Annotated in this window: 101 protein-coding genes, 2 tRNA genes and 1 pseudogene (2 of these 104 only partly in view); 38 read left to right on the forward strand and 66 right to left on the reverse strand. The window is 71.0% G+C overall.

The window, feature by feature from the left end; all coding sequences use genetic code 11:
* The 5 genes from folP to IEY56_RS22290 form a co-directional block, all read left to right on the forward strand.
* A protein-coding gene (gene folP / locus IEY56_RS22270) for a dihydropteroate synthase (protein WP_189039070.1) crosses the window boundary here: on the forward strand, nt 1-311 show its final stretch. Its footprint begins 628 nt before the window's first position; only the last 311 of its 939 coding nucleotides appear in the window; its start codon lies beyond the left edge, outside the window; it ends in the stop codon at nt 309-311.
* Nucleotides 308-784, forward strand: coding sequence for a nuclear transport factor 2 family protein (locus tag IEY56_RS22275; protein ID WP_189039071.1), 477 nt, complete (start codon nt 308-310; stop codon nt 782-784). Before folP ends, IEY56_RS22275 begins: the two co-directional genes overlap by 4 nt.
* Before the next feature lie 273 nt (nt 785-1,057).
* Entirely contained in the window at nt 1,058-1,417 is a 360-nt protein-coding gene (gene folB, locus IEY56_RS22280) for a dihydroneopterin aldolase (RefSeq protein ID WP_189039072.1), read from the forward strand.
* Nucleotides 1,414-2,010 carry a 2-amino-4-hydroxy-6-hydroxymethyldihydropteridine diphosphokinase gene (folK, locus tag IEY56_RS22285; protein ID WP_189039073.1) on the forward strand — a complete coding sequence of 199 codons (597 nt, stop codon included), beginning with the start codon at nt 1,414-1,416 and terminating at the stop codon, nt 2,008-2,010. Before folB ends, folK begins: the two co-directional genes overlap by 4 nt.
* A 14-nt stretch (nt 2,011-2,024) precedes the next feature.
* A complete protein-coding gene (locus IEY56_RS22290) occupies nt 2,025-2,513 on the forward strand; it encodes a DUF3180 domain-containing protein (RefSeq protein WP_189039074.1) in 489 nt (162 codons plus the stop codon).
* Between the two features lie 113 nt (nt 2,514-2,626).
* Here IEY56_RS22290 and folE read toward each other — a convergent pair whose 3' ends face one another.
* From folE to dacB, 6 genes are all read right to left on the reverse strand, one after another.
* Nucleotides 2,627-3,235 carry a GTP cyclohydrolase I FolE gene (gene folE / locus IEY56_RS22295; RefSeq protein WP_189039075.1) on the reverse strand — a complete coding sequence of 203 codons (609 nt, stop codon included), beginning with the start codon at nt 3,233-3,235 and terminating at the stop codon, nt 2,627-2,629.
* Nucleotides 3,236-3,350: 115 nt separating this feature from the next.
* Complete coding sequence (gene ftsH, locus IEY56_RS22300; protein ID WP_189039076.1) at nt 3,351-5,372, reverse strand: ATP-dependent zinc metalloprotease FtsH; 2,022 nt, start codon at nt 5,370-5,372, stop codon at nt 3,351-3,353.
* Between the two features lie 190 nt (nt 5,373-5,562).
* Nucleotides 5,563-6,102, reverse strand: a complete 540-nt coding sequence (hpt, locus tag IEY56_RS22305) for a hypoxanthine phosphoribosyltransferase (RefSeq protein WP_045865917.1) — start codon at nt 6,100-6,102, stop codon at nt 5,563-5,565.
* Between the two features lie 83 nt (nt 6,103-6,185).
* Nucleotides 6,186-7,271 (reverse strand): tRNA lysidine(34) synthetase TilS, encoded by a 1,086-nt coding sequence (gene tilS / locus IEY56_RS22310; protein ID WP_189039077.1) that lies wholly within the window; start codon nt 7,269-7,271, stop codon nt 6,186-6,188.
* 219 nt (nt 7,272-7,490) lie between these two features.
* Nucleotides 7,491-8,624, reverse strand: a complete 1,134-nt coding sequence (locus IEY56_RS22315) for an Rv3626c family coenzyme F420 biosynthesis-associated protein (RefSeq protein WP_189039078.1) — start codon at nt 8,622-8,624, stop codon at nt 7,491-7,493.
* Between the two features lie 90 nt (nt 8,625-8,714).
* The gene (dacB, locus tag IEY56_RS22320; RefSeq protein ID WP_189039079.1) at nt 8,715-10,295 is read right to left on the reverse strand and encodes a D-alanyl-D-alanine carboxypeptidase/D-alanyl-D-alanine endopeptidase; all 1,581 of its coding nucleotides are present in this window, start codon (nt 10,293-10,295) and stop codon (nt 8,715-8,717) included.
* An 85-nt stretch (nt 10,296-10,380) separates the two neighbouring features.
* Between dacB and IEY56_RS22325 the strand changes: the two genes are divergently transcribed.
* A complete protein-coding gene (locus IEY56_RS22325; RefSeq protein ID WP_028432807.1) occupies nt 10,381-10,872 on the forward strand; it encodes an inorganic diphosphatase in 492 nt (163 codons plus the stop codon).
* A gap of 154 nt (nt 10,873-11,026) precedes the next feature.
* On the opposite strand, the gene IEY56_RS22330 is transcribed toward IEY56_RS22325, so the two are convergent.
* From IEY56_RS22330 to IEY56_RS22350, 5 genes are all read right to left on the reverse strand, one after another.
* The gene (locus IEY56_RS22330) at nt 11,027-12,673 is read right to left on the reverse strand and encodes a threonine/serine exporter family protein (protein WP_373292162.1); all 1,647 of its coding nucleotides are present in this window, start codon (nt 12,671-12,673) and stop codon (nt 11,027-11,029) included.
* Between the two features lie 263 nt (nt 12,674-12,936).
* A complete protein-coding gene (locus tag IEY56_RS22335) occupies nt 12,937-13,557 on the reverse strand; it encodes a helix-turn-helix transcriptional regulator (RefSeq protein WP_189039080.1) in 621 nt (206 codons plus the stop codon).
* A gap of 155 nt (nt 13,558-13,712) precedes the next feature.
* Nucleotides 13,713-14,297, reverse strand: a complete 585-nt coding sequence (locus IEY56_RS22340) for a DinB family protein (protein ID WP_189039157.1) — start codon at nt 14,295-14,297, stop codon at nt 13,713-13,715.
* A 133-nt stretch (nt 14,298-14,430) separates the two neighbouring features.
* The gene (locus IEY56_RS22345; RefSeq protein WP_189039081.1) at nt 14,431-15,888 is read right to left on the reverse strand and encodes an aldehyde dehydrogenase family protein; all 1,458 of its coding nucleotides are present in this window, start codon (nt 15,886-15,888) and stop codon (nt 14,431-14,433) included.
* A 100-nt stretch (nt 15,889-15,988) separates the two neighbouring features.
* On the reverse strand, nt 15,989-16,828 hold the full coding sequence (locus IEY56_RS22350; RefSeq protein ID WP_229712112.1) for a Sco1979 family transcriptional regulator: 840 nt from the start codon (nt 16,826-16,828) through the stop codon (nt 15,989-15,991).
* 350 nt (nt 16,829-17,178) lie between these two features.
* On the opposite strand from IEY56_RS22350, the gene IEY56_RS22355 reads away from it, so the two are divergent.
* Entirely contained in the window at nt 17,179-17,685 is a 507-nt protein-coding gene (locus IEY56_RS22355; protein WP_189039083.1) for an ATP-binding protein, read from the forward strand.
* A 276-nt stretch (nt 17,686-17,961) separates the two neighbouring features.
* Here IEY56_RS22355 and IEY56_RS22360 read toward each other — a convergent pair whose 3' ends face one another.
* Nucleotides 17,962-18,201, reverse strand: a complete 240-nt coding sequence (locus IEY56_RS22360; protein WP_045865925.1) for a DUF397 domain-containing protein — start codon at nt 18,199-18,201, stop codon at nt 17,962-17,964.
* Nucleotides 18,202-18,558: 357 nt separating this feature from the next.
* On the opposite strand from IEY56_RS22360, the gene IEY56_RS22365 reads away from it, so the two are divergent.
* The 4 genes from IEY56_RS22365 (at nt 18,559) to IEY56_RS22380 (ending at nt 23,919) form a co-directional block, all read left to right on the forward strand.
* Nucleotides 18,559-20,454 (forward strand): ABC transporter ATP-binding protein, encoded by a 1,896-nt coding sequence (locus IEY56_RS22365; RefSeq protein ID WP_189039084.1) that lies wholly within the window; start codon nt 18,559-18,561, stop codon nt 20,452-20,454.
* A gap of 152 nt (nt 20,455-20,606) precedes the next feature.
* On the forward strand, nt 20,607-21,632 hold the full coding sequence (locus IEY56_RS22370; RefSeq protein ID WP_189039085.1) for a rod shape-determining protein: 1,026 nt from the start codon (nt 20,607-20,609) through the stop codon (nt 21,630-21,632).
* A gap of 180 nt (nt 21,633-21,812) precedes the next feature.
* On the forward strand, nt 21,813-22,019 hold the full coding sequence (locus IEY56_RS22375) for a DUF2277 domain-containing protein (protein WP_189039086.1): 207 nt from the start codon (nt 21,813-21,815) through the stop codon (nt 22,017-22,019).
* Nucleotides 22,020-22,179: 160 nt separating this feature from the next.
* Nucleotides 22,180-23,919 (forward strand): BCCT family transporter, encoded by a 1,740-nt coding sequence (locus IEY56_RS22380; RefSeq protein WP_373292157.1) that lies wholly within the window; start codon nt 22,180-22,182, stop codon nt 23,917-23,919.
* Between the two features lie 102 nt (nt 23,920-24,021).
* Here the strand turns inward: IEY56_RS22380 and IEY56_RS22385 are convergent, their stop codons facing one another.
* On the reverse strand, nt 24,022-24,972 hold the full coding sequence (locus tag IEY56_RS22385) for a DUF389 domain-containing protein (RefSeq protein ID WP_189039088.1): 951 nt from the start codon (nt 24,970-24,972) through the stop codon (nt 24,022-24,024).
* Between the two features lie 233 nt (nt 24,973-25,205).
* Between IEY56_RS22385 and IEY56_RS22390 the strand changes: the two genes are divergently transcribed.
* From IEY56_RS22390 to IEY56_RS22400, 3 genes are read left to right on the forward strand one after another with little or no spacing between them, the layout of a single operon-like run.
* Nucleotides 25,206-26,192 carry a Bug family tripartite tricarboxylate transporter substrate binding protein gene (locus IEY56_RS22390; protein WP_189039089.1) on the forward strand — a complete coding sequence of 329 codons (987 nt, stop codon included), beginning with the start codon at nt 25,206-25,208 and terminating at the stop codon, nt 26,190-26,192.
* Nucleotides 26,189-26,788 carry a tripartite tricarboxylate transporter TctB family protein gene (locus IEY56_RS22395; protein WP_189039090.1) on the forward strand — a complete coding sequence of 200 codons (600 nt, stop codon included), beginning with the start codon at nt 26,189-26,191 and terminating at the stop codon, nt 26,786-26,788. The genes IEY56_RS22390 and IEY56_RS22395 overlap by 4 nt, the downstream gene beginning before the upstream one ends.
* Before the next feature lie 3 nt (nt 26,789-26,791).
* Complete coding sequence (locus tag IEY56_RS22400; RefSeq protein ID WP_229712113.1) at nt 26,792-28,369, forward strand: tripartite tricarboxylate transporter permease; 1,578 nt, start codon at nt 26,792-26,794, stop codon at nt 28,367-28,369.
* Nucleotides 28,370-28,467: 98 nt separating this feature from the next.
* On the opposite strand, the gene IEY56_RS22405 is transcribed toward IEY56_RS22400, so the two are convergent.
* The 3 genes from IEY56_RS22405 to IEY56_RS22415 all read right to left on the reverse strand — a co-directional run bounded on the left by IEY56_RS22405 (nt 28,468) and on the right by IEY56_RS22415 (nt 31,492).
* Complete coding sequence (locus tag IEY56_RS22405; RefSeq protein WP_189039091.1) at nt 28,468-29,217, reverse strand: DedA family protein; 750 nt, start codon at nt 29,215-29,217, stop codon at nt 28,468-28,470.
* Nucleotides 29,218-29,378: 161 nt separating this feature from the next.
* Nucleotides 29,379-30,326 (reverse strand): hypothetical protein, encoded by a 948-nt coding sequence (locus IEY56_RS22410; protein WP_189039092.1) that lies wholly within the window; start codon nt 30,324-30,326, stop codon nt 29,379-29,381.
* 629 nt (nt 30,327-30,955) lie between these two features.
* Nucleotides 30,956-31,492, reverse strand: coding sequence for a hemerythrin domain-containing protein (locus IEY56_RS22415; protein ID WP_189039093.1), 537 nt, complete (start codon nt 31,490-31,492; stop codon nt 30,956-30,958).
* 242 nt (nt 31,493-31,734) lie between these two features.
* Here IEY56_RS22415 and IEY56_RS22420 point away from each other — a divergent pair, with 242 nt between their 5' ends.
* Nucleotides 31,735-32,556: an alpha/beta fold hydrolase gene (locus IEY56_RS22420; protein ID WP_189039094.1), complete on the forward strand. Its 822-nt coding sequence runs from the start codon at nt 31,735-31,737 to the stop codon at nt 32,554-32,556.
* A 15-nt stretch (nt 32,557-32,571) separates the two neighbouring features.
* On the opposite strand, the gene IEY56_RS22425 is transcribed toward IEY56_RS22420, so the two are convergent.
* Together IEY56_RS22425 and bla are read right to left on the reverse strand one after the other, a co-directional pair.
* The gene (locus IEY56_RS22425) at nt 32,572-33,399 is read right to left on the reverse strand and encodes a peptidoglycan recognition protein family protein (protein WP_189039095.1); all 828 of its coding nucleotides are present in this window, start codon (nt 33,397-33,399) and stop codon (nt 32,572-32,574) included.
* A 107-nt stretch (nt 33,400-33,506) separates the two neighbouring features.
* Nucleotides 33,507-34,484, reverse strand: coding sequence for a class A beta-lactamase (bla, locus tag IEY56_RS22430; RefSeq protein WP_189039096.1), 978 nt, complete (start codon nt 34,482-34,484; stop codon nt 33,507-33,509).
* 82 nt (nt 34,485-34,566) lie between these two features.
* Between bla and IEY56_RS22435 the strand changes: the two genes are divergently transcribed.
* The 6 genes from IEY56_RS22435 (at nt 34,567) to IEY56_RS22460 (ending at nt 40,671) form a co-directional block, all read left to right on the forward strand.
* A complete protein-coding gene (locus tag IEY56_RS22435; RefSeq protein ID WP_229712115.1) occupies nt 34,567-35,496 on the forward strand; it encodes a LysR family transcriptional regulator in 930 nt (309 codons plus the stop codon).
* The gene (locus IEY56_RS22440; protein WP_189039098.1) at nt 35,493-36,395 is read left to right on the forward strand and encodes a serine hydrolase; all 903 of its coding nucleotides are present in this window, start codon (nt 35,493-35,495) and stop codon (nt 36,393-36,395) included. Before IEY56_RS22435 ends, IEY56_RS22440 begins: the two co-directional genes overlap by 4 nt.
* 130 nt (nt 36,396-36,525) lie before the next feature.
* Nucleotides 36,526-36,957: a hypothetical protein gene (locus IEY56_RS22445; protein WP_189039099.1), complete on the forward strand. Its 432-nt coding sequence runs from the start codon at nt 36,526-36,528 to the stop codon at nt 36,955-36,957.
* A 172-nt stretch (nt 36,958-37,129) separates the two neighbouring features.
* The gene (locus IEY56_RS22450) at nt 37,130-37,762 is read left to right on the forward strand and encodes a hypothetical protein (RefSeq protein ID WP_189039100.1); all 633 of its coding nucleotides are present in this window, start codon (nt 37,130-37,132) and stop codon (nt 37,760-37,762) included.
* A 193-nt stretch (nt 37,763-37,955) separates the two neighbouring features.
* Entirely contained in the window at nt 37,956-39,140 is a 1,185-nt protein-coding gene (locus IEY56_RS22455) for a DUF4349 domain-containing protein (RefSeq protein WP_229712116.1), read from the forward strand.
* Between the two features lie 271 nt (nt 39,141-39,411).
* The gene (locus IEY56_RS22460) at nt 39,412-40,671 is read left to right on the forward strand and encodes a CehA/McbA family metallohydrolase (RefSeq protein WP_189039101.1); all 1,260 of its coding nucleotides are present in this window, start codon (nt 39,412-39,414) and stop codon (nt 40,669-40,671) included.
* A gap of 156 nt (nt 40,672-40,827) precedes the next feature.
* On the opposite strand, the gene IEY56_RS22465 is transcribed toward IEY56_RS22460, so the two are convergent.
* The gene (locus IEY56_RS22465; RefSeq protein WP_189039102.1) at nt 40,828-43,371 is read right to left on the reverse strand and encodes a SpoIIE family protein phosphatase; all 2,544 of its coding nucleotides are present in this window, start codon (nt 43,369-43,371) and stop codon (nt 40,828-40,830) included.
* A gap of 167 nt (nt 43,372-43,538) precedes the next feature.
* On the opposite strand from IEY56_RS22465, the gene IEY56_RS22470 reads away from it, so the two are divergent.
* Together IEY56_RS22470 and IEY56_RS22475 are read left to right on the forward strand one after the other, a co-directional pair.
* Nucleotides 43,539-44,423, forward strand: a complete 885-nt coding sequence (locus tag IEY56_RS22470; protein WP_189039159.1) for an aminoglycoside phosphotransferase family protein — start codon at nt 43,539-43,541, stop codon at nt 44,421-44,423.
* A 179-nt stretch (nt 44,424-44,602) separates the two neighbouring features.
* Nucleotides 44,603-46,438, forward strand: a complete 1,836-nt coding sequence (locus IEY56_RS22475) for a pentapeptide repeat-containing protein (RefSeq protein WP_229712117.1) — start codon at nt 44,603-44,605, stop codon at nt 46,436-46,438.
* Between the two features lie 82 nt (nt 46,439-46,520).
* Here the strand turns inward: IEY56_RS22475 and IEY56_RS22480 are convergent.
* The 11 genes from IEY56_RS22480 to bldG all read right to left on the reverse strand — a co-directional run bounded on the left by IEY56_RS22480 (nt 46,521) and on the right by bldG (nt 63,053).
* Nucleotides 46,521-46,597: transfer RNA gene (locus IEY56_RS22480), tRNA-Thr, on the reverse strand.
* Nucleotides 46,598-46,744: 147 nt separating this feature from the next.
* Complete coding sequence (locus tag IEY56_RS22485; RefSeq protein ID WP_189039104.1) at nt 46,745-48,346, reverse strand: alpha/beta hydrolase; 1,602 nt, start codon at nt 48,344-48,346, stop codon at nt 46,745-46,747.
* A gap of 228 nt (nt 48,347-48,574) precedes the next feature.
* Nucleotides 48,575-49,786 (reverse strand): DNA polymerase III subunit delta', encoded by a 1,212-nt coding sequence (locus tag IEY56_RS22490; protein WP_189039105.1) that lies wholly within the window; start codon nt 49,784-49,786, stop codon nt 48,575-48,577.
* A gap of 347 nt (nt 49,787-50,133) precedes the next feature.
* Complete coding sequence (gene tmk / locus IEY56_RS22495) at nt 50,134-53,166, reverse strand: dTMP kinase (protein WP_189039106.1); 3,033 nt, start codon at nt 53,164-53,166, stop codon at nt 50,134-50,136.
* 85 nt (nt 53,167-53,251) lie between these two features.
* Complete coding sequence (gene topA, locus IEY56_RS22500) at nt 53,252-56,113, reverse strand: type I DNA topoisomerase (RefSeq protein WP_189039160.1); 2,862 nt, start codon at nt 56,111-56,113, stop codon at nt 53,252-53,254.
* Between the two features lie 162 nt (nt 56,114-56,275).
* Nucleotides 56,276-56,485, reverse strand: coding sequence for a hypothetical protein (locus IEY56_RS22505; RefSeq protein WP_229712118.1), 210 nt, complete (start codon nt 56,483-56,485; stop codon nt 56,276-56,278).
* 103 nt (nt 56,486-56,588) lie between these two features.
* Entirely contained in the window at nt 56,589-58,157 is a 1,569-nt protein-coding gene (locus IEY56_RS22510) for a DUF7059 domain-containing protein (RefSeq protein WP_373292163.1), read from the reverse strand.
* 58 nt (nt 58,158-58,215) lie between these two features.
* The gene (locus IEY56_RS22515; RefSeq protein WP_045865945.1) at nt 58,216-58,776 is read right to left on the reverse strand and encodes a small secreted protein; all 561 of its coding nucleotides are present in this window, start codon (nt 58,774-58,776) and stop codon (nt 58,216-58,218) included.
* Between the two features lie 210 nt (nt 58,777-58,986).
* Nucleotides 58,987-61,407, reverse strand: coding sequence for a sodium-translocating pyrophosphatase (locus IEY56_RS22520; protein ID WP_189039108.1), 2,421 nt, complete (start codon nt 61,405-61,407; stop codon nt 58,987-58,989).
* A 758-nt stretch (nt 61,408-62,165) separates the two neighbouring features.
* Complete coding sequence (locus tag IEY56_RS22525; RefSeq protein WP_189039109.1) at nt 62,166-62,609, reverse strand: ATP-binding protein; 444 nt, start codon at nt 62,607-62,609, stop codon at nt 62,166-62,168.
* A gap of 102 nt (nt 62,610-62,711) precedes the next feature.
* Nucleotides 62,712-63,053 carry an anti-sigma factor antagonist BldG gene (gene bldG / locus IEY56_RS22530; RefSeq protein WP_019547857.1) on the reverse strand — a complete coding sequence of 114 codons (342 nt, stop codon included), beginning with the start codon at nt 63,051-63,053 and terminating at the stop codon, nt 62,712-62,714.
* A gap of 220 nt (nt 63,054-63,273) precedes the next feature.
* Between bldG and sftH the strand changes: the two genes are divergently transcribed.
* On the forward strand, nt 63,274-65,784 hold the full coding sequence (gene sftH, locus IEY56_RS22535) for a DEAD/DEAH box helicase (RefSeq protein ID WP_229712119.1): 2,511 nt from the start codon (nt 63,274-63,276) through the stop codon (nt 65,782-65,784).
* Nucleotides 65,785-65,964: 180 nt separating this feature from the next.
* On the opposite strand, the pseudogene IEY56_RS22540 reads toward sftH, so the two are convergent.
* The 7 genes and pseudogenes from IEY56_RS22540 to ssd all read right to left on the reverse strand — a co-directional run.
* Nucleotides 65,965-66,228 (reverse strand): annotated as a pseudogene (locus tag IEY56_RS22540) (Rv3654c family TadE-like protein); the annotation flags it as partial.
* A complete protein-coding gene (locus tag IEY56_RS22545; protein WP_189039110.1) occupies nt 66,215-66,580 on the reverse strand; it encodes a TadE family type IV pilus minor pilin in 366 nt (121 codons plus the stop codon). The gene IEY56_RS22545 and the pseudogene IEY56_RS22540, both read right to left, overlap by 14 nt.
* Entirely contained in the window at nt 66,567-66,821 is a 255-nt protein-coding gene (locus tag IEY56_RS28970) for a DUF4244 domain-containing protein (RefSeq protein WP_189039111.1), read from the reverse strand. Before IEY56_RS28970 ends, IEY56_RS22545 begins: the two co-directional genes overlap by 14 nt.
* Before the next feature lie 77 nt (nt 66,822-66,898).
* Nucleotides 66,899-67,777: a type II secretion system F family protein gene (locus IEY56_RS22555; protein ID WP_189039112.1), complete on the reverse strand. Its 879-nt coding sequence runs from the start codon at nt 67,775-67,777 to the stop codon at nt 66,899-66,901.
* The gene (locus IEY56_RS22560) at nt 67,774-68,664 is read right to left on the reverse strand and encodes a type II secretion system F family protein (protein WP_189039163.1); all 891 of its coding nucleotides are present in this window, start codon (nt 68,662-68,664) and stop codon (nt 67,774-67,776) included. Before IEY56_RS22560 ends, IEY56_RS22555 begins: the two co-directional genes overlap by 4 nt.
* A 44-nt stretch (nt 68,665-68,708) precedes the next feature.
* On the reverse strand, nt 68,709-70,028 hold the full coding sequence (locus IEY56_RS22565) for a TadA family conjugal transfer-associated ATPase (protein ID WP_373292158.1): 1,320 nt from the start codon (nt 70,026-70,028) through the stop codon (nt 68,709-68,711).
* Between the two features lie 92 nt (nt 70,029-70,120).
* A complete protein-coding gene (gene ssd / locus IEY56_RS22570; RefSeq protein WP_189039114.1) occupies nt 70,121-71,275 on the reverse strand; it encodes a septum site-determining protein Ssd in 1,155 nt (384 codons plus the stop codon).
* Nucleotides 71,276-71,727: 452 nt separating this feature from the next.
* Between ssd and IEY56_RS22575 the strand changes: the two genes are divergently transcribed.
* Nucleotides 71,728-72,567, forward strand: coding sequence for an HAD family hydrolase (locus IEY56_RS22575; protein ID WP_189039115.1), 840 nt, complete (start codon nt 71,728-71,730; stop codon nt 72,565-72,567).
* A gap of 309 nt (nt 72,568-72,876) precedes the next feature.
* On the opposite strand, the gene IEY56_RS22580 is transcribed toward IEY56_RS22575, so the two are convergent.
* Nucleotides 72,877-73,701, reverse strand: a complete 825-nt coding sequence (locus tag IEY56_RS22580; RefSeq protein ID WP_189039116.1) for a Fic family protein — start codon at nt 73,699-73,701, stop codon at nt 72,877-72,879.
* 108 nt (nt 73,702-73,809) lie between these two features.
* Here IEY56_RS22580 and IEY56_RS22585 point away from each other — a divergent pair, with 108 nt between their 5' ends.
* Entirely contained in the window at nt 73,810-74,808 is a 999-nt protein-coding gene (locus IEY56_RS22585; RefSeq protein ID WP_189039117.1) for an ATP-binding protein, read from the forward strand.
* 133 nt (nt 74,809-74,941) lie between these two features.
* Here IEY56_RS22585 and IEY56_RS22590 read toward each other — a convergent pair whose 3' ends face one another.
* On the reverse strand, nt 74,942-76,171 hold the full coding sequence (locus IEY56_RS22590) for a polysaccharide deacetylase family protein (protein ID WP_229712120.1): 1,230 nt from the start codon (nt 76,169-76,171) through the stop codon (nt 74,942-74,944).
* Nucleotides 76,172-76,646: 475 nt separating this feature from the next.
* Here IEY56_RS22590 and acs point away from each other — a divergent pair, with 475 nt between their 5' ends.
* The 3 genes from acs to IEY56_RS22605 all read left to right on the forward strand — a co-directional run bounded on the left by acs (nt 76,647) and on the right by IEY56_RS22605 (nt 80,674).
* Entirely contained in the window at nt 76,647-78,611 is a 1,965-nt protein-coding gene (acs, locus tag IEY56_RS22595) for an acetate--CoA ligase (RefSeq protein WP_189039118.1), read from the forward strand.
* A 403-nt stretch (nt 78,612-79,014) separates the two neighbouring features.
* Nucleotides 79,015-79,506, forward strand: a complete 492-nt coding sequence (locus IEY56_RS22600) for a phage holin family protein (RefSeq protein WP_045865954.1) — start codon at nt 79,015-79,017, stop codon at nt 79,504-79,506.
* A 229-nt stretch (nt 79,507-79,735) separates the two neighbouring features.
* A complete protein-coding gene (locus IEY56_RS22605; protein ID WP_189039119.1) occupies nt 79,736-80,674 on the forward strand; it encodes an alpha/beta fold hydrolase in 939 nt (312 codons plus the stop codon).
* Nucleotides 80,675-81,254: 580 nt separating this feature from the next.
* Here IEY56_RS22605 and IEY56_RS22610 read toward each other — a convergent pair.
* The 3 genes from IEY56_RS22610 to nth all read right to left on the reverse strand — a co-directional run bounded on the left by IEY56_RS22610 (nt 81,255) and on the right by nth (nt 84,334).
* Nucleotides 81,255-82,454, reverse strand: a complete 1,200-nt coding sequence (locus IEY56_RS22610; RefSeq protein ID WP_189039165.1) for a MarP family serine protease — start codon at nt 82,452-82,454, stop codon at nt 81,255-81,257.
* 126 nt (nt 82,455-82,580) lie between these two features.
* The gene (locus tag IEY56_RS22615) at nt 82,581-83,243 is read right to left on the reverse strand and encodes an NUDIX hydrolase (protein WP_229712133.1); all 663 of its coding nucleotides are present in this window, start codon (nt 83,241-83,243) and stop codon (nt 82,581-82,583) included.
* A 65-nt stretch (nt 83,244-83,308) separates the two neighbouring features.
* Nucleotides 83,309-84,334, reverse strand: coding sequence for an endonuclease III (gene nth, locus IEY56_RS22620; RefSeq protein WP_189039121.1), 1,026 nt, complete (start codon nt 84,332-84,334; stop codon nt 83,309-83,311).
* A gap of 265 nt (nt 84,335-84,599) precedes the next feature.
* On the opposite strand from nth, the gene IEY56_RS22625 reads away from it, so the two are divergent.
* Complete coding sequence (locus IEY56_RS22625) at nt 84,600-85,274, forward strand: Crp/Fnr family transcriptional regulator (RefSeq protein WP_028438501.1); 675 nt, start codon at nt 84,600-84,602, stop codon at nt 85,272-85,274.
* A gap of 130 nt (nt 85,275-85,404) precedes the next feature.
* On the opposite strand, the gene IEY56_RS22630 is transcribed toward IEY56_RS22625, so the two are convergent.
* The 4 genes from IEY56_RS22630 to sp36 form a co-directional block, all read right to left on the reverse strand.
* Nucleotides 85,405-86,247 carry an MBL fold metallo-hydrolase gene (locus IEY56_RS22630; protein ID WP_189039122.1) on the reverse strand — a complete coding sequence of 281 codons (843 nt, stop codon included), beginning with the start codon at nt 86,245-86,247 and terminating at the stop codon, nt 85,405-85,407.
* Nucleotides 86,244-87,248, reverse strand: coding sequence for an NUDIX hydrolase (locus IEY56_RS22635; protein ID WP_229712121.1), 1,005 nt, complete (start codon nt 87,246-87,248; stop codon nt 86,244-86,246). Before IEY56_RS22635 ends, IEY56_RS22630 begins: the two co-directional genes overlap by 4 nt.
* Before the next feature lie 285 nt (nt 87,249-87,533).
* Entirely contained in the window at nt 87,534-88,007 is a 474-nt protein-coding gene (locus IEY56_RS22640; RefSeq protein WP_189039123.1) for a RidA family protein, read from the reverse strand.
* Nucleotides 88,004-88,159, reverse strand: coding sequence for a Sp36 family protein (gene sp36, locus IEY56_RS22645; RefSeq protein WP_074467952.1), 156 nt, complete (start codon nt 88,157-88,159; stop codon nt 88,004-88,006). Before sp36 ends, IEY56_RS22640 begins: the two co-directional genes overlap by 4 nt.
* Nucleotides 88,160-88,203: 44 nt before the next feature.
* On the opposite strand from sp36, the gene bagA reads away from it, so the two are divergent.
* Nucleotides 88,204-89,190, forward strand: a complete 987-nt coding sequence (bagA, locus tag IEY56_RS22650) for an ATPase BagA (RefSeq protein ID WP_189039124.1) — start codon at nt 88,204-88,206, stop codon at nt 89,188-89,190.
* Nucleotides 89,187-90,521: an ATPase BagB gene (gene bagB, locus IEY56_RS22655; protein WP_189039125.1), complete on the forward strand. Its 1,335-nt coding sequence runs from the start codon at nt 89,187-89,189 to the stop codon at nt 90,519-90,521. The genes bagA and bagB overlap by 4 nt, the downstream gene beginning before the upstream one ends.
* A 539-nt stretch (nt 90,522-91,060) precedes the next feature.
* Here the strand turns inward: bagB and IEY56_RS22660 are convergent.
* The gene (locus IEY56_RS22660; RefSeq protein WP_045865961.1) at nt 91,061-91,423 is read right to left on the reverse strand and encodes a WhiB family transcriptional regulator; all 363 of its coding nucleotides are present in this window, start codon (nt 91,421-91,423) and stop codon (nt 91,061-91,063) included.
* A gap of 413 nt (nt 91,424-91,836) precedes the next feature.
* Here IEY56_RS22660 and IEY56_RS22665 point away from each other — a divergent pair, with 413 nt between their 5' ends.
* Complete coding sequence (locus IEY56_RS22665) at nt 91,837-94,137, forward strand: transglycosylase domain-containing protein (protein WP_189039126.1); 2,301 nt, start codon at nt 91,837-91,839, stop codon at nt 94,135-94,137.
* 356 nt (nt 94,138-94,493) lie between these two features.
* Here IEY56_RS22665 and IEY56_RS22670 read toward each other — a convergent pair whose 3' ends face one another.
* On the reverse strand, nt 94,494-94,961 hold the full coding sequence (locus IEY56_RS22670; RefSeq protein ID WP_045865963.1) for a GatB/YqeY domain-containing protein: 468 nt from the start codon (nt 94,959-94,961) through the stop codon (nt 94,494-94,496).
* A 156-nt stretch (nt 94,962-95,117) separates the two neighbouring features.
* Here IEY56_RS22670 and IEY56_RS22675 point away from each other — a divergent pair, with 156 nt between their 5' ends.
* The gene (locus IEY56_RS22675) at nt 95,118-96,047 is read left to right on the forward strand and encodes a metallophosphoesterase (RefSeq protein ID WP_189039127.1); all 930 of its coding nucleotides are present in this window, start codon (nt 95,118-95,120) and stop codon (nt 96,045-96,047) included.
* 277 nt (nt 96,048-96,324) lie between these two features.
* Nucleotides 96,325-96,398 (forward strand) — tRNA-Pro (locus tag IEY56_RS22680).
* 117 nt (nt 96,399-96,515) lie between these two features.
* Here the strand turns inward: IEY56_RS22680 and IEY56_RS22685 are convergent.
* The 18 genes from IEY56_RS22685 to IEY56_RS22765 all read right to left on the reverse strand — a co-directional run bounded on the left by IEY56_RS22685 (nt 96,516) and on the right by IEY56_RS22765 (nt 110,507).
* On the reverse strand, nt 96,516-98,027 hold the full coding sequence (locus tag IEY56_RS22685) for a tyrosine-type recombinase/integrase (protein ID WP_189039128.1): 1,512 nt from the start codon (nt 98,025-98,027) through the stop codon (nt 96,516-96,518).
* Nucleotides 98,028-98,099: 72 nt separating this feature from the next.
* Nucleotides 98,100-98,468, reverse strand: a complete 369-nt coding sequence (locus IEY56_RS28665; protein WP_229712122.1) for a helix-turn-helix domain-containing protein — start codon at nt 98,466-98,468, stop codon at nt 98,100-98,102.
* A gap of 96 nt (nt 98,469-98,564) precedes the next feature.
* Entirely contained in the window at nt 98,565-99,824 is a 1,260-nt protein-coding gene (locus tag IEY56_RS22690; protein ID WP_189039129.1) for a DUF3631 domain-containing protein, read from the reverse strand.
* Complete coding sequence (locus tag IEY56_RS22695; protein ID WP_189039169.1) at nt 99,821-100,036, reverse strand: hypothetical protein; 216 nt, start codon at nt 100,034-100,036, stop codon at nt 99,821-99,823. Before IEY56_RS22695 ends, IEY56_RS22690 begins: the two co-directional genes overlap by 4 nt.
* A gap of 166 nt (nt 100,037-100,202) precedes the next feature.
* Entirely contained in the window at nt 100,203-101,102 is a 900-nt protein-coding gene (locus IEY56_RS22700; protein WP_189039130.1) for a bifunctional DNA primase/polymerase, read from the reverse strand.
* An 89-nt stretch (nt 101,103-101,191) separates the two neighbouring features.
* Nucleotides 101,192-101,644 carry a single-stranded DNA-binding protein gene (ssb, locus tag IEY56_RS22705; RefSeq protein ID WP_189039131.1) on the reverse strand — a complete coding sequence of 151 codons (453 nt, stop codon included), beginning with the start codon at nt 101,642-101,644 and terminating at the stop codon, nt 101,192-101,194.
* 50 nt (nt 101,645-101,694) lie between these two features.
* Complete coding sequence (locus tag IEY56_RS22710; protein ID WP_189039132.1) at nt 101,695-101,952, reverse strand: hypothetical protein; 258 nt, start codon at nt 101,950-101,952, stop codon at nt 101,695-101,697.
* A gap of 10 nt (nt 101,953-101,962) precedes the next feature.
* The gene (locus tag IEY56_RS22715) at nt 101,963-102,433 is read right to left on the reverse strand and encodes a hypothetical protein (RefSeq protein WP_373292160.1); all 471 of its coding nucleotides are present in this window, start codon (nt 102,431-102,433) and stop codon (nt 101,963-101,965) included.
* A gap of 202 nt (nt 102,434-102,635) precedes the next feature.
* Complete coding sequence (locus tag IEY56_RS22720) at nt 102,636-104,801, reverse strand: hypothetical protein (RefSeq protein ID WP_229712123.1); 2,166 nt, start codon at nt 104,799-104,801, stop codon at nt 102,636-102,638.
* Nucleotide 104,802: 1 nt separating this feature from the next.
* Entirely contained in the window at nt 104,803-106,284 is a 1,482-nt protein-coding gene (locus IEY56_RS22725; protein WP_189039133.1) for a hypothetical protein, read from the reverse strand.
* Between the two features lie 84 nt (nt 106,285-106,368).
* Nucleotides 106,369-106,620 carry a hypothetical protein gene (locus IEY56_RS22730; protein WP_189039134.1) on the reverse strand — a complete coding sequence of 84 codons (252 nt, stop codon included), beginning with the start codon at nt 106,618-106,620 and terminating at the stop codon, nt 106,369-106,371.
* 14 nt (nt 106,621-106,634) lie between these two features.
* Nucleotides 106,635-107,012, reverse strand: a complete 378-nt coding sequence (locus IEY56_RS22735) for an RRQRL motif-containing zinc-binding protein (RefSeq protein WP_189039135.1) — start codon at nt 107,010-107,012, stop codon at nt 106,635-106,637.
* Entirely contained in the window at nt 107,012-108,673 is a 1,662-nt protein-coding gene (locus IEY56_RS22740) for a DUF2637 domain-containing protein (protein ID WP_189039136.1), read from the reverse strand. Before IEY56_RS22740 ends, IEY56_RS22735 begins: the two co-directional genes overlap by 1 nt.
* A gap of 20 nt (nt 108,674-108,693) precedes the next feature.
* A complete protein-coding gene (locus IEY56_RS22745) occupies nt 108,694-109,167 on the reverse strand; it encodes a hypothetical protein (protein WP_189039137.1) in 474 nt (157 codons plus the stop codon).
* A 58-nt stretch (nt 109,168-109,225) separates the two neighbouring features.
* Nucleotides 109,226-109,447 carry a hypothetical protein gene (locus IEY56_RS22750; RefSeq protein WP_189039138.1) on the reverse strand — a complete coding sequence of 74 codons (222 nt, stop codon included), beginning with the start codon at nt 109,445-109,447 and terminating at the stop codon, nt 109,226-109,228.
* Nucleotides 109,447-109,707 carry a DUF6284 family protein gene (locus tag IEY56_RS22755; RefSeq protein ID WP_189039139.1) on the reverse strand — a complete coding sequence of 87 codons (261 nt, stop codon included), beginning with the start codon at nt 109,705-109,707 and terminating at the stop codon, nt 109,447-109,449. Before IEY56_RS22755 ends, IEY56_RS22750 begins: the two co-directional genes overlap by 1 nt.
* A 97-nt stretch (nt 109,708-109,804) precedes the next feature.
* Nucleotides 109,805-110,089 carry a hypothetical protein gene (locus tag IEY56_RS22760; RefSeq protein ID WP_229712124.1) on the reverse strand — a complete coding sequence of 95 codons (285 nt, stop codon included), beginning with the start codon at nt 110,087-110,089 and terminating at the stop codon, nt 109,805-109,807.
* Nucleotides 110,090-110,354: 265 nt separating this feature from the next.
* Entirely contained in the window at nt 110,355-110,507 is a 153-nt protein-coding gene (locus tag IEY56_RS22765) for a hypothetical protein (RefSeq protein ID WP_189039140.1), read from the reverse strand.
* A gap of 696 nt (nt 110,508-111,203) precedes the next feature.
* Between IEY56_RS22765 and IEY56_RS22770 the strand changes: the two genes are divergently transcribed.
* The 3 genes from IEY56_RS22770 to IEY56_RS22780 all read left to right on the forward strand — a co-directional run.
* The gene (locus IEY56_RS22770; RefSeq protein ID WP_189039141.1) at nt 111,204-111,632 is read left to right on the forward strand and encodes a GntR family transcriptional regulator; all 429 of its coding nucleotides are present in this window, start codon (nt 111,204-111,206) and stop codon (nt 111,630-111,632) included.
* Between the two features lie 232 nt (nt 111,633-111,864).
* Nucleotides 111,865-112,881 (forward strand): P-loop nucleotide/nucleoside kinase family protein, encoded by a 1,017-nt coding sequence (locus IEY56_RS22775; RefSeq protein WP_189039142.1) that lies wholly within the window; start codon nt 111,865-111,867, stop codon nt 112,879-112,881.
* Nucleotides 112,878-113,320: the 5' portion of a DEAD/DEAH box helicase family protein gene (locus IEY56_RS22780; RefSeq protein WP_189039143.1), read on the forward strand. 145 nt of this gene lie beyond the right edge of the window; only the first 443 of its 588 coding nucleotides appear in the window; the start codon lies at nt 112,878-112,880; the stop codon falls past the right edge of the window. Before IEY56_RS22775 ends, IEY56_RS22780 begins: the two co-directional genes overlap by 4 nt.

The following is a 113,320-nucleotide window of genomic DNA, read 5'->3' on the forward strand; positions in this document are numbered from 1 at the left end:
GCGCCGAGTTGGGGCACCCCCTGCTGGTGGCCGCCTCGCGCAAACGGTTCCTGGGACACGTGCTGGCGGGCCCGGACGACACGGCTGTCCCACCCGCTCGCGAACGCGACGCGGCGACAGCCGCGGTCTCGGCCCTCGCCGCCCGCGAGGGCGCCTGGGCGGTACGGGTCCACGAGGTACGGGCCAGCGCCGACGCGGTCCGCGTCGCCCGCGCCGTCGAGGAAGCCGCGGACGGCGGCACCGCAGCGCCGGGGCGAGCCGGCCCCGGTCAGGCGGCCGGCACCGGCGCACGCGCGGGGCGGGCCCGGTGAGCCACGGGGCGAGCACCGACATCGAGGCGGTCGAGGCCGCCAACACCGCCCTGTACGACGCGGTGGAGCACGCCGACCTCGACGCCCTGACCAACCTGTGGATGGACGACGGAGTCAGCGTCGTCCACCCGGGCTGGCCCACCCTCACCGGCCGTGAAGAGGTGCTGCGCTCCTACGCGCTCATCATGGCCAACACCGACTACGTGCAGTTCTTCCTCACCGATGTGGACGTGTCGGTCCACGGCGACACCGCGCTCGTCAGCTGCACGGAGAACATCCTCAGCGGCGGTCCCGCCGAGGAGGACGGCTCCGCGGGCCCGCTGGTCGGCGGCCTCGTGGTGGCCACCAACGTCTTCCGCCGCACGGACGACGGACGGTGGAAGGTCTGGTCGCATCACGGCTCCCCCGTCCTCGTCGAGCGCGAGGACGAGGACGACGAGGACGGGCTCGACGACGGGGACGTCCACCTCTGACCCGCTGCCGGGGACGGAGCCGGGTCCGGGTCCCGGGCGCTTCCGGCCGTCCGCACTGCGTTCGCGTCACCCCGGATGTGGGCAGTGCCACTCATTCGCGTCACCAGGGCGGAATCAGCGCGTGACACGCGACGCTGTCGGGTAGGCACCCGCCCCGGGTCGGCGCAGTCGTGGCTCGCGGGTACATTCGAGGCGGAAATCAGCAGGATGTTCGAGCCGTGACGGCGCCAGACGCGTCAGGGCACGGCCAGGACGCAGACGGGAGGGATTCGCGTGGACCGGGTCTCGCTGCGCGGCCTTCGGGTCCGCGGGCATCACGGAGTCCTCGAAAGGGAACGGGAGGAGGGTCAGATCTTCGTCGTGGACGTCGAGCTGAGCCTGGACACCCGGCCGGCCGCCGAAGCCGACGACCTGACCAGAACCGTGCATTACGGCGTACTCGCCGAGGAGATCGTCTCCGTCGTCGAGGGAGACCCCGTCGACCTGATCGAGACGCTCGCCCAGCGGATCGCCGACGTCTGCCTCGCACACGAACCGGTGCAGGAAGCCGAGGTGATCGTGCACAAGCCGGACGCACCGATCACCGTGCCCTTCGACGACGTGACCATCACTATCAAGCGGAGCCGCGCATGACGCCGAACAGTGACCCGACCGTACAGCCGGTGCCGGCCTCCGTCGTGCACCAGGTCGACGCGGCAGACACCACTCTCCAGAACCCGCAGCAGGCGGTCATCGCGCTCGGCAGCAACGTCGGCAACCGCCTGGAGCGCCTGCAGAGCGCCGTCGACGCGCTCGCCGACACCCCGGGGCTCGCCGTCAAGGCGGTCTCCCCCGTCTACGAGACGGAGCCGTGGGGCGTGGAACCCGGCAGCCAGTCGTCGTACTTCAACGCCGTGGTCCTCGTACGCACGACCCTCCCGCCCGGCTCGCTGCTGGAACGCGGTCACGCCATCGAAGAGGCGCTGGAGCGCGTACGCGACGAGCGCTGGGGACCGCGGACGATCGACGTCGACATCGTCGCCTACCAGGGCGTCGTCTCGGACGACCCCAGGCTGACCCTGCCCCACCCCCGCGTGCACGAGCGTGCCTTCGTCCTCGTGCCGTGGCACGACGTCGACCCGGGTGCCGAGGTACCGGGCCGCGGCGCTGTCGCCGAACTCCTGGCCGGGCTGGGGAACGAGGGCGTCGCACCGCGCACGGACCTGGAACTCAGCCTGCCCGAGTAGTCGTTGGGAACCCCGTGAAGGAACTGCGTATCCCTGTCCTGGCGGGCGTCTTCGTCGTCGCCGGGGTACTGGCCTGGGCGGCGTCGCGCCTGTGGAACTCGCTGGGCACCCTGCCCGGCGTCCCCTCCGCCTCGCCGATCGTTCTCGCCGTCATCGCGACGGTGCTGCTGGCCACCGCCCTGTCGCTGCGCTCCAGGCTCAAGGCCCAGCGGGAGAGGGTGCCGGGCGCCAAGGGCGTCGACCCGATGATGGCCGCGAGGGCCGTGCTCTTCGGCCACGCCAGCGCGCTCGTCGCGGCACTGGTCGCCGGCATCTACGGCGGGGTGGGGGTCTTCCTCCTGATGGACAGCTCGGAGGCCCCCGCGCGCCAGGACCAGACGGTGTACGCCGGTCTGGCCGTTCTGGCGGGCGTCGCCGTCGTCGCTGCCGCGGTCTTCCTGGAGCGGGTCTGCCGCCTCCCCGACGACGATGACGACAACCCCCCGGCCGCCACAGCCGCCTGACGCCGGCGCCTGAGCGGAACCCGCAGGCCCACGACGGGGCCGGTGCCTCTTCCCGGCAGCCGGAGTTCCGGCAGCCGGAGCGCGGCGCCCCCCGTCCGGCCCGCGGCCGGGGGTCAGCGCAGGATCAGGCTCATCGCCTCGGAGCGGGTCGCCGCGTCCCGCAGCTGCCCGCGTACGGCCGAAGTGACGGTCTTCGCACCGGGCTTGCGTATGCCGCGCATCGACATGCACATGTGCTCGCACTCCAGCACGACGATCACGCCGCGCGGTTCGAGTATCCGCATCAGCGACTCCGCTATCTGCGTGGTCAGCCGCTCCTGCACCTGCGGACGGCGCGCGTAGACGTCCACGAGCCGGGCCAGCTTCGACAGCCCCGTTATCTTGCCGTCGACGGACGGGATGTAGCCGACGTGGGCGACACCGTGGAACGGCACGAGATGGTGTTCGCACGTGCTGAACACCTCGATGTCCTTCACCAGGACCATCTCGTCGTGCCCCAGGTCGAACGTCGTCGTCAGCACGTCCTCCGGACGCTGGTGAAGACCGGCGAAGAGCTCCCTGTAGGCGCGCGCCACCCGGGCGGGCGTCTCCCTCAGCCCCTCACGCTCCGGGTCCTCCCCGACCGCCAGCAGGAGCTCGCGCACGGCGTCCTGTGCCCTCTTCTCGTCGAAGACACCTGCCGCGCTCTGGTCCTCTTCACCGAGCATCACCGGGTCGGTCATCTGTCGCCTCGCTCCTGGTACTGGTACAGCAATGAGCCGCGCCCCTCAGGTCGGACAACCCGGGGGGCGCGGCTGACATTCCACGGCCCGATGTGGGCCGTCACACACAGACCGGTCAGTTCTCCGTGGGGTCCACCGGCTCGACGATGGCGTCCGAGTCACGAGGCCCGATCTCCTTGCCGCCCTTCTCGAGGCTCGGCGTCGCACCGTTCGCGAGCGCCGGCGACGAGACCGGAGGCCGCGTGGACGGCGTCCGCCTCGACGAACCGGTCCACGCGGGACGGCTCGGGCGCTTCACCACGGGGGCGAAGACCTCGGCGATCTCCTCCTTGCCGAGCGTCTCCTTCTCCAGCAGCGCGAGCACGAGGTTGTCGAGGACGTCGCGGTTCTCCACCAGGATTTCCCAGGCTTCGTTGTGCGCCGTCTCGATCAGGCTCTTGACCTCCTCGTCCACCAGCCCGGCGACCTCCTCGGAGTAGTCACGCTGGTGGCCCATCTCCTTGCCCAGGAAGGGCTCGGACTGGTCGGAGCCGAACTTGATCGCGCCGAGCCGCTCGGTCATGCCGTACTGCGTGACCATGGCGCGGGCCGTCGCGGTCGCCTTCTCGATGTCGTTCGCCGCACCCGTCGTCGGGTCGTGGAAGACGAGCTCCTCGGCCGCACGCCCGCCCAGCATGTAGGCGAGCTGATCGAGCATCTCGTTCCGCGTCGTCGAGTACTTGTCCTCGTCCGGCAGCACCATCGTGTAACCGAGGGCACGGCCTCTGGAGAGGATCGTGATCTTGTGGACCGGATCGGAGTTGGGCGAGGCCGCCGCCACCAGGGCGTGTCCGCCCTCGTGGTACGCGGTGATCTTCTTCTCCTTGTCGCTCATGATCCGGGTCCGCTTCTGCGGCCCGGCCACGACGCGGTCGATCGCCTCGTCCAGGAACTTGTTGTCGATCAGCTTGCTGTCGCTGCGCGCGGTGAGCAGCGCGGCCTCGTTCAGCACGTTGCTGAGGTCGGCGCCCGTGAATCCGGGCGTACGGCGGGCGACGGCACCCAGGTCCACGTCGGGAGCCATGGGCTTGCCCTTCTGGTGGACCTTGAGGATCTCGTGCCTGCCCTGCATGTCCGGACGGTCGACCGCGATCTGCCTGTCGAACCGGCCCGGGCGCAGCAGCGCCGGGTCGAGGATGTCCGGCCGGTTGGTGGCCGCGATGAGGATGACGCCGCCCTTGACGTCGAACCCGTCCATCTCGACGAGCAGCTGGTTCAACGTCTGCTCGCGCTCGTCGTGACCGCCGCCCATGCCGGCGCCGCGGTGGCGGCCGACGGCGTCGATCTCGTCGACGAACACGATCGCCGGGGCGTTGGCCTTGGCCTGCTCGAAGAGGTCACGCACCCGGGAGGCGCCCACACCGACGAACATCTCGACGAAGTCGGAACCGGAGATCGAGTAGAACGGGACCCCCGCCTCACCCGCGACCGCGCGGGCGAGCAGCGTCTTGCCGGTGCCGGGCGGGCCGTAGAGCAGCACGCCCTTCGGGATCTTGGCTCCCACCGCCTGGAACTTGGCGGGCTCCTGCAGGAACTCCTTGATCTCCTGGAGCTCCTCGCACGCCTCGTCCGCCCCCGCGACGTCGGTGAACGTCGTCTTGGGGGTGTCCTTGGTGATCAGCTTGGCCTTCGACTTGCCGAAGTTCATCACCCGGGAGCCGCCGCCCTGCATCTGATTCATCAGGAACAGGAAGACGACGATGATGAGCACGAACGGCAGGAACGAGAGCAGCATCCCGACGAACGGGTTCTGCTGCTGCGGCGCCACCGTGTAGCCCTTGGGGATTTCCCTCTGCTCGTACTTGCTCTGGAGTTTCTTGGCGAGGTCGACACCTTGGTTGTCGATGTAGCTCGCCTTGATCTTGTCGCTGTCCTCGACCTTGGCGCCGTCCTTGAGCTCGAGCTTCACGATCTGCTCATCGCCGGTCGTGAGCTCGGCGGACTTCACCTTGTCCTGGTCGATCGCCTGGACTACCTGTCCCGTGTCCACCGTCTTGAAGCCGCCGGACGAACCGACGACCTGCATCAACACGACCACGGCGAGGACGGCCAGCACGATCCACATGACCGGCCCGCGGAAGTATCGCTTCACGTCCATCCATACGGAGCGCGTGCGCCCCGTCCCTCCTGCCACAGTGAGTTGAAAACGCTGACCTTCGGACGGTACCTCAGCATTGTCTCAGGGTGCCGCCGAGGACGGCCAAACAAGAACCGTCCTGGCTCCTCCAACGGAGCGCGGCCCGGCATGGTTCCCGTCGGGTCCGCAGGTCGCGCCCTTCCTTGCGTGCTCAGCCGCCGTAGACGTGCGGCGCGAGAGTGCCGACGAACGGAAGGTTCCGGTACTTCTCCGCGTAGTCGAGGCCGTAGCCCACGACGAACTCGTTGGGGATGTCGAAGCCGGCCCACTTCACGTCGATGTCCACCTTCGCCGCGTCGGGCTTCCGCAGCAGCGTACAGACGTTCAGAGAGGCGGGCTCGCGCGAGCCGAGGTTGGACAGCAGCCACGAGAGCGTCAGCCCGGAGTCGATGATGTCCTCGACGATCAGGACGTGCTTGCCCTTGATGTCGGTGTCGAGGTCTTTCAGGATGCGCACCACGCCGGAGGACTGCGTGCCGGCTCCGTACGAGGAGACCGCCATCCAGTCCATGGTGGCCGGGGTCGATACGGCGCGGGCCAGGTCCGCCATGACCATCACGGCGCCCTTGAGGACCCCGACGAGGAGGAGTTCCCTGCCCGCGTACTCCGCGTCGATCTCAGCGGCCAGCTCGGTGAGCTTCGCGTCGATCTGTTCCTTGGTGATGAGGACCGACTTCAGGTCGGTGCCCATGTCTTTCTCGTCCACCCGTGCCGCTCTCGGTCGAGGTCTCGGCCCACCCTGCCGCCGGCCGGCGGCCGCCCCCGGAGGGACGGTCAGCCGGTCGGTGCCGGCGGGGTCGGTGAGCCATGCCGAAGGACCAGTCTGCCACCCTGCCTTCCGGCTTCGACACGCCCTGGCAGATTGATGGGGCGCTGGCCCCGCCAGGCCGTGATCAACCGGTCGACTTCCTCGAGGTGGCGGGCGAAGAGCGAACCGGCCGGCGCACCGGCCGCGATGGCTGCGCGGCGCAGTACGCGGCGGCGGACGGCGGAGGGCAGCGCGTAGAGCCGGGCCGTGTCCAGCTCCACGCCGTCCCAGCCGTCGGTGCCGGGCACGTCCGTGCGTACGGTGCGCTCGGCCTGCAGAGCCCAGCTGTCCAGGGCGTCCGCATCGTCGCGGGAGAGGCGGGCGGTACGGGCGAGCGCCTCGACCACGCCCTTGCCGAGAGCCTTCTCCAGCATGGGCAGCGCTTCGTGGCGCACGCGGGAACGGGTGTAGGCGGGGTCGTCGTTGTGGGGGTCGTCCCAGACCGGGAGCGACTGCGCGAGGCAGGCCCTGCGGGTGGTCTGGCGGTCGATGGTGAGGAAGGGGCGGCGGTACCGGTCGTTGGGGCCCGTGACCTCGGCCATGCCGGAGAGCGAGCGCGTCCCGGAACCGCGGGCGAGCCCGAGGAGAACGGTCTCGGCCTGGTCGTCCCGGGTGTGCCCGAGCAGCACGGCTGCGGCACCGCAACGGTCGGCGGCCTCGTCGAGGGCGGCGTAACGCGCGTCGCGTGCGGCGGCTTCGGGACCGGTGTTCGTACGTCCGATGGTGACGGCGATGGATTCGACGGGCTCGAGTCGGAGAGCGGTGAGTCGTTCGGTGACCTCCCGCGCGCGGTCCGCCGAGCCGGCCTGCAGGCCGTGGTCGACGGTGACGCCGCCGGCGCGGAGGCCGAGGCGCGGGGCTTCGAAGGCGAGGGCGGAGGCGAGGGCCATCGAGTCGGCGCCGCCGGAGCAGGCGACGAGCACGAGCGGAGGCCCGGGGGGATTCGTTGTGTCGCCGGCCTTTTCGCGGAGAGCAGCTTGTTCGCTGAGTACGTCGTGAAGTGCGCGGCGAACCGCCAGGCGTATTGCAGCAACCGCGGGATGGGGACCCATGTCCGATTCACTTCCTCGAAGAGGTCTTGTCACGCTGAGTGTGTCGATGGTGACAGAGATGGAGGGGTTCCCAGAGCATCGCACGCGGTCCCGTCGTTTCCGGTCCCTCGGACGAGTGATTGGCGAAGCTTCCGGACGTCGCCGGGCCGCTCCCCGAGTAAGCGGCCGTTCCCTCGAACGGGGCCGTCCGCCCCCGGCGGCCCCGCGGCATCCCCGGTCTCAGGAGCGCATGCGCGCGATCCAGTCGGCGGGCCTGCCGATCTCCGCCTTCGTCGGAAGGGTGTTGGGCGAGGTCCACACCCGGTTGAAGCCGTCCATGCCCAGGTCCTCGACGACGGCTCGTACGAAGCGCTCCCCCTCGCGGTACTGCCGCAGCTTCGCGTCGAGGCCGAGGAGCTTGCGCAGGGCCTGGTCCAGGCGGCCCGCACCGCTGGCACGGCGCTTCTGGAACTTCTCCCGGATCTCGGCGACGCTCGGCACGACCTCGGGGCCGACGCCGTCCATGACGTAGTCCGCATGCCCCTCCAGCAGGGACATCACCGCGGTGAGACGACCGAGGATCTCGCGCTGCGCGGGCGTCTGCACCAGTTCGACGATGCTGCCGCGGTCCGTGCCGGAGCCGTTCTCCTCGTCCGTCTCCGGCGTACGGCCCCCGGCCAGCGACTGCACGGCCTCGCGCACGCGCTCCAGCAGCGCGGGCAGGTCCATGTCGGCCTCGCCGAGGAACGCCTGGATCTCGCCCTGGATGTGGTCGCGGAGCCAGGGCACCGCGGCGAACTGGGTGCGGTGCGTCTCCTCGTGGAGGCACACCCAGAGCCGGAAGTCGTGCGGGTCGACCTCCAGTTCGCGCTCCACGTGCACGATGTTGGGCGCGACGAGCAGCAGCCGGCCGCCCCCGTCGGGCCCGCCGGGCAGGTCACGCGTGACGGGGGCGAACGTCTCGTACTGGCCGAGCACCCTGGACGCGAGGAACGACAGCAGCATGCCGACCTCGACGCCCGTCACCTTGCCGCCGACCGCGCCGAGCACCGCGCCGCCGGGGCCGCTGCTCCGCCGCTCCTGCATCTTGGCCAGCAGCGGCGACAGGAGCTCCCTGAAGCCGGCGACGTTGGCGCGGACCCAGCCGGGCCGGTCGACGACGAGCACGGGGGTGTCCGACTCCCCGGCGCCCTCCGGCTGCATGCGGGTGAAGCCCCGGACGTGCTCCTCCGAAGCCTTCGCGTGGCGACGCAGCTCGCTCACCACGGCCCGTGCGTCCTCGCGGGTCACTTCGGGTCCCGGCCTCACGAGCCGCGTCGCCGTCGTGACCGCGAGATTCCAGTCGACCATCTCCACACCACCGAGGCTCGTCATGACTTCACGGTACGTTGCGCCGCCGTCGCGCGGGAGGCTGCGCCGGAGCGGCGGCTCCACCGCAGGGGACGCTCAGACCCGGGGCACGGTTCAGCCCGCGGAGGGCGATTCCCGGCAGCCGCAGTTGGCGAGGGCCGACGCGAGCTCGTCCAGGGTCTTCTGGGCGGCCTTGCCGTCCTTGGTCCCGGAGGCCATGAAGGCGAAGAGCAGCTGCCTGCCGTCGGCGTCGACGACGCTGCCGGCCAGCGCGTTCACGCCGGTCAGGGTTCCCGTCTTCGCCCGTACCAGTCCCGCGCCCGCCTTGCCCGAGTCGCCGGAGTACCTGTCGCCGAGCGTGCCGGTGAAGCGCGCCACCGGCAGGCCCGTGAGGACGGGGCGCAGATCGGCGTGACGGGAGTCCGCCGCGCGGGCGAGCAGGCCGGTGAGGAGGGCCGGCGACACCTTGCCGGAGCGTGAGAGTCCGCTGCCGTCGGCGAAGCGGGCTCCGTCGAGGGGGAGGCCGAGCCTGTCCAGACGGGCGCGCACGGCCTTCCCCGCGCTCTTGAAGCCGGCGGACCTGCCCGAGGCGAGCGCCGTCTGGCGGGCGAGCGCCTCGGCGATGTCGTTGTCGCTGTAGGTGAGCATGCGCTCGACCAGCGCCGACAGGGGCGCGGAGCGGTGCACCGCCAGCTCCTCCGCGTCGCGGGGGGCCTTCTCCTCCTTCGGGTCGCCGTCGACGTCGGCGCCCTGCTCCTCCAGCTCGTCGGCGAAGGCCTCCGCCGCGTCGGCCGCGGGATCGGACGAGCGGGGGGCGGGGCCGTGCAGGGGACGGTCGGACGTTCCCTCGAGACGGCCTTCGTCCACCATGAGCGGCGTCACGGGGGCGAGGTTGTCGTTCGTGCCGATGGAGTGCTCGACCGGTCCGCTGTAGCGGGAGGTGTCGTACTTCAGCGAGACCTTGCCGGCGTCCTTTCCGCCCAGTTCGCGGGCCGTCGCGCGGGCCAGCTCCTTCAGGGCTGCGGCGCTGAGCGTCGGGTCGCCGCCGCCGACCAGCACCACCTCGTCCGGGTCGTCGCCGCGCACCGACCGCGTCTCGATGCGGTGGTCGGCGCCGCGTGCCGAGAGGGCCGCGGCCGCGGTGGCCAGCTTGACGGTCGAGGCGGGCGTGAGCGTGGTGCGCGGCTTGACGGAGTAGAGGCGCTTGCCGGTGGCGGCGTCGACGACGGACAGGGCGTGGCGCTTGCCCAGGCCGCCGTCCTCAACCAGCGGTTCGAGCGCGTCGGCGAGGGCTTCGGAGCTGGGGGGCGGCGCTCCGCCGCCCGAGCCGGCCCCGGCGCCTCCGGCCGCTTCCGGGTTCAGGGCCGCGAGCACCTTCGGGGCGTGGGCCGAGCCCCCGCCGCCTGGGCCTTCACCGGTGTGGTTCCCGCCACTTCGGCCTTCCCGGGCGGCGGCCCGGGAGCGCTCCGCCGTACGCTGACCCGAGTCCCACGGTCCGGTCACGGCCACCGCCGTGACCGCGACCGCGAGTCCGAGTGCGGCGGACCCCGCCGCCACTCGCGCGGTCTGCCGCTTCTGCGGCGTCGCGGTCCGCCAGTGCTGCCGGGTCCGCCGTCCGTACCGCCGGGCACGGGCCCGGGTCTCCCGGTACGCCCGGATCGCGGTGTCACGCACCTTCGCGGCGGTGTCACGCACCTCGATCAGCCCCTTTCGCGACGGTGTACGTGCGTGGGGGACACTTAATCACCAGATACATGTGCTGATCATTGAGGAGCCTCCCTTGGAGTTCGACGTCGTCATCGAGATCCCGAAGGGTTCGCGGAACAAGTACGAGGTGGATCACGAGACCGGGCGCATCCGGCTGGACCGCCACCTCTTCACCTCGACCGTGTACCCCGCCGACTACGGCTTCGTCGACCACACCCTCGGCGAGGACGGGGACCCCCTCGACGCGCTCGTGCTGCTGGACGAGCCGACCTTTCCCGGATGCATCATCAAGTCCCGCGCCATCGGCATGTTCCGGATGACGGACGAGGCCGGCGGTGACGACAAGCTGCTGTGCGTCCCGGCGTCCGATCCCCGTATGGAGCACCTGCGGGACATCCACCACGTGAGCGAGTTCGACAGGCTGGAGATCCAGCACTTCTTCGAGGTCTACAAGGACCTGGAGCCCGGCAAGTCCGTCGAGGGCGCGAACTGGGTCGGGCGCGCGGAAGCGGAAGCCGAGGTCGAAGCGTCGATCAAGCGCCTTGAGGCTCACGGCGACCACTGAAGCATCGATACGTTCGCCCGGCGACAGGGCGGAAGCGAAAGGGTGCGTCCCGCAGGGCGGGGCGCACCTTCGTCGTTTCCACGGGGCTCGACGGGTGCGAAGCGGAACCTTGAGGACGGTGCTCTGGGCCCGGCGCGGGGCCGTAACGCGAGGCTCAGAAACCGCGCGTCCGCTTGGCCGCGCGGCGGCCCGGCAGGGGCGTCTCCACGCCGGGGCTCTTGATGAACAGCCGGGCCAGTTCGCCCCCCAGGTTCACCCCGATCGCGATGGCCAGCGCGAGCGCCGCGGCGCGGGAGAGGTTCAGGAACCCCTCGTCCATGTGGCCCTGCGCGATGTTGAGCAGCCCGAAGTACGTCGCGCTTCCGGGCAGCAGCGGGCCGATGGCCGCCGTGATGTACGGCAGCGACGAGGCGAACTGGTAGCGGGACATCAACTGCCCGAAGAGACCGACCAGTCCGGCCGCCACGACCGTCGCCGGGACGGCGTTCACGTCGGCCATGCGCTGCGCCCCGTAGATCAGCCAGGCGACGCCGCCGTTGAGGGTGGCGAGCAGCACGGTGTGACGTTCCTGCTGGAGGAGCACGCAGAACGACAGCGCCAGCAGCATCGCCGACAGGAGCTGCGTCACGGGCAGGACTCTTCCGTGCGCGCTCTCCGGGGTGAGCTGCGCGCCCAGCTCGGAGCCGACGTAGAGGACGACGAGCACCCCGCACACGATGCCCACGATGAGGTAGACGACCTCCAGCAGGCGTGCCGCCGCGGTGATGTAGAAGCCGGTCAGGCCGTCGTGCACGGCGGCGACGAGGGCACGTCCGGGAATCAGCGCGAAGAGTCCGCCGGTGATGACGGCGGCGGCCTTCAGCTTGGTCTCGTTCTGGTCGTCTATGAGCGCGACCGCGACGCCCATCGCGGCGGGCGGCATCGCCGCGGCCGTGAACTGGTAGAACTCCGGCAGCCCGCGCCCCGCGCACAGCCATGCGAGCCGGTCGCCGAGCATCGCGCCGAGCGCCGCGAGCACGAAGACGAGCCCGTCGCCGCCGACCAGCAGGGAGGCGGCGCCCGAGAGGGAACCGCTCGCGACCGTCAGCGCCCCCTTGGAGAAGGGGTGCCTGTTGCGGCGCATGGCAGCGAGGCGCCGGTAGGCCTCCTCGAGGGTGACCTCGCCCTTGGTGATGTCGTCGACGAGCCGGAAGACGGCCGCCAGCCGGGTGTAGTCGGTGCCGCGGCGGCGGACGGTACGGCCGACCGTCACCGGGTCGTCGACCAGCGACGGCTGATGGGTGATCGAGATGAGGGTGAAGGTGACGGTGGGCTCACAGCGGTCGAGCCCGTAGGCATGTGCAACCCCGAACATCGCGGCCTCGACGTCCTCGGCGCCCTCGCCCCCCGCGAGCAGCAGCTCGCCGATGCGGAGTGTGAGGTCGAGCACGCGCGGGACGGCGGGGCCCGACTCGGCGTCCTCGGGGCGTCTGGCCCGCTCCGGGGCGGGGCGTTCGGCCAGCGGCATCCGGATCATGGTGCGCATCCGGTCCTGCCACGGGGTGCCGGGCTTGATCAGGGAGACCTTGGGGATGCCCTCCGGCGGGGTGAAGGCGCTGCCCAGCTCGGTGGGCGGAGAGGTCAACAGCCCTTCCGGTACGGCGAATTCAGAGGTGGTGTGCTCCTCTTCCGGAACCGGCGGAAGGGGCACTCCCATCGGCGGCGTGAACGCGCTGTGCGCGTCCTCGGCCAGGACCCTGGTCTCCTCCGTGCTCTCCCCGTCCTCCGCCGACCGGCCGTTCCGCTTCGGCTCCCCGACCACTTCGCTCCTGCTCCTCACGCGCTTTCCGGTATGTCACCCGATGGTCCGAAGCATAGGGTCGCTTCCCGATCGAGGCCCCGGTCAGGGTGCCCGGCCCGGAGCACCGGCACACACACCGGGGGCCCGCAGTGGCGGCGCCTCCTCACGGCCGTCGGTTCACCGGGGTGGCGGTCGCGGACGGACGAGGCGCCGCAAGCCGTGCCGGACGTGAACTGCCACCTGTACGGCGGGGGTTGGTGCGCCGGACGGCCCGGCCGGCGCGGCTACTTCTCCGCGTAGGGGTTCGGGGCGCCCGGCGGGAGGACGTTGCGGGCGCGCTCGCCCTCGCCCGCCATGACGTACGCCCCGTTCTCCAGGCGCTCCACGAGGCCGCGCGCCCACCGGGCACCGCTGTCGGCGTTGTGCACCCAGAGCTTCATGATCTCGCCGATGTGCCCCCACTCCTCCGGGGTGCTCTCGTCGGGCGACCAGTGCTGGGCGACCTCCCGGCGCCATTCCTCCAGCGCCCTGATCCGCTGCCGGAGGAGGTCGATCGCTTCCTCGCGCGGCAGGTCGACGAGGAATCCGACCCCGGAGGTGAGCATGTCCTGCTTCTCGTCGACGGCGGTCAGCGCGTGCCGCAGGAGCCTCATGAACTCCGCCTCGCCGTCGTCCGTCAGCTCGTACTCCGTGCGCGGCGGCCCCCCTGCCGTGCTCGGCGCCGTCTCATGCGCCAGCAGCATGTTCTGCTTGGCGAGCTGCTTGAGCGCGTGGTAGATCGATCCCGGCTTCGCGTTGGACCACTCGTGGGCGCCCCAGAACTCCAGGTCGTTGCGGACCATGTAGCCGTGGGCCCGCCCGTGTTGACGCACCGCGCCCAGCACCAGCAGCCGGATCGCCGACATCGCCCCTCGCCTCCGCCGTCCGCTCGTCGCCCGCAGCAGTCTGCGCCGCCGCAAGCCTAGACGGGCGGGTGTGGAGGCCGTACGGCGGTCGGGCCGGGGCGCCGTCGGGACGCCCCGGCCCCCGGGAAACGCGGCGGCCGGTCACCGACCGGCGGTCACTTGAGGTGCTCCTGTTCGAACGCCGCCCAGTCCGGTTCCGGCATCGCGCCCGTCTCGAAGACGAGGTCGAAGGCCCCCTTGCCGTCGACGGTCTCCCGGATGACGTCCGCGTGGCCCGCGTGGCGTGCCGTCTCCTCGATGAGGTGCAGCAGCGCCCACCGCCAGGAGCGCTTCCCGCCCTCGTCCCACGGGACCTTGGGGGAGTCGAAGGTCTCGTCGAGTGACTTCCGGGCCCGTACGGCTTCCTCCGTCTCCTTCGCCACCTGGGCGTACAGGGCGAGCAGCGCCTCGACGGTCTCGCCCTCGCCGGGCTTGAAGCTGTCCTCCCACTCCCCCATCGCCGCTGCGTGGTCGTACTCCTCACCGTCCGCCTGGAGCGTGCGCAGCCAGCCGCGCTCGCCGACGGCGACGTGCTTGAGGATCCCGGCCAGCGACAGCTCGCTGGCCGAAGGGGTGCTGCGGGCCTGCTCCTCGGTCAGGCCGTGCAGGGCACGGCGGACGCCGCCCCGCTGGGCGTCCAGGTACGCCAGGAGTGCTCCGCGCTCGTCGCCGGGTGTCTCGGGCTTCACCACTACGGGCATGGTCATCGCCTTCCGCCAGGAGCCGCCGGTCCGGCGTCTCTCGATGACCTCACGCTATGAAGCCCTGCGGACAGGGAGTGTCCTCAAAGCGGGCGACGGGGCCGGAGAGCGCGAAGGCCGACGGCCATGGGGCTCAGAAGGGGAAACCGGTGCGGCTGTGCTGGATGGAGATCCACTTGGTGGTGGTGAACGCGTCGACCGCCTGCTCGCCGTTGAGCCTGCCGAGCCCCGAGTTCTTCTCGCCGCCGAACGGCACTATCGGCTCGTCGGCCACGGTGGTGTCGTTGATGTGCACCATGCCCGTGTCGATCCGGTGCGCGAGGCGCAGGCCGCGCTCGACGTCTCCCGTGTGCACGGCGCCGCCGAGGCCGTACGGGGTGTCGTTCGCGATCCGGACGGCCTCGTCCTCGCCGTCGACCGCGATCACCAGGGCGACGGGGCCGAGGATCTCCTCGCGCAGGGCCGGCGAGCTGTCCGGCAGGTCCGTGAGGATCGTCGGCGCGATGACGTTGCCGTTCCTGGCGCCGCGGAGGAGAGCCGTCGCGCCTTCCGAGAGGCTGCGCTCGATGAGGTTCGCCACCTTCTCCGCCTGCACGGCGTTGATGAGCGGGCCGATGTGCGTCTTCGGGTCGGACGGGTCCCCGACGGTGAGGGTGCGCGCCTTCGCCACGAACTTCTCGGCGAAGGCGTCGAGGATGCTGCGGTCGACGATGATGCGGTTCGCCGCCATGCACGACTGGCCCTGGTGCACGAAGCGGCTGAAGACGGCGGCGTCGACCGCGTAGTCGAGGTCCGCGTCGTCCAGGACGATGAGGGCGCTGTTGCCGCCCAGCTCCAGGACGGTCCGCTTGAAGTGCGAGGCCGCGACAGTCGCGACCTGCCGGCCGACGGGCTCCGAGCCGGTGAAGGCGATGACCTTCGGCACCGGGTGCGAGATGAAGGCGTCGCCGATCTCGGCGGTGTCGGTGATCACGACGTTCAGCAGGCCCGGAGGCAGCCCTGCCTCCTCCAGCACCTTGGCGACGAGCGAACCGCCGCAGACGGGAGAGTGCTGGTGCGGCTTGAGGACGACGCCGTTACCGAGCGCGAGCGCGGGCGTAATCGTCTTCATCGCCAGGAGGAACGGGAAGTGGAACGGGGAGACGACGCCGACGACGCCCACCGGGACGCGGTAGACGCGGTTCTCCTTGCCGTCTATCGGCGAGGGGAGGATGCGGCCCTCCGCGCGCAGCGCGAGGTGGACCGACTCCCGGAGGAACTCCTTGGTCTGGTGGATCTCGATCGCCGTCTTGACCTGCGTGCCGCCGACTTCGGCGATCAGCGCCTCGGTGATCTCCTGCTCGTTGTCCTCGATGATGCGGATCGCACGCTCGAAGACCTGACGCCGTGCGTACGGGCTGGTCTCGGCCCACGCGCGCTGATGACGTTCCGCTGCCCGGTAAGCCGTGTCGATCTCCTCGGCCGTGGCCACCGTGATCGACGTGAGCTTGTCGTCGTTGAAGGGGTCGAAGTCGATGATGTCCCAGGAGCCGCTTCCGGGGCGCCATTCGCCGTCTATGTACTGAAGCGCCAGGTCCGTGAAGTAGGACATGTCATTCCTTCGTCGGGCAGAAACAAGCCGAGCAATGCCACTGCTCCGGGCCGCGGCACAGCACAACCTCGTACTGATAGCCAGTCATCGTACTTGCAACTCAGCCGATTTGGCGGATTCGATTCAGATGATCCCGCGTCCGTGCAGGTGAGAGGCTGTCCTTCACGAGTCTGGCCAACACCTGGTCATAGTGGGCGACTTCATCTTTCTTGTCCAGGTAGAGCGCACTGGTCAACTGCTCGAGATAAACGACGTCGTTGAGATCCGACTCCGGAAAGCGCAGCAGTGTGAACGCGCCGCTCTCGGCGGGATGACCGCCGAGTTCGAACGGGACGACCTGCACGGTCACGTTGGGCGCTTCGGAGACCTCGGCGAGATGCCTGAGCTGGGCGTCCATGATGGCGTGACTGCCGAATGGGCGGCGCAGCGCCGCCTCGTCCAGAATGCACAGGAATTGCGGGGCGTTCTCTCCGATGAGGAGTTTCTGACGCTCGATCCGGAGGGCGACGCGGCGCTCGATCTCCTCCCGGGCGATGTGCTCCCGGTGACCCGCCGTGACGACCGCGTGCGCGTACTCCTCCGTCTGCAACAGGCCGTGGACGAACTGCACTTCGTAGGTGTTGATGTGCGAGGCAGAACCTTCGAGGCCGACGTACGTCTGGAACCAACCCGGCAGCACGTCGCTGTAGTTGTGCCACCACCCGGCTATGCTCGAATCCCTCGCCAGCCCGAGCAGCGGCTCGCGCTCGGCCTCGTCGAGCACCCCGTAGAGCGTGAGCAGGTCGGCCACGTCACGGGCTTTGAAGCTCACTCGACCCAGTTCCATTCGGCTGATCTTCGATTCGGAGGCACGGATCGAGTAGCCGGCGGCTTCACGCGTCACGCCGCGGGACTCGCGGAGACGGCGCAACTGGGAACCGAGCAGGATACGTCGCACCATCGACCCGCTCGAGCCACTTGCCCCGATTGCGCCGCCACTCGCACCCATTGCCGGTTGTGTCTCCATTTCGAGAAACCCTTCACCCCTGCCCTGAGGGAAGTGTGCCATCAATGCGCTTCGTTGCGTGCCCGGGTGATTACACACGATCGAAAGTCTCGCGTGCACGTGCATCTGCCCTTGCATCTGCTCTGGGCATTGGCAACCATGGGGATCGCACAAGTGCGCTGCTTGTCAGCACAGTTGTGACACACGGGGTATGGCGAACGAGGAACAGCGAGACCCATCGGGACAGCAAGCCGACCGGATCCACACAGGATCATCACTGCCGCGATAGCCAGGAGTGGCTCGTCATGGGGACCGAAGGATCGACAGTGCTGGAGCCCGTGTGGCGCGGGCTTCCGCAGCTCGGCCACTCGAGCGTCTCCGGGTCTGCCACCTGCGCGCTGCCGCCGCGTTTCGACGCAGTGAAGAGCGCACGGGACTTCACCCGCGAGACCCTGCAACGCTGGCGACTCGAGGGCGAGTTCGACACCGTCGCCCTCGTCGTCTCGGAGCTGGTGACCAACGCACTGCGCCACGGCCTCACTCCACGGGGCACCACACCGGAGCTGACCTCTCCGGTGAGGCTCGATCTCATGCGCTGGGCGGCACGGCTGGTGTGCGCCGTACGCGACCCGAGCGGGGCGCCGCCCGAGACGACCGCCAACAACTGCACCGAGTTCGTCGACTTCACCGCCGAGTCGGGGCGCGGACTGTGCCTCGTGGAATCCTTCAGCGACGGCTGGGGCTGGCATCCGCTGACGGGCATGATGCGCGGCAAGGTCGTCTGGGCGCTCTTCCGGATAGCGCCGGCGTAGACACGAGAACGGGCAAGCGCGGACAGCCGCGGGCCCTCCAGTGCACCGGCGGCGCGGAGCACGCCCGCGCCGCGGGCCTCGAATCCGCGCCCCCTCGGACTCGTTGACGGTCCGTGGCATCCGGCTGCCCGCACCTGCGACCCCGGCTCAGTCGGCTCCGACCCCGAAGACTTCCGGCCCCGATTCCTTCCGGCTCCGGATCGCTCCGGCTCCGGCTCAACCCCCGGCCGCCCCGGCGGCGTCATACATGACGGCCCTGTTGCCGTCCTCGCGGTGTCAGCCCTGTACGAGGTGGTCGAACTCGCCGTCCTTGACCCCGAGAAGCATCGCCTCGACCTCGGCGGGCGTGTAGACGAGCGCCGGGCCGTCCGGGAAGCGGGAGTTGCGTACTGCTATCTCGCCGCCCGGAAGCTTGGCGAACTCCACACAGGTTCCCTGCGAGTTGCTGTGCCGGCTCTTCTGCCACACAGCCCCGTCCAGGTCCCTGGCGGCCATGCCGTTGTACGGGTGAGGCACTTGGTACTCCCGGGCTGGTGCGGTGGGGGGTGATCGCACAGTGCGCGGTACGGACACCGTCGTCCTTCAACTGCCCTGGATCATAGCCTCGTTCATGTGCCTATGCATGTGCCGATGCACGTGCACGACCCCCTGTCGCCGCGCCATCACAGCCGGTCAAAGCGGGTTGCGGACTGCTGTCCGGCCCTCACCCGGAGTCCCGGGATTCCGTCTCCCCTCACCCGCCCCAGGGGCGCGGGCCCGCCCTCCGCACGTAAGGAACGGCGCCGGAGGCAGTCTCCTTGACTTGAATCGAGCTTCAACTTCTACGGTCGTCCGGTACACCGTCGTCGCGGTACCGGCACTTCAGGAGAGCCCATGAGCATGGAGTCGACAGCGTGGCACGCCCTCTACTCCTCGCGCTTCGCACAGCAGGAGAGACGCCCCGTCTCCCGCGCGGTCCTGCTCCGCATCGCCCGCTTCGCCGGGGGCCACCGGCGCGCGCTGCTCGCCTTCCTCGTCTTCAGCAGCGTCCTGGCACTGCTGACGGTGGCCACCCCGCTGCTCGCCGGCCAGGTCGTCAACGCGATCGAGGACGGCGCCCCGGCGCGCACCGTCGGCGTGCTCGCGGGCGTGATCGCGGCCATCGCCGTGGCGGAGGCCGCCGTAGGGCTCCTCACCCGGCGGCTCTCGGCGGTGATCGGCGAGGGCCTCATCTTCGACCTGCGCACCTCCGTCTACGACCACGTGCAGCGGCTCCCCGTGGCGTTCTTCACCCGCACCCGTACCGGCGCCCTCGTCAGCCGTCTCAACAACGACGTCATCGGCGCGCAGCGCGCGTTCAGCAACACGCTCTCCCAAGTGGTCAGCCAGCTCGTGACGCTGCTGGCGACGCTGGCGGTGATGATGCGCCTGTCATGGCAGATCACGCTGCTCGCGCTCGTGCTGCTGCCGCTGTTCGTGGTGCCGGCCCGGCGGATGGGCGCACGGCTGGCCCGGCTGGAGCGCGAACGGGCCGACCACAACGCCGCCATGGGCAACCAGATGACGGAGCGCTTCTCCGCGCCCGGCGCCACGCTCGTCAAGCTGTTCGGACGTCCGCGGGAGGAGTCGGCCGAGTTCGCCCGGCGGGCCGGCCGTGTGCGGGACATCGGCGTACGCACCGCCATGGTGCAGCACGTCTTCATCACGTCGCTGACCCTCGTCTCGTCCCTCGCCCTGGCTCTCGTCTACGGCCTCGGCGGCTGCTACGCCCTGCGCGGCAGCCTCGACGCGGGCGCCGTCGTCTCCCTCGCCCTGCTGCTCACGCGCCTGTACGCGCCGCTGACCTCCCTCGCCGGAGCCCGTGTGGAGGTGATGAGCGCGCTGGTCAGCTTCCAGCGGGTCTTCGAGGTCCTGGACCTGAAGCCGCTCATCGAGGAGAAGCCGGACGCGGTCTCCGTGGCGGACGGCCCGGTCTCCGTCGAGTTCGACGGCGTCCACTTCTCCTATCCGGCGGCCGAGAAGGTGTCGCTGGCCTCGCTGGAGGACGTCGCCACGCTGGACGCCCGCGGCGGCGAGGAGGTCCTGCACGACATCTCCTTCCGGGCCGAACCCGGCCGCATGGTCGCGCTCGTGGGTTCCTCCGGCGCGGGCAAGTCGACCATCGCGTCCCTGGCCCCGCGGCTCTACGACACCGACAGCGGGACCGTGCGCGTGGGCGGCACCGACGTGCGCGACCTGAACGCCGCCTCGCTGCGCCGCACCCTGGGCGTCGTCACGCAGGACGGCCACCTCTTCCACGAGACCATCCGGGCCAACCTGCTGCTGCCGCGCCCCGACGCCACCGAGGAGGAGGTGTGGGAGGCACTGCGCCGTGCCCGTCTGCGGGATCTGGTCGCCTCGCTGCCGGACGGCCTGGACACGGTCGTCGGCGAACGCGGCTACCGCCTGTCCGGCGGCGAACGCCAGCGGCTGACCATCGCACGGCTGCTGCTGGCCAGGCCGCGGATCGTGATCCTGGACGAGGCCACCGCCCATCTGGACTCCACCTCGGAGGCAGCGGTGCAGGAGGCACTGGGCGAAGCGCTCGCCGGCCGCACATCGATCGTGATCGCGCACCGCCTGTCGACCGTACGGGCCGCTGATCTCATCCTCGTGCTGGAGAGCGGCCGCATCGTGGAACGCGGGACCCACGAGGAGCTGCTGGCCCTCGGCGGACGCTACGAGCAGCTGTACCGGACGCAGTTCAGCCAGTCCCCGTCCGTACCGGCGCCCGCGGCCCCCTCTTCCTGAGCACCGCAGGGGGCTCCACCGGACCCGGCCGGGCACGTCACCCGGCCGGGCCAGCCCAGCGGGCGGTGCGGGAGGGCCGAGTGCAGGCTGAGGAAGGGTCGACGCGCGCGCGGTCCGGCCTCTCCCACGCACCGGCAAGGATGGGATTCACCGTGACCAACCCCCTTGATCAACTGCGCCGCTGCTCGGTGGCCGTCGACCTCGGCTCCGCCCGCACCCGTGTCCACATCAAGCAGACCGGACTGGTCGTGGACGAGCCGTCCGTCGTCGCCGTCAACACCTTCTCGGGCGCCCTGATCGCCGTGGGCGCCGCGGCCGAACGCATGGACGGACGGACGCCCGGCCACATCCGCGTCGTACGGCCCGTCTGCAACGGCACCGTCATCGACATCGAGATGGCCCAGCGGATGCTGCGCGCCCTCGTCGGCACGACGGTCCGCCGGGCGTGGCGCCGCCGGGGCGCGATGCAGCGCGCGGCGGTGACCATCCCGCACGACGCGGACCCGCTCGCGCGCAGCGCCGCGGTCGAGACGATGACAGGGGTAGGCGCCAAGCAGATCGAGCTGGTGGACACGCCCACGGCGGCCGGAGTGGGCTGCGGGCTGCCCGTCGAGCAGCCCGAGGCCACGATGATCCTGGTCTGCGGCGCCACGACCACGCAGATCGCCGTTCTGTCGCTGGGGGCGATCGTCTCCGCCACGACCGTCCCGCTCGGCGGTGACACCATCCACCACGCGGTCATCCAGCACCTGCGCAACCACCACGAGCTGATCCTGCCGAGCCAGGCCGTGCGCCCGCTGCACCTGGCCCTCACCGGCGGGGGCGATCCGACGGCGGCGACCGAGGTGTGGGGCCGGGACGTGGCCACCGGCATGGCACGGACGGTGTGTATCAACCCCGACGACGTGCGGGCGGCCATACAGGCTCCGCTGACCGGGCTCTCCGACGCCATCCGCTCCGTCCTGCACAACTGCCCGCCCGACCTCGTCGCGGACCTCGCGGACCGCGGCATGGTGCTGGCGGGCGGCAGCGCCCTGCTGCCGGGGCTCGACGAGCGGCTGCGCACCGGTACGGGGATGCCCGTGCAGATCGCGGACCAGCCCTCCCTCAGTGCGATCAGCGGGCTGGCGGCCATGGTGGAGGGGCAGATCCAGCCGCTGGGCGCCGATGTGCACTGAACCGCCCGGCGGCGTCCTCCACCGGAGCGCGGCGTACCGGGACGCACCGCGCCGGGCCCTGCCGCGCCGGTGCCGCCGGGGACGTCCCGGCGGCCGGGCCCCGACGGCGGGGTGAGCGCCGGGTTCGACGGACCCGCCCGGACCTCCCGGGCGTGCCCGTCCGGGCGTAGCGTCGGAGGCATGTGCAGAAGCATCAAGACCTTGCGCCCCCCGTACACGGAGACCGTGACCCCGGAGGACACCCGCGCGGCAGCACTGCAGTACGTCCGCAAGGTGTCAGGGTTCCGGCAGCCGGCCGCGCACAACACGGAGGCTTTCGAGTTGGCCGTGGACCGCGTGGCCGCCGCGACCGAGGAGCTGCTGGCGTCCCTCGTGGTACGTCGCTGACGACAAACACTTGCCCTAACGGCATGCTGATCAGATAGTCGGGTAGCTGCTCCAGATTCGAGCAAAATCCGAGAACTGAAAGGTCCACAGCGTGCCGGATAAACGGGTGGAACGGAACGCGACAGAGGAGCCGCCGACCGGCCCCCCTGTCCGTCTGAAGGTGCCATCGGTGCCCCAGACCGACAGAGTGGTGTTCGGCGTCACAGCTCTGCTGACGCTCGCTTTCATCGTGTGGGGGGCCGTCGCCACAGACTCGCTCGAGAGTGTCTCGACGACGATGCTCAACAGCACGATGCACAACGGTGGTTGGGCATTCGTGCTCGCCGCATCGGGATTCGTGGTCTTCTCGCTCTGGCTGGCCTTCAGCCGCTACGGGAAGATCACCCTTGGCAAGGAGGGTGAGCAGCCGGAGTTCCGGACGATCTCATGGGTCGCGATGATGTTCAGCGCGGGCATGGGCATCGGCCTGATGTTCTACGGCGTGAACGAGCCGCTCACGCACTTCGCGACGCCGCCGCCCGGGACGGGGGGCGCGGGAGCGCCGGCGCCCGAGCGCCTGGAAACCGCGATGGCCACGACGCTCTTCCACTGGACTCTGTACCCGTGGGCCATCTACGCGGTCGTCGGCCTGGCCATCGCCTACAGCTGCTTCCGCCGCGGCCGGCGGCAGACGATCAGTGCCGTCTTCACCCCGCTCATCGGAGAGAAGAACGCCAACGGCGCGTTCGGACGCGTGATCGACATCCTGGCGATCTTCGCGACGCTCTTCGGGTCGGCGGCCTCCCTGGGCCTGGGCGCGCTGCAGATCGGCAGCGGTGTCAAGGAGGTCGACTGGTCCTCCAGCGTCGGCACCCCGGTCCTGGTGACGATCATCGCCGTCCTCACCTTGGCGTTCGTGGCGTCCGCCGTCTCGGGCATCGAGAAGGGCATCCAGTGGCTGTCCAACATCAACATGGTGCTGGCGGGCCTGCTGGCCTTCTTCGTCCTCATCGTCGGCCCGACGATCCTGATGCTGAACCTGCTGCCGACGTCGATCGGCTCGTTCATCGGTGAGCTGCCGCAGATGGCCGCCCGTACGGACGACACGGCGGGCAAGGGCGTCGCGGACTGGCTGGCCGGCTGGACGGTCTTCTACTGGGCGTGGTGGATCTCCTGGACGCCCTTCGTGGGCATGTTCATCGCCCGGATCAGCCGGGGTCGCACCATCCGCCAGTTCGTCGGCGGCGTCATCCTGGTTCCGAGCGTCGTGAGCCTCATCTGGTTCGCGATCTTCGGCGGCACCGCCATCAGCCTCGAGCGCGGCGGAGCGAAGATCACGGACGAGTCGACGGCGGAGGGCCAGCTCTTCGCGGTGCTGCGGGAGTACCCGATCGCGAGCGTCACCAGCCTTCTCGTGATGATCCTCGTCGGCATCTTCTTCGTCTCCGGCGCCGACGCCGCGTCCATCGTCATGGGGACGCTCTCGCAGAAGGGCACGCTGGAGCCCAGCCGGAACGTCGTCATCGTCTGGGGTGTCCTCACCGGTGCCGTCGCGGCGATCATGCTGCTGGTCGGCGGTGGCGGAGCCACCGCGCTCAACGGTCTGAAGAACCTCACCATCCTGGTGGCGGTGCCGTTCACGATCGTGATGGTCGGCATGTGCATCGCGCTCACCCGCGACCTGCGGCGTGACCGGGTCATCATCGTCGGCGAGCGCGGCGACGAAGCCGTCGAGACGGCGGTCATCGCCGGTCACGAGAAGTACGGCGGCGACTTCGAGATCCGCATCGGCCCGAGCGAGGGCGACAGCCTGCCGCCTGACGCCGGTCCCGGCCACGGCGACTACGGTCCGGGCTCCGACGGTTCCGACGGCTCCGACGGCTCCGACGACAAGGCGGACGCGGTCCCCCGGAAGGACTGACCCCGCCCCGTCCCCGCGTCCTCGCGGATCACGCGCCCCGCCACCGCTCCATGCGGTGGCGGGGCGCGTCCATGCACGGGGGCCGCGCGCCGGGTGCTCAGGTCAGGCCGGCTGCCGCTGCTCGCAGATCCGGCTGCGCTGCCACGCCCAGAAAGCCTTCTGCGCGAGCAGCGTCAGCGTCCCGGCGAGAAGGATGCCGGCCAGGTTGAGGGCGAGCTGCTCCATGGAGTGGACCGCCTCCGGGATCTTCCCGTAGCTGAGCGCGAGGGCGGCGTTCGCCGCCGCCGGCACAGTCGTCACGGAGATGGCGACGCCCACCAGCGCACCCGATTTGGCTGAGGTCAGCGACAGGATCCCGGCGACGCCCGCCAGCACGGCCACCACGAACGACATCAGGTCGGGGTGCCACACGAAGTCGCTTACGGGGTGCGGCCGTTCGTACTGCCGCTCGGAGAAGAGCCCGGCGGCGTCCATGAGGAGGGTGAAGGCGCCGGTCACGAGCATCGCCACGGGGAAGCCGACCGCCAGCGCCGTCAGCGGACGCCACAGCAGCCGCGGCGCGCGCCTGACCAGCGCGGTGCACACCCCGGCCAGCGGCCCGAACTCCGGGCCGACGGCCATGGCGCCGACGATCAGGATCGCGCTGTCCAGCACCACACCGCACGCGGCGAGCATCGTGGCGAGGATCAGGAAGGCGAGGTACGTCACCGACAGCCGGGACTCCTCGTGCGTCGCGTCCGTCAGCGACTCCCACAGCACGGCGTCGACGCCCTCCCCCGGGGCGTCCACCTCCGCCTGCTCGGCCCGTTCGGACAGGGAGAGGGAGATGTCGTCGACGGTTATCGCGCCCGTGGAGTCCAGGCCCTTCCCCTTCAGTCCGGCGATCAGCCCGTCCGCCGCCTCGCGGGCGACGTCGCACATCACCAGATCCCCCTCGGGGTCGCGGGCGGCCCCGGCGAGGACGACGAGGTGGGCGGTGCCGACAGTCGTGCGCAGGAGGGAGACGACGTCCTCCGTGCAGGAGGCGGGAGTGATCACTCGCAGACGAAGCATGGAGGAAGCGTAGAGGCCGCTCCGCACGCGTGTTCTGCGCGGTGTACGGGTGCCGGACCGGGCGGGTGCCGGCCGGGGAACCGGCGCCGGACGGCCCGGGGCGGCGGCTGTGAACACAACGAACACAAGGATCATTAAGTTCTTTCGCGCACAGGGGGCGAAAGAAACGCGCACCGCGTGCAGCATGTGGGCCGTCCCCTCCAGGACCTCACACACGGAAGGCGGTGCCCCGCGTGCGCAAGCGCACCCTCATGTCCCTCGTCGGGGCGGCGCTGCTCGTGCTGATCGGCCCCCCGCTGATCACCACGGGCAGCGGTGCCGAGACGGGGACGAACATCCCCGGGCTGCAGTTCATGGTGCCCAACACCCCGGGAGGCGGTTACGACATCACCGCGCGTACGGCCGCCAAGGACGCCGAGGACGCCGGGCTCAACCACAACGTCGAGGTGTACAACCTGCCCGGCGCGGGCGGGACGGTCGGCCTCAGCAGGCTCGTCAACGAGCGCGGCAACGGCAAGCTGGCGATGTCGATGGGCCTCGGCGTGGTCGGGGCCGTACGCACCAACGACTCCCCCTCGACGCTCGCCGACGCGACTCCCATAGCCCGGACCGTCGAGGAGCCGAACATCGTCGTCGTCTCCAAGGACTCGAAGTACAAGTCCTTCGAGCAGCTTCTCGCCGACTGGAAGAAGAAGCCCGGCAAGCTGCCCGTCGGGGGCGGCTCCTCCGCCGGCGGGCCGGACCACCTCGCGCCGATGCTCATGGCCAGGGACGCGGGGATCTCCGCGAAGTCCGTCAACTACGTGCCCTTCGACGGCGGAGGCGAACTGCTCGCCTCGGTGCTCGGCGGCAAGGTCGCGTTCGGCGTCTCCGGCATCAGCGAGTACCGGGACCAGATCGAGTCCGGTGAGCTGCGGCTGCTCGCCGTCACCGGCAAGAAGCGCATCGAGGGCTTCGACGCCCCGACCCTCAAGGAGGCGGGCGTGAACGTGGAGTTCACCAACTGGCGCGGCATCATGGCGCCGCCCGGCCTCTCGGAGGCCGAACGCGCCAAGCTCGTCCGCTTCTTCGACGGGCTGCACGACTCTCCGCAGTGGAAGAAGTCGCTCAAGCGGAACGGCTGGGACGACGCTTATATGACGGGCGAGAAGTACGGCCGCTTCCTGGAAGCCCAGGACAAGCGCGTCCAGTCCGTCCTGAAGGAGGTGGGTGAAGGATGACGACGCCCTCCTCAGCACCGACGCCCCCCGGCCGCGCGGAAGCGCCCGCCCCCGCGCACGACGGCCCGGGCACAACGGACTCCCGCCCCGCGCGGGGCGGCTGGCGGGACCGTCTGCGGGGCCGCTCCGAACTCGGCGTCAGCCTCCTGCTCCTGGCCGTCGGCGTGCTCGTACTCTCCGACACGCTGACCATGGAGACCGTCGCGAACCAGCGCGGCCCGGTCGGCCCGCGCACCGTTCCCCTGGCCGTCGGCATCGCGCTGCTGGTCGTGGCCGTCGTCCTCGCCGTCGACGTGCTGCGCGGGGGCCGCGGCGAGGCCGAGGCCGGCGAGGACGTCGACCTGGACGAGCCCAGCGACTGGCGGACCGTCGCCCTGCTCGCCGGGATATTCCTGGCCACGGCGGCCCTCATCGACCCGCTCGGCTTCCCGATCACGGGTGCGCTGCTGTTCTGGGGCTCCGCGTACGCCCTCGGCAGCCGCAACCTGACGCGCGACCCCCTCATCGCGGCCGTCCTGTCCCTGGCCACCTTCGCGGCCTTCAACACCCTGCTGGGCGTTCCACTGCCCGGCGGCCCGCTGATGGGGGTGCTCTGACAGATGGAATCCCTCTCCTCACTTCTCGACGGGTTCGGCACGGCTCTGACCCCGCTCAACCTGCTGTGGGCGGCCGTCGGCGTCCTGCTCGGCACGGCGATCGGCGTGCTGCCCGGCATCGGCCCCGCCATGGCCGTCGCGCTGCTGCTCCCGGTGACGTACGGGCTCGACCCCATCGGGGCGTTCATCATGTTCGCCGGCATCTACTACGGCGGGATGTTCGGCGGGTCCACGACCTCGATCCTGCTCAACACCCCAGGTGAGAGCGCCGCCGTGGTCGCCGCCATCGAGGGCAACCCGATGGCCAAGTCCGGACGGGGCTCGCAGGCGCTCGCGGCCGCGGCCATCGGCCACTTCGCGGGCGGCATGATCGGCACGATCCTGCTCGTCGCGCTCGCGCCGACGGTCGCCTCGCTCGCCGTCGACATCGGCGCGCCGGACTACTTCGCGATCATGGTGCTGGCCTTCATCGCCGTCACCTCGGTCCTCGGCAGCTCGCGTATCCGCGGGTTCGCGGCGCTGCTGATCGGTCTCACCCTCGGCCTCGTCGGCCTCGACCAGATGACGGGCCAGCAGCGGCTCACCTTCGGCAGCCTGCAGCTTTCGGACGGCATCGACGTCGTCATCGTCGCCGTCGGGCTCTTCGCCATCGGCGAGGCGCTGTGGGTCGCGGCGCGGCTGCGCCACACCTCGGGCGAGTCGATGCCGGTGGGACGTCCGTGGCTGGAGCGCGGCGACCTGCGCCGCACGTGGAAGCCGTGGCTGCGCGGCCCCGCCATCGGCTTCCCCTTCGGGGCGATCCCGGCCGGCGGCGCGGAGATCCCGACCTTCCTGTCGTACGTCACGGAGAAGCGCCTCTCCAAGCACAAGAACGAGTTCGGGAAGGGTGCCATCGAAGGCGTCGCCGGACCGGAGTCGGCGTCCTCGGCCTCCGCCGCCGGGACCCTCGTCTCCCTGCTGACGCTGGGGCTGCCCACCACGGCGGTGGCGGCGGTCATGCTGGCCGCCTTCCAGCAGTACGGCATCCAGCCCGGGCCGCTGCTCTTCGAGCGCGAGCCGGACCTGGTGTGGGGGCTCATCGCCTCGCTCTTCGTCGGGATGGTGCTGCTGCTCGTCCTCAACCTGCCGCTGGCGCCGGTGTGGGCGAAGCTGCTGCGCATCCCCCGCCCGTACCTCTACGCGGGGATCCTCTTCTTCGCGGCCGTCGGCGCCTACGCCGTCGGCGGCGAGGCGATCGACATGGTGATCCTGCTGGTCATCGGGCTGATCGGCCTGATGATGCGGCGCTTCGGGCTGCCGGTGCTGCCCGCGATCATCGGCGTCATCCTCGGCCCGGCCGCCGAGCAGCAGCTCCGGCGGGCGCTGCAGATCAGCGACGGTAGCGTGACCGGGCTGGTCGACACCCCCTTCGCGGTGACCGTGTACGCCGTCATCGCGGTGCTGCTGGCGTGGCCGTACCTGCGGCGGCTCGCCGGTCGCGGACGGCCGGCCGGTCCGGGCGGCGACCGGGGCGCGGGCGGCCCGGCGGACCCCGGCGGATCAGGGGAGAGCGGGGGCGAGAAGGAGGAGAGCAAGGTCTGAGGAGCGACCGCACGAGCGGTCCGTTCCTCCCCGCACAGCCCTGCGCCCCGCCTGTCCGGCAGAACCGGACGGGCGGGGCGCAGTCTGTTCCCGGAGCCTCAGCGGCGTGCGTGCCGGCCGCGGCCGTCGCCGGACTCCTCCGGGCCGCCCGCGGCCGGAACCGTCCGGTCCGCCGCCGGGGGCGCCGCATGCTGCGCGCCCGGCCCGGCCGCGGCCCTCTCGGCGTTCTTCTTCTTGCGGGCCCGGAGGTACTCGATGACGATCGGCATCACGGACAGCAGGACGATGGCCACGAGCATCGCCTCGATGTTGTCCCGCACGAAGGCGATCTGGCCCAGACCCGCACCGAGCAGGGTGACGCCCGCGCCCCACAGCACACCGCCGACGACGTTGAAGATCAGGAAGGAGCGGTACCGCATCCGGCTCACGCCCGCGATGATCGGCGTGAACGTCCTCACGATCGGTACGAAGCGCGCCAGCACCAGCGACTTGGGGCCGTGCTTCTCGAAGAACTCGTGCGCCTTCTCCACGTTCTCCTGCTTGAAGAGGCGGGAGTCGGGGCGGCGGAAGAGGGCGGGCCCCACCTTGCGGCCGAACATGTAGCCGACCTGGTCGCCGACGATCGCGGAGATCACCACGAGCGTGCAGACCAGCCACAGCGGGTAGTCCAGGTACTGGTCGGTGGCGACCAGGAGTCCGGCGGTGAACAGCAGCGAGTCACCGGGCAGGAAGAAGCCGATCAGCAGGCCGGACTCCGCGAAGACGATCACGAGGATGCCGATCAGACCGAAGGTCTGGATCAGGTAATCCGGATCGAGCCAACTGGGTCCCAGCGCGAGGGCGGTCACGTCACAGGCTCCTCATCAGGGGCTCACCGCTAGGACATGTCCTAGGGGCGGCGGTCGGGGCGTACACGGTACCAACGCTCGCCGGCCCCGGGACGTGCCCCCGCCGCCGGCGTGCGTACGGCCCGGGGCTGCACCCGCGGCTGCTGCCCCGGGCGGCCCGCTCAGCCCTGCGGAGCGGGGAGCATCTCGTTCCAGTTCGCCCAGTAGCCGCCCTGGCCGTCCGGGACCAGGCCGTCGGGCAGCAGCATGTCGCCCGGGACGCTCGCCTGGGAGGAGGGGGCGCTCGCATAGTACGGGGCCGACTCCCTGCGGTGCTTGCCGCCCTGCCGCCCGCTGGTCTCCTCCGCCTGCACGAACAGCCGTCCCTGCGTGGAGAGATACTGCGCACGGGCCGTCAGCCGGCGCAGGTCCGTGCCGAGTTCGAGCGCGAGGATCTCCAGGTCGACGCCGGACTGCCATCCGTCGACGAGCACCGCGTCCTGTACGGGGGACCAGCCGAGGTGGTCCGGCATCTGCGACTGGTCGTACATCTGCATGTGCTCGTGCTGCTGGTACTGCTCCTGGACGGCGTGGTGGTACTGGTCCTGGACTCCGTGGTGGTGCTGCGCCTGCTGGTACTGCTGCTGGTGCTGTGCGTGCTGGGCGGCGGCCTGCACCTGCTGCTGGGCGGGGACGTGCCCGTACAGCTGCGAGGGGTCGTGTGCGGGAACCGCGTCCTGGACCGGCTGGTGCTGCTGCGCGTGCGCGGCGGTGTGGCCGGGGACGCCGTGGCCGGTACGGACCTGCGGTGTCTCCTGCGTGCGTGCCGCGTCGTCCGGCGCACCGGGGGGCTGCTGCAGATGGGACGGCATGAGCAGTTCGTCGGCGAGGGTCCGGGCGTCGTCGCGGCCCACCGTGCGGCGGGCGATGCGCACTTCACGCTCGTGCAGGCCGAGCATCTCGGCGACGGCCTTGTCGTTCCCCACGACGACCGCGAACGCTGCGAGTGAACGGACCCGGCTCGTCTGCGCGTCGTCGAGTGTGGTCTGTGCTGCCCGTACCTCTTCGTCGCTCTGGCAGAAGGCTCTCGCCAACACCGTGTGCCGTTCCCACAGCTCCCGAGGCTCCATGCGACCCCCGCGTCCTCTCAGTCAATATGTACTGAATTCACAGTCCAAATCATGCAATCCGTCTCTTCGAGGTGCTCAATCTAGTGGCGCCGGGCCCGGGAAACGGGGTGCCGTGGCGGTTGCCCGCGCGTTTCGCGGAATTCCCTCCGGGTACACAAGTACGGCTCCGCGGACGGCCGTCGGGCCGTCACTTCCCGGGCTTTCACTCGTAGGTGCCTGTTCCGCGCGGTACCCGTGTCGGCCGGACGGTCTGCCGCCGTGGGAATTCCGGCAGGGGCGGTACGTACCCAACTCGGCGTGAACTCGGCTGAGTTGCCGCGGCCTACGCGCGGAGCTCACTGCCCTGCGGCACGGCCCGCCGCCCCGGTCCGCCGCTCACGGCGCCGAGTTCGAACGCATTGCCGTGCCGGCGTCCGCCCGGCCGCGGGGAGGGGGCGCGCGAACTCCCGCCGTCCGCCCGGCCATTGCGCGTATCGCCCGATGGAAGTACACGGGTCCACCGGAGGCGACGTGGGGACGGGCTCAGCGGACCGCGCGGGACACGCAGCGCGCAAGCGGTCAGGGACGGCCGGTCCGGTCGCCCGGGCCGGCCGTCCCTGACCGCTTGCGCGCGCGTCGTGCCGCGTGCCTCAGTCCGAGGACTCCGCCACCACGCGGCGCACGTTCTCCAGCCGCCCCGGCGCGGTGGCCAGCAGGTCCCTGCGGGCCCGCGCGAACGCGCGCCCCAGCTCCGCCCGCCGCTCCGATCCGACGTTCTCGCGCGCGTCGTTGATCAGGGAGCGCTCCTCCTCGTCCAGATGGTGGTTGACCGCCTGCACGAGGTCCTCCAGCTTCTCGTCCCACTCGTCGCCGCCGGGCTCCCCCGCCTCCAGCAGCGCGAGCAGCGCCTCGTTGCCCTCGGTGTGCTCCTCGACGCTGTGCTCCACGTCCTCGTCGTCGACGTTCCTGTAGCGGCGCAGCGCGGGGTAGACCTCCGCCTCCTCGGCCTCCGCGTGGGCGATCAGCAGGTCCGCGAGACGGCGTGTGGCCGCGGCGCGGTCGGCCTCCACGTTCCGCATGTCCCGGAAGAGGTCCTCCATGGTGCGGTGGTCCCTGAGGATCAGTTCCACGACGTCGTCCGTCTCGCTGCCGTCGCCGTTCGCGTGGTCCGTGTGCCGGTCGCTCATGACCCCTCTTTCCTGCTCCTCCGTGATGTTGAACGGTCCACAGGTTCCCCGCGCCGCGCTGCCCACGCGTCCGTGACCGGGGGTGTTCCCGGCGGTTGGGCCGGCCGGCCCCGGTGCGGGGCACGCCGCTGGACCGGATGGTCCGGGCCGTCCGGCCGCTCCGGCGCGACCACGTGACCGGTGGCAGGGCGGGGCCCTCGCGGCACGGTGGAAGTGACGCCGAGCGGCGAGAGGAGACCGCCATGGGCACCATCACCACCAGCGACGGATGCGAGATCTACTACAAGGACTGGGGATCGGGCCGTCCCGTCGTCTTCAGCCACGGCTGGCCGTTGACGGCGGACGTCTGGGACCCGCAGATGTTCTTCGTCGCCTCCCACGGCTACCGCGTCATCGCGCACGACCGGCGCGGCCACGGCCGTTCGTCCGACGTGTGGAGCGGCCACGACATGGACACCTACGCCGACGACCTCTCCCATCTGATCGACACCCTCAACCTCAGCAACGCCACGCTCGTCGGCCACTCGACGGGAGGCGGGGAGGTGACCCGCTACCTGGGGCGGCACGGAACGGCACGGGTCTCGCAGGCCGTGCTGCTCAGCGCCGTACCGCCGCTGATGCTCAAGACCGACCGCAACCCCGAGGGGCTCCCCGTCGACGTCTTCGACGAGATCCGCGAGGGCGTGCGCACGGACCGGTCGCAGTACTTCCAGGACCTCACCGGGCCCTTCTACGGCGCCGACCGCCCCGGTTCGGACGTCTCCGAGGGCACGCGTGACGCCTTCTGGCTGATGAGCATGACGGTGGGCCTGAAGGCGGCGTACGACTGCGTGAAGGCCTTCTCCGAGACGGACTTCACCGACGACCTGACGAGGATCGACGTCCCCTTCCTCATCGCGCAGGGCGACGAGGACCAGATCGTCCCCTTCCAGGCCGCCTCCCCCAAGACCGCCGAGCTCGTCAAGGACCCGACCCTCAAGGTCTACCCGGGCTGGCCGCACGGCCTGTACGGCAGCCACCACGACACGTTCAACAACGACCTGCTGGAGTTCCTGGAGCGCTGACCGCTGGCCGGGGCCTCACCGGTCCCGGCTCCCGCTCCGGCCGGCGCCGTGCGCCTCGGTCTTCGAGGGCCGGGGCTGCCGGTCGCCGGCCCGCTCGCGCAGCTTCTGCGTCTTCTTCCGGATCTCCCCCAGCTTGCCGTACAGGGCGGGGCCGGGGCAGTCGGTGGTGTAGGCGTCCACGTGGCCGGATATGACGTCGAGCCTGGCCTTCCTGCCCTTGTCGAAGCGGCTCGCGTCGCTCGACGAGGTGAGGGTCGTGCGTCCCGCCGGGTCCGAGCCCCGCTCGAGCTTCCAGGCGGCGACCGCGGCTATCGAGTCGAGCATCGGCTCGGGTACCGCCTGCCCCTCGCGGAACGTGCCGACGGCCGCGATTCCGATGGTGTGGGCGTTGAAGCCCTTGGTGTGCGCGCCCTCGACGGAGCGGGCCAGCCCCCCTGCGCGGCCTTCGTAGATCTTGCCGCAGCGGTCGACGATGAAGTTGTAGCCCAGGTCGTCCCAGCCGCGCTGTATGTGGTCCTTCTCCAGCGTCCGCAGCAGGCGCGGCACGTCGGAGCAGTCGTAGTCGTTCGGCTGGTTCGTGTGGTGGATGAAGACGCTGCGGACGCCGTGCAGCGCCGAGGCGCGTTCGCGCACCATCTCCTCGTCCGCGTTCCAGCCGCTGCGGGGCACCACCTCCGGGCGGGGCGCGCCGGGGGGCGGACCGGCCCGTCGAGGGCCGTCGCGGCGGGGCGAGGACGTGGCCTCCCGCACCGGGTCGTCCCAGGTCACCAGGAAGGCCACCGGAAGAAGGCCCACGACCACGAGTCGTGAGCGCCATCGGGGCTTTGGCTTACGGTGCCGCATAGATGACACGGTGCGCCGGACCCCCCGACTCGCACAGGTGACCGTATCCGTTCGGGTGAAGAGGGCCAGGCCTGCCCGGCCGGACGGGCATCCCCGCCCCAGTGCCGCTACGACAGCGAGCGGACGACCTCGGACGCCGCTTCCGCGATCAGCTCGTCCCTGGGCTCAGCGTCCCTCTCCCGGCGGTTCGACATGATCGCCATGACGACGGGGGCGGCATCCGGAGGCCACACGACGGCGATGTCGTTGCGGACGCCGTAGCCGCTGCCCGTCCCCGTCTTGTCGCCGACCTTCCACCCTCCGGGCACTCCCGCCCTGATGAGGCCGTCCCCCGTGGTGTTGCGCCGCAGCCACTCCGCGAGCTGGGAGCGCTCCGGCTTGCCCAGGGCGTCACCCAGCACGTAGGCGCGCAGGTCTCCGGCGATCGCCCGCGGCGTGCTGGTGTCCCGCGTGGAGCCGGGTTTCCACCGGCTCAGTTCCGGTTCGCGGCGCTCCATCCGCGTCACGTCGTCGCCGAGCTTCGCGAGTGCGGCGTCGAGGCCCTCCGGCCCGCCGAGCGCGTCGAAGAGCAGGTTGGCCGCCGTGTTGTCGCTGTGGCGGACGGCGGCGTCGCACAGCGCACGCAGGCTCATCCCGGTCCCGACGTGCTTCTCGGTGACGGGGGAGTACTCGACCAGGTCGTCGCGCGAGTACTCGACGACGCGGTCCATGCGGTCCGGGGCGTACTTCCGCAGAACGGCACCGGCGGCCAGCGCCTTGAACGTCGAGGCGTACGCGAAGCGCTCGCGGTCGTTGTACGCCACCTCCTCGCCGCTGCCCGTGTCGACCGCGTAGACCCCGAGTCGCGCCCCGAACTTCCGCTCGAGCTTCCGCAGTTCACGAGCGGCCTGCTTTCCGTCCGCCCCTCGTCCCGCCACCTCCGCCGACGGCGACGTGGAAGGAGCCGCGTCGCCGCCGCTGCCCCCGCAGGCGGCGATCGGCACGAGGGAGAGCACGGCGAGCGCGGCGACGGCGGCGCGGCGCGTGCCGGGCCCGCGCCGGGCCGACAGGGGCGGTTCGGCGGGAAAGAGCGGCTTGTTCGACATGACCGGAAACCTCCGTCGTGGGTGGGAAGAACACCCTCACCTCCGGGAAGCTATGCGGTCCAATACGCCCGGATGCCGTTCCATGACGATTCGACATAGGCTCGTGCCCGTGGATCTGGTCGCAGCGAGCCGGGCGTTCGTCAGTGTCGGCGAGCACGGAAGCTTCACCGTGGGGGCCGCCGCGGCCCGGATGTCGCAGCCGGTGGCCAGCCGTCGCGTCGCCGCCCTGGAGGAGCGCTTCGGCGAGCGGCTGTTCGAGAGGACGTCGCGCCGCGCCGTGCTCACCCCCTTCGGGAGGGACCTGCTGCCGGCCGCACGCCAACTCGTCCGGGCAGCGGACCTGTTGCTGCACGAGGCGGACGCCGTCAAGCAGAGGCCGCGGCCCGTCGCGGTGCCGGACGTCTGCTCCGCCGCCGCCCTCGCCCGCCTCATGGCCGACGCGCGAAAGCAGGGCCTCACGCTCGACCTGCGCGCCGCGGGTCCGGCGCGGCGCCTGGAACTTCTCCACTCGCAGCAGGTGCGCGCGGCGCTGCTCGCCGTGCCGCCGGACGAGGCGACGTGGTGCGTGCCGCTCGGACTCGCGGGCGCGCGGGAACAGGGCGTACGCCGCGTGTACTTGGAGACGCTGCGTCCCTCGCGGCTCTCCCCCGGCCCGGCCCGCCGTGCCTGGCTCCAGCCGGAGGACGACGTGCCGCACGTCCGCGACCCCCTGACCAGGCTGCGCGACGCCCTCGGCCTGCGCCCCTCGCAGCTCGCGGCCGCGCGTGATCTGACGACCGCCGCTGCCGAAGTCCTCGGCTCCGACGACCTGTTGCTGTGCTCCCCCGCCCAGGCCCGCGAACTCGGCCTGGACTGGCGGCCATTGGGCGAGGTCTCCCTGCGCCGCGGTTACGCTCTGGCCACTGCCCCGCAGGACGGCCCGCAGCAGCTGGAAGCACGGCTGGACGACGCACTCGTGCGCTGCCTCGGTGCGGACGTGCCGGAGCGCGCCACCGGAGGAACCACGCGATGAACACCGAGGCCCTGCTCAGCGAGGCGCGGAGCCGGCTGCGCGACGGCGGTCTGCACGCGTGCCTGCTCGTGCGCGAACTCCACACCGGCGACGAGCTGGGAATCGAGCCGGACGCCGTCCTCCCAGCAGCGTCCCTCGTCAAGGTCCCGCTGGCGCTCGCGACGGCGGAGCGCATCCGGCGCGGCGAACTCGACGGAGCGACGATGCTGGACGTGCGTCCCGGCCGCATCACCACTCCCGGGCCCACCGGGATCAGCCGCTTCCGCCACCCGGCCCGTGTCGCGCTCGACGATCTGCTCTACCTGAGCACGTGCGTCAGCGACGGTGCCGCCGCCGACGCGCTCTTCGGCCTCACCCCGCCCGCCCAGGTCACCGCGATACTGCGGGAGTCGGGCCTCGGGGGCATCACTGTGCGGCACACCATGGGCGAGCTGTCCGACACCCCTGTCGAACGGCTCGACGCCGACCAGGCCCACCTCGCCCACGCCCTCGCCGTCGGCGCCGGCACCAGCGGCCGGGGACACCGGGTGCCGCAGCTGGACACCACCCGCGCGAACACCGGCAGCGCCCGCGCCTTCGCCGGCCTCCTCCAGGCGCTGTGGACCCCGTCGGAGATCCATCCCGACGTGGCGGCACGCGTGCGCACGCTCATGTCCTGCAACGTGCTCCGGCACCGGCTCGCCCCGGACTTCAGCTCCGACGCCACCACCTGGTCGTCGAAGACCGGCACGCTGCTGAACCTCCGCCACGAGATCGGCGTCGTCGAGCACGCGGACGGGCAGCGCTACGCGATCGCCGTCCTCACCGAGTCGCAGGTGGCCGCCGTCGAACAGCCCGGCGCCGACGCCCTGATGGCCCAGGTGGCCCGGCGGCTGCGCGACCACCTCCGGCAGCGGTAGACGTCGCGCGCTCGCGGGGCAGGGGTGCGTGCTCGCCCGCCCTGGTGACGCCTCATGGGCGGTCGTATGCGTGCCGCGCACGTCGTCACGCGTACGCGTAGCGGTTCGGGCCCCAGGGCAGAGGAGCGGCATGCCACTCACCAATGTGCGCCTCGCGTCGGGGCGTTCCATCCGTCTGGTCGAGCTGCGGATGTCCTCCACCTACGCCGGGCTGCTGGCCGGCTCCCCGTCGAAGCGGGTCAACGAGTTCATCGTCGAGCGCACCGTGAACAGGGCCAGGGAGGACTGTCCGAGCCGGCCGGTGCACCTGGTCCCGCCCGCCCTCGAGTACCCGGGCGAGAGCGCGGGTGCGTTCGGGCCGGTGGAGGTGATGCCCCGCGTCCTCTGTACGGGACTCTTCGAATCGTGGGAGATCGACCCGGCACACGACTCGGGGTGGTGGTCCTCCACGCTCACCGTGGTCTGGTTCCAGCACACCACGGACCTCCCGGCGGAGGACGACGCCCCCGCGGGCCTGCGCGAGATCGCCTGGGAGGAACTCGCCGTGGACCAGGAGGAGTAGGGGCACACGGGCCCGCCCACCGGACTGCACGCGCGGCACCGGGACGGGCCGGGGCCGGGGCCGAGATCCCTTGCCCGCACATCCGGTTGCCGCCGCCGCACCGCTGGAAGAGCCTCCCGGCCGGGTGGAGGCGTTGCGAAGCCGTTCACCGCGGAAACGAGAGAGGGAAGCCATGGGGAAACGGAGACCGCCCCTTCTTCGGACGGGCATCGTGGCCGCGGGTGCGGCGGCGGGCGGCGCGATGCTCTACAGACACCACCGGCGGCGCTCCGTCGTGGTCACCCTGTACAGCGAGCCGCACTACAGAGGCGTGCGGCAGGGCTTCGTGTACGACCAGAGGGCCTACGCGCTGAGCGCCACCAAGCTCCCCCAGGTCGGCTCCGTCCGCGTCGAGCAGGTCGACCGCACCTTCCGCAGGGGCCCGGACACGCTGCGCTCCTTCCTCTACATGGCCGTCTCCGGTGACCGGCAGGCCCGGCAAGAGGCCGCTTTCTGGCTCCCCCTGGCGCTCGTCAGGCTGACCGATCCGGACACGTGGCGCCGCGAACACGACCCGGCCGGAAGCAGGGCGTCGTGGGTCCGGCTGTGGGCGGAACGCCCCGCGAGTCCGCCGCCTGCGCCCGACGGCGCGGCGGTCCCCGGGGAGGAGCCGTACCACGACGTCCTGATGACCACGCCGGACCTCGGGGAGTGGAGCAGGCGGGTCCGCTACATCGAGGCCGGAATCCGCAACCCCTTCCGGGCGGACCTCACGCCTCCGGGGTGGGAGAACGGTCTGCCGCTGCCCCTGCAGATCGTGGAGTGACGGGCCTCCGATCCCCCTGCTGTGGCGTCCCGTTGAGACGCGCTGCGCCCGACGGTTGCACTCCGCCGCCGAACGGTCCCGTATCGAGCCCCGACCGTGACGGCATCGCGACAGCCGATCGGCAACCCGCTCGCCATCCCGTTCCGTCCAACCGGCGATAGCGACAAGCCGCACCACCTCAGGGGGACGTCTCATGCACCACCATCCAGCACCGGCGGCCGGAGCCGTCGGACGCCGCCTCGGCCGGAACGCACGCCGGCCGCTCGCGGTGCTCGCGGCGGGGATGCTCGCCATGGCCCTGGCCGTCACCGGCTGCAGCGGCTCCGGCAGCGAATCCGCGAGCCCGGCGGGCGATCAGCGCGCGAACCACGCACCCGGAAACGGCGAGGCGGGCGTCGGCGACTCGGCCGACCAGGCCCCGGACTCCACGACCGACGGCGAACCGGGACAGTCCGACAGCAAGCCGGGCGAGCAGAGCGGCACTGCCGACCAGAAGCCACCGAAGATCACACCGGACCAGGTCGTACGCAAGGCCAGGCTCACGGTGCGCGTCAAGGACGTGACCTCCGCGCTCGACGACACGCGGACCGCGGTGGAGAGCGCCGGCGGCTACGTCGGCGACGAGACGACCGACCGCGACAGCAAGGGCCACGAGCGGTCGCACCTGGTGCTCCGGGTGCCGCAGGAGGAGTACTCGGAGGTCCTGGACGAGCTCGCGGACAGCGGCAAGCTCATCGAACGCAAGGTGACGGCCGACGACGTCACCGACCGGATGGTGGACGTCAAGAGCCGCATCGCCTCGCAGAAGTCGAGCGTCGAGCGCGTGCGGAAACTGATGGACGACGCCACCGAACTCTCCGACGTGGTCTCCCTGGAGAGCGAGCTGAGCACCCGCCAGTCGGCGCTGGAGTCGCTCCAGGCGCAGCAGGCGTCGCTGAAGGACCGTACGGCGCTGGCCACGATCACCCTCGTGCTCTCCGAGACCGAGGTGAAGAAGAAGGAGAAGAAGGACGACGAGACGGGCTTCACGGACGCGCTCGACGGCGGCTGGCAGGCGTTCGTCACGACGATGCGCTGGATCGCGGTCGTGATCGGGGCGACGCTGCCGTTCCTGGCCGCGCTGGCACTGCTGCTGGTGGGCTGGCGTCTGGTGCGCGGGCGCGTGCCGCGCCGCGAGCGCGGCGCCTGGCGGCCCGCTTCCGTGCCCGCCGGCGCGGGCGGCGGGCGTCCGCCGGCCCCCGCCGGGGCGCCCTCGACGGTGCCGCCGCCGGCGAAGGCACCCGAAGCCGCTCCGGGGGCTGCGGGAGCGACGGGGGATGCGGAACCACGGGAAGCGGCGAAGGCACCCGAGGCGCCGAAGACCTCCGAGTCCGACTGAGCGGGCGGCTGCCCGCGCCGCCGCAACGACCCGACGGCTGAGGCCGGTTCCCCTCCCGGAACCGGCCTCAGCCCTCGCGGGCCGGCGGCCGGAGCGCCCCCGGGACCCCGGCCCGGACCGTACGCCGCGGCGAATCTCACGCAATGAACTCCCCACGCGGCCAAGGCAGTTCGCGCACACGGCCCGTATCGCCCCTGCTGGGAGGGGAGTTCGTTTTCCCGTCGTGCGCGGGGTACTGACGAGTAGAGAACTCTGCGCTGGAATACCCCGCATGACGACACACGGGCACGGCCACCATCACGAGGACCACGACCACCACCACGACCACCGCCACCGGACGCCCAGCAGACGCGCGCTGCTCGCCGGCGCGAGCGGCCTCCTCGTCCTCTCCTCCGCACCCGGCACCGCGAGTGCGGCCAGCACCCGGACCGCCAGATCGTCCGACGTGCCGGTCAAACGCATGGGCGCCGCCCGCAGCTCACGACTCACACAGGGCACCACGCTCGTCCACGCCGACATGCACAACCACACCGCCATGTCCGACGGCGACGGCGACCCCGAACTCGCCTTCGCCTCGCTGCGCGACGCGGGCCTGGACGTCGCCGCCCTCACCGACCACGCCACGCTGCTGGGCATCGAGGGCATCACCGACGAGGAATGGGACCGCACGGGCCAGCTCGCCGACGCCGCCGACGACCCCGGGGCGTACACCGCCATCCGCGGGTTCGAGTGGACGCACCCGCTGCAGGGGCACGCCAACATCTGGTTCACCGACGACTGGGTGGACCTCGGCGGGGCCGGCGGCCCGGACTCGCTCTACAGCTGGCTGAAGGACCGGGACGCCGTGGCCAGCTTCAACCACCCGGGCCGCGAGCCCCAGATGTTCGACAGCTTCAGCTTCTCCGCCGGCGTGCTGGAGAAGATGGTCGGCCTGGAGATGTTCAACCGCGGCGACGACTACCTCTTCGACGGCTGGTCCGACACCGGCCGCTCCCCCCTCGTCGCCTGTCTCAACGCCGGCTGGCGCACCGGTCTGACAGGCGTCACCGACGAACACGGCACCGACTGGGGCTTCCCCGAGGGCAAGGGCCGCAGCGGGCTGTGGGTCACCGAGAACACTCGCGCGGGCGTCTTCGAGGCGATGCGGGCCCGGCGCTTCTTCGCGACGCGGGTCTCGGGTCTGCGGCTGGACGCGGTCGCCGGCGGGGTCCGGATGGGCGGCACTCTCGGGAAGTCCTCGGGCGACGTCCGCTTCACCGTCGACCTCGACCGCGGCCCCGAGTGGGAGGGCAAGCCCCTCAACATCCAGGTGCTGCGCCCCGGTTCGGACGCGCCGGCCGTCGCGGACGTCATCGAGACGCAGTCCAACAAGGTGACCGAGTTCACCGTTCCCCTCGACGCGGCCGACGGCGACTGGGTCGTCCTGCGCATATCCGACCCGTCCCAGGCCAACCCCTCCCCGGGCCCGTCCGGCCACCCCTGCAACGACTGGGGCGTCGCGTACTCGAGCCCCTGGTGGCTCCAGGCGTGACCCGCGGCTCAGGCCCCTTCCGCATCGGCGCGCCCGCGTACCCGCGTATCCGCGTATCCGGGCACCGCGCATCCGGAAGGGGCCTCCGTCCCGGGGCACCCCGGCTTCCTCCCGCCGGGCGCGGCTGCGGCAGCCCACGGCAGGAGGCGCCGGCACTCAGCGGGCGAGCGGCAGCTCGAACCACACGACCTTGCCCGACGTCACGGAACGCGCGCCCCACTTCGCGGCGAGCTCGTCGACCAGTTTCAGCCCCCTCCCCCACTGGCCGTCCGGGGTCGCCTCGGCACGGTGCGGCAGGCGCTCGTCCGAGTCCGAGACCTCCACCACGAGGCTGTCCCCCCTGGCGAGCTGAATCCCGACGTCGCCCCTTCCGTGCCGGAACGCGTTCGTGACCAGTTCGTTCGCCAGCAGCCCGGTGACGCCGCGCAGGGCGTCCAGGCCCCAGTCGTCCAGCGTCCGGTCGATGAGCTCCCGGGCCTTGGAGGCCATGGCGGGCTCCGGCGGGAGGTTCCAGCGGACGCTCCTGTTCCGGGGCGTGGGCGTCGCCCGCGCCATGAGGATCGCCAGGTCGTCGCCAGCGGAGCGGGGAGCCATGCGGACCACCACGTCGTCACACCACTGCTGCACCGAGAAGACGGACGGGCCCGGCGCGGCCAGCACCGATGCCAGGGCGGCGATGCCGTCGCCGATGTCCCCGCGCTGCTCGACCAGCCCGTCGGTGTAGAGCACCAGCGTGCCGCCCTCGGGCAGCGCCAGTTCGGTGACGGGGTAGTCCGGGGCCACGAGCCCGATGCCGAGCGGCACCCCGGGTTCGACGGGGATGAGGCGGGAGGTGCTGTCCCGGTGCCGCAGGATCGGCGGCGGGTGTCCGGCGCTCGCGATGCCGCACTCCCGGGTCACGGTGTTGTACACGGCGTACACGCAGGTGGCGTGCTGCATCGCGGGGCTGCTCTCCACGATGCCGTCCAGCCGCGTCAGCAGCTCGACGGGCTCCAGATCGAGCCTGGCCAGGGTGTGCATCGCTGTGCGCAGCCGGCCCATGCCGGCCGCGGCGTGGATGTCGTGCCCCATCACGTCGCCGACGACGAGCGCGACGCGGTGGCCGGACAGCGGTATGACGTCGAAGAAGTCACCTCCGACGTTCGCGGAGCGGCTCGTGGACCAGTAGTGGTATCCGATCTCCAGGCCCTGCCGGACGGGGATGTCCTTCTCGCCCGGCAGCATGTTGCGCTGCAGCGCGACGGCTGTGCGGCGCTCGTCGTCGTACAGGCGGGCGTTGTCCAGGCTGAGCGCGGTCCGCGCCGCGAGCTCCTCGGCGACGCTTCGGTCGTCCTCGTCCAGGGCGTCGCGGTCCGCGAACCGGCCGAGCGTGACGAGCCCGAGGCACCGGCCGCGGGCCACCAGAGGCGCCACCACCCCGGAGTCCGGGGCGGCCTCCTCCGGCGGTCCCGGCAGGACATCCTGCGGGACGAGGGCGGCGGCGTCCTCCGCCCGCAGCTTCCCCTCGTGCCAGGAGAGTCCGGAGCTCAGGCACCTGTGCGCGGGCGACCCCGCGGGGTGCTCGCGCCGGCTCCCCGAGACGGCCTCCCGCAGGCGGCCGGAGCCGTCGCCCGCCGTGCCGCGCCCGGCGAGCACGACCGTGGCCGCCGGCCTGCCCGAGTCGGCGAACGCGCTGCCTTCGAGGTAGTCGGTACGCATCTCGACCGTCGCGACGTCGGCGAAGTCCGGCACGACGAACTCCACCAGCTCGCGCGCGGTCCGCCCCATGTCCAGCGTCGTGCCGACCTTGCTGCCCGACCTGTTCACCAGGTCCAGCCGCCGCCGCACACCGGAGGCCTCCAGCAGGGCGGTCTGCCGCTGGGTCACGTCGACGATCAGTCCGCCCAGGCCGAGCACGCGGCCGTCGTCCGAGGTCAGGCGGAAGAACGTCACGGACCACACCCGGTCGCGGTCCCGGTGGCCCTCCGTGCGCCCCGAGATCAGGACGTTGTGGAGCGGCTCCCCCGTCTCCAGGACACCGCGCAGGTGCCTCTCGTACTCGCCCCTGTCGGCGGCCCGGACGACGTCGCCCACGCTGCGCCCGACGTGCTCCTCCGCCGGGATCCCGTTGAAGCCGGCGAGGGCGTCGTTGACCATGACGTAGCGCAGGTCGGTGTCGAGAATCCCCATGCCGTGCGGGGAGGACCGTACGAAGGCGTCCACGGACGACGCACGGCCGCCCGGTGCCGCACCGTCCGAGGCTTCCGCCGCCGGGGCTTCCACCGCCGCTCCGCTGAGGTGGTGCGGCGGCGGGCCGTCGGATTGCGGGCCTCTGCCGTGCTGCGACGAGCTGCCGTGCTGTGACGGTCTCTCGTGCTGCGAGGGGTCGCCGAGCTCGCACAGCAGCCCCGTGACGGCGCCTCCCAGCAGAGGCCCCCCGCCGTCGTCCCCCGGGCCGCCCGGCATCAACGGCGAGCAGGTCAGCAGTACGTCCTGCCGGGCACCGTCGCCGGAGACCACCGGCACGACCCGGCTGTAGTCCCCACCCGCCGCCGCGCGGCCCACGGCCTCGGCCAGGGCGTCCCGCGCCGGACCTGCGAAGACCGCACCGCAGTGCCGGCCCAGCACGTCGGGGGCCGGCCGGCCGGACCATGCGGCGGCTGCGGGACTCCACGAAGTCACGTGCGCCGCGAGGTCCAGGGTGAACGAGGCTATAGGCATGTTCTTCCATGACCGTGTTGGACGAATTGCCCGTTTATGCAGTCTATGGGCCCGCTCGAACTCTCGCTCGACGGGCCCGGGTGAGGTCAGGAAACGACCATGCGCCGTGACCCCGTCCCGTAGGAGGATCCTCGCGGGACCGAGGGGGCGGATGAGACGTGGGCAAGATGCACGCCGACGAGGCGGACACCGACGAGGAGTTGGTCAGACGGCTGCTCCGCGCCCAGTTCCCCCGATGGGCCGGCCTGCCGGTCACCCGGCTCGCCTCCGGCGGCACAGTGAACGCGATCTACCGGCTCGGCGGAGAGCTGACCGTACGGCTGCCGCTGCGGCCCGGCGGCGCGGAAGCCGTGGCGACGGAGGCGCGGCTGCTGCCCCGGCTGGCGCCGCTGCTGCCGCTGCCGATCCCGGAAGTCGTCGCGGTCGGCGTCCCTGGCGAGGGATACCCCCTGACATGGGCGGTGCACCGGTGGATCGAGGGCCGCAACCCCGTGGAGGGCCGGCTGGCCGAGCCCGGAACCGTCGCCCGCGACCTCGCCCGGTTCGCGCTCGCCTTCCGCGAGATCGACCTGCCGGACGGTCCGCCCGCGCACCGCGGACGGCCCCTGATCGGCGAGGACGGGGAGATGCGGGCCGCCATCGAGGCGCTGCGCCGCACCGACGAGCCCTTCGACGCCGACGAGATCGCTGCGGCCTGGGCAGAGGCGCTCGCCGTACCACCGTGGACGGGCACGCCCTGCTGGACGCACTCCGACCTCATGCCGAGCAACCTCGTTTTCGCCGGCGACCGCGTCTCGGCCGTCATCGACTTCGGCACCGTCGGCATGGGCGAACCGGCGACCGACCTCATCCCGGCTTGGAACCTGCTGCCCGCCCCGGCACGGCGCGCATACCGGGAGGCAGCCGAAGTGGACGACGCCACCTGGGACCGCGGCCGGGGCTGGGCGCTGTCCATGGCGGTCATCCAGCTCCCGTACTACCGGCAGACCAACCCCGTCATCTCCGCGAACGCCCGGTACGTGATCCGGGAAGTCCTCGGCAGCCGCGGGTAGCGAGCGGGGCCGGAGGCGCGCGGCGTACGTGGCCCCGGGGCGGAACCTCCCCCTGAAGGCGGACTCCCACGGCAACCGGTTCCGGTGCCCGCCGCGTCGGCCATGGCATGACCGCGACTCCCCCTGCCGAGCCTCCGCCTTACCCCCACTGCGGCCGCGGCGCCGGCACGGAAGACCCGGTGGGATGCCGAGGCCACCGTGTCCCGCGCCCGCGCCCCGACGGCGGTGACGCCGAAGTGGTCCTGCACGGCGCCTGCCTGGCACACCTCGACGGCAGCGACCGGGAGACCTATCTGGCGTCCCTCCGCCCCGGCAGCAACATGGACCACCGCGGCACGGTCTTCGACTCGGCCCTGTCGGCCCAGCTGCTGGACGCCGTGCGCGACCCCGCGGACCAGCGTCCGCGATTCGGCGCCGTCCGCTTCAGCAGGGCGACGTTCGAAGGCGAAGCCCCCTTCGGCACGGCGAGGTTCGGGAGCCGAGCCTCATTCGACGGCGCGACGTGCAAGGGCAGCGCTCTCTTCAACAGCACGGTGTTCGGCAGCGAAGTCCGGTTCCGCGGTGCGACGTTCGAAGGCGAAGCCTGGTTCGACGGCACGACGTTCGAGAGCGAAACCCGCTTCGACAGGGCGACGTTCGACGGCGACGCCCTGTTCGTCCGCGCGACGTTCGAGGCCGACGCCGTGTTCGACGAGGCGGTGTTCGGGGCCCGCACCGGGTTCCGTCGGGCGACGTTCAGGGCCTGCGCCGGATTCGACGGCGCGACGTTCAAGGACGTCGCCCTGTTCGTCCGCGCGGCGTTCAAGGGTGACGCCTGGTTCGACGGCGCAACGTTCAAGGGCGGTGCGGGGTTCGACAGCGCGACGTTCAAAGGCCGTGCCGGGTTCGACGGCGCGACGTTCCAAGACGGCGCCGGCTTCGGCAGGGCGGCGTTCGAGAGCGCCTCGTCGGTAGGGCCCCTGGCGTGCCGGGGAACTCTGAGCCTCGCGAAAGCCGTCTTCTCCGCCGCGGTGACCTTGGAGATCGCGGCGAGCAGAGTCGACTGCCACCGCACCCGCTGGGCCTCGACAGCCTCGCTGCGGCTGCGGCACGCGGTCATCGACCTCAGCGACGCGGTGCTGGAGTTCCCCGTCAGCGTCACCGCCCACGACCCCGGGTTCCTCACCACGCGAGGCTGTCCCCTGGATGAATCCGGGCTCCGCCAGGCGCCGGTACGCGGGGAGTCCCTGCACGGTGTCGACGCCGCGCACCTGGTGCTGACCAACCTGAACCTGGCCGAATGCCGCTTCAGCGGAACCGTCCACCTGGATCAGCTGCGGATGGAGGGCCGCTGCCCGTTCCCCCTGCCCAATTCGCAAGGCATCCACTGGCGGCGCGGACTGCCCGTACGGCACACACAACGGCTCCTCCTGGCCGAGGAGCAGCACTGGCGCCACAGCAGGCCCCGCTCCGACCCGGGATGGCTGCCGGCTCCGCCCGGCGCCGACATCGTGGAGCCGCCGGCGCTCGCCGCCCTCTACCGCGCGCTGCGCAAGTCCCACGAGGACTCCCGCAACGAGCCCGGCGCCGCCGACTTCTACTACGGCGAGATGGAGATGCGCCGCGCCGACCCCACCATCGCCCCCGCCGAACGCGGACTGCTGAACCTCTACTGGGCCCTGTCCGGATACGGGCTCCGCGCCGCACGCGCCATCGCCTGGCTGCTGGCCGCGATGACCGCGACCGTGCTGCTGATGATCGGCTTCGGACTGCCCGACACCCCCGCCCGGCCCTACCCGCGCGCCGCCGGCGTCGTCGGCAAGCAGAACCCGCAGCTGCGCGCCGACTTCCCCGACCGCTTCACCACGGCCCGCGCGCAGAAGGCAGCCGACGTCGTCATCAACTCCGTGATCTTCCGCTCCAGCGGCCAGTCCCTCACCACCGTCGGCCGCTACACCGAGATGGCCTCCCGCTTCGCCGAGCCCGCACTCCTCACCCTGGCCCTCCTCGCCATCCGCGGCCGCCTGAAGCGGTAGCCGTCGTCCGGCACGGGCCACGGCGCCAGAAATCCAAAAGCCCCTCCCGTCTCCGGAAGGGGCCTCTGACCAGTTACTTTTCTGGAGCCGCCTGGGGGAGTCGAACCCCCGACCTACGCATTACGAGTGCGTCGCTCTGGCCAACTGAGCTAAGGCGGCGTGCTGCCCGCGGACCGAAGAGATCGGTGCGGGCGCAGCGCGGACAAGTTTACACAGGTTCCGGGGGTGCTCCGTACGGGGTATCCGTGGGTGGGGCGTCACGCCGCTCCGACCCGGATACCGGCGCCGTACCGCCTCGCCCGCGGCCTACGAGCAGCGCTTGCCGTCCTTCGGCGCCTTCCCCTTGAGCAGGTAGGCGTCGACGGTGTCGTTGATGCAGGCCCCTGCGCGCAGGTACGCGGTGTGCCCGTCGCCCTCGTAGGTCAGCAGGCGGGCCGTGTCGAGCTGGCCGGCGAGGCCCTGCGCCCATGCGTAGGGAGTGGCCGGGTCGCGGGTCGTGCCGATGACGAGGATCGGGTCGGCGCCCTTCGCCGCGATGCGGTGGGCTTCGCCGGTGGCCTGCTCGGGCCAGTAGCCGCAGTTGAGGGCCGCCCACGCGAAGCCGCGTCCGAACACCGGGGAGGCCTTCTCGAACGAGGGCACCGCCTTCTCCACCGCGTCCGGCGAGTCGAACGCCGCGGGGAGGTCCAGGCAGTTGACGGCGGGGTTGGCGTACATGATGTTGCCGTAGTGGCCGCTCGGGTCGCGCTCGTAGTACTCGTCGGCCATGGCGAGGAGTTGGGCGCCGTCGCCCTTGTTCGCCGTCGTCAGCGCGTCGCGCAGCTGGGGCCAGGCGCCCTCGTCGTACATGGCGCGGATGACGCCCGTCGTGGCGAGCGATTCGGTGAGTTCGCGCGGATCGCCCGTGGGGAGCGGCTTGGCGTCGACCTTCTTGAAGAACGCGCTGAGCTTCCGCCCTGCGTCCTTGACGCTCTTCGTGCCGAGCGGGCAGTCCGACCGCTTGACGCAGTCCGCCGCGAACTCCTTGAAGGCCGTCTCGAAACCGCCCGTCTGGTCGCGGTTGAGCTGCAGCATCGACAGCGACGGGTCCATGGCGCCGTCGAAGACGAGCCGGCCGGAGCGCTGCGGGAAGAGTCCCGCGTAGTAGGCCCCCAGGTAGGTGCCGTAGGAGGCGCCCACGTAGTTCAGCTTCTTGTCGCCGAGGAGGGCCCGCAGGACGTCCATGTCCCGGGCCGCCTCCACCGTCGAGACGTGGGCGAGCAGTTCGCCCTCGCGCTTCTTGCAGCCGGCCGAGAACTTCTTGTACGCGCCGACGAGCTTGTCCTTCTCCGCCTTGTCGTCGGGCGTCTGGTCGGTCTGCGTGTAGGTGTCCATCTCCTTGTCGGTGAGGCACCTGATGGGTTCGCTGGCGGCCACGCCCCGCGGGTCGAGGCCGACGATGTCGTACTTCTGCCGTACGGGCGCCGGATAGCCGACCGCCGCCGCCTGCTGCACGTACTCGATGGCCGAACCGCCCGGGCCGCCCGGGTTGACCAGCAGCGAGCCGATCCTTCCGCTCTTCGCGCCCTTCTTCCGGGCGACGGCGAGGTTCAGGTCGTCGGCGGGGTCGGGCTTGTCGTAGTCCAGCGGGGCCTTCATCTTGGCGCACTGGAAACCGTCCCCGTCGCCGCAGTCGCGCCAGGTGAGCTTCTGCTCGTAGTACCTCTTGAGGTCGGACGGTACGGCGGTGGGAAGCGGCTTGAGGGGCTCGGCGCTGTCGAGGCCGTTGGCGCGGTCGCTGCTCGCCGACGAGGGGGCGCCCTCCGGGGCGTCCGACCCGCCCGAATCGGAAGAGCACCCGCTCATCACCAGCATGACGGCCGCCGCGAGTACGGCCGTCGTGGTGCTCAGCCCGCGCCTGGTGTCCATGGACCATCCCTCGGTTCGCGTCGGTCTCGGCAGCCGGAGAGAAGCGGTCCGGCGATTTGGCGAGCGTATCCGGGGCCGGCGCCGGGCGTGTTCCCGTAACGGTGAGCGCTGCTCGGATCGGGTGACCGGGCGACGCGGTCGGCCCAGGCATGCCGCCGGCCCTGCACGGCGGCATGCCTGGACCGACCGCACCACGAAGAGCACGCCCGCTGCGGGGACGGGACGGGCTCAGCCCGCCCGCAGCGTCATCGCCATCGCCTCGACGGCCAGCAGCGGGGCGACGTTCCGCTCGAGCGCCTCCCGGCACGCAAGTACCGCCTCGATACGCCGGAGTGTCTGCTCCGGCCGCGAGTGCGACGCGAGTTCCGCCACCGCCGCTGCCGCCTCCTCGTTCGACAGGGCGACTCCGGAGCCCAACTGCCGTGCCAGGACGTCCCGGTAGAAGCCCGTGAGGTCCGTCAGGGCGAGGTCGAGCGAATCGCGCTGGGTGCGTGTGGCGCGCCGTTTCTGCTTGTCCTGCAGATCCTTCATCACTCCGGCGGTGCCGCGCGGCATCCGGCTCTTGCCTTCCGCGCCCAGCGCGGCCTTCAGCTCCTCGGTCTCCCGCTCGTCGAGCTCCTCGGAGACCTCCTTGGCGTCCTCGGCGGCGGCGTCGATCAGTTCCTGAGCCGCCTTCAGCGCACCGCCGACGTCCGCCACCCGCTGCGGCATCCGCAGCACCGCCGCCCTGCGCTTGCGCGCCCGGTCGTCCGTGGCGAGGCGGCGGGCCCGTCCGATGTGGCCCTGCGTGGCGCGGGCCGCGTAGGACGCCATCTCCGGTTCGATGCCGTCCCGCCGCATCAGCAGGTCGGCGACGGCGTCGACCGGGGGTGTGCGCAGGGCGAGGTGACGGCAGCGCGAGCGGATCGTCGGCAGTACGTCCTCCGTCGAAGGCGCGCACAACAGCCAGACCGTCCGCGGCGCGGGCTCCTCGACGGCTTTGAGCAGGACGTTGCCCGCGCCCTCGGTGAGCCGGTCCGCGTCCTCCAGGACGATGACCTGCCAGCGGCCCCCGGCCGGGGACATCTGCGCCCTGCGGACCTGCTCGCGCGTCTCCTTGACGCCGATGCTGAGCAGGTCCGTGCGGATCACCTCGACGTCGGCGTGGGTGCCGATCAGGGACGTGTGGCAGCCCTCGCAGAAGCCGCAGCCGGGGGCGCCGCCGAGCGCCCGGTCCGGGCTCACGCACTGCAGGGCCGCCGCGAAAGCACGCGCGGCGGTCGAACGGCCCGACCCGGGCGGGCCGGTGAAGAGCCAGGCGTGCGTCATCGAGGAGCCGGAGAGCGGGGCCGTGCCCTTGCCGGCGGCCTCGGCCGTGACGTACGCGTCGGCGTCGCGTGCCGCGGCGCTCAGCTGCGCCGTGACACGTTCCTGGCCGACCACGTCGTCCCAGACCGCCATCGCTGCCGTCCCTCCCTGACTTCCGGCTGCGTGGAAGCGCCCTCGCCTCCCGGGCCGCTGCCCGCGCACGCCACGTCCGTTCGACGCGGAAGGGGCCGGCCGACGGCCCGCGTGCCGCGCGTCAGACCATTGTGGTCCACGGGACCGACAGCCGTGACCGGCGCTTCGGTTACCCGGCTCGGCGGACCGGAGGAGCGGCGGGCGTGAGGGCGCATGCAGCGGCCCCGGGCACGGACACGGACACGGACACGGACACGGAGAACGCTCCCGCGCACCGTCCGCTCCCGGAGCCGGCGCCGGGGAGACGTCCAGCCGTCACGCCCGGCCACGGACGCTGCTCGCCGCGGCTACTTGCCGCGGCGACGCTTCCGGCCGCCCTCGTCCTCTTCGTCCTCACCGGCGCCCAGCAGTTCGTCCGCGAGCGACGGCACGTCGTCGAGAGGGGTCTCCTCCGCCCAGTCGGGCCGCGGACGCGACGAGCGCCGCGCCTCCGGCTCGGCCGGGGGCGGGGGCGAGGGCATCTCCCTCGTGCGCTCCTCCTCCGCGGGCGGACGCGGGAGCTGCGTCGTCTCCTCGTCCGGCCGCTCCCGCGGGCCCCGCCGTCCCGGCTGCGAAGTGTCCGGGTGCAGCGGTGCCGGCGGAGTGCTGGGCAGCACCTGCGTGCGGTCGCTCTCCGGATCACCGGCGGGCTCGCCGGGCTGCGGGAGCTTCGCGGTGTCGCCGTGGGAGCCGTCCGGGTCGGAACCGGTCTGCCGTGAGCGCGACTGCTCCGCCCGCTGCAGCGCCTCCTCCGCCTTCCGCTGCTTCTCCAGGCGGCGCTCCTCGGCCTGGGCCCGCAGTCGCGCCTCCTCCTCGGCGAGGCGCCGCTGCCGCGCGATCTCCTCCGCGCGGGCGCGCTCCTCGGCCTCCCGCCGCTGCCGTTCCTCCTCGGCGATCCTGCGGGCCTCCTCGGCACGCTGCCGGGCCTCCTCGGCGCGGCGGGCCTCGGCGCGCTGCCTCTCCAGCTCCGCCTCGCGCTGCTTGCGCTCTTCCTCCTCGGCCCTCAACCGGGCCATCTGCTCCTGGCGTTCGCGCTCCTGGCGCTCCTCCTCCGCCTTGCGGGCGGCCTCTTCCTCCGCCCTGCGGCGCGCCTCCTCCTCGGCTGCCTTACGGGCCTCCTCCCCGGCCTTCACCTCGGCCTCGGAGAGCGGCAGCACCTGATCGAGCCGGTGGCGCACGGCCGTGGTGACCGCGTCGGGCGTCTGCGACGCGTCGACGACCAGGTAGCGCGCCGGGTCGGCCGCGGCCATGGTGAGGAAACCGGTGCGGACCTTGTCGTGGAACTCCGCGGGTTCGGACTCCAGCCTGTCCGGCGCCTCGGTGAACCTCTCGCGTGCCGTCTCCGGGGAGACGTCCAGCAGCACGGTCAGGTGCGGCACGAGCCCGCCGGTCGCCCAGCGGGAGATGCGCGCGATCTCCGTCGGCGAGAGGTCGCGGCCCGCGCCCTGGTACGCGACGGAGGAGTCGATGTAGCGGTCGGAGATGACGATGGCGCCCCGTTCGAGGGCGGGACGTACCACCGTGTCGACGTGCTCGGCGCGGTCCGCCGCGTACAGCAGCGCCTCGGAACGGTGCGACAGGCCGGACTCGGAGACGTCCAGCAATATCGAACGCAGCCGCTTCCCGACCGGTGTGGCGCCGGGCTCCTTCGTGACGACGACTTCGTGGCCCTTGGCGCGGATCCACTCCGCCAGGACCTCCACCTGCGTGGACTTCCCGGCCCCGTCGCCGCCTTCGAGCGCGAGGAAGAACCCGTTCTCGGCGGGCGCCTCCTTCGGGTGACCGCCGCCCAGCGCTTCGAGCAGGTCCCTCCTGAGAGTGACGCCCTGGCGGTCGTCGGTACGCCCGAGCACGAGTGCCGCGACGGGCAGCAGCAGCGCGCCGACGAGCATCAGCGTGAAGGCGGCGCCGCCGTGGTCGAAGACGAACTCGCCGCTGCCCACGCGGTGCGGCCCGATGAAGCCGGACGCCACCGGCGCGGCCAGGGCGCCCACGGCAATCGCGATGCGGACGATGGTCTGCAGGTGCTCCGTCATGCGGGACCGGTGACTCATCCCCGATACCGGACGCAGGTCCTCCGTCTCCTGGTCCAGCAGCACGTGGCCGGACTGGGCGGCGAGACCGGCCGAGAAACCGGAGATCAGCATCAGCACTATGCCGGTCGTGGCGTCGGTGACGAGCCCGGCCGCGAGAAGGCCGACGCCGGTGACGGCGATGGCGAGCGCGAGCAGACGGCGGCGTGAGAACCCGGGCAGGACGCGCGGGGCGAGGCGGATGCCCGCGGCGGTTCCCCCGGTGAGCGCGAACACCTGGAGGCCGAAGCTGACAGGGCCCCCCTCCAGGTCCGCCGCCTGCAGGGCGGCCACCGCGACGGCGCTGGAGATCGCCCAGGCGATCGCCGAGCAGGCCAGCAGCAGGAGCGGGATCGCTCCGGTGCGCCCCCGGTCGGGGCCGGGCTTCTCCTGCCCGGCCGCGGCGCCCCGGGGACGGCGCAGACCCTCGAGGGGGCTGCGGGGCCGCAGACTCCCCGCGTCGGGCAGCTCCAGGAAGTACACGACGGAGACGGCAGCCGCGAAGAGTCCCGCGGCGACGTACGCGCCCAGCGCGGCCTGGTGCGTGTCGAACCACTCGAAGGGCGAGCTGAGCAGCTTGCTGACGAGGGTGACCACGACCAGCGTGATGGCGGCCGCCGGCAGCGACAGGAAGGTGCTGCGGAGCCAGAGCCGACGCAGCGCGTCGTGACGGTCCGGCAGCGGACGCACGGCGGAGCCCTCGGGCGGCGGTGCGGGCAGCAGCGCGGGGGCCGCGCTGTCCTTCGCGACCGTCCAGAAGCGTTCGGCCACGCCGAGCACGAAGGTGGTGATGAGGATCAGCGCGAAGGCGTCCCCCGGCGTCCAGTCGACCCACATGGGCGCGACGATGAGGGCGAGGGCGCGCAGCACGTCGACCCCGAACATCGTCCAGCGCCGGTCCAGCACTCCCTTGCCGGGCGCCATGAGCGCGGAGAGCGGACCCAGCAGCACCGCGCCGAAGAGAAGCGTGGCCAGCAGCCGCGCTCCGAAAACGGCGGTGATGACCAGTGCCATGCCGCGGTAGCCGCCGCCGAAGACGACTTCACCGCCCGCCGCCCTGACGGTCGCCGCCTGGAGGGCGAGGAGCAGCAGCACCAGCAGGGCCAGCGCGTCTCCGATCCCACCGGTCAGCTGGGCGCTCCACAGGCGCCGGAGCGGACTGAATCGCAACAGCGCGCCCACGGCGCGCTCGCGGGATTCCGCGGCGAGTGCGTCGTCAGGGGCGTCAGAGGTGGGGTTCACGCCCGATGGCTGATCTGCTCGCGTCATGGCGGTCAGCGTATAGGGCGCCGCCGACGGCGCGTGGGGCCACCCGAACAAACGGGCGGGACCTGCGCTTTGACCGCCGGCGGGCCTACTCGGCCGTGGCGTCGGAGGAACCGGAACCCTTCGCCGCGCTCTTGGCGGTGGCCTTCTTCGCCGTCGACTTCTTGGCCGTCGTCTTCTTCGCAGCCGTCTTCGCGGTGGCCTTCTTGGTCGTGGCCTTCTTCGCCGTCGACTTCTTGGCCGGGGCCTTCTTCTTTGTGGCCTTCTTCGCCGGCCCCTTGGCCCGCTTGTCCGCCAGGAGTTCGAACCCGCGCTCCGGGGTGATGGTCTCGACGTCGTCGTCCCGGCGCAGTGTGGCGTTCGTCTCGCCGTCGGTGACGTAAGGGCCGAACCGCCCGTCCTTGACGACGACCGGACGCTCCGTCTCCGGGTCCGTGCCCAGCTCCTTCAGCGGCGGCTTGGCGGCGGCGCGCCCCCGCTGCTTGGGCTTGGAGTAGATCTCCAGCGCCTCTTCGAGGGTGATCGTGAAGATCTGCTCCTCGGTCTCCAGCGAACGCGAGTCCGTACCGCGCTTCATGTACGGCCCGTACCGGCCGTTCTGCGCAGTGATCTCCTCGCCCGTCGACGGGTCGGTGCCGACCACGCGGGGCAGCGCGAGCAGCTTGAGTGCCTGCTCAAGCGTCACCGTATCGAGCGACATGGACTTCAGCAGGGAAGCGGTTCTCGGCTTCACCGCGTTCTTGCCGGTCTTCGGGGTGCCCTCCGGCAGCACCTCCGTGACGTACGGGCCGTACCGCCCGTCCCTGGCGACGATCGGACGGCCGCTCTCCGGGTCGGTGCCCAGCTCGAAGTCGCCGCTCGGCTTCGCGAGCAGCTCCTTCGCGAGCTCGACGGTCAGTTCGTCCGGCGGCAGGTCGTCGGGGACGTCGGCGCGCTGGCCCGGCTCGTCGGGCGAGGGCGGCGGGCCCTCGACGTACGGGCCGTACCGGCCCACGCGCAGCGTGATGCCCTCGCCGACGGGGAAGGACGAGACGCCCTTCGCGTCGATCGCCCCGAGGTCGGAGACGAGCTCCTTCAGACCGCCCAGGTGGTCGCCGTCGCCGTTGCCGGAGTCGGCCGCGGAGCCCTGCACGCCCTCGCCGGCGGCCTCCTCGCCGAAGTAGAAGCGGCGCAGCCAGGGCACCGACGCGGCGCTGCCCGCGGCGATGCGGTCGAGGTCGTCCTCCATCTTCGCTGTGAAGTCGTAGTCGACGAGCCGTCCGAAGTGCTTCTCCAGCAGACCCACCACGGCGAAGCTCAGGAAGGAGGGCACCAGGGCCGTCCCCTTCTTGAAGACGTACCGCCGGTCGAGGATGGTGCTGATGATCGAGGCGTAGGTGGAGGGGCGTCCGATCTCCCGCTCCTCGAGCTCCTTCACCAGCGTGGCCTCGGTGTAGCGCGCGGGCGGCTTGGTCGCGTGCCCGTCGGCCGTGAGGTCCTCGGCGGTGAGCGGGTCGCCCTCGGTGACGTGCGGGAGGCGGCGCTCGCGGTCGTCCAGCTCGGCGTTGGGGTCGTCGGAGCCCTCGACGTACGCCTTCAGGAACCCGTGGAAGGTGATGATCTTGCCGGTCGCGCTGAACTCGGCGTCCCGGCCGTCGCTCGCCTGCCCTCCGACGCGGACGGTGACCGACTGCCCGGTCGCGTCCTTCATCTGAGAGGCGACGGTCCGCTTCCAGATGAGCTCGTAGAGCCGGAACTGATCACCCGTCAGGCCCGTCTCGGCGGGGGTGCGGAAGCGGTCCCCGGAGGGGCGGATCGCCTCGTGCGCCTCCTGCGCGTTCTTGACCTTGCCCGCGTAGACGCGCGGCTTGTCCGGCAGGTAGTCCGAGCCGTACAGCTGCGTCACCTGCGCACGGGCGGCGCTGACCGCGGTGTCCGAGAGCGTCGTGGAGTCCGTACGCATGTAGGTGATGAAGCCGTTCTCGTACAGCTTCTGCGCCACCTGCATCGTCATTTTCGCGCCGAAGCCGAGCTTGCGGCTGGCTTCCTGCTGCAGCGTGGTCGTACGGAAGGGCGCGTACGGCGAGCGGCGGTAGGGCTTGGACTCGACGGAGCGGACCGCGAACCGCGTGTCCTCCAGGGCGGAGGCGAGCGCGCGGGCGTTCTGCTCGTCCAGGTGCAGCACCTGGCCGGGGTTCTTCAGCCGGCCGTCGGAGCCGAAGTCGCGGCCCTGGGCGACCCGCCGTCCGTCGACGGAGCTGAGCCGGGCGCCGAACGTCCCCGGCTCGGAGGCGTCGATGGATCTCTCGGCCGCGAAGGTGGCCGTCAGGTCCCAGTACTCGGCCGAGCGGAACGCCATGCGCTCACGCTCCCGCTCCACGACGAGCCGGGTCGCCACCGACTGGACGCGGCCTGCCGAGAGCCGCGGCATGACCTTCTTCCACAGGACCGGCGAGACCTCGTAGCCGTAGAGGCGGTCGAGGATGCGGCGGGTCTCCTGGGCGTCGACGAGGCGCTGGTTCAGGTCGCGGGGGTTGCGGACCGCGTCCTGGATGGCGTCCTTCGTGATCTCGTGGAACACCATCCGCCGCACCGGGACCTTGGGCTTGAGGACCTCGCGCAGATGCCAGGCGATGGCCTCGCCCTCGCGGTCCTCATCGGTGGCGAGCAGGAGTTCGTCGGACTCGGCAAGAAGCTGCTTCAACTTCTTGACCTGGTCCTTCTTGTCCGTGTTGACGACGTAGAGGGGCTCGAAGTCGCTGTTGACGTTCACGCCCAGCCGCGCCCAGGACTCCCCCTTGTACTTCGCCGGAACCTCGGCGGCACCGTTGGGAAGGTCCCGGACGTGACCCACGCTGGCCTCGACCACGTAACCGGGGCCGAGATAACCCTTGATCGTTTTGGCCTTGGCGGGCGACTCGACGATCACGAGTCGGCGCCCGCCGTTTGCGGGCTCGCGGGTCGGGGACAACTTCTCGCTCTTCTCTCCGGTCGGCATGCGGCGTCGGTAGCTCGGTATCGCTGCGGAGTGTGACGGTACCTCCCGCCTACGTGTCAAACGGGAAAACTCCGCAACGCAACTCGAACGGTAACCCGACACCAATCGATCCTGCCGCCCGATACAGCCCGATCTTCAGGAGGCGAGCAGGACCCAGCCACCTGTGAGGATCGAAATCACGCCGAATGCGAGGGCGCCCGCCGCGGCCGCGGAAGCCGGAATTCCGTAGGCCACCGGCAGGTGGGACCGCATCCGCACCCCGGTCCACAACAGAAGCGCCGACCCGAACAGCGCCAGCGTCAGTCCCGCGAAGAGGGACGGCGTACTCTCCATGCTGCTCTGCATGGCCCGCACCCTGGCACCGCCGGACGACCGCGCCGCGAACAGCAGGTGAACCCGTGAAGCCGCCGCGGGCACCGGCCCTCGTCCGGACCGGCAGCGCTGCCGGCTACTCCTCTGCCGCGGCCCCGTTCCGCGCCACCACCGGAAGCAGGAACCCCTGCTCGACCAGCAGCCGGATGGCGCGCGGCGTGCGGTCCCGCAGCAGCACGGGGTCCTCGCCCACCAGCTGCGCGATGGCGTCCAGAATCCGCCATGCGGGCAGCGAGCCGTCACACACCCCGGCGAAGCCCGCTCCGACGGTGTCGACCTTCGTCGCCCGCCGCATTCCTCGGTGCTGGCGCAGCACCACGTGCTCCGGGTCCTCCGCGCCGGGCATGCCGACCTGCTCCTGCACGACCCCCTCGGCGAGCTCGAAGTAGCAGTCCAGGAGGCCCGCGTCGTCCGTCGCCCGAAGGAAGTCCTGCCGCTGGAAGTGCTGCACGATCTCCTCGCCGAGCGGCTGCTCCACCGGATGCGGCCACTCCTCGACGAGGACGGCGGGATCCGCCGCGCCGCTCTTGCGCAGGGTGATCCAGCCGAACCCGACGGCCGTCGTGCCCCGCCGTTCGAACTCGTCGAGCCACTCGCCGTACCGGGCGGCGTACGCGGCGTCGCCCGCGCGGTGGTCCCCGGCGTCCCGCAGCCACAGTTCGGCGTACTGCGTGACGTCCTGCACCTCGCGCTGCACGATCCACGCGTCGCATCCGTCCGGCACCCAGGACCGCAGCCGCTCGTGCCAGTCCTCGCCGTCCCTGTGCTCCCAGTTGGCCAGCAGCTGGCAGTAGCCGCCCGGCGCCAGGTGTCCGGCGGCGCGGTCCACGAGGGTGCGGCACAGGTCGTCGCCGTCCATGCCGCCGTCCCTGTACGTCAGCCGGGCCCGCGGGGAGATGACGAACGGCGGGTTCGAGACGATCAGGTCGTACGGTTCGTCACCGGCGACCGGCTCGAACAGGGTGCCCTGCCCGAACTCCGCCTCGGGGGCGCCGGAGAGCATGAGCGTGAGCCGCGCGAAGGCGAGAGCCCGGGGGTTGAGGTCGGTGGCCGTCACATGCCCGGCGTGCTGGGCGGCGTGGAGCGCCTGAAGTCCCGAACCGGTCCCGACGTCGAGAGCGCGGGCGACGGGCCGGCGGACCGTGATCCCGGCCAGCGTCGTGGAGGCGCCGCCCACACCGAGGACGACGTCCCCGCTGTGCGCGCCCGGCGGGGAGCCGACGCCTCCGGCTCCCGCCACGGCGCAGCCGAGGTCGGCGACGATCCACCAGTCCTGCCCTTCGGGGCCGGAGTACGGACGTACGTCCACGGTGGCGCGGACGGACCCCGCGCCGTCCGCCGCTCCGGCTTCCGGTTCGGCTGGTACGAGCCAGCCGCCGGCGAGGACGTCGTCCAGGGGAAGCGCCGCCTCGGCCCGGCCGCGGGGAACGCTCTGCTGCAGCAGGAACAGCCGAACCAGCGTCTGCAGAGGTCCCGCTCCGCGGGTGGCGCGCAGGGCGGGCACGGTCTCGCTCCGGGCGAGGGCGGCGTAGGCGGGTCCCCCGAGCAGGTCCAGCAGACCGTCGGCGGTGAAGTCAGCGCTGCGCAGCGCCTCCCGCAGCCGGTCGATGCGTTCGGAGTCCGCTTCGGGAAGGCGTTCGCTGATACTCACGTCACCATTGTGTCGTCCCCGCGGGCGAGCGTGCCGCCGCGGGGGCGGGTTCTCAGACCTTCGGTGAGTTGCCCGGGCGCTTGCAGCCCTCCTGCTCGGCCATCGCCTTGCCGACGTCGCCGGACTGCAGCTTGCTCAGGGCCTTGTCGCCGCTCTTGCCGAGTGCGTCGAGCTTCGTGGCGACGCCCTGGAGCCCTTCGGCGAACTTCGCCTGGTCCTTGGTGTCCAGCCCTTCGACGGTCTTCCGCAGCTGGCCGTACTTCGAGGAGATGGTGCGCAGCTCCTTCACGGCGTCCTGGTGCAGCTTCTCGCCGTCGTCCACGGGCGGCGGGCCGGCCTGGTCGACGGCGCCGGCGAGCGACTTGTACGCACCCGAGATCTTGTCGAACGCGGCCGCGTCGGTCTTCTTGACCTCTTCCGAAGAGCTCTTCTCCTTGGAGGCCTCGTTGATGGAGGTGTTGGCCTCCTGGATCTTCTTGACCTCGGGCTGAACCTTGTCGCAGACCTTCTTGGCCCACGCCTCGGTCTCTTTGCCGCTGTCGTCGCTGCAGCCGGTCAGCGCCAGTGCGAGCACCGCGCCGCCGGAGAGTGCAGTCGCAACCTTCTTGTTCACCGGATCGGTCCCTTCCGTGGCTGTTCGGCCCGGAACATACACGCACAGGGGCTGCACACGGCTAGTCGGGCGAGAACTCTGCGCCTGATTGTAGCCGTTTGCACCACATCTCCTGACGGGGTGTGGGGCTTCCCACACCACGCACTGGGGCGGGCGAGGCGCCAACGCGCCCCGCCCGCCCCAGTGTTGGCGGATCGGCCTGCCCGAGGGTCAGGAAGCCGCGACCGGATCGGTCGGCTTCGCCGTCCGCTCGGCGTCGCTGCCCTCGCTGCCGCCCTCGGACGCGTCGTCGCTCATGGCGATGCCGCGCCTCTTCGAGACGTACACGGCTCCGACGACGATCGCCGCCGAGACGAGGGCGACGACTGTCCGCACGCCCGCGCTCGCGTCCTCGCCGTACGAGAACTGGATCACGGCGGGCGCGATGAGCAGCGCCACCAGGTTCATCACCTTCAGCAGCGGGTTGATCGCCGGGCCCGCGGTGTCCTTGAACGGGTCGCCGACGGTGTCGCCGATGATGGTGGCCTCATGTGCCTCGCTGCCCTTGCCGCCGTGGTGCCCGTCCTCGACGAGCTTCTTGGCGTTGTCCCACGCGCCACCGGAGTTGGCGAGGAAGACGGCCATCAGCGTTCCCGCACCGATCGCCCCCGCCAGGAAGGCGGCGAGCGCACCTGCGCCGAACGTGAAGCCCACCAGGATCGGCGAGATGACGGCCAGCAGACCCGGCGTCGTCAGCTCACGCAGCGCGTCCTTGGTGCAGATGTCGACGACCCGGCCGTACTCCGGCTTCTCCGAGTAGTCCATGATCCCGGGCTTCTCGCGGAACTGCCGCCGGACCTCGTACACGACCGCGCCCGCCGACCGGGAGACGGCGTTGATGGCGAGCCCGGAGAAGAGGAAGACGACCGCCGCACCGAGCATCAGGCCGACCAGCGTGCTCGGCTGTGCGATGTCGAGGAGTTGCAGCATCTTGCCGCTGCTCTCCCCGGCCTCGCTGAGCGCGCTGACCATCTCCGTGCGGTACGAACCGAACAGCGCCGCGGCGGCGAGTACCGCCGTCGCGATCGCGATGCCCTTGGTGATCGCCTTGGTGGTGTTGCCCACCGCGTCCAGGTCGGTGAGGACCTGGGCGCCCGCGCCCTCGACGTCGCCCGACATCTCGGCGATGCCCTGGGCGTTGTCGGAGACCGGACCGAAGGTGTCCATGGCCACGATGACGCCGACGGTGGTCAGCAGACCGGTGCCGGCGAGCGCGACCGCGAACAGCGCGAGCATCACGGTGCCGCCGCCGAGCAGGAAGGCGCCGTAGACGCTCAGCCCGATCAGCAGGGCGGTGTAGACGGCCGACTCGAGGCCGATCGAAATGCCCGAAAGGATGACGGTCGCCGGGCCGGTCAGCGAGGTCCGGCCGATGTCCCGTACGGGCTTGCGCTCGGTCTCGGTGAAGTAGCCCGTCAGCTGCTGGATCACGGCGGCGAGCACGATGCCGATGGCGACCGAGACGACTGCCAGCACCCTCGGGTCGCCGGTGTGGTTCAGGATCTCCTGGGCGTCGTCCCCCGCTACGCCGGTCAGGTCGGCGTAGCTGGAGGGGAGGTAGGTGTAGGCCGCGATGGCGACCAGCACCAGGGAGATCAGCGCGGAGATGAAGAAGCCGCGGTTGATCGCCGTCATGCCGCTGCGGTCCTTGGCCCGCGGGGCGACCGTGAACACACCGATCATTGCCGTGATCACGCCGATCGCCGGGACCATCAGCGGGAACGCGAGACCGTCGTTGCCGAAGACCGCGGTGCCCAGAATCAGCGCCGCGACGAGGGTCACGGCGTACGACTCGAAGAGGTCGGCGGCCATGCCGGCGCAGTCGCCGACGTTGTCGCCCACGTTGTCCGCGATGGTCGCCGCGTTGCGCGGGTCGTCCTCGGGGATGCCCTGCTCGACCTTGCCCACGAGGTCGGCGCCGACGTCGGCGGCCTTGGTGAAGATGCCACCGCCGACACGCATGAACATCGCGATCAGCGCGGCGCCCAGACCGAAGCCCTCCAGGACCTTCGGGGCGTCCGCCGCGTAGACGAGCACCACGCAGGCCGCACCCAGCAGGCCGAGGCCCACCGTGAACATGCCCACGACGCCGCCCGTACGGAAAGCGATCTTCATGGCCTTGTGCGAGACACTTGTCAGGTCCGCGGCAGGCGCCCCTTCCTCGGGCGTCGCCTCACGTGCCGCAGCAGCAACTCGCACATTGCTGCGTACCGCGAGCCACATGCCGATATAGCCGGTGGCAGCGGAGAAAGCCGCGCCGACCAGGAAGAACAGCGAACGTCCGACACGCTGACCCGTGTCATCGGCAGGCAACAGGAACAACAGGAAGAAGACCACTACGGCGAAGATGCCGAGTGTTCGCAACTGCCGAGCCAGGTAGGCGTTCGCGCCTTCCTGAACGGCTGCCGCGATCTCCTTCATGCGGTCAGTGCCCTCGGTCGCGGCGAGCACTTGACGGACCAGCACCACGGCGACGCCGAGAGCTGCCAGGGCGACTAGCGCGATCACGATGACGAGACCGCGGTTGGCGCTGGTCAGCACTGCGTCAGCGAGGTGCTGTTGATTCTGAATTGGGCTGAGGTGCCCCGCCATTCGTCCTCCTTGACGCTTGGCGCAGGGGCGCGCGGTTCGACGTACGGCTCCTGCTTGCAAAGATGTGGACGGATTGTAGGGATCAGCTCCAGATCAAAACAGAGCGCCGGATCGGCAATTCGCCTACACCAGCGGAGATCAAATGGAGTTCGTGTGGGGAATTAGCTCGGACGAGCTAGGCTTACAAAAATGCTGACGCTGTACAAAATGATCAACACGGGCGCCGCATATGCCTCTCTTTTCACATCAAAGCTGCGCAGAAAAGAGGCTTTCAGGGTCCTCGCCGGCGCCCGGTAGCCGGGCGCACAGAGGCCCGTACAGAGGGACGCGACCGCCAGAGGGTGCGGTGTCACCGGCTTGATGAAGATCCGGAAACAATTGCGACTCAGGCGGAATACTAGCTTCCGAATCCCTGCGACCAGCGCTGGGGGCCCTTGGGCTCTTCTGCCGCACCCGCCCCGTCTCAGCTCCGCGCGTCACGGACGCGAAGCGTCCGGCGGTCAGGGCCCCGCCCGGTTCTCCTCGCTCGCCGAGAGCCGGCTCCAGCTGTCCGCCGCGCGGCGAGCTTCCCGGAGCAGCTGGGCGCCGGGACGGGCGTCACAGCAGGCGCTGGGACTATGCGCGGGGGTGCGACGTCCGGGACGGGGCTCCATCGCGAGCAGCCCGGCTTCGGGCGAGGCTGACGAACGGTGCCGCCGCTGAGGAGCGGCGCAGGAAAAGCGGCCGGTGGAGTAGGTTCAGGAAGAACGGCCCACGGCTCAGGGGAGAACCGGCTCCGGAGTGACGGGCCAACTCATGCGGATCAGGCCGCCCTTGTCGTCCGCGATCACTTCCACGTCGTCCACGAGACCGCTGATGACGGCGAGGCCCATCTCGCTCTCGGCCTCTTCGCTGTCCGCCGTCGGGGAAGCCGGGGCAGGGGCCGTGGAACCGTGGGCGCCCGCAGTCGCCGTCGGAGCCGCGTCGCCCACCTCGATGGAGAACTTCTTCTCCTCCTCGATGAGCGCCACGCGTACGGGGGTGTCGAGTCCATGGCCCACGTGCAGGCCGACAGCGCGGGAGCACGCCTCACCGACCGCCAGGCGCACCTCGTCGAGCACGGCCTCGTCCACCCCGGCCCGCCGCGCCACTGCTGCGGCCACCAGCCTTGCCGTACGCACGTGCTCCGGCAACGCGCTGAAGCGGAGTTCCACGATGGCCATGCCATCCCCCTCGGTCTTGCACTGTCACATTGCCGGGTACCGGGCTCGCAGAGCCCGGTACCTCCGGCGTCTTTCGAATAGCCGGTCCGTCCGCGACGGACGTCAGTCGGTCGCGGCGACGGCCTCGTCCACGGAACCGTGGATGGGGAACACCTTGGTCAGACCGGTGATTCGGAAGATCTTGAGAATGCGCTCCTGGTTGCACACGAGACGCAGCGAGCCCTCGTGGGCACGCACCCGCTTGAGCCCGCCGACGAGCACACCGAGTCCGGTGGAGTCCAGGAAGTCGACGCCTTCCATGTCCACGACGAGGTGGTAGCTGCCGTCGTTCACAAGCTCGACCAGCTGCTCCCGCAGCTTGGGCGCGGTGTATACATCAATCTCGCCACCGACCTCGACGATCGTGCGATCGCCTACGGTCCGGGTCGACAGGGACAGGTCCACGGATCCTCCAGCACCTTGCTATCGAGTCGTCCCCCCACTGAAATATCCCAGCCGAGGACAGGCCGGGACAGCGGGCGGATCGGCAGCCGCAGAAGCATTCAATCACTTACGGGCCTGCACGCACGACGCCTTGCGGTCATTGAGCGTCGCGCCGGGGACACCCTGGGTGCCCACGGGCGACCGACCGCTTCTGGTCGCGACGAGCGTACGCTCACCTGCTGTGCCCTCCCGCAAGGTATCCGACAGTGATCCCCGAACGGTGCTCGCCCAACTCACCGCCGGGGAGGGCAGGGCTGCCCGCATCACCCATACGGAGCACTTGCCCCCGCGGGCGGGCCGCCATGCGGAATGGCCCGGTCAGATCCGGCCTGAAGTGATCGATGCCGTAAGGGAGTCGGGCGTCGAACGGCTCTGGGAGCACCAGGCGCGCGTCGCCGAGCACGCCCTCAGCGGCGAATCAGTGATCATCGCCACAGGCACCGCCTCCGGAAAGTCGCTCTCGTACCTCATACCGACCCTGAGCGCTCTCCTCGCGGGCACGGACCCGGTGGCCGGAGCGGGAGAAGCAGGCGAGGGCGAGGACGAGGAGAGCGCCGGGAACGGGGCCGCCTCGGAGGCCGCCGGGACAGCTGCCGGGAAGGACGGCGCGAGGGATGTCGGCAGCCGTCCGCCGAAGCAGCGCGCGAGGAGCTCGGCCGGTGGGCCGCAGAGGCACCGCCGCGGCGGCACCGCCCTGTACCTGGCGCCCACGAAGGCGCTCGCCGCCGACCAGTGCCGCGCCGTCACGGAACTGGCCGCGCCGCTGGGGACCGCGATACGGCCGGCCGTCTACGACGGGGACACCCCCTTCGAAGAGCGCGAGTGGGTGCGCCTCTTCTCCAACTACGTGCTCACCAACCCGGACATGCTGCACCGGGGAATCCTCCCCGCCCACGCGCGCTGGGCCTCCTTCCTGCGCTCCCTGCGCTACGTCGTCATCGACGAGTGCCACACCTACCGCGGTGTCTTCGGCTCCCACGTGGCACAGGTGATCCGGCGGCTGCGGAGGATCTGCGCCCGGTACGGCTCGGAGCCCGTCTTCCTCCTGGCGTCCGCCACCTCAGCCCGGCCGGGTGAGTCCGCCGCGCGTCTGACCGGCGTACCCGTGACCGAAGTCACCGAAGACGCCTCTCCCCGGGGCGAGTTGGTCTTCGCGCTGTGGGAGCCGCCGCTGACCGAGTTCGAAGGCGAGCGCGGAGCCCCGGTACGGCGCACAGCCACCGCCGAGGCGGCGGAGCTGCTCACGGACCTGGCCGTGCGGAGCGTGCGCACCGTCGCCTTCGTGCGATCGCGCCGGGGCGCCGAACTGATCTCGCTGATCGCCAAGGACCGTCTCGGCGCCGTGGACCGGCGGCTGCCGGACCGGATCGCCGCGTACCGGGGCGGATACCTTCCCGAGGAGCGCCGCGCCCTCGAACAGCGCCTGCACTCGGGCGACCTCCTCGGTCTCTCCGCGACCAACGCGCTGGAACTGGGCGTCGACGTGTCAGGCCTCGACGCCGTGCTCATCACCGGATATCCCGGCACACGTGCGTCTGTGTGGCAGCAGGCCGGGCGAGCCGGACGGTCGGGGGAAGGCGCGCTCGCCGTTCTGGTCGCGCGGGACGACCCTCTCGACACCTATCTCGTGCACCACCCCGAATCGCTCTTCCGCGCCCCCGTCGAGTCGACCGTCCTCGACCCGGACAACCCGTATGTCCTCGCTCCCCATCTCTGCGCGGCCGCCGCTGAGATCCCCCTCACCGAGGCCGACGCGGAGCTCTTCGGGCCGGGCTGCCCGGATCTGCTGCGGCAGCTGGAGGGGCGCAAGCTGCTGCGGCGGCGCGGAGGCTCCTGGTTCTGGACCCGCAAGGAGCGAGCGGCCGACCTCGCCGACATCCGAGGCTCCGGAGGGACGCCCGTCCAGATCGTGGAGGACGGAACGGGCCGCCTCCTCGGCACGGTCGACGCCGCGTCCGCCCACACCAACGTGCACGAGGGCGCCGTGCATCTGCACCAGGGGCGCACCTACGTGGTCAAGCACCTCGATCTGGAGGACTCCGTGGCGCTCGTGGAGGAGGCGAGCCCGCCCTGGACCACGATGGCCAGGGACACCACGTCCGTGTCCGTGCTCGAGACGGAGGCGGAGGTGCCCTGGGGCGAGGCCCGGCTCTGCTACGGGACCGTGGAGGTGACGAACCAGGTCGTCTCGTATCTCCGCCGTCGCCTCGTGACCGGGGAGGTCATGGGCGAGACGAAGCTCGACCTTCCCCCTCGTACGCTGCGCACTCGCGCCGTGTGGTGGACCGTCACCGAAGACCAGCTCGACGCGGCCCGGATCGGCCCGGAGATCCTCCCCGGGGCGCTGCACGCCGCCGAGCACGCCGCCATCGGCCTGCTGCCGCTGTTCGCGACGTGCGACCGGTGGGACATCGGCGGCGTCTCCATCCCCCTGCACCCCGACACCCTGCTGCCCACCGTGTTCGTCTACGACGGGCAGCCCGGCGGCGCCGGCTTCGCGGAACGCGCCTTCCACACAGCTCGCGAATGGCTGACCGCCACCCGGGACGCCATCGCGGCCTGCGAGTGCGAGGCCGGCTGCCCCTCGTGCATCCAGTCGCCCAAGTGCGGCAACGGCAACGATCCGCTGCACAAGCGGGGCGCCGTCCGGCTGCTGGCGGAGCTGCTCAAGCCCCCGCCTTCCGGGACGTAGCAGCTCCGGCCGAGGCGCTATCACCTCGCGGCGGTCCGCGTCCGTCGCTGTTGCGGCGGTCGAGCTCGGTTCCGGACCTGCGTTCGGGGCGGTCGTCCCGGCTCGGGTGGCCGCGTCCGGCGGACCCGCTCTGGCCCGGGCCTCGGGCGCGTACGGGCCCATCGACACCCGCGCAGACACGTCGGCGACCTCACCGCGCACGGAGCACCGGACCAGGCGGGCACCTTGCGCGGACGCCACCCGACGGGCCGCGGCACACGCCCGGCCTTCGCCGTCGAGGGCGCGGTCCGCTGCGGCGAGCGCCGACAGGTCCGCCGCCCCGGCAGCACGGTGCCGCAGGGCGACCGCCTGTCCGAGCCCCAGCAGCGTGGCCGCGACGCCGCACAGCACCACGCCGCTCAGCGCCGCCCAGACCGTCGCCGAACCGCGGTCACGTCCCCGCACGGCCGGTGCCTCCCGCCCCGTCCTCGGCCAGGGCGACCGCTTCGGCGCTCAACGCGACCGACAGCGGGCCGGGGCCGAGGGATCGTGCCGTGACGCGCACACGCACGAGGTCCTCCTGACGGTGGGTCTGCACGGTGGCGTCCTCCGGAGCGGCGGAGAGCGCGACGGATCGTACGGCGGCCTCTCCCTCGCCCCGCGCCGCCGCACGGGCTCCGGCACGTGCCCCGTCGACCACCTGGATGTGCTGTGCCGCCGCCATGACTCCCCACAGCAGCATCCCGAACAGCAGGACCAGGGCCGGTACGACGACTGCGGTCTCCGCGGTGACGTAACCGTCGTCAGCCGCTCGCATCGAGCGCCCTCTCGATCAGTTGCTGCAACTCGGCGCTGACCGCGCCGCTCGTCAGCACCTTGTAGAGCACGGCTGCGAATCCGCACGCCGCGATCGTCCCGACCGCGTACTCGGCGGTGCTCATGCCCGTATCGCGCACCAACCCATGCCGTACGGCGAGGAGATGGCGGCGTCCCGAGCGCCGCAACCGATGCTCGGTTGCGATGCAGGGCCGAAGGATCCGGCTGAGCTTGGTGGACATGGTTCGTTCCTTTCTGAGGTGAGGCGGTCAGCCGGTGACGTCCAGCCGAGACTGGCTCCGCCGCACGGCTGCGGGGTTCAGAGCAGGGACCGGGCCAGGCCTATGACCACCGGGGCCACACCGACTGCCAGGAACGCGGGAAGGAAGCACAGGCCCAGCGGCCCCGTCACCAGAACCGCCGCGCGCCTGGCGCGAGTTGCGGCTGCCCGCGAGGCCGTGGCGCGCAGCTCGGCGGCGAGCCTCGTCACGGACTCCGCTGCCGGTACTCCGCCGCTGCCCGCGCGCTCCATGGAGCGGACGAAGGTGGCGCCGCCCGGCAACGTCCCGAATCGCCCCCAGACCGCGGCGGGTTCAGCTCCGAGATGCAGCTCCGTCGCCGCCCTCGTCAGCCTGGCTCCCAGCGGTCCGCCCATCGACCGGCCCACCGCGTCGGCTGCCCGGTCCGGCGCGGAGCCCGCAGCGAGACAGGCTGCGAGCAGCTCGGCCGCCAGAGGCAGCTGTGCACCAGCTGTGCGGAGTTCGGCCAGGTCACCGCTGCCGGCGTCAGATCCCTCCCTTCGAACCGCCCATCGCCACACGCAGTACGCCCCGAAACCCGCGGCCAGCCAGCCGAAGACTCCGTCGACGACGGTCACGATCAGCGCCCCCGCGCCCGTCGCAGCCGCCCCAGCTCGCAGCCGCCCGCGCCGGACCCGCCGCCTCCACCACTGCCGGTGAGCGTCGAGACAGTGCTGCGGCGAGCGGGCGGACCGACCGGAACGTCGCAGACCGGCGGTACCGGACCCACGCTGCTCCGGCCGCTGTTCCCCTCCGGTCGGCTGCCCCAGCAGCGACCGGCCCCGGATACGCGCCCGCCAGCCCCTCCAGAGCTCCCAGCACAAGCCGGCGAGCGCTGCGAACGTCACCAGCAGCGGCACCCACACCCACGGATCGGCCCCAGCCATACCTGAGTTCATGCCGCGCCCTTCTCCTCGTACTTACCCGGGCCCTCCGCAGCACGGACGAGCCGGGCGACCCAGGCGAGCCCCGCCCACTCCAGCAGCCCGCCGACCGTCAGGCAGACCAGTCCAGCCGGGCTGTGCAGGAGGACGCGCATCGGATCGGCGCCCATCGCGGCACCGAGCAGCAGCCCGAATGCGGGCAGGAACGCGAGGACGAGTGCGGTGGAACGCGGCCCCGCCAGCAAGGCCTGTAATTCCTCGCGTTGGTCCCGCTCGGCCCGCAACGCGCAGGCCACCGCGTCGAGGCCCTTCGCGAGCCCGGCCCCTCCCTCCACCGACACGTGCCAGCAGGCCGCCACTCCCCCGAGGCCTTCCGCGCCGGGGCTGCGTGCCGCCTCCCGAAGCGCCTCCGGGACATCCCCGCCGAAGCGCGCCGCGGCCAGCACCGCCGCACCGCTCTCGCCCAGCTCCCTGAGGGGAACGGCACCTGCGGCGAGCAGCGCACGGTCCGGTTGCCTTCCCGCGTGCAGCTCGCCCGCGACCGCGGCGCACAGCTCGATCACTGCCGCTCCTCGACGTTCCGCCGCCGAGCGGCGCCCGCGCCTGAGCAGCAGCCGCCTGACGACGGGTACCGCGGCGGCGCCTGCGACAAGGGGCAGCAGCGACTCGCCCAGGAGCCCCAGCACCGCGCCCACTGGCAGACACCACCAGGCCCTGCCTTCGGGAGCGCCCAGCCGTTCCCGTACGGCGCTGACCAACGAGGCGCAGGCGGACGGCAGTCGGGGACCTGGATCGCACGGCCCGCCGTCTCCGGCGAGCATCAGACGTGCACGGTTCACCCCGCCGTCCCGCCCCGCGAGGAGCCAGGCGGCGGCACCCGCGCACACCATCGCCGCGTACATGGGTGCCGCGTCGAGCCCCGGCACTCCGGCTCCTCCGGCCCCCGTCACCGCGTTCCCCTCTCCCGCGCGGATCCCTCGGCCCCGTACGTGGCACGCCCGGTCCCGTACGCCGATCTCCCGTACGGGATGCCGAGCCCCGGGCCGCGCCCTCGGCTGCCGTGTTCGGTGACGGCGGCTCGATCTGTGCTCCCTCTTCCGCAGAGCCGCGCCAACCGCTCGGCGCCACGCTCCTCCACGAAGCCCCGGTCGCCCCACACCACGGCGGGAACCGTCGCGACCAGGCCGTCCGCGCCTCGCGTCAGCACGTGGATCTCGGCGACGCGCCGCCGGCCGGAACGGTCCCTCACGAGGTGCACCAGGACGTCCAGTGCGGCGGCGAGCTGGCTGTGCAGGGCCGCCCGGTCCAGCCCGGCGGCCGTCCCGAGCGCTTCGAGCCGGGCGGGGACGTCAGCCGCCGTGTTGGCGTGCAGCGTTCCGCAACCGCCCTCGTGGCCTGTGTTCAACGCGGCCAGCAGCTCGGTGACTTCAGCGCCGCGGACCTCCCCGACCACGAGCCTGTCCGGCCGCATCCGCAGTGCCTGGCGCACCAGGTCGTCCAGGCCCACCGTGCCCGCGCCCTCCTGGTTCGCGGGCCGCGCCTCCAGCCGCACGACGTGGGGGTGGTCCGGACGCAGTTCTGCCGAGTCCTCCGCGAGGACGATCCGCTCGTGAGGGGCGACGAGCCCCAGCAGCGCGCTCAGCAGCGTCGTCTTCCCGGAGCCGGTGCCCCCGCTGATGAGGAAGGAGAGCCTGGCGTCCAGCACGTCGCGGAGCAGCCGGTCACCCCCGGGAGGGAGGGTGCCCGCACTCACCAGCTCGGCCACCCGGAACGCACGAGGACGCACCACGCGCAGCGACAGGCACGTCGACCCCACCGCTACCGGCGGCAGTACGGCGTGCAGCCTCGTGCCGTCCGGTAGACGCGCGTCCACCCACGGCCGGGCGTCGTCCAGCCGCCGCCCCGCGGACGTCGCGAGCCGCTGCGCCAGGCGACGCACGGAGGCTTCGTTCCGGAAACGCACATCCGTCCGTTCCAGCCCCCTGCCGCGGTCGACCCACACCTCGTCAGGTCGGGTGACCAGCACGTCCGTGACCTCGGGGTCCGCGAGCAGGGGCTCCAGAGGACCGGTGCCGACCAACTCCGAGCGGAGCGCCTCCACCACACCCAGCACCGCGCTGTCGCCCAGCAGCCGCCCCTGGGCCCGCAGGGCCGACGCGACCCGGGCCGGCGTGGGCTCGGCCCCCGTCTCGGCGAGCGTGCGCCGAACCGCGTCGAGGAGCGACTCGTCGGCGGCGGGAGGCGGAGCAACGTCCGTCCCGCTCACGGCACTCCGGTCTCCTGAACGGGGCACGCGACGCGCGCCGGCCACTCCGGCCGTCATCCGCCCGCCCGCACTCAGCCCGCCGTCCACCGCGCTCATACGGCCACACCCCCGCCGCTGACGCCTCCGCTGAGGGCCTGGGACCAGAAGTCCCTGCAGAAGCGGGACAGCGCGCCGCTCGTCTTCGCCCCCGGCGGCACCCCTCGCTCGACCGCCTCCAGCAGCCCGGCCTCCCACGGGAGTTCACCGGCCAGCGGCAGCCTGAGCAGCCGTGCCACTTCCTCCTCGTCCAGCCCCGGCCCGTAGCCTCGCGCCCCGCCGGGGCCGCCGGGCGTACGCACCACCGCCCGCAGGTCGCTCAGCACCATCTGCGCGCGGGAGGCGACGCGGTGCGCGGCGGCGACCGCCCTCAGCTCAGCGGGGACGAGGAGCAGCCCGAGGTCCGTCTGCGCGAGTGCTTCGGCCACCGTCTCGTCGATCCGCCGCGGCAGGTCGACGACAACGACGCCGCCGCGCCGCCGCGCGGCGGAGAGCACGGACTTCATCGCGTCCGCGGGGATCAGCACGGAGTCCCCACGGTCCCAGCTGAGCACGCTCAAGTCGTGCAGTCTCGGCAGTGATTCCGCGAGCGCACCGCCGCCGACCCGCCCTCGCGACTCCGCGAACGCCGGCCATCGCAGTCCCTCCGTCCGTTCTCCGCCGAGCAGCACGTCGAGACCGCCTCCGAGGGCGTCGCCGTCGATCAGCATCGTGCGCTGGCCGTTCCGCGCCGCCGTGACGGCCAGGGCGCAGGCGAGGGTGGACGCGCCGGCTCCTCCCCGTCCGCCGAGGACCCCCACCGTCAGCGCCGGCCGGCCCACGCACTCCGCCGCGTCCGCGATGCGCCCCGCCAGCCAACTCTCCGCGTCGGGCAGCATGACGACGCCTTCCGCGCCGATCCGCGCCCCGCGCTCCCAGACCCCTGGGTCGTCCAGGTCCTTGCCGACGAGCAGCACGCCGGCTCTGCGGGCCGCTCCGGGTGTGCCTCCGCCGGACGCGCCGCTGAGACCGGGCGCTCCGGCGCAGTCGTCGCCCACGAGCACCAGCGGGGCCTTCTCCCAAGCCGCGGCGCCGCTCCAGCCCGCCCAGGCCACCCGGCTCAGGGGTGCTCCGTGTGCGACTTCCGCTTCCGCTCCGGCGGCTGCGCACAGGCGCAGCAGGTCATCAAGGAGTTCTTCGTCCTCGGTGACAATCAGAATGGTTTCGGCCACGTTCCAGAGCCCCTTCACTCTTCACAGCCTCGCTCCCGCAAACACCTGCGAGAGCTGTCGGGAATCACTGTGCGGTGAAGAGGAAATGCCTGGTGATCATGGTCAAAAACTGTGGACATGCCGCGAGTTGTGAATAACTCCGTCACCCGTCCTGGCGACTTCCGCAGAGCAGCACGCCGATTACACTCAGTTACTGATTTGATGGACGCCGGAACAGGCGCTCGAAGATCGCTCAAGGAGGAGTCGGTGACCGCTCGAGGAGAAAAAGGGCCCCGGACATGCGACGACCCCCGCCGGGGGGGAGAGCGGGGGTCGTCCCCAGGGCCGACTCGGGGGGGGAGGAGTCGGGCCGGGTTAGCACGGTCGCGAACGATCCGTGACTTCCATGGTGTACCCGAGAGCCTTCTCAGGCAAACCCACGCGCCACAGCTTACGCCGAATGGCTGGCGCCTATGCTCGCCTTCGTGGAAAACCTAGCGATGCGCCGCACAGCCGCGTTCTTCGATCTGGACAAGACGGTCATTGCGAAGTCGAGCACGCTCACCTTCGGCAGATCCTTCTACCAAGGTGGCCTGATCAATCGCCGTGCCGTACTCCGTACTGCTTACGCTCAGTTCGTATATCTCCTCGGCGGAGCCGACCACGACCAGATGGAGAGGATGCGCGAGTATCTCTCTGCCCTCTGCCGTGGCTGGAACGTCCAGCAGGTGAAGGAGATCGTCGCCGAGACGATCCACGACCTCATCGACCCGATCATCTACGACGAGGCCGCCTCCCTCATCGAGGAGCACCACCTCGCCGGGCGGGACGTCGTCATCGTCTCGACGTCGGGCGCGGAAGTCGTGGAGCCGATCGGAAAGTTGATCGGGGCGGACCGCGTCGTGGCGACCCGCATGGTCGTGGAGGACGGCTGCTACTCCGGCGAGATCGAGTACTACGCGTACGGGCCCGCGAAGGCGGAGGCGATCGCCTGGCTCGCCGAGACGGAGGGGTACGACCTGAGCCGCTGTTACGCCTACAGCGACAGCATCACCGACGTCCCCATGCTGGAGTCGGTGGGCAACCCCTACGCCGTCAACCCGGACCGGGCCCTGCGCAGAGAGGCCCTCAGCCGCGACTGGCCGGTTCTCACCTTCTCCCGCCCGGTGCGGCTCAAGCAGCGCGTGCCGAACCTGTCGATGCCCTCGCGGCCCGCGCTCGCCATCGCCGCGGCGGCGGTCGGCGCGGCGATGGCCACGGCGGGGCTGGTCTGGTACACGAGTCAGCGCCGCGCCCGCTTCGAGCAAGTTTGAGCGGAAAGGGAAATACCGTCCGCGAGGGGTTCCACATCGCCGCCCGCCGCAGTACAAAGGAGTTGACGGCCCGCGTGACCAGCGGAATCGGTTGAGGATTCCGACGCAGACAGGCCCACGGACCGGAAGCATGAATACCGGGTACCCACGCGACGCCAAGCCCGCGTAACGGGCTAGCTCGCAGGTGACGGGCACAGCGTCCCGACCTGACGGGCCCGATGAGAGCACGCACTGGTAGCGCAGTATCCATGCCAGCGGCGGCACCACCCGCAAGGGCGGTGCCGCCGCAATTCGCTGTGTCTCTCGTGCCTACGCGGCTCCGCGCTGGAGTGCCTCGCACACCGCGGTGGTCTCGCGGGCGCCGAGTTCGGCCGCCTTCCCGCAGTGCCCGATCCATGCTGCCATGCCCTCGGGCGTCCCCGAGGCGTACGCGGCGAGGGCCATCGCGTACTGCTCGCGCCCCAGTTCCGCGTGTCCGGCCTCGGCGGGGCAGATCGACTTGGGGTCCAGGCCGCTCGCGACCAGGACGATCCGCTCGGCGGCACGCGCCACCAGGCCGTTGTACGAGCCGAAGGGCCGCAGTGCGGCCAGTTCGCCGTGCACCACCGACGCGACCACGAGGGCCGGCGCCTCGCTTCCGGCCACGACGAACTGCGCCAGCCCGTCCAGCCGTACGGCCACGTCCTCCGCCACCGGAGGCTGCCCCAGGCCCAGGTCCGGTTCGTTCACGGCCTCGCCGGCGAGCCGGGGCCTTCCCACGGTCTCGTCCGGGGCGTCGCCCCCCGCGACGACGAGATGCAGCCGGGCAAGTACACGAAGGGGCGACTGCCGCCACACGTCCAGCAGTTGTCCCGCCTCCGCGGTGGCGCGCAGGGCGGCCCCCACGGCCCGCGGCTCGCCCTCTTCCCCGAAGTCGGTGCGCCGCCGCATCTCCTCCAGCGCCCAGTCGGCGCCCTCCAGCGCTGCGGAACCACGTGCGCCGCGCAGTGCGGCTTCCGCCGTCACCTCGCTGCTGCGGCGGCGCATGACGCGGTGCCCGTAGATGCGGTCCACTGCTTTCCGCACGGATTCCACGGAGTCCTGGACGCCCGGGAGCTTTCCGAGCGGGGCGAGAGGGTCAGCGGTGCTACTCATGCGTACGACCCTACGCGCCCGCTTTGCCGCAAGCCGCGCCCCACGATCGGGTGGTATTCCTGACGCCCTCACAGCCCCGGCGGCCTGCGCAGACCTACGCTCCTGTTCATGAAAATCGCTTTCGTCGGCAAGGGAGGCAGCGGCAAGACCACGCTGTCCTCTCTCTTCATCCGTCATCTCGCCGCTCGGCGCACCCCCGTGATCGCAGTGGACGCGGACATCAACCAGCACCTCGGTGCAGCGCTGGGGCTCGACGAGGCCGAGGCGGCCCGCATGCCCTCGATGGGTGCGCAACTGCCGCTCATCAAGGACTACTTGCGCGGCACGAACCCCCGTATCGCCTCCGCCGAGACGATGATCAAGACGACGCCGCCCGGGGAGGGCTCCCGCCTGCTGGGCGTCACCGGGGACAACCCCGTCTACCGGGCCTGTGCCCGCACGCTCAGGCCCGAGGGAGACGTAGGCGGCGACGTGCGGCTGATGGTCACCGGCCCCTTCACCGAGGCCGACCTGGGCGTGGCCTGCTACCACTCCAAGACCGGCGCCGTCGAGCTCTGCCTGAACCATCTCGCCGACGGGCGCGACGAGTTCGTCGTCGTCGACATGACGGCGGGCAGCGACTCCTTCGCGTCCGGCATGTTCACGCGCTTCGACATGACGTTCCTGGTCGCGGAGCCCACCCGCAAGGGGGTCTCCGTGCACCGCCAGTACAAGGAGTACGCGCGGGACTTCGGGGTGCCGCTGAGCGTCGTGGGCAACAAGGTGCAGGGACCGGACGACCTGGAGTTCCTGCGGGACGAGGTCGGCGACGACCTGCTCACCGCGTTCGGGCAGTCGGACTGGGTGCGCGCGATGGAGAAGGGCCGCCCCCGCACGCTGGCCGAACTGGAGGAGCCCAACCGCTGCGCCCTGGACGTCCTCAGGGAGACGGCCGACGCCGCGTACGAACGGCGCGACTGGCAGCGCTACATGGAGCAGATGGTCCACTTCCACCTGCGCAACGCGGAGAGCTGGGGCAACGACAAGACCGGGGCCGACCTGTCCGAGCAGGTCGACCCCGGCTTCGTCCTGGGGGAACGGCCGGCTCCGCAGCCGCAGCCCGCCTGAGCGGGCGCCCGGTTACTCAGCGGGATCCCCCGCTGCCCGGGGCGCCGGCGAGCGGCGCCCCGGGCTTTCGACGGAGTAAGGGGAGAGGGCGGACAGGGGACGTGACGGTCAGGCGTGGCGTCGGGGAGGGACGTCAGCGGGAGAGGAGCTTGGTCCGCGGGCCGCGCAGGAACTTCTTCCAGCCGCCCTCGGGCTTCTCACCGACGGGCAGCGAGCGCAGCCGCTCGAGCACCTCCGGATCCTGCTCGTCCAGCCATTCGACCAGCTGCTTGAACGAGACGCAGCGGACCTCGCGCTTCTGGCACACCGACTTCATGACGTCCTCGACGGCGTCCATGTAGACCCCGCCGTTCCAGTCCTCGAAGTGGTTGCCGACGATCATCGGCGCGCGGTTGCCGTTGTAGGCACGCTCGAAGCCCTGCATCAGGCCGTCGCGCATCTGCTTGCCGTAGGCCGCGTGCTTCGCAACCGGTCCGTTGACGGTTCCGGACTGGTTCGCCAGGAAGTTGTAGTCCATGGAGAGGGTCTCGAACTTCCGGCCCGGCATGGGGACTTCCTGCAGCGGCAGGTCCCACAGACCGCTCTTCTTCCCGGGCCAGACCTGCCGTCCGTTGCCGCTGGAGTCGTAGCGGAAGCCCATCGACTCCGCCGCCTTCAGCAGGTTCTCCTGACCCTGGAGACAGGGGGTGCGCCCGCCTATCAGCTCCCGTTCGTAGTCGAAGGGAAGCGGGTCCTCGCCCTTCCAGCCGGTGGTCGTCTTCCAGTTCTTGACGAACCACTTGGCCTGGCGTATTTCGCTCTTCCACTGGTCCACCGACCAGCTGCCGACACCGCTCGGGCCGCAGAAGTGCCCGTTGAAGTGGGTGCCTATCTCGTTTCCGTCGAGCCACGCCTTGCGTATCTCCTTCAGCGTGGCGCGTATGTTCGCGTCCTTGAGGTAGCCGATATCCGAGGCGCCCGTGCGGTGCCCGGGGGGCCTGTAGCGGGACGACTCGTCCTCGGGGAGGGCGTAGACGCCGCTGAGGAAGAACGACTGCGCCGCGCCGTACCGCTTGCCCGCCTTGCGGAACCGGGAGAAGAGCTTCTTGCCGTCCTCCCCGGCGCCGTCCCAGGAGAAGACCACGAACTGCGGGGGCTTCTCACCGGGGGTCAGGCGGCGGGAGACGGGCTGGTTCGGCTGGGCGCCGGTCAGGGCCGTCGACCCGTCCCCGATGACGCGGGACTGCTTCGCGGCCTTCTCCTCGGGGGCGGGCTTGCCGTGGCGTTCCGGAACGCCCGTGATGGTGCCTCCGGAACAGCCGCTCATCACCGTGAGCGCCATCCCCGTGGATATGCCCACGAGCCACCGTCGCGTGGCTGTCATCGGATCACCTCATCCTTGTCCTTGTCTCTCCGTAACGGAGCGACTCCGGTACGTGAATCAAACGTTGCATGTCACGCATAACCGGCAACTCGGGCAAGGGATCAGGGTGGGATCGGGGTGACTTCTTCACTCGTTGAGCCGTAGGACGGCGTCCGCGAGCAGGTTCGACGGCGGACGGCCGCACCGTCTCCGGCCGCCGTCCACCGGGGCGCGTAGGGCCAACTACCGGGGGCACACGAGGGCGAGAAGCGGCCCGCGGGGTTTCCGGGGACCCCTGGGCGAGGGCCCCGCCCTCAGCTTCGGAGCACCGTCCGCAAGTTCACCGCCCGGCTCCGGACGCATGGCCATGACAGGTCTAAACCAATTTCGTCGAGAACCCTTGTCACAACGGCGCAACGGCTGATGAGCTGTACCCGAGGTCCGAGGTCCGGGGCCTGTGGAGGACACAACAGACACCCTGGGAAAGGGAGATGTCGTGAGCAACGAAAGCCTGGCCAATCTGCTCAAGGAAGAGCGGAGGTTCGCGCCGCCCGCCGATCTGGCTGCCCAAGCCAACGTGACCGCCGAGGCGTACGAGCAGGCGAGGACTGATCGGCTGGGCTTCTGGGCCGAGCAGGCACGCCGCCTGACCTGGGGCAAGGAGCCGACCGAGACGCTCGACTGGTCCAACCCGCCCTTCGCCAAGTGGTTCAAGGACGGCAAGCTCAACGTCGCCTACAACTGCGTGGACCGGCACGTCGAGGCCGGGAACGGCGACCGCGTCGCACTGCACTTCGAAGGCGAGCCGGGCGACACCCGCTCCCTCACCTACGCGGACCTTCAGCGCGAGGTCTCCAAGGCCGCCAACGCGCTGACGGAGCTGGGCGTCAACGCCGGCGACCGCGTCGCCGTCTACATGCCGATGATCCCGGAGACCGTGGTCGCGATGCTGGCGTGCGCCCGCATCGGCGCCCCGCACTCGGTGGTCTTCGGCGGCTTCTCCGCCGACGCGCTGGCGACCCGCATCCAGGACGCCGACGCCCGCGTCGTCATCACGTCCGACGGCGGCTACCGGAAGGGCGGCGCCAGCGCGCTCAAGCCCGCCGTGGACGAGGCGCTGACCAGGCCGGGCACGGAGAACGTCCGCAACGTGCTGGTGGTCAGGCGCACCGGCCAGGAGGACATCGACTGGAACGACGGCCGCGACGTGTGGTGGCACGACGTCGTCGACCGGCAGAGCGACCAGCACACGCCGCAGGACTTCGACGCGGAGCACCCGCTCTTCATCCTGTACACCTCCGGCACCACCGGAAAGCCGAAGGGCATCCTCCACACCACCGGCGGATACCTCACCCAGGTCGCCTACACCCACCACGCCGTGTTCGACCTCAAGCCGGACACGGACGTCTACTGGTGCACGGCCGACGTCGGCTGGGTGACCGGGCACTCGTACATCGTCTACGGGCCGCTCGCGAACGGCGCCACGGAGGTGCTGTACGAGGGCACCCCCGACACCCCGCACAAGGGCCGCTGGTGGGAGATCGTCGAGAAGTACAAGGTCTCGCTGCTCTACACCGCGCCTACCGCCATCCGCGCCTGCATGAAGTGGGGCGACGACATCCCGGCCAAGTTCGACCTGTCGTCGCTGCGCATCCTCGGCTCCGTCGGCGAGCCCATCAACCCGGAGGCATGGGTCTGGTACCGCCACCACATCGGCGGCGACCGCACGCCCATCGTCGACACCTGGTGGCAGACGGAGACCGGCGGCGTCATGGTCAGCCCGCTGCCGGGTGTCACCGAGACCAAGCCGGGCTCCGCGCAGCAGGCGCTGCCCGGCATCTCGGCGACCGTCGTGGACGACGAGGCGCGCGAGGTGCCCGACGGCGGCGGCGGATACATGGTGCTCACCGAGCCCTGGCCGTCGATGCTGCGCACCATCTGGGGCGACGACCAGCGCTTCCTCGACACCTACTGGTCCCGCTTCGAGAACCTGTACTTCGCCGGTGACGGCGCGAAGAAGGACGACGACGGCGACATCTGGCTGCTGGGCCGCGTCGACGACGTCATGCTCGTCTCGGGGCACAACATCTCCACCACCGAGGTCGAGTCGGCGCTCGTCTCCCACCCGAAGGTCGCCGAGGCGGCCGTCGTCGGGGCCACCGACCCGCAGACGACGCAGTCCATCTGCGCGTTCGTCATCCTCCGCGGTTCGGCCGCCGAGGACGACGGGCTGGTGGACGAGCTGCGCCAGCACGTCTCGAAGCAGCTCGGCCCGATCGCGAAGCCCAAGCGGATCCTGCCGGTGGCGGAGCTGCCCAAGACGCGTTCCGGCAAGATCATGCGCCGGCTGCTCCGCGACATCGCGGAGAACAGGGAGCTCGGCGACGTCAGCACGCTGACCGACTCCTCCGTCATGGCGCTGATCCAGGACAAGCTGCCGAGCGCGGCCAGCGAGGACTGAGACGTGGGCTGAGACGTGCGCCTTCGGGTGGACCGAGGCGTTCGCTGACGCGGCGAAGTCCCGTCCGGCACGGGCCCGTTCCGGTGGGGACGGGCCGTCCGGCGGGCGGAGCAGCGGCCGGCGCACCGCCGGCCGCTCCGCCGAAGTGGAGCGTACGAGAGGGGCATCCGGCGCCCGCCGGGTGTCCCTTTCCGCGTCGCTGGGCACTCGGCGAGGCCAGGGGGCCGCCCGGCGCGGCCCCGGGGCGTTGCGCCCTCCGCCAGGCGTCGCCCCGTACGCTTCGTCAACGTCGGGGCCGCGGGCCGGGCTTGCACCCGTGACCTCCCTGGGCACCCGTGCAGCACGATGGTCCGGCATGATCTGACGGACGAGCAGGCCAGATCCGATGGAGAGGGAGAAACCGATGAGTTCTGCCGACGACGGCCGCAGTCTCGGCCAGTTGGTCGCCTCGGCGACGGCCGAGATGTCCGCGCTCGTACACGACGAGATCGCGCTGGCCAAGGCCGAGATCCGGCAGGACGTGAAGCGGGGGATCGTCGGCGGTGGCGCCGCCACCGTCGCCGGGGTGCTGCTGCTCTTCTCGCTGCCGGTGCTCAGCTTCGCCGCCGCCTACGGCATCCACAACCTCGGTCTGGGGCTCGCCTGGTCGTTCCTGATCGTGGGCGGCGCCTACATCGTCGTCGCCCTGATCCTGCTGCTCCTGGCCATGAGGAAGTTCAAGCGGATCAAGCCGCCGGAGAAGTCGATCGCCTCCGCGAAGGAGACGGCCGCCGTGCTCTCGCGCGCCAAGCCCCATCCTCGTCCGGCCGTCGACCTCGGCAAGGACGACCCGAGGCTCGAAGGGGGCGCCGGGCGACCGGCCGTGGAGCGGGCACCGCACTCGGCTGGCGTCTGACGCTGCGCCCGCGCTGCGGCTGCCGCGTCCGGCGGGCGGGAGACTCCCCCGGGCGCCGACGGGAGCTGAGCATGAGGGCCTGCGGGCAAGGGAGCCTGGGGCGTGCGCGGGCGCCCGACCGGACGGTTTCGCGTAGCGCTGCGCGCCCTGGCACCGCTCCGCACTCCCGCGCGCGGCTGCCGTCCGCGCGCGGCGTCCGGTCCGCCGGAAGTGTGACAGGCTCGTCCGTATGACGCGTCCCGCAGTTCCCGCCCACGTGATCCGTCCCGAAGGCCCCTGGACGCACCGGGACGTCGCCGCGAACGGGGCGCGTTTCCACATCGCCGAGACGGGTGACGGACCGCTCGTCCTGCTGCTGCACGGATTCCCGCAGTACTGGTGGACGTGGCGGCACCAGATGACGGCGCTCGCCGACGCCGGGTTCCGCGCCGTCGCCATGGACCTGCGCGGTGTCGGCGGCAGCGACCGCACACCGCGCGGTTACGACCCGGCCAACCTCGCCCTCGACGTGACCGGTGTCATCCGCTCGCTCGGCGAACCCGACGCCGCGCTCGTCGGCCACGACCTCGGCGGCTACCTGGCGTGGACGGCAGCCGTCATGCGGCCGAAGCTGATCCGGCGACTGGCCGTCTCCTCGATGCCCCACCCGCGGCGCTGGCGGGCGTCGATGCTCAAGGACGTGCGGCAGACGGCGGCCGGCTCGTACATCTGGGGATTCCAGCGTCCGTTCGTGCCGGAGCGTCAACTCGTCGCTGACGAGGGTGAGTTGGTGGGCAAGCTCGTGCGTGGCTGGGGCGGCCCCCGGTTCTCCGAGCAGCCCGATTCCGACGAGGCGGTCGACCGCTACCGGCAGGCCATGTGCATCCCCTCCACTGCGCACTGCTCCGTCGAGCCGTACCGCTGGCTGGTGCGTTCGCTCGCGCGTCCGGACGGGATCCAGTTCAACCGGCGGATGAAGCGCCCGGTCCGGGTTCCGACGCTGCAACTGCACGGGTCCCTCGATCCGGTGCTGCGTACGCGGAGCTCGGCCGGGTCGGGGCAGTACGTCGAAGCGCCGTACCGCTGGCGGTTGTTCGACGGTCTGGGCCACTGGCCGCACGAGGAGGACCCGGCCGCCTTCTCGTCCGAGCTCATCGGCTGGCTGAAGGACCCCGAACCCGACAGGTGACGCATGGTCCGGGCGGGCGGGGGCACCCGTGCGGACGGAGCGCGCCGCTCGGACACCGCCGCTCACGCTTCGCCCACGCGACCGACACGTGCCCCCCGCATACTCATTTGATGGCCCGTCAGACGGTTACCGGCCTCGGCGCCCGGGCAGAGTGCGCTGTATGGGCTGGACGCACGACTACCGTGACGTGGCACGTAAGAGCAGCGGACTGAAAGGGCTGGTCCCTGTGCAGCGAACGGGGCGCAACCGCCCCGATCGGCTCGGGATCATCGGCGAACCAGGGATTCCACATCTTCTCCGCCGTCGCGCGCGCTGGTTCGGCGCACGGCTGCGGCATCCACGCGGCTGAACCGCACCAGCGGATCACGCGTGCACTGACGAGACGCCGGCCGCCAGCGCATCGCGCTGTCGGCCGACGGCCCGGCGTACGCCGGGAGTTGGGCCGGCGCTCCTGAGCGGGCCGTTGCCGGCGCGCACCCCGCCGTGGGGCCCGCGTGTGCCGGCAGGGGCCAGGGCGGACCCCGTCGCCGCAGCGGCGGGTCGGCTTGGCTTCAGGCTTCCGATCCGTCAGACCGCCGGCTCACATCGCGCAGGTCTGGCTGTCGGCCCGCTTCGCGACGCTGCGGCCCCGCACCGCGTCGGAGCGCACCTCGTCGGCGGTCAGCGCGTACCCGGTGCGTGAGTCGTCGAGCGACTTGGCGAAGACGACTCCGTAGACCTTGCCGTCGGGCGTGAGGAGCGGGCCTCCGCTGTTGCCCTGGCGGATCGTGGTGTGCAGCGAGTAGATGTCGCGCCTCACCTTGTCGCGGTGGTAGATGTCGGGGCCGTCGGCGTCGACCCGGCCCCGCACCCTCGCGGCGCGGACGTCGTACCCGCCGTTCTCCGGGAAGCCCGCGACGATGGCGCCGTCGCCCCGCTTCGCGTCCTTGCCCGCGAACTCCAGTGCCGGTGCCTCCAGGGCGGGGACGTCGAGGACGGCAACGTCCCGCTTCCAGTCGTACAGCACGACCTCGGCGTCGTAGACCCGGCCCTCACCGCCGACCTGCACGGTCGGCTCCAGCACTCCCCCGACCACGTGGGCGTTCGTCATCACCCGGTGCCGGCCGTAGACGAAGCCGGTGCCCTCGAGGACCTTGCCGCACCTGGTGGCCGTACCGAGGACCTTGACGATGCTGCGCTTGGCCTCGGCCGCGACCGGCGACTTCGCCAGCTTCGGGTCGGGCGCCGGGACGGAGGTGATCGGCTCGTCGGAGAAGGGAGAGAAGACCTGCGGCAGCCCGTTCTGCGCGAGCGTCGAGGAGAAGTCGTTGAACCAGCTGTCCGCCTGCTGCGGCAGCACGCGTGAAACCCCCAGCAGCACGCTCGAGTTGCGCACCTCCTTGCTGACGGCCGGCAGGGACGTGCCCGCGAGGGCGGACCCGATGAGCCACGCCACGAGCAGCATCGCCACCACGTTCACCAGCGCCCCACCCGTGGCGTCCAGCGCCCGGGCGGGCGTCCACGTGATGTGCTGCCGCGCCTTGTTGCCGAGATGCGTGGTGAACGCCTGGCCGACGGACGCGCAGACGATGACGAGCACCACGGCCCCCACCACCGCGGCCGTGCCTGGCCGTGAATCGTCCGTCACCCGCTCCCAGACGAAGGGCAGCAGATAGACGGCGACGAGGCCGCCGCCGAGGAAGCCGGCAACCGAGAGGATGCCGACGATGAAGCCCTGCCGGTAGCCCACGACGGCGAACCACACGGCGGCGAGCAGGAGCACGAAGTCCAGCGCGTTCACGGAAGCCACCGTTTCATGCGGGCCCAGGAGCCCGGACGGGGGACCCGGTCGCGGGTACGGGGCAGCGGGGCCGCCGGGCCGTCCAGCACGTCATTCGTCTCTTCTCCTCGTCGGGTGGAAGGCGGCTCACGCACGCCAGTCGAGGGGTACCCGCCTGTCGCGGTCCCAGGGCCTCTCCCATCCGGCGTGGTGCAGGATCCGGTCGATGACGCCCGCGGTGAAGCCCCACACGAGGGCCGGCCCGACGCTGAAGGCCGGGCCGGTGTGGCCCGAGGGATGAGCCGCCATGGCGCGGTTCGCCGGGTCCGCCAGCTCGGAGACGGGGACCGTGAAGACCCGCGCCGTCTCCGCGGGGTCGACGGGCTCCACCGGAGTGGGGCGGCGCCACCAGGCCAGTACGGGCGTGACCACGAAATCGCTCACCGGGATGTACAGCGCCGGCAGCGTCGCGAAGATCTGCACCCCCGACGGGTCGAGGCCGGTCTCCTCCTCCGCCTCGCGCAGCGCGGCCCGCAGCGGGCCGTCGCCGTCCGGGTCGCCGTCCTCCGGATCGAGGGCGCCGCCGGGGAACGAGGGCTGGCCCGCATGGGAGCGGAGGCTGGACGCCCGCTCCATCAGCAGCAGTTCCGGCCCGTCGGCGCCCTCGCCGAAGAGCACGAGCACCGCCGAGCGGCGCCCCTCCCCGTCGGCCGGAGGCAGGAACCGGCTCAGCTGGCGGGCCTCGAGGGTGCCGGCGGCCCGCGCCACGGGCGTCAGCCAGTCCGGCAGGCCGCTGTCGTCGACGTCCACGGGGGCCGCGGGACGGCCGCCGTGGAGCGCGGAGCCGTCGCACGCCGGGCCTGTACGAGGTCCGCTCACCGGGCCGCCCCGTTGCCGCCCAGCGGAGGGGCCGGCGTCCCCGGATAGTCGGGCGGGGGCTTGAGACGCTGGCCGGGCTGGCCGCCCATCTCGTACTTGAGCAGCTTCTTCGCCTTCTCCGGATCGACCTCCCCCTCGCCGTACGAGGGGCACAGCTGCGCTATCGGGCACGCGCCGCACGCCGGCTTGCGCGAATGGCAGATGCGCCGGCCGTGGAAGATCGTCCGGTGCGAGAACATCGTCCACTCGCTCTTGGGGAGCAGGTCCGCGATCTCCGTCTCGACCTTGTCCGCGTCCGTCTGCTCAGTGAGCTTCCAGCGGCGCACGAGCCGGCCGAAGTGCGTGTCGACGGTGAGGCCCGGCACGCCGAACGCGTTGCCGAGCACCACGAAGGCGGTCTTGCGGCCCACGCCCGGCAGCGAGACCAAGTCCTCTATCCGGCCGGGGACCTCGCCGCCGAACCTGTCGCACAGCGCCGCGGACAGGCCGAGCACGGACTTGGCCTTGGCCCGGAAGAAGCCCGTCGGACGGAGGATCTCCTCGAGCTTCTCGGGGTCCGCCGCGGCCATGTCCTCCGGCGTGGGGTACGCGGCGAAGAGCGCCGGGGTCGTCTGGTTGACGCGCAGGTCCGTGGTCTGGGCGGAGAGCACCGTGGCGACGAGGAGCTGGAAGGGGTTCTCGAAGTCGAGCTCGGGGTGCGCGTAGTAGTACACCTCGCTCAGCTCGCGGTTGATGCGGCGGGCGCGGCGGACCTTGGCGAGACGGGACTCGGCGGCCGGGGGCCTGGCGGGCGTCTTCGCGGCGACAGGCTTCTTCGCAGGCGTCCTGCCCGCGGAGGTCTTCTTGGCGGCATCGGACTTCTTCGCGGTCGCCTTCTTCGCCGTGGCGTCCGTCGGGGCTGCCTTCCCCGTGGCCTTCCGCGTGACGGCCCTTTTCGCTCCCGCCCCCGCGGCCGCTTCCTCCGCCTTCGCCTGGCTTGTTCTCTTCACGGGCTCCTGTTCGCCCACAGCGGAATCTCCCATCGCGCTCACCCGTCCGGCCCCGCTCCGCGTGCGCTCACCGGGGCAATGGACACCCGGCCAGACTAGAGGGACCCGATGACATCCGCCCCGCACGAAGGCAATTCACAGCCCAATCGGCCCCCTGCCTTCGGGGGTGCGGGGTGCGTGCGTCAAACTTGTGACTGATCGCACTGTTTCACCCTCCGGCATCATGGGGTTCTACGGTCCCCTCGGCCCCCGGGCCGGGGAGGTTTCATCCATGGGCAGGTCGACAAGGAGAGAACTCGTGGACGACGTTCTGCGGCGCGCCCCACTCTTCGCGGCGCTCGATGAGGAGCAAGCCGCTGAGCTGCGCGCCTCCATGTCGGAGACCACGCTCGCGCGCAGTGAGGCCCTCTTCCACGAGGGCGACCCGGGCGACCGTCTCTACGTAGTGACCGAGGGGAAGGTGAAGCTCCACCGCACCTCCCCGGACGGCCGCGAGAACATGCTGGCCGTCCTGGGGCCCGGCGAGCTGATCGGCGAGCTGTCCCTCTTCGACCCGGGCCCGCGCACGGCCACCGCCTCCGCGCTGACCGAGGTCAAGCTGCTCGGACTGGGCCACGGGGACCTGCAGCCCTGGCTCAACGTGCGTCCCGAGGTCGCCTCCGCCCTGCTCCGCGCCATCGCGCGCAGGCTGCGCCGCACCAACGACTCGATGTCCGACCTCGTCTTCTCGGACGTCCCGGGCCGCGTCGCCAAGCAGCTCCTGGACCTGTCGCGCCGCTTCGGCGTGCAGTCCGAAGAAGGCATCCACGTCGTGCACGACCTCACGCAGGAAGAGCTGGCCCAGCTCGTGGGCGCCTCCCGCGAGACGGTGAACAAGGCCCTCGCCGACTTCGCCGGACGCGGATGGCTGCGCCTCGAGGCCCGCGCCGTGATCCTGCTCGACATCGAGCGGCTGGCCAAGCGGAGCCGCTGACACGCGCCAGAAGCAGTTCATAAGGGGCGTCCTCTTCGGAGGGCGCCCCTTACGTTCGCCACCGCGCGGGACGCGGCCGCCGTGCGCCGGGAGGCGGGCCGGCCCATGGGAGACGGGCCGCGCCGCTCCGTCAGGGCGTCTCCGGAGAGATCCCCCGCTCGCGCAGATACACGAGCTGTGCACGCACCGACAGCTCCGCCGCGGGCCACAGGGACCGGTCGACGTCGGCGTAGACGTGCGCGACCACCTCGGAGGGCGTGCGGAAGCCGCTGCGCACAGCGGTCTCGATCTGCGCGAGACGTTGCCGGCGGTGCGCCAGGTAGAAGTCGACGACTCCCTGGGCGTCCTCCAGGACCGGACCGTGCCCCGGCAGGACGGTCGACACCCCGTCGTCCGCGGTCAGCGACCGGAGCCGGCGCAGCGAGTCCAGGTAGTCGCCCAGCCGTCCGTCCGGGTGCGCCACGACAGTCGTACCGCGCCCCAGCACCGTGTCGCCCGTCAGTACGGCGCCCTCCGCGGGCAGGTGGAAGCAGAGCGAGTCGGCGGTGTGGCCGGGGGTCGGCACCACGCGCAGTTCGAGACCGCCGGTGTCGACGACGTCGCCCGCGGCCAGGCCCTCGTCCCCGAGGCGGAGGGCCGGATCGAGCGCCCGTACGGACGTTCCCGACAGTTCCGCGAACCGTGCCGCGCCCTCCGCGTGGTCGGGATGGCCGTGGGTGAGCAGGGTGAGCGCCACGCGCTTCCCCGCGCGCTCTGCCGTGTCGATCACGTGGCGCAGGTGTTCCTCGTCGAGCGGACCGGGGTCGACGACGACGGCGAGATCGGAGTCCGGCTCGGCGACGATCCAGGTGTTCGTGCCGTCGAGGGTCATGGCGGAGGGATTCGGGGCCAGCACGCAGTGGGCGCGGGCGGTCGCCGGGCCGCTGATCACGCCGCCGCGCGGCTGGCCGGGCAGGGAGGCGGCGGCGGTCATGCCGTGCTCCCGTCTCCCGTCGCACTGTCCGCGACGGCACTGTCCGGCATTCCACTGTCCGCGCCGCCGCCCGCGCTGTCGCTCGCGGACGCCGCTCCAGGCCGGGTGCTGTCCACGTCGACGCGCTTGGTGAACTCGTCGTGGCCCGGCCAGCTGAGCACGACCTGGCCGTCCTCCAGCCGTGCCTCCGCGAGCACCGGCGAGAGGTCCCGCCGCGCACTCGCCCGCAGCGCCTCGGCCGCCGAACCGTACGGAGCGAGCTGGCGCAGCATGGCGATCGTGGGCGGCATCATGAGCAGCTCGCCGCGGTCGTAGCCGCCGGCCGCGTCGTCGGGACGCGTCCAGACCGTGCGGTCCGCCTCGGTCGACGCGTTGCGGGTGCGCTGGCCCTCCGGGAGCGCGGCCACGAAGAACCAGGTGTCGTAGCGGCGTGCCTCGAACTCGGGGGTGATCCAGTGCGACCAGCCGCCCAGCAGGTCGCTGCGGAGGACCAGGCCGCGCTGCTGCAGGAAGTCGGCGAAGGACAGTTCGTGCGCGACGAGAGCCGCGCGGTCGCGTTCCCAGTCGTCACCTGTCGTGTCGTCCACGACGCTCGACTCGTCCGGGCCGGCGAGCAGTACGCCCGCCTCCTCGAACGTCTCGCGCACGGCCGCGCAGACGATCGCCTGAGCGGTCGCCTCGTCCGTACCGAAACGTTCCGCCCACTCCGTACGGGAGGGGCCCGCCCAGCCGTCGCCGGGCCTGCGGCCGCCGGTGCCCCAGTGCTCGTCGCGCGGGTCGACGCCGCCGCCGGGGTAGGCGTACGCGCCGCCCGCGAAGGGCATGGACGTGCGCCGCCGCAGCATGTACACCGATGGGCCGCCGCCGGGGGTGTCGCGCAGCAGCATGACCGTCGCGGCCAGCCGCGGCGTCACTGGCGTGAGCTCGCCCGCGGCCAGGGCGCGGATACGGGCCGGCCATTCCGGGGGGTACCACTGACCGTTCGTGGAGGAGGACGACATGGGCGGATGCTACGGGCCCTCGCTGCGATGTTCGAGAGGGGCCAGGGGCCGCCTCGCCGACAGCGGCGCCCGGCCGGGGCCCGGCGCCGCAGGAAGGACGGGCACGCCGTCCCGCCTGCGGACGTCCGCCACGGCGCTGCGGTCACCTGCGCGAGCAGGACACTGAGACCACGCGCAGCCGCAGCGGCACACGGTCAGTACAACGGCCCGCTTACGGACAGCGGTACGACGCGTAGCCGGTGCGACGCCAGGTCAGTACAACCGGTCAGCGCGACCCGCGCGCAGTCACTCCGACCAGTCGGCGAGCTCGACCTGGATCTCGACCTCGACCGGCGCGTCCATCGGGAGCACCGCGACGCCCACCGCGCTCCGCGCGTGCACGCCCCTGTCGCCGAGGACCTCGTGCAGCAGTTCACTGGCCCCGTTGAGCACCCCGGGCTGCCCTGTGAAGTCGGGCGCGGACGCCACGAAGCCGGTGACCTTCACGACACGGACGACGCGCTCCAGACCGCCCGCTACCGAAGCCACCGCCGCCAGCGCGTTCAACGCGCACGTACGCGCGAGGTCCTTGGCCTCCTCCGGCGTGACCTCCGCACCGACCTTGCCGGTCATCGGCAGCTTGCCGTCCACGAACGGCACCTGCCCCGCCGTGTAGACGTACCGCCCGCTGCGCAGCGCCGGAACGTACGCCCCCGCCGGAGTCGCCACGTCGGGCAGCGTGATGCCCAGCTCCGCGAGCCTGGCCTCGACGCTGCTCACTGCTTCTCCCGCTTCAGGTAGGCCACCAGCTGCTCGGAGTTGGGCCCCGGTACGACCTGGACGAGCTCCCAGCCGTCCTCGCCCCAGGTGTCCAGGATCTGCTTCGTCGCGTGGACGAGCAACGGCACTGTCGAGTATTCCCACTTCGTCATGGTGCCGAGCGTAGCCCGTCGGTTCCCTGGTTAGGCTCCCGGGCGTGAGCAGGCTGCATGTGGTGACGGGCAAGGGCGGGACCGGCAAGACGACGGTCGCCGCCGCACTCGCGCTGGCCCTGGCCAGCGGCGGTAGGCGGACGCTTCTCGTCGAGGTCGAGGGCAGACAGGGCATCGCCCAGCTCTTCGAGACGGAGGCGCTCCCCTACGAGGAGCGGAAGATCGCCGTCGCGCACGACGGCGGCGAGGTCCACGCCCTGGCTATAGACCCCGAACGGGCCCTGCTGGACTACCTGCAGATGTTCTACAAGCTGGGCAGCGCCGGCCGCGCGCTGAAGAAGCTCGGCGCGATCGACTTCGCCACGACCATCGCGCCGGGACTCCGTGACGTACTGCTGACGGGCAAGGCCTGCGAGGCGGTTCGGCGCCGCGACAAGAACGACCGCCGCGTGTACGACGCCGTGGTCATGGACGCGCCCCCCACGGGGCGCATCACCCGCTTCCTCGGGGTCAACGAGGAGGTCGCAGGCCTCGCCAAGGTCGGGCCCGTGCACAACCAGGCGCAGGCCGTGATGCGGGTGCTGAAGTCGCCCGAGACCGCCGTCCACTTGGTGACGCTGCTGGAGGAGATGCCCGTACAGGAGACGGTCGACGGGGTGGCGGAACTCCGCGCGGCGGGCCTCCCGGTGGGGGCCGTCCTCGTCAACATGGTGCGGCCGCACCTCCTCGACGAGGCGCTGCTGGACCGGGCGGAGAGCGGAGGCCCGGACGGTTCCGCCGGACACGTCGCCGGGGCACTCGGCCGCGCGGGGCTGCCCCATGGGGACCGGCTGGTGGCTCCGCTGCTGGAGCAGGCGCGCGAGCACGCGGAACGCGTGGGGCTGGAGAGCGACCAGCGCGCCGCGCTGGCGGAGCTGGAGCTGCCCGTCTACGAACTCGGTCTGCTCGGCGAGGGAATCGAACTCGCAGGTCTTTACCAGCTCGCCGCGGACCTGCGCGAACAGTTGCCACCGTCCAGGGAGGCGGCATGACCGACGATAGGACCGCTCCGCCCCGGAAGTCCGCCGGCTCAGGAGCCGGCTCCGCGCCCGGCGGCAATCCGCTGGCCGCGGAAGTACCCCTGGCCGTCGACCCGTTGCTCGACGACCCGGCCACCCGGATCATCGTCTGCTGCGGGGCGGGAGGCGTCGGCAAGACGACCACGGCTGCCGCACTGGGCGTGCGCGCGGCGGAACGCGGCCGCAGGACCGTCGTACTGACCATCGATCCGGCACGCCGTCTCGCACAGTCGATAGGCCTCACCGAACTCGACAACACCCCGCGCCCCGTCCCCGGCATCGACGGCGCGGCAGGCGGCGAACTGCACGCGATGATGCTCGACATGAAGCGGACCTTCGACGAGATCGTCGAGGCCCACGCCGACCCCGAGCGTGCCCAGGCCATCCTCGGCAACCCCTTCTACCAGTCGCTGTCGGCGGGCTTCGCGGGGACGCAGGAGTACATGGCGATGGAGAAGCTGGGGCAGCTGCGCTCCCCTTCGGACGGCGGTGAAGAGTGGGACCTGATCGTCGTCGACACCCCTCCCTCGCGTTCCGCTCTGGACTTCCTCGACGCCCCGAAGCGGCTGGGCTCCTTCCTCGACGGCCGCTTCATCAGGATGCTGATGGCCCCGGCGAAGGCCGGTGGCCGTGCCGGCATGAAGTTCGTCAACCTCGGGATGGCCGGCCTCTCGATGTTCACCGGCGCGCTCAACAAGCTGCTCGGCACGGGGCTGCTGAGCGACGTGCAGACGTTCGTCGCCGCTATGGACACCATGTTCGGCGGCTTCCGCACCCGCGCCGACGCGACCTACCGGCTGCTGCAGGCACCGGGCACGGCCTTCCTCGTGGTGGCCGCGCCGGAGCGGGACGCGCTGCGCGAGGCGGCGTACTTCGTGGAGCGGCTGGCCGAGGACCACATGCCGCTGGCCGGTCTGGTGCTCAACCGCGTTCACGGCAGCGGCGCCGCCGGCCTGAGTGCGGAGCGGGCTCTCGCGGCGGCGGAAAATCTTGAAGAGGGCCGCATTGTGGATCGAGGGGACGGGAAGGACGAGAAGGACGGCGCCCCCTCCCCCGGGCGGCCCGGCACCGAGGACGAAGCCGAAGACGCAGAGGAAGCCGATGAGCTGGCGGCCGCGCTTCTCCGGCTGCACGCCGAGCGCATGCAGCTGCTGACGCGTGAGCGCCGCACCCGCGACCGCTTCGCCGCCCTGCACCCCGAGGTGCCCGTCGCCGAAGTGGGCGCGCTCGCAGGCGACGTACACGACCTCACCGGACTGCGGGCGATCGGCGCCCAGTTGGCGCACGCGGCAGAGACCGCCTGACGCGCCCCGCACCCTCACCGCCAGATGCTCAGCCCGTCCGAGGCCGTCCAGCGCTCGACCCACCAGCGGTTCCGGGTGGATCGCGGTCCGGTCGCGCCTGCGCTCCGGCTCGGGGCACAGCGCAGCGTCGCGCACCGTCCGGCACAGAACGCGGACGGGGCCCGCGTGCCGGCCCGATGGGGGTTGCCGGTCGGCACGAGGCCCGATCCGTAAGCGCTGCGTCTCGTCCGGAGTCACCCGACAACGAGGTGGTGCGCCACCACGAGAGCGCCCGCGGGCCCGGCCGCTGGTCGCGGCCGGCCCGTCGGACTTCTGCACGCCTCCGTACACCTCTCGCGGCTGTACGTCTTTCAATCGGCGGACGCCGTCCCGGGTCAGGGAACGGACAGGTCACGGCAGCCCCGCGCACTCTCGTACACGGTGGTGCCCAAGTCGTCGTCACATGACGCGAGCAGCCGTGCCGCTGGTCCTGCTGCGGCAGTCCGGCCGTCGGTCACCCGGCCGGTCGGTCGCCCGGCCTCTCGCGTACGCCGTGGAGTTCAGCCCGCCGCTGCGTAGTCCTTCACGGCGTTCACGGCGTAGTCCTTCGCCTCCTCAAGGTCCAGGGGCAGCATGCCTCCCGAGTCGCGCTCGTACTCGCTGCGCGCTGTCTCGAGCAGGCGGCGCCAAGAAGTGACCGTCGGACGCCGGCGCAACAACGCCCTGCGCTCCCGCTCGGTCATTCCGCCCCAGACACCGAACTCCACTCGGTTGTCCAGAGCATCGGCCAGACACTCGGTGCGCACAGGGCACCCGGTGCAGACGGCCTTGGCGCGGTTCTGTGCCGCTCCTTGCACGAACAGTTCATCCGGATCGGTAGTGCGGCAGGCTGCCTGCGCACTCCAGTCGGTTACCCAGCCCATAGCCGGCGCCGTCCTCTCCCGAATCGAGGCTCCCCCACGGCGGCGAACGGCATATTCACCGTTGCCAGATGGTGACGTTACGGAAGGTGGGCAGGGCGCAACACCCCCTGCGGGCCCAAACTTGGATGGCCCGAACGGACTATGTGGGCGCGACAGATCACCCACCGGAGTGACGCGGTGACAACCTGGGACTTCAGAAGCGAAGCAGGTGGACCGCGAAAGCGATGGGGCGCGACTTACGAGACACATCACGACAGTTGGCGCTGTTCCGGACAATCCTCATCACTCACAGGAGTGAGAAATGAGGCAGTTGCGGTGCGATGCCGCGATGACGGTGTGAGGTTCGATGTGCCCATCAGCTTAGGCGAACAGAGGCTCCCCTGTCCGGCAATTGAGAACGTAGGCTGATCGGCATGGTGAAGAAGGGGTCGAGCGGCGCAGGCGTGCCCGTATCGCAGCAGGCGGCCAAGTTCCTCGGGGTCAGTGTGCTGGCGGGCGCGGTCCTGGCAGGGCTGGCGCTGCCCGCTGCCGGCGGCCTCGGTCTGATGGCGAAAGGCACCGTCGAGGGGTTCGACGAGCTGCCCGCCAACCTCAAGCGCCCGCCGCTGAGTCAGCGCACCACGATCCTGGACGCGGACGGCGGCGAGATCGCGAAGATCTACTCACGCGACCGCACGGTGGTCGATCTGAAGGACGTCTCGCCGACCATGCGCAAGGCCATCGTCGCGATCGAGGACGCCCGCTTCTACAAGCACGGCGCCGTGGACCTCAAGGGCATCCTCCGCGCCCTCAACCGCAACGCGCAGAACGGCGAAGTCGAGGAAGGCGCCTCCTCGCTCACCCAGCAGTACGTCAAGAACGTCTTCGTGGAGGAGGCGGGCGACGACCCGGACAAGGTCGCGCAGGCCACCCGCCAGACCATCGGCCGGAAGATCAAGGAACTCAAGTACGCGATCCAGGTCGAGGAGAGCCTCGGGAAGAAGAAGATCCTCGAGAACTACCTCAACATCACCTTCTTCGGGCAGCAGGCCTACGGCATCGAGGCTGCCGCGCAGCGCTACTTCTCCAAGCCCGCCAAGGAACTCGATCTGGCCGAGTCGGCCCTGCTGGCCGGGCTCGTGCAGTCGCCCGCGCGGTACGACCCCGTCCAGCACGAGCACGCGGCCGAGAAGCGGCGCAACACCGTGCTCTCCCGCATGGAGGCCCTCGGCCACATCAGCGCGAAGGAGGCCCGGGAGGCTCGTGAGGAGCCCCTCGGCCTGGACGTCAGCAAGCCGCGGAACGGCTGCATCACCGCCTCCCGCGGCGCCGGCTTCTTCTGCGACTACGTACGCGAAGTGGTCCTCAACGACCCGGCGTTCGGCAAGACGGCCAAGGCCCGGGCGAAGCGCTGGAACCAGGGCGGCCTGACGGTCAGGACGACGCTGGACCCGAAGGCCCAGAAGTCCGTCGAGGCCTCGGTGAAGGGCCATGTGAACCAGTCGGACAAGGTGGCGACGGCCGCGTCCATCGTCGAGCCCGGAACCGGCCGCATCCTGGCGATGGGTCAGTCGCGGCCGTACGGGTTCGGCAAGAACGAGACGCAGATCAACCTCTCCGTCGACCAGGACATGGGCGGCGGCGCCGGCTATCAGCCGGGCTCCACCTTCAAGCCGGTCATCGCGGCGGCCGCGCTGGAGCGCGGGATGAGCGTGTACAAGAAGTACCCCTCGCCGTACAAGATGAAGTACCCCTCCCCCGTGCAGACCTGCAACGGGCAGTGGAACGGCAGCGCGCCGGTGGAGAACGAGAACCGGCGCGAGGTCGGCCCGTACGAGATGAAGGAGGCGACCGCGAAGTCGGTCAACACCTACTTCGTCTCCCTCATCAGCGAGACCGGCGTCTGCCCCGTCACGGAGATGGCGGAGAAGATGGGCATCCAGCGGGCCGACGGCAAGAAGATCGACCAGGTGCCGTCGATCTCCCTCGGCACGCAGGAGATGTCCCCCCTGACGATGGCCGAGGGCTACGCGACGTTCGCCAACCGCGGGGTGCACTGCACGCCCGTCGCCCTGAAGTCGATCACCGACGCCGACGGCAAGTCGCTTCCCGTCCCGAAGACTTCGTGCACGCGGGCCATGAGCCAGCGCACCGCCGACACCGTCAACTCGCTGCTGCGCGGCGTCGTCGAGGACGGCACCGGAAAGAAGGCGGGGCTGAGCGGGCGCGACAGCGCGGGCAAGACCGGTACGACCGACCAGCGTTACGCCGCCTGGTTCGTCGGCTACACGCCGAACATGTCCGGCGCCGTCTGGGTCGGGGACCCCGCGCACAAGACGCAGATGACGAACATCAGCATCGGCGGCGTCTACCACGACAAGGTGTTCGGCGGTGAAGTCCCCGGCCCCATCTGGCGGGACGCCATGGCGGGTGCTCTGGCGGGCGAGCCCGCGCCGGACTTCAACCACGTCCCCATCAGGGACGGCAAGGGGAAGGGCAAGGGCAAGGGCCGCGACAAGCCGAAGCCGCCGGACGACGACAGCCCCTGGCCCGACATCACGCTGCCGCCGGACTTCATCGGCGGCGGAGGCAACGGCGGCGCAGACACCGGCGCGACAGGCGGTCCCGGCGGCGGCTCCAACGCCGGTGCGGACGGCGGCACCGCCGACGGCGGCGGAGGGTTCCCGTTCGGCGGCAACGGCAACGGCGGCCGGGGCGGGCCGGGCGGCCGCTAGGGGCTGTCTGACAAATGGCGCCGTTCGCCCGGAGGGCGGGGCTCGCGTCGTCTGGTGCGTGCGGATACAAGGCGGAGGTCCGTCCTCGTAGTGGGCTACTCGGTCGGTCCGACAACGCAGCAGACGTGCGTGCCAGACGGCGCGAGCCAGGCGGGATTTGTCAGACAGGCCCTAGCAGCGGCACCGACGTCCGGCGGCAGCATTCACCTGGCCGCAGAGACCGTGCGAGTCATACGTGAGGGGCGCCCCCCTGGGGGCGCCCCTCACGCGTACGCGGTGCCTCGCCGCCCGGCGGCCCCGTCCGTCCCGCCCCGTCCGTCGGACGATCGCGGCAGGAGGCTGCACGGGGGCGAGCGTCAGCCCTCCGCCAGCCGCTTCTTGACGGCGGCGGCCACCCGGCCGCCCTCCGCCCGTCCAGCCACCTTCGGGTTGACGATCTTCATGACGGCGCCCATGGCCCGCGGACCCTCGGCGCCACCGGCCTGCGCCTCGGCCACAGCCTCGCCGACCAGCGCGTCCAGTTCCTCGTCCGTGAGCTGCTTCGGCAGGTAGTCGGCGAGCACCTCGCCCTCCGCGCGCTCGCGATCGGCCTGTTCGGTACGCCCGCCGCCGGCGAACGCCTCCGCCGCCTCCCGGCGCTTCTTCGCCTCCCGGGTGATCACCGACTGCACCTCGTCGTCGGTGAGTTCACGCGCCGACTTGCCCGCGACCTCTTCCTTCGTGATCGCTGCGAGGGTCATGCGAAGGGTGGCGGAGCGGAGCTCGTCGCGCTTCTTGATCGCTGCGGTCAGGTCGTCCTGCAGCCGGGACTTGAGCGTAGTCATAGCGTCTTCGTGTCCTCCAGAGATTCAGGGGCCATCATCTCTCATGCCCCGTGCGCCGCACCCGTGGATATCGGCGCAGCGGACATCCGCGCGGCGGCCGCACCCCGCCCACGGCGGCGAATGCGGGCCGCGGGCCGTGTCTGCGAACATGGGCACATGCGCGCCCGATACGGAATTCCGCTCACCCTGACGGCACTCGGCGCGGCCTGCGTCGGCTACGCGACGGTCGTGGAGCCCCGGTCCTTCCGCCTTCGACGCGTCACCGTCCCCGTGCTGCCGCCCGGCATGGACTCGCTGCGCGTACTGCACGTGTCGGACATCCACATGGTGAGCGGGCAGCGCAAGAAGCAGCGCTGGCTGCAGTCGCTCGCCGGGCTCCGTCCCGACTTCGTCGTCAACACGGGCGACAACCTCTCGGACCCGGAGGCCGTGCCCGAGGTGCTGGACGCGCTCGGCCCGCTCATGGAGCTGCCCGGCGCATACGTCTTCGGCTCCAACGACTACTACGGGCCGAAGCTGCGCAACCCCGCCCGCTACCTGCTGGAGAAGGCGAGCGGGCGCCACGGCCTCAACGGCAACCCGCCCGCCGTCGGCGCCGTACACAACCCGTGGGAAGGCATGCGCGACGCCTTCGACAAGGCCGGATGGGTCGGGCTCAGCAACACCCGCGGACGCTTGAAACTCGACACCGGGCAGGAGATCGGCCTCACCGGCCTCGACGACCCCCACATCAAGCGGGACCGCTACAGCGCCGTCATCGGCGGGCCCCAGGAGGACGCGGACTTCTCGCTGGCGGTCGTGCACGCTCCGTATTTGCGCGTACTCGACGCCTTCACGGCCGACCGGTACCCGCTCATCCTCGCCGGTCACACCCACGGGGGACAGCTGTGCGTCCCCTTCTACGGGGCGCTCGTCACCAACTGCGACCTGGACACCTCGCGGGTCAAGGGCCTCTCCAGCCACCGGGCGGGCGGACGTACCTCCTACCTGCACGTCTCCGCGGGCTGCGGCGCCAACCGCTACACACCGGTGCGCTTCGCCTGCCCGCCGGAAGCGACGCTGCTGACGCTGACGAGCCGGCCGTAGGGGCTGGTGGGGGCGGGCTACGGGTCGACCTCGAGGGCCTGGCCCTGGCGGTCGGTCGTGATCAACGGGGGTGTGAGGCTCGTGGGAGCCGGGTTCCCGGGTGCTCGGGCCGAGGGTCGGCCGGGCACGGGCCCGACCGCTGATCACGCTGAGGCGGAGCAGCACGTCAGGACAGGCAGCTCACCCTGAGCCGAGGCCGCCTGGCGGCGGACGGTAGCCGCACGGAAACCGGATTTCGCCTGAGCGTCCGGCTGGGCTAAAGTAGTGCGCGTTGCTTCGGGGTGTGGCGCAGCTTGGCAGCGCGCTTCGTTCGGGACGAAGAGGTCGTGGGTTCAAATCCCGCCACCCCGACAGATGAAGTAGCAGGTCAGGGCCAGTCATCCTCCATGGATGACTGGCCCTGACTCGTGCTCGGTGGCCTCTGGGGAGTAAACGGGGAGTGGATCAAGGAAATTCACTCCCCAGTCGTCACCCCTGATGCCCTCTCAGCAAGGCATCGAGGGCGCGCACCGGGGACCGCGAATGCATGGCCAACCTTGCAGTCAACGCTTCCTCCCACTGTTCGGTCAGCTCGTCCATGAGCCGATTCCTCATTCGCGCGGTGATGTGTGAGTAACGCGCCTGCACCGAGCCATCCTCATGGCCCATGCGCTCATCCATCAGCTTGGGCGGAGTCCCAAGCTCCTCCATGGCTGTCTTGTGCGAGTGCCTGAGGCCGTGCGGAGTGAGTCCCCGTGCGATCGGCAGCCAGCACGCGTCTGCACGGCCAGAGGCGTTCCGTCCTCGCGCTGGCACCCCTGGCCACGGGTGCGCCAAGACGGGTACCGGGCGCGCCTCCTGTGGGGCCTTCTTCGGGTACCACCCCGTCGTGGCCGGATGGAACAGCCAGGTCGCGAACCCGGTACGGCGCCAGTGCGCAGCCGTCTCTCCCGACTGGCCGGCACGGACGTACCCGAGTTCCGCGACCGCCGACTCGACTCTGATCCGTGTCCGCTCCGCAACAGCATCCGGCCGGTTCAGCACGTTCGAGACTGTTGCCGGGGAGACATCGGCGCGACGGGCGACGTCGACCAGCTTCGCGCCGACGTGCCGGGCGGCTCCGTTGGCTGGACCGTTGCCACGGAACACGTAGACGTGCTCGTGGCAGGGGCAGGGTGTCGATTCGGTGCGGGTGATATGGCTCGCGACCATGCCGGCCAGCCACTTTGGGATGTCGACGGTCCGGTAGGAGTCGTCCTTCGGTGGGCAGCGCTCGAACTCTCCCGAGTCAAGTTCGTAGAGCTGCCACTCCACCCGCACTGAGGCGGCGCGGACGAACTTGCGCTCCAAGCCGACGATTTCGCCCCATCGCATGCCGGTGTAGCCCTTCAGGACCACGGCTACGAATTCGTCGTCACGGCCAGACAGTAGAGAGGCCCTCTCGGCTGTCAGCAGGATGCCGAGAGCGTCGGTCACCACCTTCTCGGGGCCGCGGTTTCGGGAGCGGCCGGCGCGCTTGCCACGGCCTCGCCGTTTAGTCGCCGGATTGGAGTCACGAAGTCCTTCGTCGACAGCGTCCGCGAGGATGAGGTGCAGCGTGCCATGCCAGGTCTTCACGCTGGATGCGGCGTAGAGCTTCCGCTCCTTCTTCTCCCAGGCACCGATGTCCGTGGGTTGGATGTCGGCGATGGGCTTGTCCTCGAAAGCGGGGAGGAGGTGTTCCTCGATGTGCCGCTTGTAGTTCTGCATGGTGGACGCGGCCAGTTCCTGCGCCGCGTACCAGCGGTTCACGTACTCGCCGAAGGTCTCCTTTCCGGCCTTCGGGTCCCGATAGCCGACCTCTCTGACCTTGGCCTCCGCATCATTCGCTGCCTTCGCGGCCTCGCGCTTAGTGGCGAATCGGATCGTGGAACCGTTGGCGTCCACCACGGTGCGGAGAACGCCGGGTGCAATCCAGTACCGACCCCGGTAGTAGTCGGCGCGCTTCTCGCCGTAGCCCATGAGCACCTTTCACGACAAGCGGAGGGGTGGAGGCCCTGGTTGGCCTCCACCCCTCCGCGATCAGTTCATCTGTCAAGCGGCGTTCCGTGTGCGCCTCGGGCGGCGTGCACGGAGACTCACTACGGGTCCCATCGGCTGCGTCTGAACTCGGCGATGAGGTACGGCCTCGCTCTCAGTGGGACTTGCTGCCGGACGGGGCCGCTCTTCGAGGATGTGGAAGATCTCCCGGACGTGATCAGTGGTGAAGCGGTAGCTGCCGCCGCTCTTCATGAAGGGGATGCGTCGTCGTCGGGCTTGTTCCTTGACCCACCACTCCGAGCACCCAAGGGATGTCGCCACCTCCGCCGCCGAATAGCTCGGGGGGAGCCCAGTCTCTCTCGACACCTTCGTGACTCCTCTCTGCCTTCTGGGGAATCCGCAACATCCGCCACGCCGCAACATTGCTGGTCAGCGGCTTGGATTTGTGGCGGATGCCGGTTGTGTTGCGGATAGGTGCCGACACGCGAAGGCGTGTCGGCACCTATCCAGCGAGTCGGGTTAGCTGACGCTGCGCAGGGCGCGTGTTTCGGCTTCGGCGAGCATGTGGCGGTTCTCGGATGAGTCTTCCGCCACAGATTCACCCTCGTTGACCTGCGGTGTTGCGGCTGTTGCGGCTGTTGCGGATTCTCCGGGGGTGGGGGGGCAGTAGCGGGCCCAGGCGTCGCTGAGGTCTTCCGCGTAGTAGCCCTTGGGGGTGCCGCTGCCGACCCGGATTCCGCGTGGGCGGATGGGGGTGTTGTCGGGACGGACGTACTGCTTGAGGAGCTTGGACAGGCCGCGGGAGGTGAGCGGCTTTCCGTCGTCGGTCAGGTCGCCCCATGGAGCGTCATCGAGTCCGAGGAGGACTTCGAGGATGGCGGCGGTGGGCATGCGGTCGACGCCGCAGAAGACGCGGTCGCGCAGGTCGGTCAACAGCCGTACTCCGAGGGAGGCTTCGTCGCCTTCCTGCGCGGCCTTGATCAGGGTGAGGCAGGCGGCGCGGGCCCGCTCGGGCCAGTGGCCGCCGGCTGCGTCGGCGACTGCGAGGAGCGGCTCCCACACGTCGGCGGGCCGGTCGGAGACACCTTCGGGCATCTCCGGCCACGCCTGGGCGACCTGGTCGTGGATGGTGGCGGTCCAGTCGGCGAGGCGGTCACGCAGGGCGTGTCCCTGCTTCTCGTGGACGCGCCGCCGGTAGGGCTCGCACTTCTCGTTCGGTGCCTTCTTGCGCATCCGGATGATGATGGAGCGGGTCAGGATCGTGTCCGGCAGCGAGCCGAGACCGGCCATGGCGACCGCGCAGAACGAGTCGAACCATCCGGCCTTCTGGTCGGAGCCGTCTCCGATGCAGCGCAGGGACTTCGCGCCGCGGCGGTAGCCGGAGTTGAGGAACCCGCGGACCTCTTCGTTGCCGCCTGCTTTGGGGCCGAAGACGGTGTCGATCTCGTCAAAGAGGAGCGTGGGGCCTCCTTCGTCTGCCGCCACGAGCCGGAAGAGCGCGTTGGCGGAGGCGTTGACGGTGGTCGCCGCGCGAGGAGTGAGGGTTTCGATGATCTCCAGCGCTCGGGACTTCCCTGAACCCGGCTCCGGGCTCAGGAAGGCGAGGCGGGCGGTGCCATCGAGTGCGTCGATGAGGTGGGCGTGCGCGTCCCACAACGCCACAGCCACGTAGGCGGCTTCGGTCGGAAAGATGTTGAAGCGACGGTGGAAGGCCTCGACTTCATCGAGCAGCGCCGCGCCGTCGATCGGCTCCGGCGGTGTCTTCTTGGGTGGGGTCATGCTGCGCTCCGGGTGGTCTCAGGAGTCTCTGGCTGGCCGGTGCAGGTCTCGCGATGGGCGGTGTAGGCCTCGATGAGGACTCGCACGCGCTCCCGGCCGCGGGCGTGCCGGGATCGGCCGCACCGGCACACGGCGGTCGCTGACGGGATGGCTCGCCAGTCCGGTGGGGCGATGACGTGCAGCCCCACGAACGGCTCGATGATCTGGCTCATGTCGCCTCCCTGCCGCTGGAGTTGCGCGAGCAGCAGGGGCTGAGAGGGACGGCCTTCGGCCGACGACTAAGCCGTCCGCTGTCGCCGTGCTCAAGCGGAGCGGCGGCGAGGCGGGCCCCACGGTGGGTAGGGAGGCTCTTAGTGGGCGGAGGCGTGAGGGGGTTGGTCATGCCGGCCGTCGCTGTGGGTTGTTGCGGATGGACCAGTCGAGCCCTCGGTTGATGACGTCGTCGTAGTAGCGCTGCGACTCACCACCGCCCGAGAGCGCCGCCCCACTAAGAGCCTCTTGAACCTCGCCCCGGCTCAGGTCGCCGCTGGCCACCAGACGCCCCAAGGCGCGTGCGGCCCTCAGCAGGGTCCAGTTGCGCACCCCGTCCCCAGCACTGGCGACGTTGGCAGTTTCGTTGCGTAGCGCCGCGCTCGCGTAGCGGGAGGCGTTCCGCGCCTGCGGTACCGGTACCGGCCGGGCAGGGCGCGGTGTGGGTGCGAGCGCCTCGTGAAGCCAGGTCGGCAACGGGGCCGGGGTGGTGTCGTGGTGGAGGCGGTATGGCTTGCCGCCGACGGTGCTTCCGGCGGCCACGACGTAGCCGCCCCAGGCGCGGGTGTCGATGTTCGGCCCGAGCTTCTTGCTGGTCAGCCCGAGGCGCACACCATGCGGGTTGGTGAAGTACAGGTGCCATCCGCCGCGGCGGGTCCGCACCGTGTAGGTGGTGGGCCAGGGCTGTCCGGCGCGCTCGCAGAGCGCGGAGAAGGTCGTCGCGCCGTCAGGCGCGTCGCTCCCGTCTTTCGGCAGGTCGAGGTCGATGACGACCAGTCCGCTCGGCCCGGTGGCGATGCCGATCCCGTATGGGCGGCGGCTCCATGCGGCTCGGATCAGGTCGGGGTCGGTGGTGGCTCGCTGCTCGGGGGTGAGATGTCCGTCGGTGCAGTGGCCGGTGCGGGGGCAGTCGGCTTGGCGGTGTCCGGTGGGACGCTTGTTGTCGGGGCGGAGGGGGAAGACGCGCCAGCCGCGCGCAGCAGCGGCCAGTGCTGCCTGGTGCAGCGCGGTGGCTGCGGGTTGGGTCATGATGGAAGCTCTCCAGTTCCGTGTAGGGCTGTGAGAAGGGCCGGGGGCGGTGGGCGCCTTGGCGGGATGACCACCGCCCCCGGGCAGACTCAGAACGGCGGCTCGTCGCCCGCCGGCGTGCTCCCGGTGCTCCAGGGGTCACCGGCACCGTTGGAGCCGCTCCCGTTGCCGCCGCTGGTGGCCTTGGTGGTGGTGGCGGTGGCGAACTTCAGTGACGGGCCGATGTCGTCGACTTCGAGGGCGAGCATCGAGCGGTTCTCGCCCTGATCGGTCTGCCAGTCGAACTGGCGCAGGCGACCGGAGACGATCACCCGGGATCCCTTGGCGAGGGACTCGGTGACGTGCTCGGCGAGGCCGCGCCAGGCGGAGCAGCGCATGAACATCGCGGTGCCGTCCTTGTACTGGCCGGATTCGCGGTCGAAGGTGCGGGGTGTGGAGGCGACGGTGAACCGCGCCAACGCCGCGCCGCTCTGGGTGAACTTCAGCTCGGGGTCGCTGGTGAGGTTGCCGATGACGGTGATGGGGGTGTCTCCCATGGCCATGTGTGTGTCCCTTGTCGTGAGCTTGTGAATTCGGGTCGGTTCTCGGGTGGTCAGAAGGGCGGTTCGCTGCTGTAGCCGGGGCTGGTCCGGCGCCGCAGTCGGGGCAGGGGCAGGAGGGTCCAGGCGCGGCGGTTGTCCCAGCACGGGCAGGGGTCCCAGTCGGTCCCGTCGTATTCGCCGGTCTCCGGGTGGCCGTAGTCGCGTTCGTGACCGCCGTCTCCGTCGCACGCCCAGCAGTTGGGCCGGGGTGTGTCGGTGAGGATGAGCGCGGGGCGGGGCCAGGACTGTCGGTGGATGCGCAGTCGCATGCAGTGCTCCTTACTGGTTGATGGTTCCGTTGGCGCGGCCGAAGAGGCCGTGGGCGGTGATGTTCTGGGTGATCTGGGCGGGCGTCCGGTGCCGCCATCGGGACAGGAGGTAGGCGGTGCTGGCGCAGGTGGTGGCGATGAGGGCGACGGCGGCCCACAGGGCGTCGGTCATGGCGATGACTCCGGGTGCGGCGTAGTGGAGGCCGAAGCCGCCCGCGCCGATGCCGGCGCCGATGGTCGGCGCGAGGAGCGCGGTGGTCTTGGCCCACGCGGGGACCGGCTGCGCGGCCCGCGCCACGGGTGCGGCGGCGGGCGGGGGCTGGGTGTAGGCGAGGGTGCGGATGCCGCCGGGGAGGGTCACCAGCTCGACGCCGGGCGGGATCTCGTGCGGTGCCATCGGCGGCCGGGTGAGCGGCTCGGGGTGGAGCACGCGGGCGCCGGTGCGGTGGGTGGTGATCTCGTATGTGGTGTCGGGGTGCACAAGATGCTCCCTTCACGAGCGACGGGCAGCACCCCGTTTCGCGGGGGTGCTGCCCGTCGTCTGGCTTGTCGTGTTGCTTGTCGTGCGGCTTGTCGCTTGTCTTGTCTTGTCGCTTGTCGCCTTCCAGGTCAAAGCCTGGTTTCGGCCCTCTGAGAGCCGCACAGGGGCTTTCTCGAACCGGTGGGCGACAAGCGACAAACACTCACCCCTGACCGCCACTTCCGGGCGCGTGGCGGTGGTGGACGTAGCGGGCTTTGGTGCCGGTGCCGACCCGTACGGCGGTGCCGTCGTCGGTCCAGGACTTCAGCCAGCCGACGACCGTCTGCCGGGTGGTGCCGTACTCCTCAGCGAGCCCACGGGCGATCGCAGAGGCACCCGTGCCGTCCGGCCCGGCGGCCAGCAGCAGCGCGAGGGCTGCGTCGCGGGCGGGGTTGTCCTCGTTCGCGGACAGGTTCAACCCACCCGACGAAACCGGCGGCCCTTCCGCCGGCGGCTCGTCGCCGGGGGAGGGCGCGGTGCCGAACTGGGCGTCGATCTCGGCTCGGAACTTCGCGGTCAGCTCATCCCATTCGCGGCGAGCGTTCTCATCCGGCCCACTCGTGGGCGGCCGCTCGCCCCGGAGGGCGGAGAGGTTCAGCCCTCCCCCGCTGCCCTGCTCGTCCCGGCCAGCGGGCACCGGACCGAAGCCGCTGTCGCGCATCCATGCGGTGCGCTCCGGGTCCCAACGGCGGGCGTAGGTCTCGCCCGCGGCGCGTGCTGACTTCGCATCGAGGGTGGGGTGGCGGTCGCTGGTGGCGGCGGTGATGTCGCGGATCTGGTTGGGCAGGATCCGCCAGGCCTTGAACAGCGCGGCCGGGGACTCGGGGGTTCCCATGAACCCGGCGCCCTTGTAGGGGGCCTGATCGACTCGGAGGCCGCGGGTGCCGGGGAACATCTTGGACAGGTCCATGCCCTCGGTCTCCCCGCCCGTGAGGGCGGCGCGGACCTTCGCCTCGCGGCGGATCATCAGGTTTCCCAGCACGGAGCCGGTGGCTCCGAGGGCGGTGAGGACGGTGCGGCCGCCCATGGCGCGGGCGATGCGGATGAACTCCAGGATCTTCTCGGCGAGTTTGCGGGTGGCCCGGTCGTTGCTGACCAGGATCTCCGCGCCCTCGTCCACGACCAGTTCGATCTGCGGGATCTTTGAGTTGACCGGCAGCAGGTCTGTGTTGTGCTTGGCCAGCAGGTCCTGGTAGGCGCGCTTGCGTTCCTTCATCACCGCGATCGCCGTATCGAGCATGCGCACGGCTTCGTCGTGGGTGGAGGCGAGCCAGTCCACACCGGGCCGCATCCCGTCCACGAACGACCCGTCGCCCGCGAGGGCGGGGCCGACCCAGGGGAGGCCGGCGGATCCGGCGTTGAGGTCGATGACCCAGGTCAGCACGTCCGTGGCGCGGGCGAACCCGGCCAGGATCGTGTGAACCATGTTCGTCTTCCCCGACCCCGTCGGACCGACCACCAGCGCGCACTGCTCCCGCAGGTAGACGCGCACCTCCTCACCGTTGGTCCGCAGCCCCCACGGCAGCCCCGACAGCACGCTGAGCGGGCTGTAGTCGGTGGGGTAGGTGCGCTCCTCGACCAACACGTTCACGGTGGTCACGTCGATCAGGACGCGGCCTTGGTGGATGCCGGGGGAGGCGGTGGCGGTGCAGCCGTGGGGCAGCTTGGCGTCGCCGGAGAGCCGTGCGGATTCGCGTGCGATCTTGTCGTAGGTGACGCCGCCGGTGGGGAGTTCGGCGTCGATGGTGAAGCCGGTGGCGGTGGGCCACATCTCCACCGCCACCACTCGCACCGTCACGCCGCACACGCGCTGGATCCGGTCCACCCACTCCGCGGCGATCTGGCGTCGTTCGGCGGACAGTTCGCGGGCGACCTGCCGCTCGGCAGCGGCCAGGGCCTCCAGCTCGCGGGCCTCTTCGTGCAGAAGTGTCGCCCGCGCGGACGCGCCGATGCCGACACCCAATGTGGCGAGGGAGCCGAGGGCGGTCCAGGACAGCGGGCCGGTGGTCATGGCCCAGGTCGTCCATCCGGCTCCCAGGAGCCAGGATGCGGCGCGCATGGACACGGTGCGGGCGGCGAGCTTGTCGCGGAGGCTGGTGATGGTGTGGCCGATGGCTCCGGCGGCGCCGACCGCGAGGGCCCAGGTGGGGGGCATGCCGACGGCGGCTCCGGTGGTGGCGACGGCGAACGCGCCGGTGGTGGCGGACAGGGCGCCGGTCACGGGTCCGTGCCCGGCCGCCCAGTCCCACACCGGCCCACCGTCAGCCTTCTTCGACCTGCGGTTCTTGCTGGTCTTCGGCTTGTTGAGGTTCACGGTGGGTGCACTCATCTCAGACGTTCCAGCCCTTCTCGGCATCGGTGCCGTTGCGGGGGTCCTCGTGGCGGGCGATGTCCTGCTCGTGCGCTGTGCGGAAGAGCGGGCCCATGTCCTCAGCGACCGCGACGGCGCTCATGACGGCGCCGAAGATGTCGTTGAAGCCGTCCGCGACCTGCTTCTCCAGCGGAAACTCGTGGTCGGCGCGCTCGGCGAGGATCTTCATTACGTTCGCCACCGAGGTCAGGGCGGCGGGGATGCCTTCGACCATGGCGAGGATCTCCATGGCGTTCTCCGGGTCGTAGCTGTTCGCGGCGGACTCCATCTCCGCCGCGTAGTCCTCGAACCTGAAACCGGACACGTGCTCTCCTTCCGTCGTGTGGGGCTCGGGTGTGGCCGGCACGAGACCGGCCGGACGCTCTGCCTTCTCACCGATGTCGTCGCTGCCGTCGTCGGCCGCTTCCGCATCGGCGGCGGCCTCCTCATCGGCCTGGTCAGCGCGGATTTGTTCGTCGCGCTCGTCCCGCTGCTGGCGGGCGGAGTCGGTCAGGCTCCAGTAGAGGCGGCGGCCGGGGTATTGCAGCCAGCGCCAGCCGAGCTTCCGTCCCAGCGGGGTGGTGACCAGGCCGACGACACCGAGGGCGCTGGCCAGCAACGCGGCCACCAGACACCGTCCCTGGAATCGGGCGGCAGAGCGCCACAGCGCCCGACGGGCGCGCTTCTTCGCGGGGGCCTTGCGCACGTTCGCGCGCTGGTCAGCGACCTTCCCGGCATTGCGTCGGTCCCGTTCCTTGCGGGCCTTGTCCACAGCCGCGCTGCAGGCCTTCCCCGCCCCGCGCAGTCCCTTGCCCAGGCCGCGGCCGATCGGCCCCCGCCCGGCCAGGGAGGCGTTCCTGGCGCGGGACTTGGCGTCGCGGCGAGCGTCCGCTGCAGAGCGGCGGGCCGCGTTGGTGGCCGTGCGGCGCTGAGCACGCGACGGCGCGTTCTTCCGCTGCGCGTCCCGCAGGGCCTTGACCTGCCCCACACGACCCCGCGACCTGCCCGAACCAACCGACGAGCGCGAGGACTTACCCAGCCCACCAGCAGCCTTTCCCCGACTCCCGCCGGGCTTGCGGCCGGACGTGCCGAGCGTCGAGGCACTGCGCTGGCGCGGCACCCGGCCACCAGCACCCTTCCGGGCCTGGGAGTTGGTGCCCGTGCGGGCCTGCGTCTTCGTGCGGTTGCGGCGGGCACGGGTCGCGGCGGCGGTGCCGAGGACGGCGGCGCCGGTCGCGGCGACCGCAAGCGCGGCCGGACCACCCACCAGCGCAGCCGAACCCAGCAGCGACGCGGTGGCGTTGGTGCCGGTCAGCGCGAGCGGCACGACCGGCCAGCCGCCCGGTGTGTGCTCCACCACCGTCGTATCCGAGGCGGGTGTCGTGTCGGGAGGCTGCGGCGGAGGGTCGGTCGCCGGTGCGGCCTCGGGGGCCTCTACCGGCTTCATCGTGGTGTCCGTCATCCTGGTGGTGCTCCCTTCATGGGTGTGAAAGAGCGCCCCCGGCCGGGCCCTGGAAAGCGGGCCGGGGGCGCACTAATGAGCAGGTCAGAGGCGATTGGGTTCGAGGGAGAAGAACGTGACGTTGCCGCCCCGCATCTCCGGGCGGTGGTTGCACATCTCCTCCATCGCCCAGGTGAAGGCGTCCTGGCGGCTGACGCCGTCGGGAAGCGTGGCGGTCCCGTGCGAGGTCTGAACGGCGAAGCCACGGTCCACCGGCTTTTGGACCGTGAGCACGTAGAAGTACTCGCTCTGCTTCTGCGTCGCGGTGCTGCAGCGCTCGGATTCGGTGTGTGCCATTGCGTTCCTCCAGGTCAGGCAGCGAGTGACATCGGGTCGGCACACGGCACGCAGGTGCCGAGTGAGGTCGGGATGGTGTAGCCGCGGTCCAGGCCGCAGCCGGGACAGATACGGCGGGCGGCAAGGGCCTTTGCCAGTGCCGCCCACCTGCCGGGCGTCATCTCACGCACCGGCAGCGCTCGTTCAAGGCGGTAGAGGTAGGCCACCCGGACACCGGACTGGTAGCGGCGCGAGCGCCACATGACCTGTCCGGCGACCGGCTGACCACCCGGCCGAAGCCCCTTGGCCCGTAACTGACGGCGCGTGGCGAGACCCTCGGGGGCGAGCCGCCAGGGGTAGGTGGGCATCCCGTACCGCGCGCCGGTCGGGTCGTAGAACCGCGCAACAGCCATCACGAGACACCCGTCAGAGCGCCGTCATGGGTGGGGTGCGCGGCAGCGCGCGGCGGGCGCGCGGCAAGCTGCGCGGCGCGCGCGGCACGGAACTCCCGCAGCCAGTTCCGCGCGTTCCCACCATCCACACCGAACCGGTCCGCCAGCTCGCCGGCGGTCGGCTCGATGCTGCCGCCGGAGTGCTGGAGCACGTTCTGGTAGTGCTCCCATCCGGCCTGCTTGGCCTCCGAACGGAACAACGGCCCCTCACCACCCGCGGCCCCCTCGGGGGCGCCGGCGGCGTGCGGGGCGAGGTCCCCGGCCAGCCGCTCCCGCAGCAGTTCAGCCTCCCGAACCTGCGTGCTGAGCTGCGCCAATGCCGCCTCCTGCTGTTGTGCGGCCTGTTCGGCGTTGCGGGCTCGGGAGGTGAGATCGGTCAGTGTCTGCTGAGCCTTGCGCGCCTCCTGCTGGAGGTGATCCAGCTCCCTCCGTGCGCGCTCGTGGGCGCCGTTCAATTCCTGCTGCGCGGCGCCGCTGGCGGTTGCCGCGCGCTGCCGCGCGGTGTTCTCCTCCTCCCGCGCGTCTGCCGCGCGCTGCCGCGCAGCCTCCGCCTCGCCCACTGCCTTCTCGATCTCCTCACGGAGGGATTCGAGGTGTTCCTGCGCGGCTTCGGTGGCCTCCTCCGCGCGCTGCCGCGCGGCCTCTGCCTCCTGCCGCGCGCTTTCCGCGCGCTTCCGCGCAGCCTCTGCCTGCTCCGCGCGGGAGGAGGCTTCGGCGTGCTCGGCAGCCTCTGTGACCGCGAGCCCTTCGAGGAGTTCCAGGACCGTTGTGGGGTTGGCGTAGTCGAGCTGGGCGACGTCGTCCGCGCGGGTCAGGGCCGCGAGGCGGCGGACCATGGCCAGGGCCTGTCCGCGGTCGGTTGCCACGTCGGCCTTGTCCAGAGCCTTCTGCGACTTCCGCCGACGGCGTGCCACCCGCCGCTGCCCACGCCCGGCACCGGCCCCCGGGGCGGTGAGGGCGAGGCGCAGGCGGTAGACGCGGCGTGCGGCCTTCTGCGCCCGCGCCGCACGAGCGATCCCGCTCGCGGACTGGCCAGGGTCCAGACCGAGGGAGGCGAAGAGGCCAGCCCAGGCGTGCTGCCAGATCAGCAGCAGCAGCCGCATCGGCCCCGGCCGGCCACCCTCCTTCACTTCACGATTCTTGTCGGTGCGGTGGAGCTTGGAGCGCAGCTGAAGCTCGATCAGCCACGTCGCCAGCGGCGGAATGGCCGCCATGACGGGCCGTGCCCACCAGTTCGGGGCGTGCACGGCGTTCATCAGCGACGAGAAGCCCACGAGGGTCCAGGCGGTGCGGTGCATCAGCCGCAGCTCATCCGTCCATCCGACCTTGGGGTCGGCGGCGCGGTAGAGCATGACCAGCAGCGTCATCTCCGCCGCGTCGAACACGGCGATGAACGCCACTGCCAGCCACGGCGAGAGCTCCGCGGTGTCGCGGGCGAAGCCCCACAGGCCATGCACCGAGACCGCGACGCCGCCCAGGGCGACGATGGCCTGCGGGCCGATGCCCGCCAGCCACGGCGTCTTGCCCCGCCTGCGGGCGATCAGCGTGATCCCGGCCGCGAGGACCAGAAAGGTGACCGCTGTGGCAACGAGAAGGGGCAGCCACCCGGGCTGCCCCTGCATAAGACTCCTCAGCAGTTCCATCACGGTGTGCCTCCCGTCTGCTCGGGACGGACGCACGCGTGGGCGATACCCCAGGGCGACGGCGCCAGCGGCCTTTCCTTCGGGACGGTGGACCAGCCTTCGGGGTCGGCACCGTTGCGGGCGGCTGCGGCTTTGGCTGCCTCCTGGCTGGTGTGGAGGCTGTGGATCTCGCCGAAGCGCGTCAGGACGTACACGCACTTCGGCCGGGCTTCGGCCTGGCGGACTTCCTCCACCAGCTCCTCAACCTCGGCCCGGAGCTTGGTGTTGGCGCTCTCGGCCACCTCGCGTGCGAAGTCAGCACCCGAGAGCTGCTTCTCCAGCTGCACACGTTCGCCGGCCAGCCGCACCTGAGTGGCGACCTCACGGTCCAGGGCCTGCTGAGCCTGCGCCTCGGCGGTGTCGGCCTGCTCGCGCAGGCGGTTGCGTTCGGACTCCATCTCCGCCAGGCGGCGGGAGGTGACGATGCGGATCATGCGGGATTCCCCCTCTGGGCGGGACGGGTCAGGGAGTCGGGTAAGGGCGTCGCGACGCCTACCTGCATGTGCAGCACCTCCGCCGGGAGCGCGTCCGACGCCGGGGCGACGGGTGCACGGTCCAGGCCGCCCAGGCCAGGCCGCCGGCCACCAGCGCGGCACCGACGTGCTCGTGGGCGAAGGCGACCACGGCGACGAGGGTGAAGCCCCAGCGGAACAGCGGGCCGGACAGCCCGGCCAGGGGGCCGCGAGGGCGGCAGCGGCGCACCGGGCGGGCCATCAGGCCACCTCCCCAGTGCCGGCAGCGAGCTTGCGCAGTCGCGTCCGGTTGGCCACCTTCAGGCGGGCGGCGAGCACTTCGCGGTGGGCGCGGCGCACACGGCGCTCGGACCACGGCGCAGCGGGCTGGTCCAGCAGGCTGATCTCGACGTCGAGCAGCTCGGCTTCGGCCTGCACGATCGGCAGTTCGGCTTCGAGTGCCTCGAGTTCGGCGTCGGTGGGGCCGTCTTCGAGGTCGCGTACGGCGGTCAGGGTGGACATGGAGTGCCTCCAAAGGGCTGTGAGAAGGGCAAGTGCGCCGGGGTGGCGGGCGGTCGTTGGCGGGATGACCACCACCCATAGGCGGGAGAGATGCTGGTCAGGCGGCGGTGGCCGTCTGGAAGGCGAAGGGCTGGAGCATCTGGGCTCGGCGGTAGACCTCGATGGCGGCGCCCGTGTGGCCGGGTGAGGGATACACCCGGGGGCGCACGAGGGAGGCGTAGAGCACGGCGGCGTGGTGGACGCAGCCGGTGGCCTCGCTGCCGTGCTGGTCGATCACCCGCACGACAGCGCGGGGGCCCTCGCAGCGGCTGGCGTCGTCGCGGTGTGCGGCGGCGCAGCGGGGGGTGAGAGTCAGGAGTGCAGGTGCAAGGGGCGTGGCCATGACGTATCTCCGGTTTCGTGGGAAGGGCTGGAAGAAACGCCGCTGCCGGCGGGCGCGTAGTGGCGTCATCTGGCGGGATGACCACCGGCAGCGGTGTTGGGTGGAGCTGCAACGGGCTGTACGGCTCCCCTCACCGCCCGCCCCGGGAGGGCGGGCGGATCGGGCAGCGGTCAGCCGCGCTTGGCGCGGGCGTCCTGCTGGCTTTGCTTGTTGCGCTCGTCGTTGCGGCGGTCCAGTTCAGCGCGGCGTTCCTGGTCGTTGGCCATTACGCCACCGCCAGCCGGGTGGGGTGACCGGGGACGCGTTCGGGTAGTTGCGGTTGCCCGTCGGCCCGCTTGTCACCGCGGTCGTGCCGCGAGTCGTCGCTGCCGCCGGCGGCGCTGACGGCAGCTAAGGAGCGTGCCATGCTGTTGATCACAGGTCCTCCTACACAGGTCCTGTATGGCGCCGTCCGGAGTTGCACCTCCGGGCGGCGCGCTTGTGGTTGCGGACTCATCAAGCGAACAGGGAGCCCCAATACGGCCAAGTGGCCTCGAGGGGTGCCCTGTCCGCATGACGAGGGGCAGAATCGGGGCATCGGCCCGGCTGCCTCTCGCAGGTGCGGCATGCCGACAGGCCCTCTCCAGGTGCCCATGTGCCGCCCTTATCGCCCGTACGGCCAGCGCTTCGGTCATCGCGCCCATCTGCCCAAGTCACCTCGGGTATGGGGATGCTCCGCTCGCTCAGCCCGACCGCTCCGGTATCACCCAGAAGCGGCCACCAGCCGCACGTCCCGGGGATGTTCCGGCCTCCCCGATGCCCTTCTGACGTATGCGCCGCATCCCGTGAGGGACGCTCTCACCGGTCACCTTCTCCCGCCTCTGCGGAAGACCCATCAGGCTTCGGGGCCTCGATCACCCCCCTGACGGAAGGCCACCGTGGCGTGTCACCCGGCGAAACGCACGCATCTCCACTTGTCAACCAACGAACGCTTCCTTCGAACCCGTCTCACGGGGCCCTCCGGGCGCTTCACGCAAGAGCGACCAGCCGTGCCGAGTCCGAGTTGGGCCCGAGCCGGTCAGCTCTGCCTCAGAGTGCACTGTGAGGCAGAGTGCGTCAAGTTCTCTGGCGGAACATGACGCGTGAGCCGCTGGTTCTATCTCTGCGGCTTAGGCACTATGAGGCAGAGACGACAACGAGGCTTGGAGTGCAGATGGTCGAATGGGCCGGCAAGTTCGCCTATCAGCAGGTTGCGGATGACCTGCGGCGAAGGATCGCGGACGACGAGTTCGCCGCGGCCGGGAAGCTTCCCTCGCTTGCGCAGATCCAGAAGCAGTACGGCGTCACGGTGACTGTGGCCCGCGCAGCCATTCGCCAACTCACGACGGATGGACTCGTGGTGAGCCATCAGGGCAAGGGTGCCTTCCTGACACAGGACGCGACCCAAGCCGCGAGACTCTCGGATCCGTCCGGGGCCGTGATCGACCTCCGAGAAGAGGTTGAGAGCCTGCGAGCCGAAGTCGTGGAGCTCCGTGAGCGCATTTCGACTCTCGAAGGGAACTGAGCCTGCGGGGGAGCAGGACTGGGACTGATCGGTTGCCATGGTCGGGAGTTCACCTCCTCGTTCGGTGTGGGAATAGTTCACCTCCACGGCGCCGAAACCTGTATCACGTCCCACTACTTGAGAAAATTCCAGCGTTTTTAAACATCCGCTTATACAAGCTCTATCACTACGTTTCATGCATCTACTTGACCCGCTACACTCGCGGCTCCGAGTAGCTATCTAGGAGGGGCAGATGGCTCGACAGCGCCCGGATTGGAACCCGGAGCTTCTTCGTAAGCATCGTGGAGAGGTAGGCCTCACCTTGGAAGAAACCGGAGAAAAGCTCCGCGAAATTGCGGAGCGTCACGGATTTAATATCGCCGCAAACTTTCAAACAATTTGGGGCCATGAAAAGGGCTCGGTTTATCCCGGCCCGCACTACCGCCGGGCGTACTGCCGCCTATACCGTCGCAACGAAGCTCAGCTCGGCTTCCGTAAGGCTCTTCCCGGAGAGGATTCCCCTGTGGCGCCCGTGCTGGCACCCGCCTCCACAGAGCAAAACGTCCTCGACCAACCGGACACGGTACGCCAAGCGCTCAGCAGTATCCGCGAAGGCACAGAGGACGTAGACAGCGAGGCGCTGCGTAGCCGCGTGATCGATGCATGGCGCCGCCGCACAGGCGGGGGAAGCGTCGATGGCCCTGCTGTGATCCTGGTCGGAGGGTATGCGGGGTCGGGGAAGTCGGAATTCGCAAAGTTTCTCGGCGGGCTCACTGGCTGGCCGATCTTGGACAAGGACTCTCTAACGCGTCCGCTGGTTGATCAACTCTTGGTCGCGCTGGGCGGGGAAGCTCACGACCGGAGTTCGGCGCTTTACCGGGAAAAGGTCCGGCCGCTCGAATATCGGTGCCTCATGGAGGCGGCATGGGACAACGTGGACTGCGGAACCTCTACCATCCTAGACGCCCCGTTCATCTCGGAATTCTCACAAGCGGAGTGGATGCAACGCTTTCATAATCGCTGCCGATCGAAGCGTGTATCCGTCGCAACCATATGGGTTGAGTGTGACCCGGAGTCCATGCGCGAGTACATCGAATTTCGCGGGGCGGCACGCGACGCATGGAAGATGGAGTCGTGGGACGAGTACCTGCAGGGGCTCGATCTGACGATGCGCCCACAGGGTCCGCACTTTGTCGTCGACAACAGGCTAGGCGCCGCTGTCGCTTTGGTGGATGAAGCACGCGACGTTCTGAGCGGCGGCGGGCTGTGAGCCCGTCCGGTGTCGTCCTCTACGGGCCTCCGGGATCTGGTAAAGACACCATCACTGCTGAACTTTCCAACCTGCGGACGGAGTTCGTTCTGTTCCAGCGGCTCAAGGCCGGCCCCGGCCGCACTACGGGGTACCGGACCACGACAGCCGAGCAGATCGAGGCGCTGGCGCAGGCCGGAGAGATTCTGTACCGCAACAACCGGTACGACGCGGAGTACGCCATCGACCTCGGCCAAGTTTCCGCGCTCGTCGACTCCGGCCGCATCCCGGTTCTCCACATGGGCCAGGTCGACGGAGTTCGCGCTGTCGCGGCCTACCCCATCCAGTGGGTGCGGGTGCTCCTGTGGTGCCCCGAAGATGTGACGCGCCAGCGCTGCCAGGGCCGTGGAGACAAGGACTTGGACGCCCGGCTCAAGGTCTGGCACGAGACCCGGCAGGA

It is taken from the genome of Streptomyces daqingensis (genome assembly GCF_014645895.1).
Taxonomy (GTDB): Bacteria; Actinomycetota; Actinomycetes; order Streptomycetales; family Streptomycetaceae; genus Streptomyces; species Streptomyces daqingensis.

Excerpts from the sequence above, each read along its gene's own strand:
- folE (WP_189039075.1), bottom strand. The coding sequence starts at position 3,235 with ATGACCGACCCGGTGATGCTCGGTGAAGAGGACCAGAGCGCGGCAGGT.
- IEY56_RS22740 (WP_189039136.1), bottom strand. The coding sequence starts at position 108,673 with ATGCAGGGGCAGCCCGGGTGGCTGCCCCTTCTCGTTGCCACAGCGGTC.
- IEY56_RS22690 (WP_189039129.1), bottom strand. The coding sequence starts at position 99,824 with ATGACCCCACCCAAGAAGACACCGCCGGAGCCGATCGACGGCGCGGCG.
- IEY56_RS22725 (WP_189039133.1), bottom strand. The coding sequence starts at position 106,284 with ATGACGGACACCACGATGAAGCCGGTAGAGGCCCCCGAGGCCGCACCG.
- IEY56_RS22700 (WP_189039130.1), bottom strand. The coding sequence starts at position 101,102 with ATGACCCAACCCGCAGCCACCGCGCTGCACCAGGCAGCACTGGCCGCT.
- IEY56_RS22635 (WP_229712121.1), bottom strand. The coding sequence starts at position 87,248 with ATGTCGTCCTCCTCCACGAACGGTCAGTGGTACCCCCCGGAATGGCCG.
- IEY56_RS22435 (WP_229712115.1), top strand. The coding sequence starts at position 34,567 with ATGACGATTCGACATAGGCTCGTGCCCGTGGATCTGGTCGCAGCGAGC.
- IEY56_RS22580 (WP_189039116.1), bottom strand. The coding sequence starts at position 73,701 with ATGAGTAGCACCGCTGACCCTCTCGCCCCGCTCGGAAAGCTCCCGGGC.
- IEY56_RS22470 (WP_189039159.1), top strand. The coding sequence starts at position 43,539 with ATGCACGCCGACGAGGCGGACACCGACGAGGAGTTGGTCAGACGGCTG.
- bagB (WP_189039125.1), top strand. The coding sequence starts at position 89,187 with ATGACCGACGATAGGACCGCTCCGCCCCGGAAGTCCGCCGGCTCAGGA.
- IEY56_RS22710 (WP_189039132.1), bottom strand. The coding sequence starts at position 101,952 with ATGCGACTGCGCATCCACCGACAGTCCTGGCCCCGCCCCGCGCTCATC.
- hpt (WP_045865917.1), bottom strand. The coding sequence starts at position 6,102 with ATGGGCACCGACCTGAAGTCGGTCCTCATCACCAAGGAACAGATCGAC.
- IEY56_RS22350 (WP_229712112.1), bottom strand. The coding sequence starts at position 16,828 with ATGGTGCGACGTATCCTGCTCGGTTCCCAGTTGCGCCGTCTCCGCGAG.
- IEY56_RS22585 (WP_189039117.1), top strand. The coding sequence starts at position 73,810 with ATGAAAATCGCTTTCGTCGGCAAGGGAGGCAGCGGCAAGACCACGCTG.
- IEY56_RS22395 (WP_189039090.1), top strand. The coding sequence starts at position 26,189 with ATGACGACGCCCTCCTCAGCACCGACGCCCCCCGGCCGCGCGGAAGCG.
- IEY56_RS22755 (WP_189039139.1), bottom strand. The coding sequence starts at position 109,707 with ATGTCCACCCTGACCGCCGTACGCGACCTCGAAGACGGCCCCACCGAC.
- IEY56_RS22770 (WP_189039141.1), top strand. The coding sequence starts at position 111,204 with ATGACGCGTGAGCCGCTGGTTCTATCTCTGCGGCTTAGGCACTATGAG.
- IEY56_RS22590 (WP_229712120.1), bottom strand. The coding sequence starts at position 76,171 with ATGACAGCCACGCGACGGTGGCTCGTGGGCATATCCACGGGGATGGCG.
- IEY56_RS22670 (WP_045865963.1), bottom strand. The coding sequence starts at position 94,961 with ATGACTACGCTCAAGTCCCGGCTGCAGGACGACCTGACCGCAGCGATC.
- IEY56_RS22665 (WP_189039126.1), top strand. The coding sequence starts at position 91,837 with ATGGTGAAGAAGGGGTCGAGCGGCGCAGGCGTGCCCGTATCGCAGCAG.
- folK (WP_189039073.1), top strand. The coding sequence starts at position 1,414 with ATGACGCCGAACAGTGACCCGACCGTACAGCCGGTGCCGGCCTCCGTC.
- IEY56_RS22455 (WP_229712116.1), top strand. The coding sequence starts at position 37,956 with ATGCACCACCATCCAGCACCGGCGGCCGGAGCCGTCGGACGCCGCCTC.
- IEY56_RS22415 (WP_189039093.1), bottom strand. The coding sequence starts at position 31,492 with ATGAGCGACCGGCACACGGACCACGCGAACGGCGACGGCAGCGAGACG.
- IEY56_RS22760 (WP_229712124.1), bottom strand. The coding sequence starts at position 110,089 with ATGGCCACGCCCCTTGCACCTGCACTCCTGACTCTCACCCCCCGCTGC.
- IEY56_RS22605 (WP_189039119.1), top strand. The coding sequence starts at position 79,736 with ATGACGCGTCCCGCAGTTCCCGCCCACGTGATCCGTCCCGAAGGCCCC.
- IEY56_RS22505 (WP_229712118.1), bottom strand. The coding sequence starts at position 56,485 with ATGCAGAGCAGCATGGAGAGTACGCCGTCCCTCTTCGCGGGACTGACG.
- IEY56_RS22400 (WP_229712113.1), top strand. The coding sequence starts at position 26,792 with ATGGAATCCCTCTCCTCACTTCTCGACGGGTTCGGCACGGCTCTGACC.
- IEY56_RS22445 (WP_189039099.1), top strand. The coding sequence starts at position 36,526 with ATGCCACTCACCAATGTGCGCCTCGCGTCGGGGCGTTCCATCCGTCTG.
- ftsH (WP_189039076.1), bottom strand. The coding sequence starts at position 5,372 with ATGGACGTGAAGCGATACTTCCGCGGGCCGGTCATGTGGATCGTGCTG.
- IEY56_RS22340 (WP_189039157.1), bottom strand. The coding sequence starts at position 14,297 with ATGCCCGTAGTGGTGAAGCCCGAGACACCCGGCGACGAGCGCGGAGCA.
- IEY56_RS22745 (WP_189039137.1), bottom strand. The coding sequence starts at position 109,167 with ATGATCCGCATCGTCACCTCCCGCCGCCTGGCGGAGATGGAGTCCGAA.
- IEY56_RS22600 (WP_045865954.1), top strand. The coding sequence starts at position 79,015 with ATGAGTTCTGCCGACGACGGCCGCAGTCTCGGCCAGTTGGTCGCCTCG.
- IEY56_RS22365 (WP_189039084.1), top strand. The coding sequence starts at position 18,559 with ATGAGCATGGAGTCGACAGCGTGGCACGCCCTCTACTCCTCGCGCTTC.
- IEY56_RS22675 (WP_189039127.1), top strand. The coding sequence starts at position 95,118 with ATGCGCGCCCGATACGGAATTCCGCTCACCCTGACGGCACTCGGCGCG.
- IEY56_RS22560 (WP_189039163.1), bottom strand. The coding sequence starts at position 68,664 with ATGTACGCGGCGATGGTGTGCGCGGGTGCCGCCGCCTGGCTCCTCGCG.
- sp36 (WP_074467952.1), bottom strand. The coding sequence starts at position 88,159 with ATGACGAAGTGGGAATACTCGACAGTGCCGTTGCTCGTCCACGCGACG.
- IEY56_RS22465 (WP_189039102.1), bottom strand. The coding sequence starts at position 43,371 with ATGCCTATAGCCTCGTTCACCCTGGACCTCGCGGCGCACGTGACTTCG.
- IEY56_RS22335 (WP_189039080.1), bottom strand. The coding sequence starts at position 13,557 with ATGTCGGCGATCCGGCTGCTGGTGCTGGGCGCGGTGCGTCAACACGGG.
- IEY56_RS22490 (WP_189039105.1), bottom strand. The coding sequence starts at position 49,786 with ATGGCGGTCTGGGACGACGTGGTCGGCCAGGAACGTGTCACGGCGCAG.
- IEY56_RS22720 (WP_229712123.1), bottom strand. The coding sequence starts at position 104,801 with ATGAGTGCACCCACCGTGAACCTCAACAAGCCGAAGACCAGCAAGAAC.
- IEY56_RS22520 (WP_189039108.1), bottom strand. The coding sequence starts at position 61,407 with ATGGCGGGGCACCTCAGCCCAATTCAGAATCAACAGCACCTCGCTGAC.
- IEY56_RS22385 (WP_189039088.1), bottom strand. The coding sequence starts at position 24,972 with ATGCTTCGTCTGCGAGTGATCACTCCCGCCTCCTGCACGGAGGACGTC.
- IEY56_RS22450 (WP_189039100.1), top strand. The coding sequence starts at position 37,130 with ATGGGGAAACGGAGACCGCCCCTTCTTCGGACGGGCATCGTGGCCGCG.
- IEY56_RS22410 (WP_189039092.1), bottom strand. The coding sequence starts at position 30,326 with ATGGAGCCTCGGGAGCTGTGGGAACGGCACACGGTGTTGGCGAGAGCC.
- tilS (WP_189039077.1), bottom strand. The coding sequence starts at position 7,271 with ATGGGTCCCCATCCCGCGGTTGCTGCAATACGCCTGGCGGTTCGCCGC.
- IEY56_RS22660 (WP_045865961.1), bottom strand. The coding sequence starts at position 91,423 with ATGGGCTGGGTAACCGACTGGAGTGCGCAGGCAGCCTGCCGCACTACC.
- IEY56_RS22525 (WP_189039109.1), bottom strand. The coding sequence starts at position 62,609 with ATGGCCATCGTGGAACTCCGCTTCAGCGCGTTGCCGGAGCACGTGCGT.
- IEY56_RS22575 (WP_189039115.1), top strand. The coding sequence starts at position 71,728 with ATGCTCGCCTTCGTGGAAAACCTAGCGATGCGCCGCACAGCCGCGTTC.
- IEY56_RS22695 (WP_189039169.1), bottom strand. The coding sequence starts at position 100,036 with ATGAGCCAGATCATCGAGCCGTTCGTGGGGCTGCACGTCATCGCCCCA.
- IEY56_RS22730 (WP_189039134.1), bottom strand. The coding sequence starts at position 106,620 with ATGGCACACACCGAATCCGAGCGCTGCAGCACCGCGACGCAGAAGCAG.
- IEY56_RS22750 (WP_189039138.1), bottom strand. The coding sequence starts at position 109,447 with ATGGCCCGCCCGGTGCGCCGCTGCCGCCCTCGCGGCCCCCTGGCCGGG.
- IEY56_RS22735 (WP_189039135.1), bottom strand. The coding sequence starts at position 107,012 with ATGGCTGTTGCGCGGTTCTACGACCCGACCGGCGCGCGGTACGGGATG.
- IEY56_RS22425 (WP_189039095.1), bottom strand. The coding sequence starts at position 33,399 with ATGCGGCACCGTAAGCCAAAGCCCCGATGGCGCTCACGACTCGTGGTC.
- IEY56_RS22315 (WP_189039078.1), bottom strand. The coding sequence starts at position 8,624 with ATGACGAGCCTCGGTGGTGTGGAGATGGTCGACTGGAATCTCGCGGTC.
- IEY56_RS22775 (WP_189039142.1), top strand. The coding sequence starts at position 111,865 with ATGGCTCGACAGCGCCCGGATTGGAACCCGGAGCTTCTTCGTAAGCAT.
- IEY56_RS28970 (WP_189039111.1), bottom strand. The coding sequence starts at position 66,821 with ATGTCCACCAAGCTCAGCCGGATCCTTCGGCCCTGCATCGCAACCGAG.
- IEY56_RS22345 (WP_189039081.1), bottom strand. The coding sequence starts at position 15,888 with ATGTCCTACTTCACGGACCTGGCGCTTCAGTACATAGACGGCGAATGG.
- tmk (WP_189039106.1), bottom strand. The coding sequence starts at position 53,166 with ATGACGCGAGCAGATCAGCCATCGGGCGTGAACCCCACCTCTGACGCC.
- IEY56_RS22420 (WP_189039094.1), top strand. The coding sequence starts at position 31,735 with ATGGGCACCATCACCACCAGCGACGGATGCGAGATCTACTACAAGGAC.
- IEY56_RS22685 (WP_189039128.1), bottom strand. The coding sequence starts at position 98,027 with ATGGGCTACGGCGAGAAGCGCGCCGACTACTACCGGGGTCGGTACTGG.
- bla (WP_189039096.1), bottom strand. The coding sequence starts at position 34,484 with ATGTCGAACAAGCCGCTCTTTCCCGCCGAACCGCCCCTGTCGGCCCGG.
- IEY56_RS22555 (WP_189039112.1), bottom strand. The coding sequence starts at position 67,777 with ATGAACTCAGGTATGGCTGGGGCCGATCCGTGGGTGTGGGTGCCGCTG.
- IEY56_RS22460 (WP_189039101.1), top strand. The coding sequence starts at position 39,412 with ATGACGACACACGGGCACGGCCACCATCACGAGGACCACGACCACCAC.
- IEY56_RS22440 (WP_189039098.1), top strand. The coding sequence starts at position 35,493 with ATGAACACCGAGGCCCTGCTCAGCGAGGCGCGGAGCCGGCTGCGCGAC.
- IEY56_RS22485 (WP_189039104.1), bottom strand. The coding sequence starts at position 48,346 with ATGGACACCAGGCGCGGGCTGAGCACCACGACGGCCGTACTCGCGGCG.
- IEY56_RS28665 (WP_229712122.1), bottom strand. The coding sequence starts at position 98,468 with ATGTTGCGGCGTGGCGGATGTTGCGGATTCCCCAGAAGGCAGAGAGGA.
- IEY56_RS22375 (WP_189039086.1), top strand. The coding sequence starts at position 21,813 with ATGTGCAGAAGCATCAAGACCTTGCGCCCCCCGTACACGGAGACCGTG.
- IEY56_RS22355 (WP_189039083.1), top strand. The coding sequence starts at position 17,179 with ATGGGGACCGAAGGATCGACAGTGCTGGAGCCCGTGTGGCGCGGGCTT.
- IEY56_RS22630 (WP_189039122.1), bottom strand. The coding sequence starts at position 86,247 with ATGACCGCCGCCGCCTCCCTGCCCGGCCAGCCGCGCGGCGGCGTGATC.
- ssb (WP_189039131.1), bottom strand. The coding sequence starts at position 101,644 with ATGGCCATGGGAGACACCCCCATCACCGTCATCGGCAACCTCACCAGC.
- IEY56_RS22545 (WP_189039110.1), bottom strand. The coding sequence starts at position 66,580 with ATGCGAGCGGCTGACGACGGTTACGTCACCGCGGAGACCGCAGTCGTC.
- nth (WP_189039121.1), bottom strand. The coding sequence starts at position 84,334 with ATGGGAGATTCCGCTGTGGGCGAACAGGAGCCCGTGAAGAGAACAAGC.